This is a genomic window from Kribbella sindirgiensis, from assembly GCF_004331435.1.
Taxonomy (GTDB): domain Bacteria; phylum Actinomycetota; class Actinomycetes; order Propionibacteriales; family Kribbellaceae; genus Kribbella; species Kribbella sindirgiensis.
On the sequence record NZ_SJKA01000007.1, the window covers coordinates 1 to 113,438 of the forward strand.

Here is a 113,438-nt window from a genome sequence, read left to right on the forward strand (position 1 = left end):
ACCCCGCAAACGCCTCGGCTACCACACCCCCCGCGAAATGTTCGCTAGCCTCCTCATCCAAGACCTAGACCGCGTTGCGACCACCCCCTGAATCTGCCGAGGGCAGGCCTCCCCAAACTGGTTTGGGGGGAGGAGCGGGGGTGTCCTGAGTCGGAAGTTCGGCGGTGGGAATGAAGACGTCGCTGGGTGACGAATTCTTTCCCCTCTGTGGTTGACCTGGTGGCCGGGGTGCGGGTATTTGTTGCTGACAACGATGTCACACCGCCCCGGTCCGACGTCGAAGGTTGGCCGCCCATGCGCTTGTCCGCCGTACTTGCCGCTGCGACACCTTCTACCGGCACCTTCCACGTGGACAAGGTCGGTAGTGCGTCGGTGACGATCACGGCCGCCGCTGGTACGCCGGACGGCCGATACCCCGTCACAGTGCAGATGAAGGCAGCTGACGGAACCGCCTTGCCACAGGTCGGTTTCACCGTCGTCGTGGGTCAGCCGAACTCGTTCTTCGTACTCCGTGAAGGCGTGGGCATCTCTGATGACAACAGCGACCACACCGAGGCGGACTACGACGGCGGCGGTGTGAGCTACTCACGTCAGGCACTGGCCGCGGCCGGTCTGACCGCAGGCGGCACAGGTACTGTCCAGGGCCTCAGCTTCACGTGGCCCGACGTACCCGCCGGCGACCCCGACAACGTGCCGGCCGACGGACAGCTGCTCAACCTGAACCTGCCCACCGGTACGACGAAGCTGTCGTTCGTCGGCAGTGCGGTCAACGGCAACCAGCAGACCACCGCGACGCTCAACTACGCGGACGGTACGACGTCGCAGGTCGACCTGTCGTCCAGTGACTGGACCCTGGGCGGTGGCGGCAACACCCTGCACTACGGCAACGTGATCGTCGCGACCACGCCGTACCGCAACGAATCGGGCGGCGGGAAGGACAACGTCACCACGCACATCTTCGCCACGGCGCCTGTGACGTTGACGCAGACCCCGGTCAGCATCACGCTACCGAGGAATCGTGATCTGAGGATCTTCACTGTCGCAACTGGAGGGAACGCGCAATGAGGAAAACCATCGTGATCGCGGCGCTGACCGTGGCCAGTCTGCTGGTCGCCACCGCGCCGGCCGAGGCTGCTGGTACGCCGACGACCACCAGCGGGCCGTGCGGCTACACAACGACGCCGGACGACCCGCCGGCGCGTCCGGTGTCGCTGCCGCCCGACCCCGCACACACGCCGGACAAGGGGATCGTCAAGGTCATGGTCGTGACCAACCAGGGGCTGATGCTGCTGTCGCTGGACCGTGCGAAGGCGCCGTGCACGGTGCAGAGCTTCCTGCACCTGGCGAAGAGCAGGTTCTACGACTTCACCACCTGCCATCGGCTCACGCTGTACCCGACGCTGAAGGTGCTGCAGTGCGGTGACCCGAGCGGTACGGGTGAGGGCGGGCCGGGCTACTCGTACAAGGACGAGCTGCCCACCGACCTGCCGAACTGGCCGGACGACCCGACCGGGACGCGGAAGGTGTACGCCCGCGGCACGCTGGCGATGGCGAACGCCGGCCCGAACACCAACGGGTCACAGTTCTTCCTGGTGTTCGGGGACTCGCGGCTGCGCCCTGACTACACGGTCTTCGGTTCGGTGGACCGCCTCGGTCTCGCCACGCTCGACCGGGTGGCGGCCGGCGGGATCGCGCCGACCCCCGACGACCCGGCGCCGGTCGACGGCCCGCCGGTGCGCAAGACCGACATCATCGTCGCGCGGTCACTCGGCTCCCACTGACCCGACCGCTTCGCCGCCGTCCTTCGCGAGGGCGGCGGCGACCAGGCGGGTGTTCGCGGTGAACTCGCCGGCGGGGATCTTCGGGAGCATGTCGTCCCAGGCGGCGATCATCGCGCCGCGGAGCTGCATCATGCCGAGGGGGCGGGCGAGGAACCACAGGTGGAAGTGCTCGCTGCCGTCACCCCAGCGGTTGAAGTGCGTGCGGCCCACGCTGTCGATGCTCTGGATCGCTTTCGCCACGCGCTGGATCACGGAGCCGAGGGTGGCGGTCAGCTCAGGTGGCAGATTGTCGAGGCGGTAGTGCTCGCGCGGCTCGAGGATCGCCACGAGCGGCAGGCCGGTCGGCTCGAACGCCTTCAGCGTCCACTGCTCGTCGCGCCAGATCACGGATCCGTCCGGATCCGCACACTTCGGGCACGGCGGACCGCCGTCCGCACCGCGTCGCGGTGGTTCGGGCAGCACCGGATCGGCCAGCGGCACGACCTGCAGGTCGCCTTCGAACGGGAAGAACGGGGAACCGATCAACGGTTCGGCCGACATGCGTTCGCCGTACGGCAGCCGGCGGTGGTACGCAGAAGGCAGCTCTGGGGGCAGCTCGGTCATGGACCGCACTCTGCCGGAGAATCGGGGCATGAAGAAGCCAGAACTGGCGACGCTGCTGGATCTCGAACCGCACCCGGAGGGCGGGTGGTACCGACAGACGTGGCGCTCGCCGGTCGAGTTCACACCGGAGGGGTACGACGGGACTCGGGCCAGCGCGACCGCGATCTACTTCCTGCTCGCGCCGGGGGAGGAGTCGCGATCGCACCGGGTGCGGTCGACGGAGCTCTGGCTGTGGCACTCGGGCGGGCCGTTGACCTTGGAGTACGACGACCAGGCGGTCACCCTCGGGCCGGATGTGCGCGCCGGCCAGCGTCCGCAGGTGGTGATCCCTGCGGGCGCGTGGCAGGCGGCCCGGCCCGTGGGCGACGAGGCCGCGCTGGTGTCGTGCATCGTGTCACCGGGCTTCGACTTCGCCGACTTCACGATGCGGTAGATCCGCTACATCTGCGGTACGGCGGAGTCTCCGGTCGTGAGTTCGGGCAGGTGTTCGCGGACCATGTAGCCGCTCGCGCCGATGATCCAGACCGCGGACAGCAGCAACGGGATCGTGGTCATCAACAGGCCACCGGCAACGAACGTACCGCTGTCGGCGAACACGCCGAACGCGCCGGCGAACGAGACCACGGCCGCCAGCAGGCCGAGGTACCCGAGCCAGTTCGGCATCAGGTGCGTGCGCAGTACGCCGATCCCGGCGGCGGCCAGCGGCAGCACCGCGGCGAAGCCGATCATGGTCGTCATCACCGCGCTGAGCTCGTACATCGCCATCGTCAACCCGGCGTCCCGGCCGTCGATGGCGAACGCGGTCGCACCGGTGACGGCTGCGTTCGCGAAGATCGCACCACCCACCAGCACCGACCCGGCGAGCAGCGCCAGGTGCACGTCACTGCGCTCGTCACGCTCGCGCATCGCCTCGGCGAACGCGGACGCGAACCAGATCACCAACCCGCCCGCTGCCGCCCACATCAGCGCGCTGGTCAGGATCATGCTGCGGTTGTCGCTCAGCCACGCCGTGATCGTGCTCTGCGAGTCGTCGACGGTCGGTGGATTGCCGGGCAGGAACCTGCCCAGGAGTGCCAGGACGACGAAGGCCAACCCAGCGAAGCCGCCCCAACGCAACTCGTGTCGCTCAGTCATGGGGAAACACCTCCAGTGTGCGCACCACGAAATATGGTGCGTCTACTGCTGATGTTCCCCCGTTCCGCCCCGGAATCAAGACCTGGTTTCGGGCCTACCCGAGAACGGTTGCCAGCGCCTCGTAACCGGGGAGCAGGTCGATGCCCTCGTGGCCCAGTTGCTGGATCGCGACGTGGTCCGCGCCGGCGTCCAGATGGGCCTTCAGACCGGCCGCGACCTCGACCGCGGAACCGTGCAGGACCATCGCGTCGACGAGCCGGTCGCTGCCGCCGTCGGCGATGTCCTCGTCGGTGAAACCGAGCCGCCGGAAGCTCGCTGTGTAGTTGCTCAGCGCCAGGTACGGCGCCAGCCGGTCACGGGCTGTTGCGCGGGCGATCTCCGGATCGGTCTCGAGCACGACCATCTGCTCCGGCGCGAGCAGCACCCCGCCGCCAAGTGTCCGCCGGGCTTCCCGGGTGTGCTCCGGGGTGGTCAGGTAGGGCAGTGCTCCGGCCGTCCGGGCGCCGGACAGCTGCAGCACCTTCGGCCCGAGCGCGGCCAGGGCCCGCCGATCGGCCGGCACCTTCGCGTCGTCCAACTCGTCGAGGTAGCCGACGATCGTGCGGTACGGCGACTTGTACTCGCCGGTGGCCTCCCGGTGCCCGATGCCGACGCCGAGCAGGAACCGTCCCGGGTGGTCGTCCTCCAACCGGTGGTACGACGCCGCGACGTCGGCCGCCGGCGACTTCCACATGTTGACGATGCTGGTGCCGACAGCAACGGAACTCGTTGCGGCCAGCAACACCTCGGCGTCCCGCAGATCGGACTCCGGCGAACTGCCGAGCCACAGCGTGCCGTACCCCGCCTGCTCCAGCCCCGCCGCGAGCTCCGGTCCGTAATGCTGGCCGCCGTGCCAGATCCCGTACCGTCCCAGTTCCATCGCCACTGCGTACTCCTGTTCGTCGGACGTCCCTCACCGTGGAACCCGGGGCGGACGGGCACCATTCCAAGCATCTCTGACGCCCACGAATGCCCGTCAATGATCGTTGCCCCGTCAGCCGGACTCAGAGGTGCGGACCCGTAGTCGTGCACGCAGATGATCTGTCAGCCAAGTGGTTGAGAAGTGCATGAACGGCGGCCGCGATTTTTGCCGGAATGCTTCCATTGGATTAATGCCGGGGTACTCACAGGGTGTCGCGTGACGATCAGACCATCCGGTCGGCTGGTATGAACCCTGCGGGCTTACACTCGGCAGCGACCTAGCGGCACTCCCCTCAACCGCCGGGCCGCGGACACAACGACGTGGGCCGCACTCCTGGAGCGTGAAAGAAGGGCGAGTTGTGAAGGTCGGAGTACCGAAGGAAGTCAAGAACCACGAGTACCGGGTGGCGATCACCCCGTCCGGTGTGCACGAGTTCGTACGCAGCGGGCACGAGGTTCTGATCGAGCAGGGGGCGGGCGCCGGTTCGCTGATCCCGGACGAGGAGTTCGTCGCCGCCGGGGCACGGATCGTGCCGGAAGCGGACGATGTCTGGGCCGACGCGGAGCTGGTGCTCAAGGTCAAGGAGCCGGTGGCGGAGGAGTACCACCGGATGCGGCGGGACCAGGTGCTGTTCACCTACCTGCACCTCGCCGCCAGCCAGGACTGCACCGAAGCGCTGCTGAAGTCGGGTACCACCGGAATCGCCTACGAGACAGTGCAGCTGCCGGACGGCACTCTGCCGCTGCTGGCCCCGATGAGCGAGGTGGCCGGCCGGCTGGCGCCGCAGTCCGGTGCGTACCACCTGATGGCGCAGGGCGGCGGCCGTGGCGTGCTGCTCGGCGGCGTGTCCGGCGTACACCCGGCGCGCGTGGTCATCCTCGGCGCCGGTGTCTCCGGGATGAACGCGGCCGCGATCGCGCTCGGTATGCAGGCGCAGGTACAGCTGTTCGACCGCAACATCGCACGGCTGCGGCTGGCCGACCAGATCTACCAGGGGCACCTGCTCACGATCGCGTCGAACGCGTTCGAGATCGAGAAGGCGGTCCTCGAGGCCGACCTGGTCATCGGCGCGGTGCTGGTCGTCGGAGCGAAGGCGCCGAAGCTGGTCACGAACGACATGGTCAGCCGGATGAAGCCGGGCAGCGTGCTCGTCGACATCGCGATCGACCAGGGCGGCTGCTTCGAGGACTCCCGTCCGACCACGCACGCCGACCCGGTCTACAACATCCACAACTCGCTGTTCTACTGCGTCGCGAACATGCCCGGTGCGGTGCCGAACACGTCGACGTACGCGCTCACCAACGTGACGCTGCCGTACGCGATCGAGCTGGCGAACCTGGGGTGGCGGGAGGCGCTGAAGCAGGACCACAGTCTCGCGCTCGGCCTGAACACGTTCGACGGGCACGTGACCTACGGTCCGGTCGCCGAGGCGCACGACCTGTCGCAGCTGAAGCTCGACGAGGTGCTGGTCTGAGCGACATCGCACGGGCGGTCAGCGCGTACCTCGACCACCTCACGGTCGAGCGCGGCCTGGCCGCCAACACGTTGGCGTCGTACCGGCGTGATCTGCGCCGGTACGGCGGCTACCTCGCGGCCACCGACATCGACAACCTCGGCCGGATCACGGAGGCCGTGGTCAGCGACTTCCTGATGCGGTTGCGCGAGGGCGACGCCGACCACCCGCCACTGACCGCATCCAGTGCGGGGCGGACCGTGGTCGCGGTCCGCGGCTTCCACAAGTTCTGTGTGCGCGAGGGACTGACCGCAGTGGACCCTGCGGCGGCTGTGAAGCCACCTGTGCCGCCGCAGCGGCTGCCCAAGGCCCTGTCTGTCGACGAGGTGACCAGGATCCTCTCAGCGGCCGCGGGGGCCGAGGCGGAGCCTGCTGTGCTGGCGACGCGGGATGCGGCGTTGCTGGAGTTCCTGTACGGCACCGGCGCCCGTATCTCGGAGGCGGTCGGGCTGGACGTCGACGACATCGACCTGGACGCCGGTGCGGTGCTGCTGCGCGGTAAGGGCAGCAAGGAGCGGGTCGTGCCGGTCGGCACCTACGCCCGCGAGGCGCTGTCGGCGTACCTGGTTCGTGGGCGCCCCGACCTGGTGTCTCGCGGTCGCGGCACCCCTGCGCTCTTTCTGAACGCCCGCGGCGGCCGCCTGTCCCGGCAAAGCGCATGGACGGTACTGCGTCGTGCCGCCCAGCGGGCCGGGATCTCGAAGGAGATCTCCCCGCACACGCTGCGGCACTCGTACGCGACGCATCTGCTCGACGGCGGCGCCGACGTACGGGTGGTCCAGGAACTGCTGGGACATGCGTCCGTGACGACGACACAGGTCTACACACTGGTGACGGTCGACAAGCTCCGCGAGGTCTACGCCACCTCACACCCCCGGGCGCTGTCCTCCTGAGGGCTACCCCGGTGACCGGGGTGCGTGGACGGTGTGCGATCATCTCGTCACGGGCGGTGATCCGGACAGGGTGATCGGCCGAGTTCGGAGCTTTGTCGACAAACAGCCCCACCCCGGTGCGGAGTGGCTGGTTGAGAGTGCTTGAATGCACGCTTACAGTCGCTGGGATCGCCCGTATCGGTTGAAAGGTTTGACGAGTCATGAACGAGTCGACATTCCCGGGCACCGAACACGTGATGGGCCACCTTCCGGTATCAGAGCCGGCCGGGCCGGCCCAGCCGATCAGCATGCCACCGACGACCCCACCCAGCAGCCCGCCGCGGCCGGCGCCCACAGCGCCGCGGGGCCTGCCCGACAACTATGCGGAGATGCCGAAGCCGACGGCCAAGCTCACCGCGGAGGACCTCGCACCCGTGAACGACCCGAACGGTCCGCGTCACAAGATCGGGCCGACCGGCCGGCCGCAGCCGGACCTGCCGGTGCCGCAGCCACCGACCAAGACCGGCCCGGCGCAGGTGATCGCGATGTGCAACCAGAAGGGCGGCGTGGGCAAGACCACCACCACGATCAACCTCGGCGCGGCGATCGCCGAGACCGGTCGCAAGGTGCTGCTGATCGACTTCGACCCGCAGGGCTCCGCCTCGATCGGTCTCGGCGTCCAGCCGCACGACCTCGAGCTGTCGGTCTACAACCTGCTGATGCAGCGCGACATCACCCCGGACGAGGTGATCCAGCCGACCCGGGTGGAGAACCTCGACCTGCTGCCGGCCAACATCGACCTGTCGGCGGCCGAGGTCCAGCTGGTCCAGGAGGTGGCCCGCGAGTACACGCTGCAGCGGGTGCTGGACCCGATCATCCCGCTGTACGACGTGATCCTGATCGACTGCGCCCCGTCGCTCGGACTGCTCACCGTGAACGCGCTGACCGCGTCGAACGGCATCGTCGTACCGCTCGAGTGCGAGTTCTTCGCGCTCCGCGGCCTGGCCATGCTCACCGACACGATCGCCAAGGTGCAGGACCGGCTGAACCCCAAGCTGGAGATCGTCGGGATCCTCGGCACCATGTTCGACGGGCGGACGACGCACGCCCGGGAGGTCCTCGACCGGGTGGTCCAGGCCTTCGACGAACGCGTCTTCCACACCGTCATCCGGCGTACCGTCAAGTTCCCCGAGACCACGGTCGTCGGCGAACCGATCACGACGTACGCGCCCTCGTCCCAAGCGGCTACGCAGTACCGCGACCTTGCCAAGGAGGTGCTGGCGCGTTGTCCCGCCGGGTGAGCCTGCCAGGTGCCAGTGAACTCTTCGGGGGTGCGGCACCGAAGCAGACCAGACCCGAGAAGCGCACCACCACCGACGGACCGTCCTCGACTGTGCGGTCCAGTACCGCGGTCGTCGACGACCGGAAGTCGAGTGGTCGGATCCGGCACGACACGAAGATCACCGTGTACGTGACGGAAGAAGAGCTGCTCGGCCTGGAACAGACCAGACTCGCGCTGCGCGCGGAGCACGGCCTGACGGCCGACCGGGGCCGGATCGTCCGCGAGGCGATCGACGTCCTGCTCGCCGACTTCGTCGACCACGGGCCGGACTCGGTGCTGGTACGGCGGCTGAAGGCGTCGGAGTGACCGTGTCCTCCTCGGACTCGTTGCCTTTGGATCTCGGGACGGACGCTCAGCCGACCGTTGCCGAGGGCAAAGGCTTCAGTGTTCACCTGGTGAACTTCGAGGGGCCGTTCGACCTGCTGCTGCAGCTGATCTCGAAGCACAAGCTGGACATCACCGAGATCGCGCTCTCGGTGATCACCGACGACTTCATCGCGCACATCAAGGCGCTGGGGTCGGAGTGGGACCTCGACCAGACCTCTGAGTTCCTGCTGATCGCGGCGACCCTGCTCGACCTGAAGGCGGCGCGGCTGCTGCCGAAGGGCGAGGTCGAGGACGACGAGGACCTGGCGCTGCTCGAGGCGCGGGACCTGCTGTTCGCGCGGCTGCTGCAGTACCGGGCGTTCAAGCAGATCGCGGCGCTGGTGCAGGAGCGGATGGCGGTCGAGTCGCGCCGGTTCCCGCGCGCGGTCGGGGTGGAGCCGCGGTTCGCTGAGCTGCTGCCCGAGGTGTTGCTGGGGCTTGACCCGGCTGGGTTGGCGGCGCTGGCTGCGAAGGCGATGGCACCGAAGGACGACGTACCGCCTGGGGTTTCGCTTGCCCACCTGCACGCGCCGGCCGTCACTGTGCGGGAGCAGGCTGAGGTGATCGTGGATCGGCTGCGGCGGCAGCGGAGCGCTACGTTCCGGTCGCTGGTGGCTGATTCGCCGGACACTGTCACCACGGTTTGCCGGTTCTTGGCGTTGCTGGAGCTGTTCCGCGAGGCTGCTGTGACGTTTGACCAGGTCACGCCGTTGGGGGAGCTGACGATTCGGTGGACCGGGACCGACGAGGGTGAGATCTCCGTCAGCGACGAGTTCGACGAGGAACAGCAGCCTGCCGACGAATCGGGTGAGGCGCCGGTCGTCGACGACGACACACCCTTCCTCGAACCCGGTGAGACCCTCACCGACGAATCCGACATCCACGAACCCGCCCCAGACGAATCCGAGACGGCAAACCAGTGACCAACTCCGACGAACCCTCCACCCCGGAGGACCCCACACCCACCTCCGACGCGACCACCACCTCCGATGTCGTGGAGGAGCCGGCGGCGGCCGGCGAGGCGGCCGGCGAGGCGGCCGGCGAGGAGATTGGGGAGGGTTTTGTCCCCGAATCGGCAGGTAATCCTCCCCAATCCGAGGTGACGGAGGCGGCGGAGGAGTTGTCCGCCGAGGTGGAGGAGCTGTCTGTCGAGGCGGATGTGGTCGAGGCGGATGAGGAGCATTTGCCGCCGGGGCAGACTTCGGTGCCGGTGGGGGACGAGGTTGTTGTTGACGACGAGACCATGCGGCGGGCGCTCGAGGCGATCCTCATGGTCACGGACGAGCCGTTGCCGGTGCTGACGATGGCTCGTGCGGTTGGCCGGCCGACGGGTGATGTGGGTGCGGCGCTCGAGGAGTTGGCGGCGGAGTACACCGAGCAGGGGCGTGGGTTCGACCTGCGTGAGATCGGCGGCGGCTGGCGGTACTACACCCGCGTCGAAGCCGCGCCGTACGTCGAACGCTTCGTCCTCGACGGTCAGCAGGCTCGTCTCACGCAGGCTGCACTCGAGACGCTCGCCGTGGTCGCGTACAAGCAGCCGGTCAGCCGGGCGCGTGTGTCCGCGATCCGTGGGGTGAACGTGGATGGCGTGATGCGTACGCTCGTCGCCCGCGGTCTGGTGGAGGAGGCCGGCTCGGACACCGAGTCGCAGGCGACCCTGTACCGCACGACGACGTACTTCCTGGAACGCATGGGTATGCAGTCCCTCGACGACCTCCCCGAGCTCGCGCCGTACCTGCCCGACATGGACGACATCGAGGACGAGTTGGCCGCCCAGACCCTCCCACCCGCTCCCCCCACGGACGCACAACCATCCCCAGCAGTTGAGGAGTCGGACGACACCGCAGCACCTGCCGCTGACATCACCTCCACCGAGCCGGCCACGGACGCCGACCGCTCCGAGGACGTGGACTCCGAGGACGACGCTGATGTGGACGCGGAGGACACGGCGGCCGAGGACGACGTGGACGTGGAGGTTGGCTCGGCTGAGGTGAGCGAGGAGCTTGCTGGAGCGGCGACCGACAGCAGTTCCTCGGACGCGGAGGACGTGGACGCCGAGGACGGGGGCGACGTGGACGCCGAAGATGGCGCGGACGCCGAGGACGCCGAGGACGCCGAGGACGCCGAGGACGTGGACGGCGTGGATGCGGTTGCTGGGGATGTAGGCGTGGAGTTGGGTGTGGAGGCGGGGGTGCGGGATGGGGGATGACGGTGGGGTTCGGTTGCAGAAGGTTCTGGCTCGGGCGGGGGTTGCTTCGCGGCGGAACTCGGAGATCTTGATCGAGGAGGGGCGGGTCGAGGTCGACGGGCGGGTGGTGACGGAGTTCGGGGTTCGGGTGGATCCTGAGACGGCGGTCATCCGGGTCGACGGTGCGCGGATTCCGCCGGTGAGTGCGAACGTGTACCTCGTCCTCAACAAGCCCCGCGGCGTCGTGACCACGATGTCCGACCCGCAAGGGCGTCCGTGTATCGCCGACTTCGTGGAGGACCGGGCCGAGCGGCTGTTCCACATCGGCCGGCTCGACACCGACACCGAGGGTCTGCTGCTGCTCACGAACCACGGCGAGTTCGCGCATCGCCTGGCGCACCCGTCGTACGAGGTCTCCAAGACGTACGTCGCCGAGGTCGAGGGCAACGTCAAACCGGTGGTACTGCGCGCGCTCCTGGACGGTGTCGAACTCGACGACGGACCGGCTCGCGCGGACACGGTGAAGATCGTCTCCACGGTGCCCGGCCGCACCCTCGTGGAGATGTCGCTCCACGAGGGCCGCAACCGGATCGTCCGCCGGATGTTCGACGCGGTCGGTCACCCGGTGAAGCGGCTGACCCGTACCGCGATCGGCCCGGTCCGCCGCGGCAACCTCCACACCGGCCAACTCCGCGAACTCGACGCACCCGAACTAGGCCAACTCCTAGACCTGGTAAACCTCTAACCACGCAAGGGATCCGGCTCCCGATACGTCGGCGCCCCGCGGGGCCGTGCGACAGGAACTGGTGGCTGGAGACACGCAATAACCTGTTCAAGCCCCCGCGATCCCGGACCCCGCCCTCCGCACTCGTGGGGCAAGGACTGGGGCTACTCGCCGTAGAGCTGGAGGTTGGCTTCTGAGCTGCCGGGGTAGTGGCGGAAGTACGTCTTGTCCTCAGGTGCGGCCAGCTGATCGCCGACACGGCCCAACCCCTTGATGACTGTGGCAGTGCCGTTGGCGTGGCTGACGGCGTACAGGTAGCCGCGCCGGGTGTCCTTGTCGATGGCCAGCAGCAGCGTGCTCTGGGCGCCGCACTTCTCGGCGATGAGCGTCTCGAACCCCTGCCAGGTCGATGCACGCACCTTCTTCACCACGGGCTTGCCGGAGAGCGGGATGCGGATCGTGTACAGCGCCCCGCCACGCGTGTTGGCGAGGAACGTGTCGTACGTCGCGGTCTGACTGATCAGTGTCATCGTCTTCACCGCCGAGAACCCGGTGTACGTCGCTTTGGCGCGCCAGCCGGACCCGTCCACGATCCAGCGCGCGAGGACGTCGCCCTGCAAGGCGTAGGTGTTAGTGCGCGTACGTGTCCCGTAGTACGTCGACTGCTCCAGATAGGTCTGGTGGATCCATCCACCGCCCACCTTGGTCTTCTTGACCGAGTCAGGGTCGAGCTGACCGTTGGCGGTGGCGTAGCTGAACCGATAGAGGTCCGTCCCCATCACCACGTACCCGCGTTCGAGCATGGCGGCCGGCGGATCCGGCTCCCAGCCGACGGACGTCGCGAGCCGGACCGAGTCGACCGGGAACAACGCCTTCGGCCCGACGGTCGGCGGCGACGCCGTCACGGGACTGGTCGCGGTGATCCGCTGGAACTTGTGATCGCCCTGCACCGTCACCGCGCCCAGCGTCATCGCACAGGCAGCACTCGCCTGCCCCGCCGCAGCCTGCACCGGTGCAGGCACCAGTGCTGCTGCCGTCATCGCCGCGCCCAACGCACCCGCGGCGATCCGCCATCTGGTCATGCAGCCCCCTTCAAGGAGTCGTGTCATCCACCTCGATGCCGACTATCCCGAAAAGGTTAGGGATCGGTCGAAGAACTCGCGGACCAGTCGCCGTACGGCGGGTACGCCGCAGTGCGACGCGCCGACCAGCTTGGCCCGCGCGGCTGCCGTCATCAGGCCGGCGGACTGCAGCTGCGGCGCGAACGCGGCGTAGTCCGTCCAGATCCAGTGGTTCGCGTCGGACAGCTGCACACGCCGTACCGGGCCGCCGTGGGAGAGCACCGCCGACCAGGTGCGATCGAAACGGTCGTCCCGGAACCCGTCCGTGCCGGCGAGCAGCAGCGGCTTGCGGGTGCCGTGCTCGGCGATCGGATAGAGCTCACCGTCCAGCGTGTCCAGGTAGCCCTCCAGATTGGCGGCTGCACGAACCTGTGGGTGCTCCAGCGACACTGCGGCGGTCGCACCACCAGCTGAGTGCCCGTAGACACCGACACGACGCAGGTCGATCGACTCGTGCGCATCCGACAGGTGGTCGAGTACGAACCGCAGGTCGGCGAAGCGCGTGTCCATCATCAGCCGCGACCGCACTGGGTCCGTCTGCACGTCCGGTCCGATCTCGATGACCCGTAGCCGTCCGTCCGGGAACACCACCTCACTCGCCTCACCCGGGTGGTCAAGCGTGAGTACGACGTACCCGTGGCTGGCCAGCTCCTCGGCCACGGAGGTGCCGATGGTCCGCGGGTCTGCACCACCTGGGCTGTAGAGCAGCGTGGGTCGTCGTCCGGGCAGAGGCGGCGCGTCGACGTACGAATGGGTCAGGGTGGCGGCCCAGTTCACTCCACTCGTAGGGAGCTCCGGGTGGAGCACACCGGCGTCCAGGCCCTTGAAGACCTCTGCTGCGGCCGAAGCGAGCTGCGGCGCGCGTTGGTACCCGCGTACGACGGTGGCGGGGTAGAAGACCGTCAGCGCGACCTCACGGATGGGTGCGCCGTTCCACGGGTCGGAGCGGTTCGGGTCGACCAGCGCGCGGGTCGTCGTACCGACGTGCCAGCGGCCGGTGGGAGCGGGCAGGCGGAGTGACAGGTCCGTCGCCGCGGACGCCGGGAGGGCACCTGTCAGGGTGGAGGCAGCGGTGGCGGTGAGGAAGGTTCGTCGTCTCATGGCGACGACGCTGGCACGCTGCACAGCACAGGTCAGCTGAACCAGCGGCGTCTCCACCCGGACTTCCAGCTCCGGGTGGAGACGCCGGTGGTGGTCAGGCGCCGGTCAGCTGGGTGCCGGCGGTGTAGTAGCGGAAGTACGAGTCCGCGGCCGGGAAGGTGGTCGGGACCTTGCCGAGGCCCTTGATGACCGTGGCGGCGCCATTGGCGTGGCCGACGGCGTAGAGGTAGCCCGTGCCGGTGTCCTTGTCGATGCCGAGCAGCAGCGTCCCGTTGTTGCCGCACTTCTCCGCGATGAGCGTCTCGAAGCCCTGCCAGGTGGAGGTGCGGACCTTCGTCACCACCGGCTTGCCGGAGCCCGTGGGCACCTGGACCGTGTAGAGCGCGCCGCCGTTCGTCGTTGCCAGGAACGTGTCGTACGCACGCCCCTGACCGATCAGCGTCATCGTCTTGACCGAGCTGAAGCCGCCGAACGTGGTGTAGTACTTCCAGCCGCTCGGGGTGACGGTCCAGCGCGCGATCAGGCCGTCGGTGAACTGGTTGATCAGCGAGTAGACGTTGGAGCGGCTGAAGCCCGCCGCGGAGTACCGGCTGAGCTCGACGTACTTGTGCAGCTCGTCCCAGCCGCCACCGACCAGCGTCTGCTTGACGGTGCCCGGTACGACGGAGACTCCGGTGCCGTCGGTCATGTAGCTGGTGCCGTACATGCGCGGTCCGAGCGCCACCAGGCCGGTGCGCTGCTCGCCGGCCGGCACCACGAGCTCAGTGCGCACCGAAGTGGGCAGATGTGCCTGCCCGTCCGGGTAGAGGTTCATCGGGCCCAACTGCCGGACACTGGCGGAAGGAGCCGCGGTAATGGTTTGCAACGTGTGGTCACCACCCGGGGTGACCGAGCCCAGCCGCAGCGAGCACACAGCGGATGGGGCGGCCGGTGCCGCACTGGCGGGTGCAGCCGCGAACCCTGCTGCCAGCAGGCCCCCGGCGGCGAGCATTCGCCCGTATTTGAGCATCTGAAATCCTTTCGTCAGTGGTCACGATGCGGGCGGACACCTGATTGTTGCGGGCATCAAAGGGATAACGCCGGACGACGGCGCGCCTGAGACACCCCCCGGTTGTCGGAAGTGCGCCGTAGTGTGGGTGATGTGAACCGGCGAATCTTCGGTCTGGAGAACGAGTACGGCGTCACCTGTACGTTCCGCGGGCAGCGGCGACTGACCCCGGACGAGGTGGCGCGGTACCTGTTTCGGCGGGTCGTGTCCTGGGGGCGGAGCAGCAACGTCTTCCTCCGCAACGGGGCCCGGCTCTACCTCGACGTGGGCTCCCACCCGGAGTACGCGACCGGGGAGTGCGATTCGGTCACCGACCTGATCGCGCACGACAAGGCCGGCGAGCGAATCCTCGAAGGCCTGCTGGTGGACGCGCAGAAGCGGCTGCACGACGAGGGCATCTTCGGCGACGTCTACCTGTTCAAGAACAACACCGACTCGGCCGGCAACAGCTACGGCTGCCACGAGAACTACCTGGTCAGCCGGCACGGCGACTTCGCCAAGCTGGCCGACGTGCTGATCCCGTTCCTGGTCACCCGGCAGCTGATCTGCGGCGCCGGCAAGGTGCTGCAGACGCCGCGCGGCGCGGTGTACTCCGTGTCGCAGCGCGCCGAGCACATCTGGGAAGGCGTTTCCAGCGCGACCACCCGGTCCCGGCCGATCATCAACACCCGCGACGAGCCGCACGCGGACGCCGAGCGGTTCCGCCGGCTGCACGTGATCGTCGGCGACTCGAACATGTCCGAGACCACGATGCTGCTCAAGGTGGCCAGCACGGACCTGGTGCTGCGGATGATCGAGGCCGGCATCGTGATGCGCGACCTGACCCTGGACAACCCGATCCGGGCGATCCGCGAGATCAGCCACGACATGACCGGCCGCCGCGAGGTCCGGCTGGCGAACGGGCGCGAGGCGTCGGCGCTGGACATCCAGACGGAGTACCTGACCAAGGCGCGCGACTTCGTCGACCGCCGCGAGCTCGGGACGCCGGCCGTCGAGCGGGCGCTGTCGCTGTGGGAGCGGACGCTGAAAGCGATCGAGTCCGGCGACCTGTCCGGGATCGAGCGCGAGATCGACTGGGTGATCAAGTACCGGCTGATCGAGCGGTACCGGTCGCAGAACAACCTCGGTCTGGCCAGCCCGCGGGTCGCGCAGCTCGACCTGGCGTACCACGACATCCACCGGCCCCGCGGGTTGTACTACCTGCTCGAGCGCCGTGGCGCGGTCACCCGGGTCGTCGACGACCTGCGGGTCTTCGAGGCCAAGTCGGTGCCGCCGCAGACCACGCGGGCGCGCCTGCGCGGCGAGTTCATCAAGCGGGCCCAGGAGCGGCGCCGGGACTTCACCGTCGACTGGGTGCACCTGAAGCTCAACGACCAGGCGCAGCGGACGGTCCTGTGCAAGGACCCCTTCAAGTCCCACGACGAAAGAGTCGAGAAGCTCATCGCGAGCATGTAGCGCCTGGCTAAATCACGTGCTGGGGGTTGCTGTGCTGCTTACAAAGGGCGCATGGCGATTGAGATCCGGCCGGTGTCCCAGGCCGAGACGAAGGAGTACCTGCGGGTTCTGCCGTACGTGAACGGCTTCCCGCAGGAGGAGCCCGAGCCGTCGGCCTGGTACGCCGGGAGCGCGGCCTGGCTACCACAGGTCCAGAAGACCCCGGCGGAGCTGGAGCAGTACGCCGAGGAGTTGCTGACGGACTGGTTCCGCCCGCAGGCCGCATTCGTGGACGGCAAGATCGCTGGCGGTTCGGCGATCGTGTCGGTGCAGGTCACCGTCCCGGGCGGGCAACAGGTAGCGCTCGGCGGCGTGACGTCGACTGCCGTGCTCCCGACATACCGGCGGCGTGGACTGCTGCGGCAGATCATGTCCGCGATGCTGGACGACTGCCGCGAGCGCGGTGAATTCCTGGCCGGGCTGAGTGCGAGTGAGGCGACGATCTACGGGCGGTACGGGTTCTCGCCCGCGACGTTCCAGCACCGCTGGGAGGTACGGCGTACCGATGTGGCGTTCCGCTCGGAGTTCACGGACCCGGGCGCGCTCGAACTGGTGGACCACGCCGTGGCGGCGGAGGTGTGGCCGGTGCTGCACGAGCAGGTGCGAGCCGTGCGTGTGGGGGAGATCAGCCCGCTGCCTGGAAAGTGGGATGGGCTGGGCGGATTGCCCGCGGACGGGTCCGGGCCGGCGCATCACCTGATCCATCGCGACGCGACCGGTGCGGTGGACGGTGCCGCGATCTTCCGGTTGCCCTGGTCGCCGGATCCGGAGCAGGCCGGCGTACTGCAGGTGGAGGCGTTCGAGGCGCTGACAGCGGATGCGTACCGTGCGCTGTGGGGCCTGCTGCTGGACTTCGACCTCACGAAGCGCGTGGTGGCGGCGAGGCGGCCGGTCGACGAGCCGCTGCGGTGGATGCTGACCAACCCGCGAGCGCTGAAGCTGACCCGGACCCGGGACAACCTCTGGCTGCGCGTTCTCGACGTACGACGTGCTCTCGAAGCCCGCACCTACGCAGCGACGGACTCGCTCGTGCTGGAGATCCACGGCGAGGGACGCTGGCGGCTGGACGCAACACCGGACGGAGCCGACTGCACCGCGTCAGACGCGCAGCCGGACCTCAGCATGAGTGTGAACGAGCTGGGCTCCCTCTACCTCGGAGGAGTCCGCGCAAGCGAGCTCTCGTACGCCGGACGCGTCGCGGAACGCACACCCGGCGCGGTGTCGCGTCTGGACGCGCTGCTGCGACCAGATCGCGCTCCGCACAACGCAGTCGGTTTCTGACCGCTGTGACTGTGCGTGGTGTGACGCAACGGTGACGCACACGGCCGATCACCCGGTTGAGTCCGCAAGCTAGGGTGGTCCGCGTTGTTGACCCTACGAGGCTGTCTGGGAGTCCCGCGCCTACTGCGCGGCACTCGGCGGGCACCTGCTCGCTACGGCGCAGGACTCCCAGACACCCTCAAGCAATCGGCGCACACCCGCGCCGGGATGGTTCGAGGTGCTGGTTTCGTGCGCAAGTTGTTGAGTTTCGTTGTAGTCGCGGCGCTGGGGGCGTCCCTGGTCGCGTGTGGCGACAACGGGTTCGGGGCCGGCGGTATCAAGGTGACCTCGGACTTCGGGCAGAAGCCGACCATCACCCACCGCGAAGGTGATCCGGAGAAGCAGCTGGTGACCGAGGTCCTCAAGGAGGGCGACGGTCCCGAGGTGAAGAAGGGCGAGCTGCTCACCGCGAACTACCTCGGCCAGATCTGGCGCGACGGCAAGGTCTTCGACAACTCCTACGACCGCGGCGCGCCGTCGTCGTTCCCGATCGGTGTCGGCAGCGTCATCGGCGGCTGGGACGAGGGCCTGGTCGGCAAGAAGATCGGCAGCCGCGTGCTGCTCTCGGTCCCGTCCGACAAGGGCTACAAGTCCGAAGGCAGTGAGAAGGCCGGCATCAAGGGCGACGACACCCTTATCTTCGTCGTCGACCTGGTCGGCGCGGCAGGTAACGACACCCCGCTGAACGCCGACCCGGTCAGCCCGTCGACAGCCACCAAGATCCAGGTGTCCGGCCCGCTGAACGCCGCGCCGAAGGTGACGGTCCCGGCCGGTACCAAGCCGCCGGCGAAGCCGGGCAAGCCGGTCGTGTTCGCGCAGGGCAAGGGCAAGCCGATCGAGAAGGGCGACCAGCTGGTCGGCCGGTTCGTCATCTACGACTACACCGGCAAGAAGCAGGCCAGCACCTGGGACGCCCAGCCCGCGACCGCGCAGAGCCCCGCGCAGCCCGCCGCCCCGACGGACCAGCTCCCGACGGTCGGCGGCGCCCAGGCCGGCCCCCTCGACGGCTTTGTCGGTATACCGATCGGCAGCCGCGTGCTGGTCGAGCTCCCGGCCTCCAAGGACCAGGCGGGCAAGGCCGTCAACGCGTTCGCCGTGATCGACGTCCTGAACGCCTTCCCGGCCCCGAAGCAGACCGGCCAGTAGTCCATGACGTCGAAGGACCCGCCTCCCGAGGCGGGTCCTTCGGCATTTTCAGCGGGTACGCCGGACCGGGCGGCCGCTGAACCAGCGGTTCGCGTCGGCGTGGAAGCTGAGGACGATCGCCGTGATCACCGCGGTGACATGGACGCAGCGGATCGCGCCGAACGCGATGAAGGACGCGGACCAGTCGAGCGCGCCGAAGTCTCCGTCGCGAAGGAACCAGCCGACCGGCCCGACCGCCAGCGAAGCGATACCGACGGTGCCGAGCAGCCCGGTGAGCAGCCAGCGCGACCAGCGGACACCCGGGCGGAAGTAGCGGTCGATCACCACGAACAGGCCGCCGTACACGATCGCCCGGAAGGCGATCTGGACGAGCATCCCGAGGACGGAGGAGCCGTCGGCGATCGCGCCGGCCACTCCGAGCACGGACTCGGCGACACCTGCACCAACGGCTGTGAACCACAGGGTCGTCGCGCCCCGGACAGCCAACGGCGGCTGCGGCCGGGCTCCGTCATGAATCGTGAGCTCGCGGTGCTTGGTCCTGTTCATACCACCACTGTCGCCGCGCGAGCCCGTGCGATCAGGAGTACTGCGACCCCACTCCAGGTGGTGGTACGTCCACCAGACGCGCCGCGTGCCGCCCTGCGGCGGCAGCAGCCTCGAAGTACGCGCGGTCCGCGTCCAGCGCTCGGCCCATGGTCGAGAGCTTCACAGGGGCCGCCTGTAACGCGTCGTACAGCCCGTCGATCCCCACGCGCACCACGCGGTGCCGTGCCTTCAGCGGCTCGGCAGCGTCCCGTACGGCGTCACCGAAGTCGCCGGACAGGTCTGGTACGACGACATCGGCCGGCTGGAGCGCTACGCGGCCGTAGGCGGTGAGGCTGTGGTGGGAGATACCGCGGTGGCGTGGACGCGGGTCCGCCTCCGAGATCCGGAGTGAGGCGACGGCTCGGCCGCCCAGCGTGCCGATCGCGTTGACCGCCTCACCCGACTGCACGCCGGAGAAGCCCCAGCGAGTACCGGTACCCAGGTTGCCCGGGCCCTGGGTGATGACGACCAGCTCAGCCGCCAGGACCTGTACGGCGGTCAGCAACCCCGTGTGGACAGTCACCGCCTCGCGGTCACCGCCGTACGCCTGGCCGACTGTCACGGTGCCGCTGAGCCAGCCCGCGTCGCGCAAGGTCGCAACACTCCGCGAGAACGCCAGCGGCAGCGCACCGCCGTCCGTCATCACGTAGACCACCCGCGTGGTCGGTCGTGTCTCGTAGACGCCCGCCAGCACAGCCGGGAGGGCGGAGTGCAGATCCGCGACCACTACCGGCGTACCGAAGAGGTCGTCCGCGTCTCGCAGTACGTCGTGATCGGGGGAGTCCTGCTCGTCGGCGCCCAGCACCATCGCCTGCAGCGGCGTGTACCGCGCCTTCACCAGGTGCCCGCGCTCCGGCGGGTCCTCCGGCAACCGGTCCGGTACGGCGACCACGAGCGCGTACCCGCCCGTGCCCAGACCGCGGTCCAGCGCGCCCACGTTGAGCAGCACGCGGTCACCGGCTACCGGCGTACCGACCAGGTCCGGGTAGGCCAGCGCGCGCACAGGCTGCTCTCCGACCATCACTGTCAGTTCCAGCGCACCGGCCCAGCTCCGGCCGACCTGCGCCACCACACCGTCCCGCCACCGAATCACAGGGTGACACTAGCCGGTCGAGCAGGTGTTCGAAGTTCTGGTGCGGAAAGGCGGGTTTTGGACGCCCCGAGGCCGTAAGGTGGTCGGGTGTCGGCGCGGAAGAGTGAGCGACTGCTCAACGTGGTCATCTGCCTCCTGGTCGCGCGCACCTATGTGACCAAGGAACGGATCCGCGAGGTCGTCGAGGGGTACGCGGGACAGACCGACGACGCCTTCGAGAAGATGTTCGAGCGCGACAAGGACGAGCTGCGCGACCTCGGCATCCCGATCGAGATGGGCACGATCGACAAGTTCTTCTCCGACGACGTCGGCTACCGGATCCGCCGGGACGTCTTCGAGCTGCCCGAAGTGCACCTGGAGCCGGACGAGGCCGCCGTGCTCGGCGTCGCCGCGCGAGTCTGGCAGCACGCCGGTCTGTCCGAGGCGACCACGTCGGCGGTGCTGAAGCTGAAGGCGGCCGGGATCCAGACCGACCAGTCGGCGCTCAGCGCGATCGAGCCGCACGTCGGTGCCTCGGAGCCGGCCTTCGACCCGCTGTGGGCCGCTGTCGTGGCCCGGCAGGCCGTGCGGTTCCAGCACCTGCGCAGCGGGGCGTCCGAGCCGATGAGGCGGACGCTCGAGCCGTGGGGGATCGTCTCCTGGCACGGCCGCTGGTACGTCGTGGGCCGGGACCGCGACCGTGAGGCGACCCGGATGTTCCGGATGTCGCGGATCGGCGGGGACGTGAAGACGGTGGGGGAGCCGGGCGCGTTCACGGTGCCGGAGGGGACGGACCTGCGGTCGCTGGTGACCGAGCTGGCCCCGCCGCGGCCGACCTCGGAGGCGAAGGTGCGGGCGCGGACCGGGTCGTGCGTGAGCCTGCGGCGCCGTGCGAACGCCATCGAGCCGTACGAGGTGGGCTGGGACCTGCTGCACGTCCCGTACGCCGACTCCTCGGTGCTGGCCGAGGAGATCGCGTCGTACGGGCCGGACGCGGTCGTCGAGGGCCCAGGCGACGTGCTGGACGGCGTGCTGTGGCGACTGCGGACGGTGGCGGGCCGATGAAGGAGCGAAGCGAGTTCATCATCAAGCACAGCAGTAAATACTCATGCGCGCCCGCAGCGAAGCGAGGACGCGCATGAGTAACGCTCGCGATCAGGTGCAGCGGCTGCTGGCTCTGGTGCCGTACCTGCGGGAGAACGACGGTGCTCGCGTCGACGACGTCGCCAAGGAGTTCGGCGTCCGGCCGAAGCAGATCATCGCGGACCTGAAGGTGCTGTGGTTCTGCGGGCTGCCGGGTGCGCAGATGGGCGATCTGATCGAGATCGACATCGAGGCGGCCGAGGGTGACGGGGTCATCCACATCAACAACGCCGACTACCTCGCCCGGCCGTTGCGATTGGCCGCGGCGGAGGCGCTGGCACTGCTGACCGCGCTGCGGACCCTGCGCGAGGTGACGGCCGGCTCCGACCGGGACGCCGTCGACCGGGCGATCGCGAAGCTGGAGCGGGCCGCCGGCGAGGCAGCCGCGGCGAGTGAGGGTGCGGCCGCGCACGTTCATGTCGAGCCGGCCGCGCCGGAGATCGCCGAGATCGTCAACCGCGGGCTGGCCACGAAGCGGCGGCTGCACCTGACATACGACGTACCGTCACGCGACGAGACGACCGAGCGCGACGTGGATCCGATGCGCCTGGTCGTGTCGGAGGGCCGCACCTACCTGGAAGCCTGGTGCCGTCTGGCCGAGGACGTCCGGCTGTTCCGCCTGGATCGGATCGCCGCGGTCAAGCTCCTCGACCTCCCGAGCGAGCCGCCCCCGGAGGCGACGCCGCGGGACCTGTCCAACGGCATGTTCCAGCCGTCGGAGCACGACCTGCTGGCGACCCTGAGACTCGCGCCGCCGGCCCGCTGGGTCGCGGAGTACTACCCGAACGAGTCCGTCGAAGAGGGCCCCGAGAACTCGCTCATCGTCAAGCTCCGCGTCGCCGACACCGCCTGGCTCCAGCGCCTGGTCCTCCGCCTCGGCGGAGCCGCCACGGTCCTGGACCCGCCTGACCTCAGCACGCAGATCGCAGCCACAGCCCGCGACGCGCTCTCGGCGTACGACGACTAGCCCTGACTGAGCTGCTTCTCGAGGGGGGAGCGGAAGCGGGGTGTGACGCGGACGCCTGCCAGCCAGGTGGTCCAGCGGGCGGCCTCGGACTCGACGAGAGCCGTGATGTCCGCGCCGACGTCCTCCAAGAGCTGGTAGCGGACCTCGCCGGACTCGGGCTGGCCCCAGGCGCCGATGATCCGGCCGTCGGACCAGATGCTGGGGCCGATGTTGCCGGTGTTGTCGAAGAGCTTCGGCTTGTGCGGGCCCAGGAACCACTCGCGCTCCTTCCAGCCCATCGGCGTCGGGTCGAGACCTGGCAGGAAGGCCACCCACGGGTCGACCGGGACCTCTGGCGCCTCGTCTCCCGGGAGCACGTACCCCGTCTGACCGTCCAGATCCACCTCAACCGCCTCGACAGCCGCTAGAGCCTTCCGCGTCTGGCCCAGCGTCCACCCGGCCCACCACTGCAGATCAGCCGTCGTACCTGGTCCGAACGACTCCAGCCACGCCCGCGCGAGCGTCACGCGCGCCTCCTCCGCAGCCGGCTTGTCGCCGAGCCCACCGGGCAGCCAATCCACAGCAGGTGACCACTGGTGCTGGCCGCTCAACCATGTCCCCAGCGGACGCCCGCGCACGATCCGTCCCTCAGCTGCCAGCTGGAACAACACGCGGCTCGTCACGTACGGCTGTGCGGCGTACGCCTTCCCGGCCGCCAGGTCGAGCCGCGTCCGCAACCGCGGCTCGTCGGCAGACAGCTCCTGCGCTGTCGCGGACCCTCGCAGCGCCAACGCGGTCGCCGTCGACTCCTCGACCGCTGCCAGCCACTGCCCACAGGACTCGGCGCCGTCCGCGATCCCCGACTCGGCCAGGTGCTTGACGAGCAGCTTCCGCTGCCTCACGGCGATGTCGTCCGTGCACGCCGCCTGGATCACGGGCGCGAACGGCGTCGGTACGACGAACACCGTGCGCCGCATGCCCAGCATCCGGATCAGCGACCGATCGTCGTACAGGGCACGCTCCGTGTTCGCAACGTCACTCCCTGGCACGCGGGTGGCGACGCTCAGGTGCACGGTGGCCGGATCGCTCGCGTGCAGCGCCACCATCGACGCGGCCGCCTCGACCGGATCGGCCGCCTGGCAGCCCGCGCCGAGCCGATGCCGCCGCCCGAGCCGCGTCCGCCGCTCCTCGACCCCGATCCGCACCATCTACGACCCCTGACCTCGCCTGCGGGACACTCGGTTTTACCATCACGTTCCGACACCGTTGTCCCCCGAGACCCACCGCAGGGCGTGGGCGCCGAGCCGGAACCGGCTAGGCTCCTGGGTATGTACTGGTTCCTGCTGTTCCTCGCGGTGGTGGCGGTGTGGCTCCTGGTCCTCGCCCTGCTCGCGCTGAAGTTGTGGGGCCAGGTCAAGGCACTGACGCGAGAGTTGGTCGCCGCCCAGTCCAAGCTGGACGCCGCACAGTCCGAGGCCGGGTCTGGACAGACCCGTGAGGACGTGCACGTCCCGGCGTAGTATTCGGCCACGAACTCAGGCTCGAGTCCCGAGTTGATGTTGGCAGAGTTTGATGGTGGAAAGGGAGATCGACATGGCAGCACCGCTCATCGGTATGCCCCAAGGCGCCGAGTGGCTCGTCATCCTTGCGATCGTCGTGCTGCTGTTCGGATCGGCCAAGCTGCCGGCTCTGGTGAAGCAGCTCGGCAAGTCGAAGAAGATCTGGGAGGAAGAGGTCGGCCCGAAGAAGAAGGACGCGGAGCTGACCGAGGAGGCCTCGCAGCCCCCGGCGCAGCAGCCTGTGCAGCAGCATGCGCAGGCCCAGCCTGCCCAGCAGCCGAACCAGGTGAACGGCCAGGCGCCGGGCGACGGCCTGCCGCCGACGCACACGGCCAACTGAGCCGAACGCGCCACTTGTGTCGATGGTGAAGTTCGGGCGGCGGAAAGAGAAGAAGGAAAGCCACCCGAAAGACCCAGAGGGTCGGATGACCCTGCGCGAGCACATTGTCGAGCTCCGGAACCGGCTGCTCATCAGTGTGCTCGCGATCGTGCTCGGGACGGTCGTCGGCTGGATCTTCTACAACCAGGCCTTCGACTTCCTGACCAGACCGTTCGTGACGAGCGTCGCGGAGATGGCCAAGGACGCCGGCCAGACGAAGACGCCGCAGCTGACGTTCCCGGGAGTCGGTAACGCGCTGACGTTCCGGATCAAGATCTCGGCGCTGTTCGGCCTGGTGCTGGCCGCGCCGGTGTGGCTGTTCCAGATCTGGGCGTTCGTCGCGCCCGGGCTGCACCGCAGCGAGCGCAAGTGGGCCTACATCTTCTCCGCGATCGCGACGCCGCTGTTCGCGGCCGGTATCGCGGTGGCGTACTGGACGCTGCCGAAGGGCATCGAGATCCTGCTGGGCTTCACCCCGCTCGACATCCAGAACCTGGTCGAGCTGCCCGACTACCTGGACTTCGTGCTCCGCACGATGCTGGTCTTCGGGGTCGCCTTCCTGATCCCGCTGGTGGTCGTGCTGCTGAACATGGTCGGCGTGGTGCCCGCGGCGGCGCTCGGCAAGTTCCGGCCGTACATCGTGCTGGTGATCTTCGTGTTCGCCGCCGTCGCGACGCCGTCCGGCGACCCGTTCACGATGTGCCTGCTGGCGATTCCGATGTGCGTGCTGTTCTTCGTCGCCGAGGTCATCTCGCGGTTCAACGACAAACGCCGCGCCCGCCGCAGCCAAGAACTCCTGGCCGACTGATGAGTCGGCGGATCGCGCTGGTGGTCAACCCCACCAGCGGTCGGGGACGTGGCGCGCGGATCGCGCCGGCGGTGCGGGAGCGGCTGGCGGCCGCGGGTCTGACCGTCGACGTGCACACCACCACCTGCGCGGAGGACGTCGGGAAGATCGCGGCCGAGGTGGTCGCCTCCGGGGCGGACGCGGTCACGCTGATCGGCGGCGACGGCACGATCCACCTCGGCGCCCAGGTGCTGGCGAACTCGGGGATGCCGTTCGGCGTCATCCCGGCCGGTACCGGTAACGACTTCGCCCGCGGCATCGGCGTACCGCTGAAGGATCCGGCCGCGGCGGCCGACCTCGTGGTGGCCGGCCGGACCCGGACGATCGACCTCGCGGTGGCGAAGGACGAGTTCATCACGACGGTCGTGGCGGGCGGTTTCGACTCCCTCGTCAACAAGCGCGCCAACGCGATGAGCTGGCCGAAGGGCAGTTCCCGCTACACGGTCGCGACCCTCGCCGAGCTGCGCACGTTCACGCCGCTCGAGTACGTCGTCACGGTCGACGACGAGGTGATCGAGACCAAGGCCATGCTGGTCGCGGTCGGCACCGGCCCGACGTACGGCGGCGGACTGCAGATCTGCGCCGGCGCCGTGATCGACGACGGCCTGCTGGACGTGACGATCATCCAGCCGGTGTCCCGGCTGACCCTGCTGCAGCTGTTCCCGAAGCTCTCCAAGGGCACGCACGTCGGCCATCCGGCGGTGCGGACGCTGCGCGGCCGCTTGGTCCGGATCGAGTCGCCGGGCATCACGGCGTACGGCGACGGCGAGGTGCTCGGCCCGCTGCCGGTCGACATCGGGATCGCACCGGGCGCCCTGACCGTCTTCGCCTGAGACACAACTGACATGAACTGAGCTGTTCTCACGACTGGCGCTTGTCTGATAGGAAAGCTTCCTAACAGTTCATTCCTCGGACGCCCCTCGGAGGACCACATGGAGTACCGCCCCACGCGCCGGACCACGCTGCTGCTCGGCCTGTCGCTCGCTGCCGTGCCGGCCACCGGGCTGGCTGTCTCCCGCTCTGCGCCGGACGCCGACGCCGCGGTGCGCTCGACGGTGCAGGCGACCGGCCTCGACGACCCCGCGAAGAAGGAGATCGCGATGCAGATCGTCTGCAGCGCGGAGAACTCGTCGCTGGACTGGAAGGCGCAGTACAAGTACATCGAGGACATCGACGACGGCCGCGGGTACACCGCGGGCATCATCGGGTTCTGCTCGGGGACCCACGACATGCTCGAGCTGGTCGAGCTGTACGCCGACCGGAAGCCGGGCAACGTGCTGGAGAAGTACCTGCCGGCGCTCCGCAAGGTGGACGGCTCCGACTCGCACAAGGGCCTCGACCCGAACTACACCAAGGACTGGAAGACCGCGGCCAAGGACTCCGTGTTCCAGAAGTGCCAGAACGACGAGCGTGACCGGGTGTACTTCAACCCGGCGGTCGGCCGTGGCAAGTCCGACGGGCTGCGGACCCTCGGGCAGTTCTGCTACTACGACGCGATCGTGATGCACGGCGACGGTGACGACGCGACCAGCTTCGGCGGCATCCGCAAGCGCGCGCTCGCCAAGGCGAAGCCGCCGGCGCAGGGCGGCAACGAGACGACGTACCTGAACGCGTTCCTGGACGCACGGGTCTGGGCGATGAAGCAGGAGGAGGCGCACAGCGACACCAGCCGGGTCGACACCGCGCAGCGGGTCTTCCTCCGCAACGGCAACTTCAACCTGAACACCCCGCTGGACTGGAAGGTGTACGGCGACCCGTACCACATCGGCTAAGGACCTAGTCACCCGAAGCGCGCAGCCGGGCTCTCCTCGGACCACCAGGGAAGAGAGTCCGGCTGCGTCATGTTCTGCTGCTGTGAGATCAGTCACGGCATCCAGTAGCAGGAGAAGGCGATGAGCGCTGAAGAACGCGAAGCAGCACGGGGCATGATGCGCAAGGGCGAGCTCGGCAGGTCGCCGGCGGAGCAGCGGGCCGAGTTCGACGAGCTGTTCGCGAACCTCCCGCTCGGCGACGACGTCACGCTCAGCGAGCGCACCCTGGGCGGCGTACCGGCGCTGGATGTGCGCGTGGCGGGCGCCGACCGGGACGGGCTGATCCTCTACCTGCACGGTGGTGCGTACGTCATCGGTTCGGCCCGCACCGGCGCGAACCTGGCCGCCCCGCTGTCGCGTCGCAGCGGTGTCCCGGCGGTTTCGCTCGAGTACCGGCTGGCGCCCGAACACCCCTTCCCGGCGGGGATCCATGACGCGTTGGCGGCGTACCGGGAGTTGGCGGGGCAGAACGTGGTGATCGCCGGTGACTCGGCCGGTGGCGGGCTCGCGTTGGCGCTGCTGCTCGCCGCTCGGGCGGAGGGGCTGCCGCAGCCTGCTGCGGCGGTGCTGTTCTCGCCGTGGACCGACCTGGCGCTGACCGGGCCGAGCATCGACGCCCGGGACGGCTACGACCCGCTCTTCAGCCGCCCGAACATGGCTGAGTCCGCCGAGCTCTATCTGGGCGGTGCGGACCCGCACAACGAGCTGGCCAGCCCGCTGTTCGCGGACCTGACGGGTCTGCCGCCGCTGCTCGTCCAGGTCGGTACGGCGGAGGTCCTGCTCGACGACTCGCTCCGCCTGGTGTCACGGGCCGCGGAGCAGGACGTGGACGTCAGCCTCGACGTGGTCGCCGGTGCGCCGCACGTGTACCAGTACTTCGCCGGGCTCCTTCCAGAGGCGGACGAGGCCCTGGACCACGCCGCGACCTTCATCAAGAACCGGCTCCGCGACAAATCTGTAGGAGGCGTCGCATAGATTGGGGTCTATGAGTACCCCGTCCGAGAAGTACGCGTCGTTCCGCTCGGACCAGGAGCATCCTGCGGTCAAGGAGTTCCGAGGGCTCTACGACTTCGCGCTGGACGAGTTCCAGTTGCGCGCCTGCGCCGCCCTGGAGGACGGCCACCAGGTGCTGGTCGCGGCGCCGACCGGCTCCGGGAAGACGCTGGTCGGCGAGTTCGCCGTCCACCTGGCGCTGGAGCGCGGCCAGAAGTGCTTCTACACCACCCCGATCAAGGCCCTGAGCAACCAGAAGTACGGCGACCTCGTCAGCCGGTACGGCGCGGACAAGGTCGGCCTGCTCACCGGTGACAACTCGGTCAACTCCGAGGCCCCGATCGTCGTCATGACGACCGAGGTGCTGCGGAACATGCTGTACGCCGGATCGCAGACCCTGCTCGGCCTGTCGTACGTCGTGATGGACGAGGTGCACTACCTGGCCGACCGCTCCCGTGGGGCGGTCTGGGAAGAGGTGCTGATCCACCTGCCGGACTCGGTGTCGGTGGTGTCGCTGTCGGCGACCGTCAGCAACGCGGAGGAGTTCGGCGACTGGCTGGAGACCGTCCGCGGTAACACGGTCGTCGTGCTGGAGGAGAAGCGGCCGGTGCCGCTGTTCCAGCACGTGATGGTGGGGAAGCGGCTGCACGACCTGTTCGCCGGTGAAGCGCCGACCGCGAGGGTCGGCGCTCCCGCGAAGGCGTCCAGGTCCGGCAACCCCGCGAAGGAGGTCAAGGCCGACGTCCGGGACCTGGTGAACCCGCAGCTGGTCCGGATCGCGCGGGACGACAACCGGATCTTCCGCGACGACTCGCGCAAACCACGCCGGCGCCGCGACCTCCCGAAAGGGCGGCCGGCGCGGACCCACTTCACGCCGTACCGCTCGGACGTGGTGGAGGAGCTGGACGCGGGCGCGCTGCTGCCGGCGATCTTCTTCATCTTCTCCCGCAAGGGCTGTGAGGACGCGGTCGTGCAGTGCCTGCGGTCCGGTCTGCGGCTGACGAAGCCGTCGGAGCGCGACGAGATCAAGCGGGTGGTCGCCGAGCGTACGGCGGACCTCCCGGACGAGGACCTCGGCGTCCTCGGGTACCACGACTTCGCCGAGGCCCTTTCGCGCGGGATCGCGGCGCACCACGCGGGGATGCTGGCCGCGTTCAAGGAGGTCGTCGAGGAGCTGTTCGAGCGCGGCCTGATCAAGGTCGTGTTCGCCACCGAGACGCTTGCCCTGGGCATCAACATGCCGGCGCGCACCGTCGTACTGGAGAAGCTGTCGAAGTGGAACGGCGAGGCGCACGTCGACATCACGCCGGGGGAGTACACGCAGCTCACCGGCCGCGCCGGGCGGCGCGGGATCGACGTCGAGGGGCACGCGGTCGTGCTCTGGCAGCCCGGGTTCGACCCGCGGGAGGTCGCGGGCCTGGCGTCGACGCGTACGTACCCGCTGCGGTCGTCGTTCTCCCCGTCGTACAACATGGCCGTCAACCTGGTGCGTCAGGTCGGGCGGACGCGGGCCCGGGACATGCTCGAGCTGTCGTTCGCGCAGTTCCAGTCCGACCAGGCCGTCGTCGGGCTGGCGCGGCAGGTGCAGCGCAACACCGAGGCGCTGGAGGGGTACAAGGAGTCGATCGAGTGCCACCTCGGCGACTTCCTGGAGTACGCCGCTCTGCGCCGGCGAATCGGTGACCGCGAGGCGTCCGGCTCGAAGCGGCGCAAGCTCGACCGCCGGGTCGAGGCGCAGGAGTCGATCGAGAAGCTGAAGACCGGTGACATCATCCGGATCCCGGCCGGCCGGAGCGCGGGCTGGGCGCTGGTGCTCGACCCGGGCTTCCGTTCCGAGCGGGAAGGGCCGCGGCCGACCGTGCTGACGCTGGACCGGCAGGTGCGGAAGCTGTCGATGGTCGACTTCCCGACGCCGGTCGAGGCGATCGGGGTGTTGCGGATCCCGCGGAAGTTCAACCCGCGCAACCCGCAGCAGCGCCGCGAGCTGGCGCAGGTACTGCGGACCCGGACCGATCTGCTCGGTGAGGACGGGCCGCCGTCGCGCTCCCGCGGCAAGGACGTCGTCAGCCACGCGGACGACCCGGAGCTGCAGGAGATGCGGGCGGAGCTGCGCGCGCACCCGTGCCACGGGTGCTCGGATCGTGAGGACCACGCCCGCTGGGCCGAGCGGTACTTCCGGCTCGACCGGGAGAACCGCGACGTGCAGCGGAAGATCGAGCAGCGGACGAACACGATCGCCCGCCAGTTCGACCGGGTCTGCCAGGTGCTGGACGCGTTGCACTACCTCGACGGCGACAAGACGACCGAGGCCGGTGATCGGCTGGCGCGGATCTACACAGAGCTCGACCTGGTCGCGGCTGAATGCCTGCGGCAAGGAGTTTTCGACGACCTGACCGTTCCGGAGCTGGCGGCTTGTCTCGCTGCGCTGGTGTACGAGTCGCGGTCGAAGGACGAGCCGACGTCACCGCGGTTGCCGCGGGGCGACGTACGGCTCGCACTGGAGCGGATGGGATCGATCTGGCGGGACCTGTCCGCGCTGGAGCGGGACATGCGGGTGGACTTCCTGCGGTCCATGGACCTGAACTTCTGCTGGCCCGCGTTCCGCTGGGCCTCGGGCGCGTCGCTGGCCGAGGTCCTGTACGAGTCCGACCTGGCCGCCGGCGACTTCGTCCGCTGGGTCAAACAACTCATCGACCTGACGGAGCAGATCGCAGACGCCGCCGGCGACACTCCGCTACGAAAGACAGCTCGCTCCGTCGTTGATCAGATCCGCCGGGGCGTGATCTCCTACGCATCGATGGTCGAGTAGACCTCTTCGGGTGAAAGACTTCCTTCAGCGCAGTACATGTTGTGAACCCCTGCCTTGAAGGAGAAGACGTTCGTGGAGTTGTCGCGCCGGAATCTCGGGAAGTTGGCTGTTGCGACGGGTGCTACCGCTGCGGTGGGTACCGGGGCCGGCTATCTGATCGGGCGGCCTGCTGATGCTGCTGCGACCTGGAAGACGACCGGGACCGCGGTGCCGGCGTTGGCTGGTTTCGACAGCCAGATGAAGGCGTTCATGCAGGCGCGTGGCGTCACGGCCGGGCAGGTTGCCGTGACGTACAAGGGCCGCCTGGTACTTGCCCGCGGCTACAGTACGTCGACCGCGCTGACGGTGCAGCCGACCTCGCTGTTCCGGATCGCGAGCCTGTCCAAGTCGTTCACCGCGGCCGCGATCGTGAAGCTCGTCCAGGACGGCAAGCTCAGCCTGTCGACACCGGTCGCGAACATCCTCGACATCACGCCGGCGAGCGGGCTGACCCGTGACTCGCGCTGGTCGACGATCACGTTGTGGAAGCTGCTGCAGCACCTCGGCGGCTGGGACCGGGACGTGTCCGGTGATCCGAACTTCAAGGACGCGATCATCTCGCGCACCCTCGGCGTACCGCTGGAGCTGCAGCACGCGGACGTGATCAAGTACATGGCCGGGCAGAAGCTCGACGTCAACCCGGGCACGAAGTACGCGTACTCGAACTTCGGGTACCTGCTGGCCGGCCGGGTGATCGAGAAGGTCAGCGGCCTGAGCTACGAGAGCTACGTCAAGCAGAAGCTCCTGGCCCCGTTGAAGATCAAGCGGATGTCGCTCGGCTACACGATCGCGAAGCACAGCGGCGAGACGTCGTACGAGTCGCAGTACACCGGTCCGACCGTGCTCGACATGTCCGGTAAGACCGTCGCCGCGCCGTACGGCTCGTTCAGCATGCGGATCCAGGACGCGAACGGCGGCTGGATCGCGAGCGCACCGGACCTGGTGCGCTGGGCGAAGATGTTCGACGCGCCGTCGAGCGTGCTGAACAGTACGTCGCTCGGCCGCGTGTGGGCGAAGCCGTCCACCGGTGTGAACGCCGACGGCTGGTACTACGGTCTCGGCTGGCAGATCCGCCCGGTCACGGGCGGCACCGGTCGCAACACGTGGCACACCGGCAGCATGCCCGGCACGTACACGCTGCTCGTCCGCACCTCCGGCGGCCTCAGCTGGGCCGCCCTCGTCAACCGCCGCGACGACACCAGCGGCAAGTCGTACGGCGACATCGACGCAGCCATGTGGACAGCCGCCAACAGCGTCAAGTCCTGGCCCACCCACGACCTCTTCCCCCAGTACTTCAGCTGAGAACAACCTTCCCCGATCGCCTGGGGCCAGGACGGGTCTGGTGGTCGGGCTCGCTGGGCACGGGACTGGGTATCCGGCTGCCGACAGGGGCTGGTGACTGGAGACACGCAATAACCTGTTCAAGCTCCCGTGATCCCCGCACCAGCCCTCCTTGCCCCCAGAGCCGCCCCAAACCAGATCGGGGAGTCCTGCCCTCCCGAATCGGGCAGTACGGCTCCCCAGTTCACGCACAGAGTCTCACCAAACCGGTTTGGGGGCCCTTTCCACCAGGAATGGGGAGTGCTACCGCCCGATTCGGGAGGGTAGAACTCCCCAGACGCCCACCCCCGGTGCACTTGGGCGGCAGGGCGCCTGCTCCGGAGATGTGTCGCGAACTTCCGGCGCGGCACACTAGAACATCAGTGCGCGGAAGTGGGGTGTGCTGATCTGGGTTTCGCCGGCCATGGCGGTGAGTGCCTCGCGGAGGGTGTCGACTGCTTCGTCGCCGAGGCGTTTGCGGAGGCGGCGTTCGTAGGTCTGGTGGAATTTCCGGGCGGCGGCGAGGGCTCCCTGGCCGCGCTCGGTGAGGTGGAGCAGGCGGGCGCGCGCGTCGGTCGGGTCGGGGCGGCGTTCGACGTACCCGCGACGCTCCATGTCGTCGACGATCTGGCTGGCGCCTTGCTTGGTGACGTGGAGTCGCTCGGCGAGGCCGGTGATCGTGGTCGGGCCGTCGTGCAGGGTCCGGAAGACGAAGCCGTCCGACCGGCCCTGGTCGTCGTACCCCTGGGCGGCCACGTGCTCGCGGAGCTCGCGGACGAACTCCTGCTCCGCGAGCAGCAGGAGGATTCCGATATCAGGCTTGCCCGAACGCGTCATACCGGTCATGATAGTCAAGCTGGCTTGGTCAAGTCAGCTTGACTAAATGATGAGGGGGAACGCAATGCACGTGACGCACGCGGCCGACGCGCCGCGATTCGAGCTGGGTGGAGCGCAGTTCACAGTGCAGGCTTCGCCGAGCAACGGTTCGCCGGGGCTCTGCACCTGGCGGCTCACGGTCCCACCAGGGCACGGCGGCGATGCGGCGCACACGCTGGACCGGGACGAGGTGTTCATGGTGCTCAGCGGCACGGTGCAGCTCGCTCCGGACGGCGAGAAGCTCGGCCCGGGCGACACCGCCGTCGTACCGGCGGGCGAGCCGATCGCACTGACCAACCTCGGCGAGGGCAAGGCCGAGCTGATCGTCGCGATCACCGCCGGATTCACCGGCTTCATGGCCGACGGCACGGCCGTCCAGCCGCCCTGGTCCAAGTAGTCGTCAGCAGCGCCGGTTCGGTGGGCTGTACGTCGTCTTGCTCGGTGTGGCGACGTAGTAGTCGGTGACCCACGACCCGTCGCTGAGACGGTCCCACACGGCGGTGGTGCCCACCTTGGTGCCGGCTCGCTGGCAGGTGATCCAGGCGAGTGATCCGATCGGCAGCGGGCTCGGGTACGCGGCGTACGCCGTACCCGGGCCGTGCCGCCGGCTGAGGTTGTTGATCGTGGTCTGGTACGGGAACGAGCAGCCGGGGATGGGCGCGCTGTAGCCGGTTTTGTTCGGCGTACGGACGTAGTAGTCGATGACGTACGTGCCGTCGATGAGCCGGTTCCAGACCGTACTGGTGCCGATCTTCGGGCCGAACGTCTGGCAGACGATGCGGACCCCGGAGTTCGCCGGAATGGTGGAGCGGATCGGGTACGCCGTCGACGGGCCGCTGTACGAGTAGATGGTAGCGCGGACCGTGTACGTGTACCAGACCGTCGCCACCGGTGCGTCGAAGCGGTCACTGTCGATGTTGAGCGTCACGCCGCCGTACGTCTCGTTGTGGTCGCCCTGGTACTGCTTGCCGCGCTGCCCGACCGCCCAGAACGTGTTGGGCACTGTCGGCCAGCCGGTGAGTGAGCTGTTGCCGTCCCAGCGGGCGATCCAGAGCGCGTCCGGGCGTGCGTACGAGCTGGAGTTGTAGGCGGCGGCGAGGTCGACCGCACCGGAGTTCTGGTGGGCGTAGACGCCCGACAGGAAGCCGAGTGCGTGGAGCTGCTTGGTCCACGCGGACAGATAGCGCAGTACCGTCGCCCGGCAGGTGCTGTCGGCGATGTTGTAGTGCTCCATGTCGGCGTAGATCGCGCTACCGCCGAGCAGGTTCAGTGCTCTGGCCTGCTGTACGGCGTCCCGCGCCAGCAGACCGCCCTGGAAGGTAGCCGACGGCACTGTCATCTTCACCGCGTTGGTGCGGGTCGTGCAGGGCGCCTGGTAGCCCATGTAGATCGGGATGAGCCGGAAGCCCATCCGGGTCACGCTGCTGACCCAGCTCGGTGTCAGCTGCGGCTGTGCGCAGCTCCGGTTCACTCCGCCGATGTAGATGCCGACCGCCCGGTACGGCGAGGCCAGCCACGCGGACATCTGCGCGACGCTCGGTGCCGTACAGGTGTCGAAAGCCAGCCCGGTGAACCGCGTCGCCGTCGTACCGGCGCCGTAGGTCAGTGGTGTTGTCGGCTCAGCCGCCGCAGGTGTGGCAGGGCCGATCAGCAACACCACGAGAGCTGCAACGAGAACCTTGACCTTGAACATGACGGCCACCCCCAAGTCTCAGTAGACGCTCAGGATTCCGTCGGCGCCAGTCCTCGAAAGATGATCGCCAGGGTACGGCCGCGGAGATCGGTTGGCCAGGCTCGCTGCTGCGCCGCCTGCGCGGCCGCGGTCAGCAGCGCCAGCACCTCGTCGACCTGTACGTCGGGTCGCACGGCGCCGGTGTCCTTGGCCTGATCGAGCAACCGCTGGAGCTCGCCGGTGAGGCCGCTGAGGGCAGCGCTGACATCGAGGTCGTGGGTCAGCGCTGCGACGACGGTCCTGGTCCGGACTGCTTCGTCGACGACCGCCGACATGAAGTCGAACAGCGTCGACCCGGCGGCGAGTGCGACCAGGTCCTGCAGGGACTCCTTCATGATCGCGACGACGAGCGCATCCTTGGTCGGGAAGTGCCGGAAGATCGTCCCGACCGCGACGCCCGCGCGGACGGCGACCTGCTCGGTGGTTGCCTTGGGCCCGTGTTCCGCGAACGCCTCCGTCGCCGCGGTGAGGATCGCGGCGCGGTTGCGCCGGGCGTCGGCGCGGGGAGTCATACGGCCTCCGGGGTAGAAACCTGAGTGGACACTCACTATAGTCGGAGCAAGATGAGTGGCGACTCAGGTTATGGAGGGTGTGGCATGTCGGATCTGCACGCCGTGATCGACCGGATGGGCGCCGGCTGGCTGGGTGATGCCGCCGCGATGGACGACCTGCTGGCGGACGAGGTGATGATCGAGGTGCCGTTCGCGCCGGGCGGGCCGCGCAAGTGGGTCGGGCGGGACGAATGGCTCGCGTTCGCCGTGCCGGCGCGGGCCGGCTTCCCCGTGCGATTCGACCGGTTCACGAAGCTGGCGGTGCATGAGACGGTTGATCCCGAGGTGGCCGTGGTCGAGTACGAGCTGGGCGGCGAGCTCGCCGGGGAACGTGCGTCTGCCCGGTTCATCGGCGTACTGCGGGTGCGGGCCGGGCTGATCGTGGAGTGGCGCGAGTACCAGGACACGTCTGCGATCCAGCAGGCGCTAGGTTGAAGTCAGCACCGAGTCTGGGAGGTCCGATGCCGAAGATCGTGGAGCTGGGGGAGCGGCCGTACGTCGCTCTGCGGGGCAAGGTCGCGATGGACGGGATCGGGGCGTTCGCGGACCGGATGGGCGAGGTGATCGGCTGGCTCGCCGCCAAGGAGATCGCGCCGAACGACGCGCCGTTCTTCAAGTACGACGTGGTCGACATGGAGGCCGGGCTGGTGCTCGAGATCGGGTTCCCGGTCGACGATCTGCACTCCGGTGAGGGCGAGATCGTCACCGGCGTCCTGCCGGCCGGACGGTACGCGACCGTCAGCCACCACGGTCACCCCGACGGCCTGATGGAAGCCACCCGCGACCTGCTCGCCTGGGCCGAGGAACAGGGCCTCGAATGGGACGCCGACGGCGCCCACTGGACCGCCCGCCTGGAGATCTACCGCTCCGACCCCCGCGAGGTCCCGGACATGAACGACTGGGACACCGACCTGCAGTTCAAGCTGAAGGACTGAGTGCCAACCGTCCTAGCAGGCGTGGCGCGGCTCGAGGCTGAGCGGATTCGTCATGTCGCCTCGCCGCTGATCGAGCTCGGGTGTGCACTGCATGTGCTGGCCGAGCCTGCCCACCACGACCGGGTGGACTGGGCCGGGTCGCTCCCGCTGTCCGCTGAGCTGCGTGAAGAGCTGGCGCAGTGGAGCTGGACCGTGCGCGCCGTCCGGGCCCGTTTCTTCGCCACCAGCGCCGCCACTGGCCTGCCCACCTGGTCTGACGAGCTCTCCGCGCTCCGCGAACGCTCTCCGGAGGAGGTGGCCGCGGAGCTGGTCCGGCCGTTGCACGGTCGCCCGCTGAGCAGCCGCTCGATCGACACGGACGCCGTACAGCACTGGGCTCGCAGCCGCGGCCGCTCCGTCGCGGCACTGGTCGAAGCTCTCCTGACCTCACCTGAGGAGCCGGTACGCCGCTTTCTCGACGTACTGGATGCCTGCTGGCACGAGTGGTTCGGTGCTTTGTGGGAGGAGTCCCGGGACTCGCTGGCTGCCCGTGGACGGCACGACCGGGACCTGGCCGTCCGGGACGGTGTCGGGACGATGCTGCGCTCGCTGGACAGTGCCATCGACCTGCGGGACCCGGACAGCGTCGTCGTACAGAAGGTGCAGAGCAAGCGCATCGACATCAGCAGCCGCTCGCTGCTGCTTGTCCCGAGCAACTACATCGCACCGCACCTGTTCGTCGGCGAGGTCCCCGGAGAGCCAGTCACGATCATCTACCCGGCCACCGGCCGCGCCGCCGCAGTACCGACGGCGCAGCAGATCCGTGCCCGGCTGGACGCGCTGGCGTCGCCCGACCGCCTCCAGGTCTGCCGCGCCGTGGCCAGCGAGCCACGCACCGCGGGCGAGATCGCCGCCCTCTGGGGCCTCCACCCGACCCAGGTCACCCGCCACCTCCGAGCCCTCACCCGAGCCGGCCTGGTCACCGCCGAACGCCAAGGCCGCTTCGTCGCCTACCGCCTGAACAACGACGCCCTGACAGCTCTCGGCTCTGACCTGCTGACGCTGATCATGCGCTGATCCGGAGACGGCTCAGCACTGGGCGGCTTCGCGCTTCCAGGTGAAGTCGAAGAAGTCCGTGAGGGCCTGGTAGTGCGCCTGCTGAGGAACCTGGACCATGAGTTCGTCGGAGTTGATCGAACTGTCGGCCATGTTGTCCGACCCGAGCCAGCTGCGGTACGTCCGCTGCCCGGCCGACACGTAGCTCACCAGCAGCATCTTCGAGTGGTTGAAACTGATGTCGTTCGCGGGCGCGCCGCCACAGGTCTGCGTGTCCAGCCGGGTGACGCCGCCCTGGTCGAGAGTGCTCCGTACCACCGGTCCCGCGCCGGCAGTGTGCATGACCTTCACCCAGGCGCCCGCCCTACGCAGCCGCACCAGTTCCTGCGCGATCCGCCGGGCCCGCTCGTTGGTGAAGCCCGAGGTCGCCACCCGGATCACCGCCTGGTCGGGGTTCGGGATCGTCCGCAGCCGGGTGATCACGGGGTCCTCGGCGATGCAGTCCAGCGGATAGGCCATCACGCCGTACCCGCCGTTGAAGAAGTGCTGGAAGAGCCTGCCGTCGTTGGGCGTGGCGGTCTGGCACCGCGCCGCGCGGGGGCTATCGGTCATCTGCTGCTGGAACAGCGCTTTCAGATCGTCGTGCATGGTCTGGTTGTTCACGAACTGGAACGCAACGTTGTACTGGTTCTTGTTCGCGTCGTCCGTCGGGTTGTACGACGTGACGAGCGAGACATGGCTCGCGGTACCGGTCCGGGAGAACGTGAACGACTTCTGGTGCAGCTGCCCCTTGCCCTCCGGCCCGCGGGCGGAGTTCTTGATGCACCTGAAGAAGCTCGCGTCGCCGGCGACCCCCAGGACGGCTCGCAGATGGACTGTCTCACTGCCGCAGTTGCGGTCCCACACCAGCACCTGCACGTGAACCCCGCGCCGGTGTGCGTTGATCAGCGCGGTGGTGACCCCCTGGTCGTTGAGGTTCCAGGTCACCGCCCGGATCGTCTGCTGCGCCGGTGTGTTCGCGATGTTGTCGAGGATGGCGCGGCGGATCGGGCTCGACTGGGCCCCGGTGGCGGTCGGGTGCTGGCCGATCGGTCCGGGCTGCGGTGTGTAGGCAACCGCGGCCGTGGACGGGGCGATCAGGGGTGTCGTCAGGGCGGCGATCGCGGCCGAGACTCCGATCACCGCGCGTTTCCAGGGGAGTTTCATGGCCGTTCCTCCGTCTAGAAGATCCACTGTGTCTGCGACAAGGCAAACAGCGACCCCGGGGACGGCACCAGGAAGGGAACCCGGCAGTTTGACCGGAAGAAGCACCTACGATGTGCCGGTGACCGGTCGCGACGCGAAGCCCGCGTTCGAGGCGCACTCCTTCCTGCGAGCCGCTCGGCAGCTCGGTCGACCGGGTTGGGCCGCTCAGTGCCTGCACGAGTCGCTCGCGGTGCTGCGTGCCGTCAACGCCCGGCCCGATCAGGTCGTCACGCTGTCGAACGTCGGGTTGGCCTATGGCCGTCTGGCGCAGTACGAGGAGTCGTTCCGGCACTATCGCCAGGCTCTCCAGTTCGCCGTCGGAATCGGGCTTCGGTTCGAGCAGGCGAGGGCGCATCACGGTCTCGGCCGGTGCGCCGCGCACGAGGGCGACAGCGAGGCGGCGGCACGGCACCTGCAGCAGGAGTCGACCATCCGGCAGGACCTCGGCGTACCGGCAGGATCAATGGACTGACAGAAGTCCGCAGTCCACCGGCGGTGCCGGGGAAGCGCTTGTTGGATGAGCAGCTGTGACCTCATCTCTTTCGCCTGCCGTCAGACGGCTGATCGCCGCGACACTCGTCAACACTCTGGGGAACGGCGTCTACGCAGCTGTCGGGGCGCTCTACCTGACGCGGGCCGTCGGGCTGTCGGTTGGTCATGTTGGTGTGGGGTTGACGATTGCCGCGCTGGTCGGACTGGTTGCGAGTACGCCGCTCGGCGTGGTCGCCGACCGGCTGGGCCCCAACAGGGCGTACGTCGGGTTTCTGTTGCTCCAGGCCGTCACCATGACCGCGCTGACCCAGGTGCGGTCGTTCGGCTGGTACGTCGCTGTCGCGGCGGTGACCGCGATCGCGGACTCGGGGCAGCGGGGCGCGAAGGGTGCGTTGATCGCCGGCGTCGCTCCGGCCGATCAGCGGGTCCGGACGCGGGCGATCCTCCGAGTCGTCACGAATATCGGCATGGCCGTGGGGATGGCGGCTGCCGGTGTGGTTCTCGCGGTCGACCGACGCGAGGTGTACGTCGTAGCGCTGCTGGCGAACGCGGCGACGTACGTGGTGACGGCCGGGCTGGTGCGGTTCGGGATGCCGGCCGTTGCGCGGGTGCCGGCCGCGGCGGGGCCGTCGGGGCTGACTGCGGTGCGGGACCGTCGGTTCCTGGTGTTCGTCGGGCTGGACGGCGTACTGAGCATGCATGGCGCGCTCGCGCAGATCGGCATCCCGCTGTGGGTGGCGACCGCGACGGATGCGCCTCGGTGGATGATCTCCGTGCTGCTGGTGCTCAACTCCGCCGCGGTGATCCTGCTGCAGGTACGTATCTCGCGGGGCACCGAGCGCCTCACCGGCGCCGCCCGGGCCGGTCGACGTGCCGGAGTGCTGCTGGCGATCACCTGTCTGGTGCTGGCACTGAGCGATGCGACGTCCGGTGCGGTGACGATCGGCCTGCTGATCGCGGCGGCGCTCGCACATGTCCTGGGGGAGATGCTGCAGTCCGCGGGCGGGTGGGGGATCAGCTTCGAGTTGGCGCCACCTGGCGCCCAGGGGCAGTACCAAGGCGCCTATGCGATGGGGCACCAGATCGGTGACCTCGTGGCACCGCTGCTCATCACGACGGTCGCGGTGTCGTGGGGCTGGCCTGGATGGTTGCTGACGGCAGGCGTCTTCCTGGTCGCGGGGATGTTCGTACCTGTCGTGGTGCGGGAGCCAGAACCTGTTATGCAGCCAGCGGTTTGAGCAGGTCGCGTAGTGCGCGGGCGGCGGTGAATCCGGCGCGGTTGGCGCCGATGGTGCTGGCCGACGGGCCGTAGCCGACGAGGTGAATGCGCGGGTCGGCGACGGTGGCGGTGCCGTTCATGCGAATACCGCCCGACGCCTCACGGAGGCGCAGGGGAGCCAGGTGAGCGAGATCCGCGCGGAAGCCCGTGGCCCAGAGGATCGTGTCGACGTGCAGGTGATCGGGCGCGTCGGCACCCGCGGCCCACTGGACACCGTCCGGGGTGATGCGCGAGAACATCGGCAGGCGGTTGTAGACACCGCGGTCCGCCGCGGCCTGTTCCTGTGGTCGCAGGTGCAGCCCGGTGACGCTCACGACGCTCCGCGGCGGCAGACCGGCGCGGACCCGCTCCTCGACGCGAGCGACGACCTGCCGCCCGTACTCAGGCGTGAAGTCGTCACCAGTCCGCCACTCCGGCGGTCGCCGGGTCACCCACGTTGTGGTCGCAACAGCAGAGATCTCCGCCAGCAACTGCACCGCCGAGGCGCCACCGCCGACAACGAGCACGTGCTGACCGGCGAGTTCCGCCGCGCCGGCGTAGTCGGCGGTGTGCAGCTGGCGGCCCTCGAACGTCTCGATCCCCAGGTACCACGGGATGAACGGCCGGTCCCACGTTCCGGTCGCGTTCACGATCGACGCCGCGCGGTAGCCGCCGTTGGATGTCTCCAGCTCGAACCCGTCATCCACCGAACGGACGCTCTCGACCGCAACCGGCCGGAGCACCGGCAGGCTGAACTGCTTCTCGTAGTCCGCGAAGTACGCCGGCACGAACTCGTTGGCTCGTTCCGCGCCGGCGCTGGACGGCACCGGTACGCCGGGCAGGTTCGCGATCCCGTGCACGTCGTGCATCGTCAACGAGTCCCAACGGTGCTGCCACGCGCCACCTGGTTCCGGGTTCCGGTCCAGCACGACAACCTCGTCGTACGGCGTGAATCCCATCCGCACCAGGTGGTACGCCGCTGATAGGCCCGCCTGCCCCGCTCCGATCACCGCCACGTCCAGCACACCAGGAGCAACGCCGGACCCGGTCGGTGTCTTCCCGGCTACCGTGGACGACCATGGATCTCGGCGCGATGTACGGCGTGAAGATGGGCTGGTTCGTCAGTTTCGCCGCGGTCGCGCGGTACGGCGGGTTCTCGGCCGCCGCGAAGGCGGTGTACCGGGGCCAGTCCCGGATCAGCGAGCACGTCGCGGAGCTCGAACGCGCGCTCGACGTACAGCCGTTCGACCGTACGGCGCACCCGCCGCGCCTCACGCCCGAGGGCCGCGCGCTGCTCCCGCAGGCCGAGGAGATCCTGCGCCGCGTGCAGAACCTGTCCGCCGGGGGAGCCGTCCGTTTCGGCGCCTACCCGAGTGCTGCGGCGTGGCTGTTCCCCCAGGTCGTACGACGCCTCCCGGACACCATCCGACTGCTCCTGATCGAGGGGCCGAGTGTGGACCTGGAGGCCGCACTGGTCCGTGGTGACATCGACCTAGCCATTCGTCCGGTGCACCCGCTCGTCGCGGACGAGTCGCTGACCCACGAGGTCCTGTGGCACGAGCCCCTCACCGCGGTCTTCCCCGAGAACCACCCACTCGCAACCGGCCAGTCCGTCACCCTGCAGCAGTTGGCCGAGCTGCCCTTGATCTCGATCGGTGAGAGTGACGGGCCGCGACAGTTCGAGTCCCACCTGGCCTTCGCGTCGAAGGGCCTCAACCCGGAGTCCGCGTTCCGCACCAATCAGCCGCAGACCCTGCTGTCCCTGGTCCGCCACGGTCTCGGCGTAGGCGTCACCAATGAATTGGCCGTCACCACAGCCAACCTCGACGGCGTCCGTCTGGTCCCCATCGACGATGCCGGTGTCGAACGTCAGGTCGCCCTCTTCACCCGGCGCGACCATCCGCCGTCCCCGGCCCTGCTGCAGGTCATCGAGGTGCTTCAGCGGATGAACTGGTCCACGTAGTCGGCGCCGAGGCCGTTCGCACCGTAGTGGTCGCGGCAGAGCTGGATCTTGGTGAACGTGTCCTCGTAGCCGGTCTGGTTGCCGGCATCGTCGACGTAGATCATCGCGCCGGAGATGTTGAAGAACGTGATCATCTCGGTGCACTCGTTCGGGACGCGGAGCGTGTGGATCTCCCCGGGCGGTTCGTACACGAACGAGCCTGCGTCGGCGACCCAGTCGTGTTCGTCGTACTGCCACTTGCCCTTGATGACGTAGCCGAAGACCGCGCTCGGATGCCGGTGCCGGGACACGATGCCGGCGCGGGTGACCTTGAGCAGGTTGCACCACTGGCCGGTGATCGTGTTCAGCATCAGCGGCCGGAACCACACGTCCGGGGCCTGCGGCACCCAGAGCCGCTCGTCGTCGGGAACCGCCTGGACCGCGATCTCCGCCGGGACACCTGCCGATATCGGAATCATCCAGTTTCTCCTACATGCTCAGGTAGCCGCCGTCGACGGGTACGACGGCGCCGGTCACGAAGCCCGCGTCCGGGCCGGTCAGGAACGCGATCACGCCGGCGACCTCGTCGGGCGTGCCCCAGCGGGCCATCGGGGTCCGGGACAGGATCCGGTCGGAGGCGGCCGGATCGGACCGCAGCGCCGCGGTCAGTTCGGTGGCGATCCAGCCGGGCGCGACCGCGTTCACCCGGATCCCGTCCGCGGCCCACGCGACTGCCAGCGACTTGGTCAGCTGCACGATCCCGCCCTTGGACGCGCTGTACGCCGGAACCAGCGGCCCGCCGAAGTAGCTCAGCATCGACGCCACGTTGACGATGCAGCCGCCACTGGCCGCGAGCAGATCGTGCGCGGCCTCGGCGGCCCGCATCGCACCGGTCAGATTGATCTCCACGACGTCCCGGAAGACGTCCGGCCGGTGCTCGTCGCCCCGCCGGATGACGCCGGCCGCGTTGACCAGTACGTCGAGCCGCCCGAGCGACCGGATCAGCGCCTCCACCGAGCCGTCGACGCGCAGATCCAGCTCGACCTGAGCGCGGCCCGCGCCGAGGCCGGCCGCGACGACGTGCAGTCCGTCGGCGGCGAGGCGCCGTACCGCGGCCGCACCGATCCCGCTCGTTCCTCCGACGACCAGCGCGGTCCGTGTCATGCCGCCCAGCCTGACGGTCCCTCGTGCGTACGGCCAGCGTCACCCGTAAACCGGATCAGCCCGATCCGCAGGTTCGAGATGCGGGTAGGGGTGCTCGGGGGAGCGGTTCTGGAAGGAGAGGATGCCGGGGTTGCGGATGGTGCCGGCCTCGATCTCGATCGCCCGGCTGATGGTCGCGTCGGCATGCCAGGCGGCCGGACCGTCGAGCACAGTGCGGACGAACGGCAGCAGGGCCTCGCTGATCTCCCAGGTCGCCGAGTTCCACAGGTACGACGGGCTGTGGTCGACGCCGTAGTACGTGATGTTGTCGCCGACCACGAACGTCGGGTCGTCGAACCCGGTCGGCCGGGCCCAGCTGAACCCCATGCCCAGGTCGCAGGAGACGTCGACGATCAGGCTGCCGGGTGCGAACTGCGCGAGATCCTCCTCGATCAGGAACGTCAGCGGCGCGTCCGGGTCCTGCAGCACGCAGTTCACGATCACGTCGTGCTCGGCCAGGAACCCGGCCAGCGGCACCCGGCCCTCGTCGGTCAGCGCGTGACTCCGGCGCGGATCGAGGGCGGCGCCGGGCTCGACCTCGTCCTGGTCGTACTGGACGATCCGCGCCGAGTGGATCGGTGAGCCGACAGCGGCCACGTCGCGCCCGGTCAGTACGTCGACATCGTGCACGCCGTGCGCGTTCAGCGCGGTGACGGCTCCTCGGGCGGTCGCGCCGAACCCGATCACCACCGCCCGCAGCCGGCGTCCGTAGTCGCCGGTCGAGCCGATCAGCTCGAGCGCCTGCAGGACGGAGCAGTATCCGGCGAGCTCGTTGTTCTTGTGGAAAACGTGCAGGCTGAACCGGCCGTCGGCGGTCCAGTGGTTCATCGCCTCGAACGCGATCAGCGTGAGCCGGCGGTCGATCGCGAGCTGGGTGACCTCGTCGTCCTGGACGCAGTGCGGCCAGCCCCAGAGCGTCTGCCCGACCCGCAGCCCGGCGAGATCCTCGGGCTGCGGCTTGGGCAGCACCACGACGTCGGCGACCGCGATCAGCTCGTCCCGACCGACGACGCCGGCCACCGATTTCGCCAGGTCCTCGTCCGGGATCCCGAACCGCTCGCCGTACCCGGTCTCGAGGAAGATGTGCCGGCGCAGATCCTCGTCGATCCGGTCGAAGTGGTGCGGATGAATCGGTAGCCGGTGCTCGTTCTCCTTGCGGGAACGACCGATGACGCCGAGTTTCAGCTGGTCCACGAGGGCCCCTTTGGTTACTGCCTGTTCTAGCACAGCGGGCCGCGGTCTGGTTCAGTCGGCGCTGCCGTCCATGCGGTCATACCGCCTGCGGCCGGCCATTCCGCCGACCATTCCGCCGACCACTGCCGCGATCAGCGTGACGACGGCCGCGGCGATCACGGCGATCACGCCGCCGGTCGTCAGCGTCTCGTCCGCGATCGGCACCGACGGCAGTTTCATCCGGTCGAGTACGTCGTACTGCGTGCCCGCCTGCGCTGCAAGCCCGGCGGCGATCGCGGTGACGACGACCCCGACCAGCCAGACGCCGATGCCGTGCAGGGCGCCACCGGATCCTGCGAGTCGGCCGGCGACGTACCCGCCGTGGTAGTACGCGAACGCCAGGATCAGCAGCAGGATCGCGCCGGACACGATCCCGATCGTGCCGGCGGTGTTCGCGCTGGTCGTGGCGTCGTTCCAGTCGAAGGAGGCCGCGTAGTCGACCGCCGCCGCGATCGCGCCGGCGATCCCGGTCAGCAGCGCGGTCAGCCCCATCGCGACCAGCCAGCCGTAGAACGTCCCGCGGCCCTTCGAGCGCCGGTGTACCCGGTCCCGTTCCCGGACGGGAGCGGCGGTCCGCTCCTCCTCGTACAGCTCGGACGGGCCGAGCCTGTCAACGCGTGTGTCTTCCTGATGCTGCTGGGTCATGTCAGCTTCTCCTCACCGGACAAGCCCCGTGTACTTGTCCAGTACCCGGTGAGAAACCCAGCGGCTACTCAGAGCAGCTGGTCGATGCGGTCGTGGTAGCGCCGGCCGGACTTGCCGCCGACGATCGCGAACAGCAGCGTGAGGACGAGGAGGGTGGCTCCGGCGGCGATGCTGCCGAGGAGAACGGTGTTGTCGCTGAGCGCCACGTCCGGCCGGTTGATCTCGTCGACCAGACCGTACTGGCTGTCCAGCACCCAGCCGGCGCCGGCGGCGATCGCTCCGACGAGCACGGCGATCATCCAGACGCCGAAGCCCTGCCGTCCGCCGTCGAAGCGCGCCAGCCGGCCGGCGACGTACCCGCCGATGTAGAACGCCAGCGTCAGCATGAAGATCGTGACACCTGCCGCGGTGAGCGAGGCCGCGCCGGGCTGGGCCTTCGCGTCGCTGGTGGTGTAGTCCAGGATCTCGGCGGTGCCGAGCGCGGCGGCCGACACAGCGGCCATCAGCAGCACCGACATCGAGATCGCGATCAGCCACCCGAAGAACGCCGCACCGAACTTGAACCCGCGGTACGACAGCAGATCCGGGTCGACCTCCGCCTCGGCCGCCGCCGGCGGTGTCCGCAGCGGCTGTTCCTGGGGGATCGAGATCGTGCTCATCGCCCGGCTGGCGGCCGCGCGCGCCTCCTCGTACTTCTGGGTGCTGGCGTCGCCGGCGGGCGTGGTGATCGTGGCGGTGTCGCCGGGGTACTGCTGACTCATCTCCGCTGGCTCCTCAGGTCGGCTTCGGGGCGGTCCCTACCCGTCCGCACTGCGCCTGACACAGCCGGAGCGCTGATTTAACCGACTCCTGGGATGCCTTCACTCACCGTCGCCGGGTATCGGCGCGGAGTGAACACCAGCGAGCCGGCCGGGCGGGGCACGGTGCGCGTCTGAGACGAGCCGACCAGGAGCAGGCACCGCATGTCAACCGTTTGAGGATCCAGTTCCGCCAGTGTTGTCACAGTGATCGACTCCTCGGGCCCGCCGACGTCGCGTCCGACCACGACCGGCGTACCGGGGGAGCGGTGCTCCAGCAGCAGGTCCCGGGTCGCCTCCACCTGCCAGGTACGGGACCGGGAGGCTGGGTTGTAGATCGCTAGCGCCAGGTCTGCCTGCGCTGCCGCGGTCAGGCGCTGGGCGATGACGTCCCATGGCTTGAGCCGGTCCGACAGCGACAACACGCAGTAGTCGTGTCCCAGCGGCGCCCCCACCCGGCTGGCGACTGCCTGCGCGGCTGTCATGCCCGGCAGCACCTGTACGGCGATGTCGGCGTACTCCGGCTCCGCTGCGATCTCTGTGACCGCACTGGCCATGGCGAACACACCTGGGTCACCGGACGAGACCACGACCACCCTGGAGCCCTTGCGAGCCAGGTCGAGTGCGAACGCGGCCCGCTCCGACTCAACACGGTTGTCCGAGCCGTGCTTGCGTTGACGGGCCCGGTCCGGCAGTCGATCGACGTACGTCGTGTAGCCGATCACGTCGTCCGCACCGGCGATTGCGGCGCGTACCTCCGGCGTCATCCACTCCGGGCCGGCCGGACCGAGACCGACGACGGTGACGGAGCCCTCGGCGGCGGTCTGGGTGACCGGGGCGGCGAACGTGTTGTTGATGGGGCTGGGGAGAAGAGCGAGGGAGAAGTACGGGACCTCGTCCGGGTCGACCTCGTTGAGCGGGGCTATGCGCTGGGCGTCGGTGGTCGCGCGTTCGACGTACCAGGCCTCGTCGGCGCGACCCGCGAGCTCGAAGGCCTCGCGGACTCCGGCGAAGGTGCGTCCGAGCTTCATCACCGCGGCCGCGTCGGTGGACCGCAGGCGGTCTGCCAGTACGTCGGGGGGAAGGGTGCCGGGGAGGACCGTGAGGATCTCGTCGCGCTCACACAGCGGGCGGCCGAGTACGGCGGCCGCAGCGCTGACCGAGGTGACGCCGGGGACCACCTCGCACGTGTACCGCTCTGAGAGGCGTTTGTGCATGTGCATGTACGAGCCGTAGAACAGCGGATCGCCCTCCGCGAGGACGACGACGTCACGGCCGGCGTCGAGATGCGCCGCGAGCCGGGCGGCGCAGTCGGCGTAGAAGTCGTCCATCGCGCCCTGATAGCCGCCCGGGTGGTCGGTCGTCTCGGTGGTGAGCGGGTAGACGAGGTGCTCCTCGAGCTGCCCGGGCGTCAGGTACGGCGCGGCCACCGACCGCGCAATGCTCCGCCCGTGCCGCGCACTGTGAAACGCGACCACGTCAGCAGCCCCGATCAACCGAGCCGCCTTCACAGTAACCAACTCAGAATCCCCAGGCCCCAGCCCCACACCCCACAACTGACCAGTCACTCTGTCTCACTCGCAATCGCGTTGACGGCGGCCGCGGTGATCGCGCTTCCGCCCCGTCGTCCTCTGACCACCAAGTACTCCAGCCCGAGCACGTTGGCCGCCAGGGCTTCCTTGGACTCCGCCGCGCCGATGAACCCGACCGGGATGCCCAGCACCGCAGCCGGGTGCGGTCCGCCGGCCGCGATCACCTCCAGCAGGCGGAACAGTGTGGTCGGCGCGTTGCCGATCGCCACCACCGCGCCCTCGAGCCGGTCGAGCCACAGGTCCACGGCGGCAGCGCTTCGCGTTGTGCCGAGTTGCTGGGCGAGTTCCACGGTCCGCGGGTCCTGCAGCGTGCAGATCACCTCGTTGTCCGCGGGGAGCCGTCGCTGGGTGATACCGGCAGCGACCATCTGCGCGTCGCAGAGGATCGGCGCACCGTTCTGGAGCGCGGCGCGGGCGTTCTTCACCACGTTCGGCGACCAGGCGAGGTCGGTGACCAGGTCGGTCATCCCACACGCATGAATCATCCGTACGGCGACCTGCGCCACGTCGGCCGGCAGCCCGTCGAGCGCCGCCTCGGCCCGGATCGTCGCGAACGACCGCCGGTAGATCTCCGCGCCGTCCCGCTCGTACTCGTAACTCACGCCCGTTCCCCGTCCACCAGATAACCGTTGCCCACCGCAAGAACATCCACAAACGCACCAGCAGGCTTCCCACACCGCCGCTCACACCCCGACCAGTGCACCCGCCCGCCGAGCCCAACAAGACGCCCCGTGGTCAGGTGGGTAGTTGCGTCGGTACGGACGTCGGCCAGTGCCTTGGCACACCCCGGTTGACCGGCGCATGCCGTCACACCCTCCCAGACGGAGCCAGGGCTGGTGACCAGCCCAACCTCTTCCAACCCAGTGGCCGCCGCAGGAACCACGACAGACCGCCACGGCGTGATCCGAACCTCATCACCAGCCCGCACCAACGCACCAGCCTGCTCCTGCGTCAAACTCCCCAGCGGAACCGTGACAACCAACGCCGCCCCATGCACCCCAGCAACCACCCGCGCCGTCTCAACCGGCAGCACCTCAGTTGCCCGCAACCCAAGCCGCTCCAGGATCAACTCCTCACCCTGAGCGACCTCAGCGATCCGCCACTCCTGATCGCGTACCTCCAGGAACGCCTCCGCCGCAGCCACCATCAGCTCTGGCATCACGCCCCACTCAACCCGCACGCCAAGGCCCCCAAGGCTCAACAAAGCGGTCCGCTCATCCACCGCTCGCACAGCCACATCTGCCGCCAGCTCGGACAGATCCCCGCGCCCATCGTCCAACGCGAACAGGAACCGTCCCGGCAGGTCAGCCAGCCCAGGGCGCTCGCACAGCGCGCGGTCCAGCGCACTGGCGACAGGAAGTACGTCGTACCTCGACTGCTGGTCCAGACCGGAGAGTGGTGACGCCAGGATGTTCCGCACACGCTCATGCGCGATCGACGGCAGCAGGCCGGCCGCGAACAGCCGATCCGACAGGTCCTGCGGCCCATCCGACCGCAGCCCACGGAGTTGGACGTTTCCCCGCGACGTGAGCTCCAGCCGCCCGTCACCCAGTTCAGCGGCCGCGAGACGCAGTACGTCGAGCTGTGGCGTCGTCAGCCGTCCACCGGGGACTCGTACGCGTGCGAGACCGCCGTCAGCCGCCTGGTGCACTGCCAGCACACCAGGGCATCGATCGACGTCTGTCCTCGCCACAGCCGTGATGCTACGTCCCCGGAACCTGGTGTGTTCTGCCCCACAGCAGGAACCCGACCGCCACCACCGCACACCCGCCGCCGGCCACCATTGCCGCCTGTACCGACCACGCGTCCACCACGAGCCCACCGAGTAGCGCCCCAGCCGACAACACGGCCTGGAACGAGGACGTGAACCACACGGTCGCCGCCTCCCGCGACTCGGGCACCGCCTGCGCGAACATCGTCATGGAGCAGACCGGTACGCCGCCGTACCCGAGTCCCCACACCACGAGGAGCAGCAACGCTCCCGCCGTACTGCGGCCGGCCACTGGCATGAGGAGCGTCGCTGCGGCAATGAGCGCGGCGCAGGTGGCGAAGGTGGTGCGGAGATTGCGAGCTGCCCACAGACCGGCGACCACGTTGCCGATCAGACCTGCGGCGCCGTAGACGAGCAGGAACAGGCCGATGAGCTCCGGGCGCACCACCTCGCGCAGGAACGGCGTGACGTAGGTGTAGGTCGCAAAGTGCGCCGTGACGATCAGACAGGTCACGACGAGAGCCGTCCGACTGCTGAGGAAGGCCCTGCGGAGTACTGCGGCGTGGGTGACCTGCAACGGCGGCAGTGGCGACACGGTGGCGCGTAGTGCGACCAGTGCCAGCAGGGCGAATACGCCGAGCGCTGCGAACGACGTACGCCAGCCGGTGAGCTCGCCGACGAAGGTGCCTGCCGGTACGCCGAGCACCGAGCCGAGGGGGACTGCGGAGAAGATGACAGCCGTCGCCCGAGGCGCCCAGCGCTCTGGGACGAGTCGTCCGGCAAGACCGGCGCCGATGGACCAAAAGCCGCCAATCGTCAGGCCGACCAGGAAGCGGGCAACCAGCTCGAGCCAGAAGACCGGTGCGGCCGCGGCGAGGAAGCCCGCGACGGCCAGCAGGGTCATGAGCACACAGAGCATCAGGCGTCGGTCCAGCCGAGCCGTCGCGAGCGTGACGACAGGTGCGGCGACGGCAGCGACCAGACCGGGCATCGTCATCAGCCAGCCGGTACGGCCCGGCGTGAGAGCGAAGTCGGCGCCGATCGGGCTGAGCAGACCGATCGGGAGAATCTCGGTAGTGACGATCGCGAAGATCCCCAGCGTCACCGCGCCAACCCCAAGCCACTGGAGGGCTCGCGGAGCAGTCCGGGTTGTCAGAACAGTCATAACTCCCAAACAACTGCCCAGGCCACCAACCAGCTCGCGACTTCACGACACCGCCCTCGGGACGGAGCAAGGCGTCGCTTTCCCGCGATCGGGAACGACGGCCCGTGGGGATGATCCGGCTCGGGATGATCTTCGGGCGGATGAGTCGAGCTAGTCTCGATGGTATGGCGCAGCTTCCGGAACGTACTGTCCCTGACCTGACCGGCTACCTCACGCATGCCGGTCACGTCCTGGAGACCCAGTTGTCCGCGGCGCTGGCGGAGATCGGGCTGACGCTGCGGATGCAGTGCGTGCTGCGGCACGCGCTCGAGGCCGAGCGTACGCAGATCCAGATCGCGGAGCTCGCCTACATGGACAAGACCACGATGGTGGTCACCGTCGACGCCCTCGAGAAGGCCGGGTACGCCGAACGCCGCCCCTCCGCGACCGACCGCCGTGCCCGCATCATCGCGGTCACCGAGTCCGGCGCCAAGATCGCCGCCGAAGGCCAGAGGATCGTCGACCGCGTCCACGCCGACGCCCTCGAAGCCCTGACCGCCCAGCACCGCAAGACCTTCGTGGACTCCATCACCACCCTGGTGGACGGCCCCCTGGCCACTCCGACCACCGCCCAGCCCGTACGCCGCTCCCGCCAGCGCACGAGCTGAACTATCCCGGCAGGTATTCCGTCAGCTCCCGCCAGGACTCCTTGCTGTCCTCGGACTCGACATGCGGCTCGCGGAACAGGCGGATGTAGGACGCGATCTCGGCCACTGACCACCAGACGTCGAATAGTTCCAGCGCCGCGGCCCGTGGGCTGACCGGGCCGGCCTCCGACTGGTACGCCGGGAGTACGTCGGTCGGCCCGCCGAGGACCGCCTTCAGGTCGCGTTCGCGGGGCGCGAGGCGCACGGTCTCCCAGTCGACGAGGCGCATGGTGCCGTCGGCGGTGCGGAGTACGTTCGCGCTGTGCGGCTCGCCGTGCGTCACGACCCAGGGCTCGTCCGACGCATCGACCTCGCGCACCAAAGCGTCGTAGTGGTCCAGCGTGCTGTGTACGTAGGCGTGCGCCCCGGCCAGCCGCAGCCGGGCGGGTTCGGAGTACGGCCCTGCCGACCACGGCCGCTTGAGGTCCTTGAGTGCCGCCAAGAGCGCGTCCCGGTCCGGTACGGCGAAATCCCAGCGCTGCAAGGCTTCTGGGGGTGTCGCGGCGTGGAGCCGACCGACGATCCGAGCGATCTGCTCCCGCTCGGCCGGGTCGTCCCAGGCGCCGTCCGGAGTGCTCCACCCGTGCAGGTACGGCAGGACCGACACTGTCCACCCCGTCAGGAGTTCGCGCACCAGCAGACCGTCCCGATCGGCCAACGGCGCCACGACGAACTCGTGGCCGCGGTCCGCCAGTTCCTTGGCCGTCCGCATGGCCGCCTCGATCTGAGGGCCGACCCGGTCCGCGGTCACGAACCAGCGCGGTCCGTCGGTGTCGGACGCAATCCAGTGATGACTGCCGAACCCCACGGGTGCGTAGGTGACATCCGCGGCCCGGAAACCCCAGTGTTCCTTGAGGATTCCGGCCACCAGGTCGCGCGAGATCTCCGCCGGCTCGGTTCTCATCCCGACGACCTTAGCCGCGAACCCAAGCGCAGGCAGCCGAATTGTTCATCCGATAAGAGATCGTCTGTTACAGAACTATCTGCTATGGTCTTTTCAATCGATGACCTGAGGAGAAGCCGGTGAAGGTGGATGTGGCGCGAGGGCGGGCCAAGGCGTTGGTGGTGCTGTGTGTGATGCAGCTGATGATCATCCTGGACGGGACTGTGGTGACGGTCGCGTTGCCGACGATCCAGGCGGAGCTGGGGTTCTCGCAGGCCGGACTGGCGTGGGTGATGAACTCGTACTTGATCGCGTTCGCCGGGCTGCTTCTGCTGGCGGGCCGGATCGGGGATCTGATCGGGAGTAAGCGGGTCTTCGTCGCGGGGCTCGGGTTGTTCACCGCGGCGTCGTTGTTGTGCGGGGTGGCGGGCAGCGCCGAGGTGCTGATCGCAGGCAGGTTCCTGCAGGGGGTTGGCGGGGCGCTGGCCTCGGCGGTGATCCTCGGGATGATCGTGAGCCTCTACCCGGCTCCCGGTGAGCAGGCGCGCGCCATGGGCGTCTACAGCTTCACGGCTGCCAGCGGTGCGTCGATCGGGCTCATCTTCGGTGGTGTGATCACGCAGACCATCGGCTGGCACTGGGCGTTTCTGATCAACGTCCCGATCGGTGTGGCCTCGCTGGCGTTCGCCGTACGTCTCCTTGCGCGCCAGCCAGGTCTCGGCCTCGCCAACGGTGCTGACGTACTGGGCGCCGTCCTGGTCACCGCAGGACTCTCGCTGGGCGTCTACACGATCGTCCAGACCGCAGAACCGCAGGCGACACTGACTCGCACGGTGGTGCTGGCCGCTGCGTCGCTCCTGCTGCTGGCCGCCTTCGTCGTCCGCCAGGCACGGATCAAGAACCCGTTGCTTGCCCTGCGCATCTTCCGTCGCCGTCAACTCACCGTGGCCAACGGTGTGGTCGTACTGCTCTTCGCAGCCGGCTTCGGCTTCCAGTTCACCACCGCCCTGTACGTGCAGCGCGTACTCGGCTACGACTCGCTCACCACCGGCCTAGCGTTCCTGCCGGCGCCGCTCATGAACGGGCTGATGTCCCTGTCACTAGCACCACGTCTCACCGTCCGCTTCGGCCCACGCAAGATGCTGATCGCCGGACTGGTCGTCTTCCTGCTGGTGCTGCTCTGGATCAGCCGTGCACCAGTGGACGGCTCGTACGTCGTCAACGTCGGCCCTGTGCTGGCGGTCATGGGTGCCGGTATCGGTGTCGCCATCCCAGCCTCCATCATGCTGGCCATGTCCGGTGCGGACGCAGGCGACGCCGGACTGGCCTCAGGACTCAACAACACCGCCCAGCAGGCCGGTGCAGCCGTCGGAACCGCCGTACTGGCCGCCCTGGCCGCATCAACGACCACCAGCCGCCTCGCGGAGGGTGCGGGCGGCCTGCTGGCGCTACGCGACGGCTACGGCGCCGCGTGGCTCGCAGCGGCCGGATTCGTACTAGCAGCTCTGCTGTTGTCCGTCAGCCTGCTCCGAAGTCCGGCTAGTGTTGGCGGCCGTGAGTACGTCGAGAGATCCTGACCGGCTGGTGCTGTTCACCGATGCGGTCGTCGCGATCGCCATCACGTTGCTGGTGCTGCCGCTGGTCGACCTGGTGCCCGAGGTGCAGGCGGACGGCGGCGACGCGGTCAGCGTGATCACAGAGCACCGCCAGGAGATCTTCACGTTCCTGCTGAGCTTCGTGGTGATCGCGAGCTTCTGGCTGGGGCATCACCGGCTGTTCGAGCACATCCGCGCGTACACCCCAGCCATGATGCGGGTGAACCTGCTGTGGCTGCTCACGATCGTCGTACTGCCGTTCCCGACCGAGATCATCGGTGCCTTCCCCAGCGATCGGTTCACCGCCGGTGTCTACATCGGCACGATCCTGGCGCTCAGCGTGTGCCAGTCCGCGCTCACGTGGATGGTCCACGGTCACAAGGAGCTGGAGAAGCCCGCGAACCCGGTCGGCAAGCAGGAGCTCGTTAGCTCGCTGCTGCTGACCGGGTTGACCGTGATTGCCTACCTCCTGGCGTCGCTGGTGCCAGGCGTGAACTTCTACGCGATGCTCCTGCTGCTGTTGTCGCCCATCTTCATGCGGGTGTGGAAAGGCCGCTCCAGAACCCGCACTGGTGCTCAGCAGTCGGATTGACTTGCTGGATGCCGCCCTGGTCCGTCGGCGCGAGTGAGAGCCCGTTGACGGCTTTGGCGCCGGTGGGCGACCAGTGTGGACGGTCCGGTCCGTTCGGGTTGCCGGTCCGCGCGAACGCCGTCCAGTAGTCGATCATCTGGTTCGACAGCTGCTGCTGCGTCTCCGACATCGGGAAGTCGTACCCACCGAGCCGGAACAGGTACGGGAGCTCCATGGCGTGTGCGGCTCCCAGCCCGGGTGCACCGATCGGTGAGTGCTTGTCAGCGAACTCGTACGCGTACACCGGCACTATGAGCGCCGCCTGCTGATCCGTCGCGACCTGTGTGCACGACCAGATCCGGTCCGTCGTCACAGCACCCCACGCCGCGGCCGGCGACTCGTAGCGTGACTGCGGGTACTGCCGCAGTACCTGAGGTGCCTTCTGCGCGCCGACCATGTTCTTCACCAGCGCCGGGTAGTCCTTGATGTCTCCGAACGCGGCCAGCCAGCCGTTCGCTTCGTCGTGGTTGTTGCCGGAGATGATCGGCACCCGGTGGAACAGCCCAGCCTTCATCGCCTTCGCAGGGCTGAACGGTACGACGGGACTCCCGCCGTACCCGATCTGCGTGAACTGGAGCAGGTCGTCCACCAGTACGTCGGCCTTCAGACTGCGCAGGCACTCGAGCGTCGTGCAGTGCTTGCTGTCGGCCCACTCCTTGCCGGTCGCCTGTACCCGGCTGACCGGGATCCACGGCGAGTCAGCGGTCTGGCCCGGGTACTGGCTGTTGTCGGCCCAGTTGAAGGCGCACGAGCCACTCTGCATGATCGCCTTCGCGAACAGGCCTGTGGAGGTCGGAGAAGTCAGCTGGGCGCACACGCTCATCCCACCGGCGGACTCACCCGCCACCGTGACGTTGCGCGGGTCGCCGCCGAACGCGCCGGCGTTGCGCTGCACCCAGCGCAGTGCGGCCTGCTGGTCCTGCAGGCCGAACGTGCCGGAGGCTGGCAGGCCCGGGTACCCGAAGAAGCCGAAGATGCCGAGGCGGTAGTTGACCGTGACAACGACCACGTCACCGCGCGCGGCGAACTTCGACGCCTCGTAGCTGCTGCCGGCGCCGGAGAAGAACCCGCCGCCGGGGATCCACACCACGACGGCCCGTGGTTTCGTGGACGGCTTGGCGGGAGTCGTCACGTTCAGATAGAGGCAGTCCTCGGCGGTCGAACCGTCCGGTGCCTCGGAGTTCGCCTGCTGCGCGCAAACGCTGCCCGTCCTGGACGCCCGTACGCCGGTCCACGGCCGCGCCGGCTGCGGCGCCTTCCACCGCAACGCGCCCACCGGTGGAGCGGCGTACGGAATCCCGTCGTACACCAGCGCATCCCCCACGGCCTTACTGGCCACCAGCCCTTTATCGGTCTGCACGATGCCAGGTTCCGCGGCCTCACCAGGCCCGGCGAACGCCACCAGCAACCCAGCCGGAGCCACCACGGCCGCCATCATCGCCAACAGTCTCTTCGTCATACCGGCACTCTCCGCCGGCGGGCGCCCGCACGACTTCGGCCCGGTGGCCAGAAGCAATCAGACTTTGGTCTGTGGCAAGGATGCGCGGGCGGCTCCGACATTGTTGTGAATCGACCACGACACCGAGGAGATCCGGCGATGAACTCGCAAGCCATCACTCCGTTCCGTATCGACGTTCCGCAGCACGAGCTCGACGACCTTCGGTATCGGCTGGACCGGGCGCGGTTCACGGAGGAGTTGCCGGATGCCGGCTGGGACTACGGCGTACCGGTCGGCTATGTCCGGGACCTCGTCGCCCATTGGCGGACCGCCTACGACTGGCGCGCCTGGGAGGCAAAGCTCAACCGCTATCCGCAGTTCACGACCGAGATCGACGGACAGCGCATCCATTTCCTGCACGTGCGCTCACCGGAGCCGGACGCGGCGCCGCTGATCCTGACGCACGGCTGGCCTGGGTCGATCGCGGAGTGGGCCGACGTGATCGGCCCGTTGACAGACCCCCGCGCGCACGGCGCCGACCCGGCGACGGCGTTTCACCTGATCATCCCCTCTCTGCCGGGATTCGGTTTCTCCGGTCCGACGACGGAGCGTGGCTGGGGGCCGCGCCGCATCGCCGTCGCCTGGGCCGAGTTGATGACCCGGCTCGGCTACGACCGGTTCTGCGTCGCCGGCAACGACTGGGGAACGTTCGTCTCCCTCGAGCTCGGCCGACTCGTCCCGGAGCGCGTCGTCGGTATCCACGTGACCCAGATCTTCACCGGCCCCACCGGCGAGCCAGGTGAACTGGACGATCTCACCGAGGACGAAGAGGCCGCGCTGGCCAACGAGCGGCAGTTCGAGGAGAGCATGAGTGCGTACGGCGCACTCCAGGCCCAGCAGCCGCAATCGCTCGCGCATGCACTGGCGGACTCGCCGGTCGGGCTCCTCGGGTGGCACTGCCTGATCTACCGCGGCGGTCTGGACCCCGATTTCATCCTGACCAACGTGATGATCCACTGGCTCACCGGAACCGTCGCCTCGGCGATGCGCATCTACTACGAATTCGCCCAGCAGGGCGCGCCCACCGGGCCGACGACCGTACCGCTGGCGCTCGCGCAGTTCAGCGAGGACACCAAGCCGGTCCGCCGGTTCGTCCGCCGCGACCACCAGAACCTGGTCTCCTGGAACGTCTACGACCGGCCAGGCCACTTCGCCGCGACTCAGTCACCAGACTTACTGATCACCGACATCCAAACGTTCTTCACGAGCCGTGTCGTCTGAGCAAGTAGGTGTCCATGATCCAGCCCTTGCGATCGCGGGCCTCGGCGCGGACCTTCTCGATCTCGGGGGCGACCTCTCGGAGTGGGCCGGAGATCAGCAGCTCGTCCGGTGTGCCGAGGTAGGCGCCCCAGTAGATGTCGGCGTCCTGGTCGAGATGCTCCGTGAACGCGGTCTGGGCGTCGAGCATCACCACGACATCGTCCACGCCCGCCGGCCATTCGCGTGCGAGCCGGCGGCCGGTGGTGATCTGGATCGGGCGCCCGACCTGGTTCAGTCCGACGCGATGCCGTGCGGCGAGCGTCGACACGCTGCTGATCCCGGGAATCACCTCGACCGAGAACGCGAGCTCACCCCGCGCCAGGATGTCGTCCAGGATCGCCAGCGTGCTGTCGTACAGCGACGGGTCGCCCCACACCAGGAAGGCCCCTACCTGATCCTCACCCAGCTCGGCCGCGATCAGGTCCGCGCACACATCGGCCCGGCGCCGCCGCCAGTCGTCAACGGCCTCGACGTACGCCGACGTCGTACGGTCCCGCTCCGGGTCCCGCCCGACCACGACCCGGTACTCCTTCGAGGTCGCGTACCGCCGCAGGATCTCCGACCGCAGATCCACCAGCTCCTGCTTGACCTCGCCCTTGTCCAGTACGAAGAACACGTCGACCCGGTTCAGCGCCGACACGGCCTGCATCGTCACCTGCTCCGGATCACCGGCGCCGACCCCGACCACCATGATCTCCCGCATGCGCGCAGCCTATGTCACCCCTCCCCGGCACCCGGAGTCCGACCACCGACGCCCACGGAGCTGCCTGGTCGCGACGGATGGTGAGTGAGAGGTGGTGAGTGAGGGGGTGCGGTCACGAGGGCGGTCACGAGGGGGACGAGGGGACGAGGGGGGTGTGGGCGTGGGGTATCGGCCGACGGGTGGTTGCCTGTCGGGTGTGGGTGTGCCTTGGACCGGAGCCTCGGGTGCGCGGGTCAGGCTGTTTGGCGGAGGGGTGGTGGGTCGGGGTCGGACCAGGTGGGGCGGGTCACGGTGGGGTGGCCGTTGGTGAGGGTGATGGTGAGTCGGCCTTGGTGGACGTTGATGTGGTCGCGTTTGCAGAGGAGGGCGAGGTTGTCGAGGGAGGTGGGGCCGCCGTCGGCCCAGTGGGTGATGTGGTGGGCCTCGGACATGGCGGGTGGTGCGCCGCAGGCGATGCAGCCTTTGTCGCGGGTGTTGAGGGCTTGGCGGATGGCGCGGGTGACGAAGCGGTGTTCGGCCCCGACGTCGAGGGGTTCGGAGTGGGAGCCGAGGACCAGGGGGATGATGCCGGCGTCGCAGGCGAGTCGTCGGACGGCCGCCGCGGAGAGTGTGTCGCCGTGCACCAGGTCGCCCCGGCCCAGCCCGCCGTCGTGGGTGTTGGTGGCGGTTTTGAGGTCTTGGAGGTCGATGGTGACGGTGATGTGCGGCTTGATCTCGCCGTGGCCGGGCACGGCGGATCCGGTGCCGGCGGCGGTGGTGAGGATCGCGGTGAGGGCGTCGGCCTGTCGCTTGCTGCGCGGACGCGGGTCGCGCTCGCCGTCGGGGGTTTTGTGGGGTTTGGCGCCGGCGAAGATCAGGGTCTGGAAGAGTTCGGCGTTCTCGTCGGCGAGGTAGCCGCCGAAGGTGATGCCGCGATCGGCCGGCTTGATCCACAGTGCCTCGCGGGACGACGTGTCGTCCTCGTTGCGGGGTTCGGGGCCGTCGGTGTCGAGCCGTTCGCGCATTTCCTTGCCGAGCTTGCGCAGGTCGGCCGGTGGGAGCAGGTGGGCTGCCTGGACCATGGATTCTTCGGCGACGCGCAGGTCCTCCACAGACGCTCCCGCAGACGACGGGACCTTCTCGAGCGCGGACACGATCGCCCCTGCCTGTCCCACATTCAACTGGGCCGCGTCGGCTGGGTTGGCTGGGTGGCCGGTGCCGAGGGCCGCGGTGACGGCTGGGTATTTGTGCAGGGCACGCGCCAGGCGGAGGTCTCGGCGTACGTCGTCGGGATCCAGCCGGTAGCGGATCGAGAGTAGTTGCACGGTGTCGCGGGCGCCGAGTTCTTGGGCGTAGCCGTCGGTGTCGAGGCTAGCCGTCAGGTGCAGGCAGCGGATCTGGAGGCGGGCGATCTCGGCGTGTGTCGCGTCGAGGGCAGACAGCTTCTCGCTGCTGCTCATCGACCACACGGGTCGCTCGTCCAGGATCGCCATACCCAAGACCCTAGACACACCCACCGACAGTTTTCGAGCCAGAAAGCCCTTATCTGCAAGGGATCCATCGATTGGCAGGTTCATGCCAAGTTATCCACAAATCCGCACCGCTGCCGGCGGACGCTCGAAACGATCAGACCGTCAGCAGCAGTCCGGCCGCGATGACGGATCCCACGACGGCGCCGCCGTAGCACAGGACCACGATCGGTACGGCGTAGCGCTTGAGCTGCAGGCCGTCGTACAGGGTGTAGCGGAAGCGGTGCGCCCAGTGGAACAGTGCGAGTGCGCAGAGGCCGAACAGCACCAGGCGGGTGAGCGGATTCCGCAGTACGGCGAGCAGGTGGTCGTGTGAAGGTGACCACAGGTCGAGCGGGATCGCGATACCGAACAGGAACAGCAGGATCGGCACCATCAGCGCGGCCACCATGCCACCGGAGCTGAACAGCATCCACAGGAACGGTTCCGGTGAGCGGCGGTTCATCGCAACACCAGCCACGCGACGACGGCTGACAGCACCAGCCAGGCCAGGTAGTGCGCGGCAACGACCTGCCGCGCCGGCACCCGGCGGCCGCGGACCTTGATCGCCATCGCCCGAGGCGCCAGGCCGAACCACGTCACCACGTGCAGCAGCACGAACACCATCGCGATCACGTTGATCGCGACCACCCACCACTGGCCGCTCCAGTCGACGAAGCGCTGGTACGACGCGGCGCCGTCGCTGATCGCGTTCACCAGCAACAGCAGGAACACGACGAACCACGCGACGAACACGCTGCTCAGCTCACGCAGTACGAAGAGCACGTACGCGCGGCGCTCGAGCCACCAGAGCAGGTGAATCGGCCGCTGGTAGACGCTCACCGCCTGCTCCGGGAACGAGGCATCAGCAGCTCTTTGATCGATTCCGTCGCGGCCGTCAGCTTGTAGCGCTGGATCGCCCCGGCCGGATCCACGCCCTTCGGACACACGGCACTGCATTCTCCCACGAACGTGCAGGCCCAGATCCCTTCCGGCGACGACAGTACGTCGCGACGCTCGTCGGCGCCCTCGTCCCGCGAGTCCAGGTTGTACCGCTGCGCGAGCGCGATCGCGGCCGGGCCGAGGAAGTCCGGTTCGAGGCTGTAGACCGGGCAGGCCGAGTAGCAGAGCATGCAGTTGATGCACATGCTGTACTGCTGGTACTCGTCCAGCTCCTCCGGCGTCTGCAGGTACTCGCCGTCCTCGACCGGACTCTGCACCTCGCGGACCAACCACGGCGTGACCTTCGGCAGCTTGGTCATGAAGTCGTCGATGTCCACCACCAGGTCGCGCACGACCGGGAAGTTGCGCAGCGGCTCGACCCGGATCGGGCCGGGGGCGTAGTCGGTGAGGAAGGTCGCGCAACTCAACTGGGGTTCGCCGTTCACCGTCATCCCGCAACTGCCGCAGATCCCCATCCGGCACGACCAGCGGAACGACAGGGTCCCGTCCAGGTGGTCCTTCACGTAGGTGAGGCCGTCCAGGATCGCCCAGTGCTCCCGCAGCGGTACCTGGTACGACTGCAGTGTCGGTTCGGTGTCGACTCCGGGCCGGTAGCGCGCGACCTCCAGCGTGATCTCCAGCGTGGTCTCGGTGGCCATCACTACCTCCCGTAGACCCGTTCGCCCGGTGGCCAGCGCGTGAGTGTCACCGGCAGGTACCCGACGCGGCTGGATCCGTCCGGTTGGCGTCGTACCAGTGAATGCGCCAGGAACTGTTCGTCGTCGCGGGCCGGGAAGTCGGTCCGCTGGTGCGCGCCGCGCGACTCCTCCCGGAGCGCCGCGCTGTCGATGATGCACTCGGCGACATCCAGCATGAATCCGAGTTCGAGCCACGCGATCAGCTCGGTGTTGAAGTTCGTGCTGTGGTCGTCGATCCCCGCGTGCTGGAAGCGCAGCCGCAGCTCCGCCAGTTCGTGCGCGGCCTTGGTCAGTGAATCGCCGTCGCGGTAGATCCCGGCGCCGTTCTCCATCGTGGCCTGCATCTCGGTCCGGATGTCCGCGATCCGCTGGTGTCCCTCGACGCGCCGGCCCAGGTCCGCTGCCAGCCGGCGCTCCTCGTCCCGGCCCTGCGCGACAATCGAGGACGGCACTTCGCGGTGGTAGCGACCCGCGAAGACCGCGGCGGCGCGGCCGGCCCGGTTGCCGAACACCAGACACTCCGGCAACGAGTTCGACCCCAGCCGGTTGGCACCGTTGATGCTGACACAGGCCACCTCACCGGCGGCGTACAGGCCGTCGAGCGGGGTGGCGCCGCGAAGATCCGTGTGGACGCCGCCCATCATGTAGTGCACGACCGGGCGCACCGGGACGAGTTCGCGCACCGGATCGATGTTCTGGTACTTCGAGCACAGCTCCCGGACGAACGGTAGCTTGGCGTCGATCAGCTTCGCCCCGAGGTGCCGCAGATCCAGGTTCACGACCGGTCCGTACGGCGTATCGATCGTGCGGCCCTTCTCCATTTCGTGGACGAACGCCTGCGACAGCCGGTCGCGTGGCCCGAGTTCCATGTTGCGCAGCACGGGGTCCGGTGTCGGCGTACCGAGGTCGTAGTCCTGCAGGTAGCGGTAGCCGTCCTTGTTGAGCAGCCACCCGCCTTCGGCCCTGGCCGCCTCGGTGATCAGGATCCCGGTGAACGGCAGGCCGGTCGGGTGGTACTGGACGAACTCCATGTCCTTGAGCGGTGCCCCGGCACGATAGGCCAGCGCCATCCCGTCGCCGGTCTTGATGTTGGCGTTCGTCGTGAACGGGAACACCCGGCCGCAGCCGCCGGTGCAGAGGATCACCGCGTTCGCCGTGATGGTCTCGATCCGCCCGGTCGCCAGTTCGATCGCGACCACGCCGTACGCGCGCCCGTCGTCGACCAGGATCTTGGTGACGTACCACTCGTCGTACCGGACAATGTCGGAGTAGGAGAGCGCGGTCTGGAACAGTGTGTGCAGCAGGTGGAACCCGGTGCGGTCGGCAGCGAACCAGGTGCGCTTCTTCTTCATACCGCCGAACGCGCGGACCGCGATCTTCCCGTCCGGCTGCCGGCTCCACGGGCAACCCCAGTGTTCGAGCCGGAGCAGCTCCCGCGGGGCCTCGGCGACGAACGCCTCGACGGCGTCCTGGTCACACAGCCAGTCGCCGCCGGACACCGTGTCGTACGCGTGCTCGTCCCGCGTGTCGTCAGCCCCGGCCACCGCCGCGGCACCGCCCTCGGCGGACACCGTGTGGCTGCGCATCGGGTAGACCTTCGAGATCACCGCAACGCGCAGTGCCGGGTTGGTCTCGGCCACCGCGATGGCAGCTCTCAACCCGGCACCGCCGCCTCCAACCACCACCACATCGTGATAGTTCGCCATGGCTAGGCTTCGTGGTCGCCGCTGTGCTCGTCCATCAGCACTTTGCCGTCGTGCCGCACAGTCCGGATCCGGACGCTGCCGTCGTGGAACTCGTGCCGCATCTGCCGGCACCCGCACGCGAACAGCACGTCATCGAGCCGGAAGCCCTCGAAGTCGTCTTCCTGGCTCCGATCGGCATCTCCGAGCCGCCCACACGGCGCCCGTTCCCCAGTGAGATGCGTCTTCGTCCCCGTCATTCGCCCACCTCCTCGCCCCTCGAGGTGTTCGTGACTTACATCACACCTTCGATAGTGCGCCTGCCCGGCGAGGACGGCAATGGGTTATGGCTTGGCCTGCCGCCACTCGCGTTCGAAGGGGAGTCGCCAGGCGCGCGGGGCGATCAGTTGGTGGATCGCGTTCGGACCCCAGGTGCCGGGCTGGTACGGCTTGACCGGCGGCGGGTCGTCGAGCAGCGGCGCGGACCGGTCCCACAGCGACTCGATGCCCTCGGCCGTGGTGAACAGCGTGTGGTCCCCGCGCATCGCGTCCAGGATCAGCCGCTCGTACGCCTCCAGTACGTCGCCCGCGCTGCCGGTCTCCTGGGTGGAGAACTGCATCGACAGCTTCTCCAGCCGCATCCCCGGCCCGGGCCGCTTGCCGTAGAACGACAGCGACACCCGCGACGAGTCGGCCAGGTCGAAGGTCAGGTGGTCCGGTCCCTCCGAGCCGACGCCGGAGCCCGCCGGGAACATCGTCTTCGGCGCCTCCTTGAAGGCGATCGAGATGATCCGCTGGCCCTCGGCCATCTTCTTGCCGGTACGCAGGTAGAACGGCACGCCGGCCCAGCGCCAGTTGTCGATCTCCACCTTCAGCGCGATGAACGTCTCGGTGTCCGAGTCCGGCGCGACGCCCTCCTCGCCGCGGTACCCGGAGTACTGCCCGCGGACCACGTCACCCGGATTGATCGGCAGCATCGACCGGAAGACCTTGTTCTTCTCCTCCGAGATCGCCCGCGGCTCCAGGGCGGTCGGCGGCTCCATCGCGACGAACGACATCACCTGCATCAGGTGCGTGACGACCATGTCCTTGAACGCGCCGGTCGGCTCGTAGAAGGTGGCGCGCTGGTCCAGGCCGAGCGACTCCGGGATGTCGATCTGCACGTGGTCGATGAAGTTCCGGTTCCAGATCGGCTCGAACAGGCCGTTCGCGAACCGGAACGCGAGGATGTTCAAAGCCGCTTCCTTGCCGAGGAAGTGGTCGATCCGGAAGATCTGCGACTCGTCGAAGGTCTCGTGGACGAAGTCGTTCAGGTCGATCGCGGACGCCAGGTCGTCGCCGAACGGCTTCTCCATCACCACCCGGGCGCGTTCGACCAGGCCGGCGTCGCGGAGCATCGCGATCACCGCCTGCGCGGCCTTCGGGGGCACCGACAGGTAGTGCAGCCGGCGGGTGTCCGGGCCGAGCAGTTCCTCGGCGGCCTTCACGGCGACCGCCAGCGCGTCCGGCCCGGCGGTCACCGGCACGTACTCAAGCCGGTCCGCGAACTGGGCCCACTCCTGGTCGCTCATCTTGTGGGTGCCGAACGTCTCGACCGCCTTCCGCGCACGCTCGCGGAACTCGTCGGAGCTCAGGTCCTCGGTCGCGGTCCCGATCACCCGCACGTCCGGGGTGAACTTGGACTGCTGCAGGTACGCCAGGCCGGGCAGCAGCTTGCGCTTCGCGAGATCGCCGGTCGCCCCGAACAGCACGATCACATGCGGCGCCAGCGGCTCCGGGTCCCGCCGTGACGGTCGCGACCCGGGTGCCGGATACGCAATGGTCTGAGTACGGTCAGGCATTCAGTCCTCCCGAGGACGCCACCGGAGCCAAGCTCCCTCCATCTCTGGGAAGTCTAAGTGCCTCCGGTGACGCCCAGAGGTCAGGCCGATTGCCAGAGACCGAGAATGTTGCCCTCCGGGTCCTTGAAGTACGCCGCGAAACCCATGTCGCCGACCGGCAACTTCTCGCCGACCCGTTCGCCGCCGAGGCTCTCGATCGTCTTCCAGGCCGCGTCGATGTCCGGTACGTCGACGGTCAGCACCGGTTGTTTGAGCTCGTCGGTGCGCCGGAACATCCCGCCGTTGATGAAGCCCGGCTCGGTCGACACGGACTGCTCGTTCACCGGTCCGGTCGTCGCCATCGTGTAGTCCAGTCCGGGCACCTCCGTCAGGTTCCACCCGAACGCCTCGCGGTAGAACGCCCGCGCCCGGTCGCCGTCGTCGTACGGAACCTCGAAGTGCACGATCCGCCCTGTCATCGCAGTCCCCTCCCGTTGGTATGCCGCTACGGTTCGACGCTAGACCCGGTACAGGGCTTGCACTAGACGTCGTACGACGCAGTGACCTTCAGCAGTTCGGACAGGTCGCTGCCGGACGCGATCTCCTCGGGGTCGGCGCCGCGCCGGAAGAGCCGGGCGCCGGCCGGGATGCCGCCGAGGGTGAGTGTGTCCGCGTGCCGCCGCAGCCACGTTCCCTCCCGGAGCCCGAGCACGGGTACGTCGTTCTCCTCGAGGAACTCGGTGATCCGCAGCTCCCGCGTCTCGCCCTGGTGCGTCGACTCCGGGTCCGGATCGAGGTAGTGCGGGTTGAGCTGGAACGGCACCAGACCGAGCGTCTCGAACGACGGCGGCTGCACGATCGGCATGTCGTTGCTGGTCCGCAACGAAGGCCCCGCCAGGTTCGTCCCGGCACTCGACCCGAGGTACGGCGTCCCGTTGCGGACGCGATCGCGGATCACGTCGAGCTGTCCGCTGACCTGCAACGTCTTCACCAGCCGGAAGGTGTTGCCGCCACCGACGAAGATCGCGGCCGCCGATTCGAGTACTGCGGCATCGGTGTGAGCGCCGACAACGGACACCCCGAGCGGTTCCAGGGCGGTCCGGATCATCGCGGTGTAGCCGTCGTGGTCGGCGAGCGCGTACGGGACGAACACCACCTCGCGGACGTCGCGCAGGATGTCGCGCAGAGCGTCCAGGGCGTGCTCGAGAAACGGCCGGCCGTGGGTGGCAGAGTTGGAGAGCAGCAGCAGTTCCACAGGATCCTCAGTCTCTGGTCAGCGGCGGGTGCGGGCCGCGGGCGTACGGTGCGCGAGCAGGTTGCTCAGTTCTTCGGTTGCCTCCAGCAACCGTGGGACGTGGTCCCGGATGTCGCCGGGCAGCTCCTCGAACTTGCCCTCGACCACGGTCAGCGAGCCGATCGGGCGGCGGCCGAGCCGGACGGGTGCCGCGATCGCGCGGGTCGCGGCGTCGTACTCGCCGTCCGAGAACGCCCAGCCGGTCTGCACGGTGTCCTCGAAGACTCGCTCCAGTGCGGCCTCGTCGACCTCGGTGAGGTCGGTGAATCGCGCGAACGGCCGCCCGGACAGCAGTGCGCGGCGCTCGTTGCGGTCGAGGAAGGCGAAGTACGCGCGGGACGTCGCGCCGGCGTGTGCCGGGTACAGGTCACCGACCAACGGGTGACTGCGCAGCGGACCGCCGCCGCCGTCGACCGCCGCGATGCAGCGCACGTGGAAGCCGTCCGGGATCGTGAACGTCGCCGTCCGCTCGGTGTCCTGCGCCAGCCGCTCGAGCACCCCGTCCGCCAGCGCGGCCAGCCCACCGGTGCGCTCCCACAGCGCGGCCATCCGCCACATCGTCGGGCCGAGGCTGTACCGGCGGGTGATCGGGTCCGGGCGGAGGAAGCCGCGGAACGCGAGCGCCGCGAGCAGCCGCTGCGCAGAGGACTTGTCGATCCCGAGCTCGTCGGCGAGCTCCATCACGCCCCAGTCCCGGCGCTGCTCGGAGAACGAGATCAGGATCTGCAGCGCCCGGTCGACGGTCTGCAGCGGTGATCGGACGGCGTCATCCAGTGAATCCACGCTGAGAACGGTAGCGCAGCGACCCGATTATCGAATTGGTCTCTCATATAACGGGAAGTCGTTGCAGATGTCGCGCGTTCTCCTCGACTCTCGTCGGCATGAACCTCGTCCTGCGCCGCGTGGCCGCGATGGTGCCCGCGCTGATCGGCGTCGTGGTGTGCATCTTCGTGCTCACCCGGGTGCTGCCCGGCGACCCGGCCCGGACGCTGGCCGGTGATCAGGCGGACCCGAGCGTGGTGGCGAAGATCCGCACCGATATGGGCCTCGACCAGCCGCTGCACCTCCAGTTGGTCCGGTATTTCACGGACCTGCTGCACGGCAACCTCGGTTTCGCCTGGCACACCGGTCACAGCGTGGCTTCCGACTTCGCCTCCCGGCTGCCCGCGACCGTGGAGCTCGCCCTGGTGGCGCTCCTGATCGCGCTGCTGGCCGGCATCCCGCTCGGCGTGATCAGTGCGACGCGCCGCGACCGCCCGGTCGACCACGCCGGCCGGGTGTTCTCGCTGCTCGGTGCGTCGATGCCGCTGTTCTGGCTCGGGCTGATGGTGATCGTGGTCTTCTACAACAAGCTCGGGTGGGCACCGGCGCCGCTCGGCCGGGTGGCCGAGGGCATCAACCCGCCGACCGGCATCACCGGCCTCTACCTCGTCGACTCGCTGCTCACCGGTGACTTCGTGGCGTTCCGCTCGGCGCTGTCCCACATCATCTGGCCGGCGCTGTGCCTGGCGACCGGCAGTACGGCGATCATCGCGCGGATGACCCGCTCGGCGATGCTCGAGGTGATCGGCCAGGACTACGTCCGGACGGCGGTCTCCAAAGGCCTCAAGCCGTCGGTCGTGACCCTCAAACACGCGCTGCGGAACGCGGCCCCGGTGATCGTCACGATCTCCGGTCTGCAGTTCGGCCAGCTGATGGGCGGTGCGGTGATCACCGAGACCGTCTTCACCTGGCCCGGCATCGGCTCGTACGTCGTGCAGTCCGTCCTGGCCACCGACTACGCGCCGGTGCAGGCCTTCACGCTGGTCGCCGCGGTCGTCTACCTGGCGGCGAACCTCGTCGTCGACCTCGTCAACGCCCGCCTGGACCCGAGGATCGCCGATGCCTGATCTCAAGTCCCGCCCGACCACCACGCTCAGCCTGCTCCTGCGCAACCGCCTGGCCGTCGTCGGCCTCGTCTTCATCGCTCTGTGGACGCTCGGCGCCCTCCTCTCCGGTCTCTCGCCGTACGGCGCCACGCAACCCGGCGCCGGCGCACTGCTCCAGGGGCCCTCGTGGGCGCACCCGTTCGGTACCGACAACTTCGGTCGCGACCTGCTCACGCGGGTGCTGGCCGGTGGCCGCATCTCGTTGTGGACCGGTCTGATCGCGATCGCGATCTCGCTGTTGATCGGCGTACCGCTGGGCGCCTTCGCGGGGTTCGTCCGGGGTCGCGCCGGCGGTCTGGTGATGCGGTTGATGGACATGCTGCTCGCGTTCCCGTCGCTGGTGCTCGCGATGGCGATCGCGGCCGCGCTCGGTCCCGGCATGGTCAGCGCGATGGTTGCCGTCGGCATCGTCGGGATCCCGGAGTTCGCCCGGATCGTGCACGGTCAGGTGCTGTCGCTGCGCGAGCGTGACTTCGTCGAGGCCGGGCACGCGATCGGCCTGCCGGGGCGCAGCATCCTGATCCGGCACATCGTGCCGAACGCGCTCGCGCCGATCCTGGTCCGGGCCACGCTCGGCATGGGCTACGCCATTCTCACCGCCGCCTCGCTGAGCTTCATCGGCCTCGGCGCCCAGCCGCCCGACCCGGAGTGGGGCGTGCTGATCTCGGACGGCCGCGGCTACATCATCAGCGGCGAGTGGTGGATGACCACGTTCCCCGGCCTGGCGATCGCGACCTCGATCCTCGGCTTCAACCTGCTCGGCGACGGCCTCCGGGACGTCCTCGACCCGCGCCTGCGGACCAGCAAATGACGTACCCGCAATCGACAAGGAGACCGCGTATGAAGCGGACAGTTCTGGCTCTCGCCGCGGCGGCGGCCCTCGCGGTTTCCGGCTGTGCCGCGAACGCGAACAGCAGCAGCAACGGCAGCGGTGCGGAGGACGCCGGCGACACCCTGGTCGCGGCGTACTCCGAAGGCGGCAAGACGCTCGACCCGGCCGAGGCGAACGACGTCACCTCGGACACCTTCGTGGTGGCGGCCTACGACCAGCTCGTCACCTACGCCCGGACCGAGGACGGCGGCAAGCCGAAGGCCAAGACCGACCAGATCGTGCCGATGCTGGCCGAGTCGTGGAAGGCGAGCGCGGACAACACGTCGTACACCTTCAAGCTGCGGGCGGACGCCAAGTTCCAGGACGGGGCCCCGGTGACCGCGGACGCGGTGGTGAAGTCGTTCGACCACATCAAGGCGTCCAGCTCGGCGAGCTTCCTCTACAAGATGGCCGGGATCGCGAAGGTCACCAAGGTCGACGAGCAGAACGTCAAGATCGACCTGACCGCGCCGAACCACCTGTTCCTGCAGATCCTGCCGATGTACTCGTTCTCGATCATCGACATGGACAAGGTGGCGCAGAACGGCGGCGCCAAGTGGCTGGCCACCAACACGGCCGGCTCGGGTCCGTACAAGATCACCAAGTGGGACCCGTCGACCGAGGCGGCGATGGCCCGCAACGACTCGTACTGGGGTGACAAGCCCAAACTGCGTCAGGTGAACGTGAAGTTCATCGCCGAGGCGTCGAACCGGGTCCAGCTGCTCAAGAAGGCTGAGGTCGGCCTCGCGCTCGAGGTGCCGCCGAAGGACGTGCAGTCGCTGAAGGCCGCCGACGGCGTGACGATCGACTCGCGGGCGGGCAACAAGATCCTGTTCTTCGCGATGAACAACAAGATCAAGCCGTTCGACGACCCGCGGGTCCGGCAGGCCGTGTCGTACGCGATCCCGTACGAGAAGCTGCTGAACGATGTGATGAAGGGTCAGGCGTCTCCGATGAAGTCGTCGGTGGCCAGCTCCACCCCGGGCTTCAGCGACGCCGGCTACACCTACACCCACGACCTGGACAAGGCTCGTGCGCTGCTCGCTCAGGCCGGACTGCCGCAGGGCTTCAGCTTCGACTTCACGCTCGGGTCCGGCTTCGACGACTGGAACGACGATGCGGTCCTGATCCAGGCCGAGCTGGCCAAGATCGGCGTCACGATGAACATCAAGAAGATGGCGCGGCCGCAGTTCCTGGAGGCGCTGGAGACCAAGAAGGTCCAGGCGTACATCACCCGCTGGACGTCGTTCGTCAACGACCCCGGCTACCACCTCGGCCTGCTGCTCACCAGCCAGGGCTCTAGCAACTACGCCAATTTCTCCGACCCGGTCGTGGACAAGGCCTGGGAGCAGGCGTCGACCGAACCAGACGTTGCCAAGCGCAACAAGCTGTACGGCGTTGCGCAGCAGGAGATCAACACCAAGGCGCCGTGGGCGTACTTGTACGAGTACAACATCGTGGTCGCGCACCGCGCCGGCCTCGACGGCTACACGTCGTACCCGGACGGCATCGTCCGCTTCTTCCAGCTGAGCGTGACCAAATGAGCTGGGAGTCGAAGGTCCTCGCCGAAATCGAGGCGACCGCGGACGAGCTGATCCAGCTCGCCGGTGACCTGATCCGGATCCCGAGCGAGAACCCGCCGGGCGACTGCACCGAGGTCGGTGAGTTCATCGCCGTCGTACTGCGGAAGGCGGGCGTCGAGGTGGAGATCCTCGACGCCGGCCAGGGCCGCCTGAACGTGGTCTCGCACCAGGGCTCGCCGGGTGATCGGCACCTGGTGCTGGCGGGGCATTCGGACGTCGTACCGGTCGGTGACGTGAGCCGCTGGAGCTTCCCGCCGTTCGCCGGTGACGTCGTCGACGGGTACCTGCGCGGCCGCGGCGCCAGCGACATGAAGGCCGGGCTCGCCGGGATCATCCACGCGTACGTCGTGATGCACCGGCTCGGCGTACCGCTCGGTGGACGCTTGTCGCTCGCCGCGGTACCCGACGAGGAGGCGGGCGGGCCGCTCGGCGCGGACTGGCTGCTCGATCAGGGCGTGCTGGACGGCGCGACCGGTGCGGTGATCGCGGAGCCGGCCGAACGGACGCACCCGACGATCGGGCAGAAGGGCAGCAACTGGTTCCGGCTGACGGTGTCCGGCCGGCCGGGGCACGGGAGCCTGCAGCCGTTGCACGGGACGAACGCGAATCTCCAGGCAGCGAAGGCGATTCTCGCGTTGCAGTCGCTGTGGGAGATGGTCCCCGATGCGCCGGCCGAGGTCCGGGAGCTGATCGCGCGGTCGCAGGTGTTCGCCGAGGAGCGGGAAGGGTACGCGCCGGGCATCGGCGCGGTGTTCGACCACGTGACGATCAACGTCGGGAAGATCACCGGCGGCAGCGCCACCAACGTGGTCGCCGACAAGTGCGTTGTCGAGATCGACACCCGGGTTCCGATCGGGCTGAGCCGTGCGCAGGTTCTGCAGCGGGTGGACGAGCTCCTGGCGGAGGCCGGTGTCGAGGCGACGGTGGAGCCGCTCGGGTTCCGCAGCGAGCCGAACTGGACGCTGCCGGACGATCCGATCGTGGTCGAGCTGGTCAGTTCTCTGCGTGAGCTCACGGGTGAGCCTGCGGAAGGTGTGCTGCAGTGGGCGTCGTCGGATGCGCGGACGTTCCGCAGCCACGGCATCCCGGTGCTGCAGTACGGCCCGGCCGAGTTGTCGACAATCCACGGATTCGACGAGCGGGCACCGGTTGCGGACGTCGTATTGTCGGCAAAGACCTACGCCCTGACCGCACTGCGCTATCTGGGTGTGGCCGATGAGTGATTTGTTGACTGTCGACAATCTGACGGTGCGGATCGACACGTCGCGCGGGCCGATCACGCCGGTGCGCGATGTCAGCCTGCGCATCCCGCGCGGGAAGATGCTCGGGCTGGTGGGGGAGTCGGGCAGCGGCAAGAGCGTCACCGCGATGACGATCACCCGGCTGCTGCCGCGGCGGAACGTGCACGTCACCGGCGGGCGGATCGAGTTCGACGGACGGGACCTCACCAACCTGTCGGACCGGTCGCTGCGGGCCGTGCGGGGCAAGGAGATCGCGACGATCTTCCAGGAACCGATGACCGCGCTCAACCCGGTGCTGACCATCGCCGACCAGGTCACCGAGCCGTTGCGCGTGCACCTCGGGCTGTCCCGGCGGCAGGCCGCGGACCGTGCGGCCGAGCTGCTCGACATGGTCGGCATCCGCGACACCGCCCGGGTCCTGCGGGACTACCCGCACCAGCTGTCCGGCGGGATGCGGCAGCGGGTGATGATCGCGATGGCGATGTCGTGCGAGCCGAAGCTGCTGATCGCGGACGAGCCGACGACCGCGCTCGACGTCACCACCCAGCTGCAGATCCTCGAACTGGTGATGGACCTGCAGCAGAAGCACGGTACGTCGGTCCTGCTGATCACCCACGACCTCGGAGTCGTCGCGCAGACCTGTGACGAGGTCACGGTGATGCACAACGGCCAGGTGCAGGAGACCGCACCGGTCGAGCAGATCTTCGAGGCACCGCAGGCGGACTACACGAAGCGGTTGCTGAGCTTCCTGCCCTCCAACCGGGAACGTTCGCGCACTGCTCGCCCGGCCGAAGGACCCGCGCTTCTGGAGGTGTCCGATCTGGTCAAGGTGTTCCCGGGCCGGCGGCGGCGCGGACGGCGTACCGAACCTGTCGCCGCGGTGGACGGGGTGAGCTTCAGCGTGGCGCCCGGCCGGACGCTGGCGATCGTCGGCGAGTCCGGATCGGGCAAGTCGACGACCGGGCGGGCGCTGTTGCGGCTGCACGAGCCGACGTCCGGATCGGTCAGCTTCGACGGCGTCGACCTGATGGCATTGCCGGCCGAGGAGCTGCGGGCGATGCGGGCCCGGATGCAGATCGTCTTCCAGGACACGTACGCATCGCTGGACCCGCGGTGGACGATCGAACGGACACTGGCCGAGCCGCTGCGGCTGCACACCGACCTCGACGCTGCGGGGATCCGCGAGCGTCTGGCCGAGGTGATGGAGCTGGTCGGGCTGGAGGCCGGGCACCTGGAGCGGTTCCCGCACGAGTTCTCCGGTGGTCAGCGGCAGCGGATCGGCATCGCCCGGGCGTTGCTGCTCAACCCGTCGCTGGTGGTCTGCGACGAGCCGGTGTCCGCGCTCGACGTGTCGGTGCAGGCGCAGGTGCTGGAGCTGCTGAAGGACCTGCAGGATCGGCTCGGTCTCGCGTACGTCTTCATCTCGCACGACCTGTCGGTGGTGCGGCTGATCGCCGACGAGGTCCTCGTGATGAGCCGCGGCAAAGTCGTCGAGCACGGCACGGTCGACGAGGTCTTCGCCGCCCCGAAACACCCGTACACAAAGGCGTTGCTGGCCGCGGTGCCGTCGCCCGACCCGCGAGCGCGCCTGGACCGCGCCCAGCGCCGCGAACTCGTCGAAGCCGGAACCAAGGAGGCGGTCGCATGACAGTCCTGGGCGTTGTGACTATTGGGCAGTCGCCGCGGAGTGACATGGTTCCGGAGATGCGGCAGTGGTTGCCGTCGTCGGTCGAGGTCCGTGAGCGCGGTGCTCTGGACGGGCTGTCGGCGGCGGATCTGAAGACGCTGGCGCCGCGGCCGGGTGACGAGACGCTGACCACCCGGCTGCGCGACGGCTCGTCGGTCGTGATCGGCCGCGCGGGCGTCCTGCCCCGGTTGCAGGCCGCGATCGAAATTCTCGAGGCGGGCGGCGCGGACGTCGTACTGATCGTCTGCACCGGCGACTTCCCGCCGTTCCGCCACAGCCGCCCGTTGCTGCTCGCGGGACCGCTGCTGACCGCGGGCCTGTCCGCGCTGGCGGGTGACGCGCTCGTCGGCGTGGTGTGTCCGCTGGCGGAACAGGAGCAGCAGTCGTACGAGAAGTTCGAGCACCTGGACCAGAAGATCAAGGTCGCCTGGGCGACGCCGTACCAGCCTGGTCTGACCGAGTTGGAGAACGCTGCCCGGTCGCTGGCCGCGGAGGGCGCGCAACTGCTGGTTCTCGACTGTATGGGGTACACGCAGGAGCATCGTGAAGCGGCCGCGACCGCGTCCGGACTTCCTGTGGTCCTGTCTCGTTCAGTCGTCGCTCGACTCACTGCGGAGCTGACATGACCACTCCTACGAAGACCAAGCACCCGCGGGCGTTCGAGCCCGCGACGCTGGGGCTGCTGGTTGTCTGCGCGGCCGTCGGTGCTGTCATCGGTCTGCAGATCATCACCACCCTGGGCGTCACGCCGAACACCGCGCTGATCGGTGTCCTGGTCGCGGTCGCGCTCAGCCGGGTGCCCCTCGCCGTACTGCGTCCTTTCCGGTCGGTGCACCGTCAGAACCTGGTCCAGTCGACGATCTCCACCGCGACCTTCGCGGCCGCGAACTCGCTGCTGCTGCCGATCGCGATCCCGGTCGTCCTCGGCCGGCCCGGACTGGTCTGGCCGATGCTGATCGGCGCCGGACTCGCGATGCTGATCGACTTCGTGATGCTGTATTGGCTCTTCGACTCGAAGGTCTTCCCGGGATCCGGCGCCTGGCCGCCGGGGGTCGCCGCGGCCGAGGCGATCAAGGCCGGCGACGAAGGCGGCAAGCGGGCCGCGCTCCTCGGTGCCGGTACGGCGGTCGGTCTGTTCGGCTCCTGGCTCGGCGTCCCGATGTCGGCGTTCGGGGTGGCGTTCATCGGGAACGTGGTCGCGCTGACGATGTTCGGCGTCGGGCTGTTGGCACGGGGCTACAGCGCGGACCTGTTCGGAGTGGACATCGCGGCGCACTACATCCCGCACGGGCTGATGGTCGGCGCCGGTCTGGTGGCGTTGATCCAGGCCCTCATGGTGGTCTTCCGCGGCCGCCGTACGCCGGAGCCGGCCGGGTCGACGGGCGATTCAGCTGTGGAGCGTACGACGTACACCCGCGACGACTCCGCCGCCAGCCGCGGTCTCGGCCGCGGTTTCGTCCTGTACGTCGGCGCGGCGATCCTGCTCGCGACCACCGGCGGACTGATCGGCGACCTGGGGTTCGGAGACCTTGTGCTCTGGGTGCTGTACGCCGCGGTGTCGTGCATCATCGCGGAGTTCATCGTCGGATTGTCGGCAATGCACTCCGGCTGGTTCCCGTCGTTCGCGACCTCGCTGATCTTCCTCACGATCGGCATGCTGCTCGGGTTCCCGCCGATCGCGCTCGCCTTGCTGGTCGGGTTCATCGCGGCCGGCGGACCGGCGTTCGCGGACGCCGGGTACGACTTCAAGGCGGGCTGGCTGCTGCGCGGCCGGGGGAGCGACCCGGCGTTCGAGCTCGCGGGGCGGCGGCAGCAGTTGTTCGCGGGCGTCATCGGGATGGCGGTCGCGGGTGCGGTCGTCGCGCTGACCTATCACGTGTACTTCGACCGCGACCTGTTCCCGCCGATCGTGCAGGTCTACGCCAAGACCATCCAGGCCGGCGCCGACCAGGACCTGATCGGCAAGTTGCTGCTCTGGGCCGTGCCGGGCGCGATCATCCAGGCGCTCGGCGGCGCGAAACGCCAGATGGGCATCCTGCTCGCCACCGGCACGCTGATCGTCAATCCGATCGCCGGCTGGACGGTGCTGGCGGGGATCGTGCTGCGGGTCGCGTACCGCCGCTGGAAGGGCCCCGAGGCGGAGTCGCAGATGACCATCGCCGCGGCCGGCTTCATCGCGGGCGACGCGTTGTGGGGCTTCGGCAACAGCCTCGTGAAAACGAAATTCTGACTAGGAGAAACAGATATGGCATGGCGTGAAGTTCTCGACCTGTACGACCTGCTCGACGATGCGGCTGCTTCCGGGACGGCGGTGGCCGGCTGGTTGAAGGCGCATGGCGTCGACGACGTCAGCGTGACGACGGTGCAGGGCGACAAGGGCAGCACGGATTTCGTCCGGGCGGTGATCCCGGGCAGCCGGGGCCGGATCGCCGGCGGCGATGCGCCGACGCTGGGGATCATCGGGCGGCTCGGCGGACTCGGCGCGCGGCCGGAGCGGATCGGGTTCGTGTCCGACGGCGACGGCGCGCTGGTCGCGCTCGCGGTGGCCGGCAAGCTGGGCTCGATGCGGCAGCGTGGCGACCAGTTGCCGGGTGACGTGATCGTCGCGACGCACGTCTGCCCGGACGCCCCGACCCGCCCGCACGACCCGGTGCCGTTCATGGATTCGCCGGTGGACGTCGGCGCGATGAACGAGCACGAGGTCGAGGACGCGATGGAGGCGATCCTGTCGGTCGACACCACCAAGGGCAACCGGGTCGTGAACCACCAGGGCTTCGCGATCTCGCCCACTGTCAAAGAAGGTTGGATCCTGCGCGTCAGCGAGGACCTGCTCGACCTGGCGTCCCAGGTGTCCGGCCGGCTGCCCGTCGTACTGCCCCTCACGATGCAGGACATCACGCCGTACGGGAACGACGTCTACCACATCAACTCGATCCTCCAGCCCTGTACGGCGACCTCCGCGCCGGTGGTCGGCGTCGCGATCACCACCGAGACCGCCGTCCCCGGCTGCGGCACCGGCGCGACCGACCTGACCAGCGTCGAGTCAGCCGCCCGCTTCTGCATCGAAACCGCCAAAACCTACGGCGCCGGCACAACGTCCTTCTACGACGAGCCCGACTTCACCCGCCTCACAGAGCGCTACGGCAGCATGCACCACCTCCAGAGCATGGGCTGACAGACGCTTTACGGTGGAGGTGTCTGTTCCCGCTCGGGCTGTTCGTCGGTGGGGTGGAGACACTCTGGAGGAGAGCCGTGAAGTACTTGCTGATGATCTGTGGCGACGAGTCGGCTGCCGCGCATGCCAATGACGGGTGCGGTGGCTGGACGGAGGAGATGGACTCGCGTGGGGTCGTGGCCGGGGGCGCCGGGCTGCGGCCGCCGGACGAGGCGACCACGGTGCGGGTGCGGGAGGGGGAGCTGCTGCTGACGGACGGGCCGTTCGCGGAGACGAAGGAGCAGATCGGCGGGTTCGTGCTGATCGACTGCGCGGACCTGGACGAGGCGATCGAGATCGCGTCCAAGCACCCCGCGGCCGGCTACGGCACGATCGAGATCCGGCCCGTGTTCGAACCTCCGGTGCTGGAACCGCCGGTGTGACCTTCGAGGAGATCTACCGGCAGGAGTGGGGCCAGGTGGTCGCCACTCTCATCCGGCTCACCGGGAACTGGGAGCTGGCGGAGGAGTGCGCGCAGGAAGCGTTCGCCGCGGCCCTGCAACGGTGGCCGAACGACGGCGTACCGGATCGGCCCGGTGCGTGGCTCACCACGACCGCACGCAACCGTGCGATCGACTGGCTGCGCCGCGAAGCAGTGGGTGCACAGAAGCTGCAGGAGGTGGCTGCGATGGCGTACGACCCAGAGCCGCCGTACGACGTACCGGACGACCGCCTGCGATTGATGTTCACCTGCTGCCATCCCGCACTGGCGATGGAAGCACGAGTGGCGTTGACGCTGCGGACGTTGGCCGGTCTGAGTACGACGGAGATCGCGCGGGCGTTCCTGGTGCCGGAGACGACGATGTCGAAACGGCTCACCCGCGCGAAGCAGAAGATCCAGCACGCGGGCATCCCGTACCGCGTCCCACCCGCCCACCTCCTGCCGGAGCGGACCCCCGCCGTACTGGCTGTCCTGTACCTCCTCTTCAACGAGGGGTACTCCGATGTCGTCCGGAGCAACCTGGCAGGTGAAGCGATCAGACTGGCCAGACTGCTCGTCCAACTCATGCCGGACGAACCTGAGGCCGCAGGACTGCTCGCACTGATGCTGCTGCACGATGCGCGCCGAGACACGCGTCTCGCACCGGACGGCGCGCTGGTCACACTGGACGAGCAGGACCGCACCCAGTGGGACCACACGCAGATCACCGAAGGCGTAGACCTCCTAGACGCCGCATTACGCCGCAGCGAGCCCGGCCCGTACCAAGTCCAGGCCGCGATCGCAGCCTGCCACGCCACCGCCCGCACGGCAGCGGACACCGACTGGCCCCAGATCGCCGCCCTCTACGCCCAACTCCCGCAGACCCCCGTAGTAGCCCTCAACCGCGCCGTCGCGATCGGCGTGGCAGACGGCCCAGCCGTAGGCCTACGCCTGGTAGAAGACCTAGCCGCCGGCCCTCTCCACGGCTATCACCTCCTCCCCGCCACCCGAGCCGACTTCCTCCGCCGCCTGAACCGCCACCCCGAAGCCGCCACCGCCTACCGCGAAGCCCTAACCCTGGCCACCACAACCGCCGAACGCCTGTACCTGGAGAAGCGGCTGCGAGAGGTGTCTGTCCGGAGCTGACTCGTTCGTCGGTGGGGTATGACGGATATCAGGAGTGTTGTGGCGGGAGAGCGTGCCGAGCTGGCGGACGTCTTGGACGGGCTGCAGCCGCAGGATTGGGACAGGGCGACGCTGTGTGATGGGTGGCGGGTGCGGGAGTTGGTTGCGCACATCACGCTGCCGTACCGGATGTCGATGCCGCGGTTCGTGGCCGGGATGGTGCGGGCCGGTGGCAGCTTCAATCGGTACGCCGATCGGCAGGCGCGGCGGGATGCGGTGGAGTTGACGCCGGCGCAGCTGGTCGAGTGTTTGCGGCAGAACATCAACCACCCGTGGAAACCGCCCGGTGGCGGCTACGAGGGCGCGCTGTCGCACGACGTGATCCACGGCCTCGACGTGACCGTTGCGCTGGGCATCGATCGGCAGGTGCCGTCCGAACGGCTGGGGATCGTCTTCGACGCGATGCGACCACGGCACGCCAAGTACTTCGGTGTCGACCTGACCGATGTCCAACTGCGGGCCACCGATCTCACCTGGACCTACGGCACCGGCACACCTCTCACCGGCACGGCACAGGATCTGTTGCTGGTGCTGAGCGGCCGTAGCCTCCCACCGAACCACCTGTCCGGTCGCGACGCCGACCGCTTTACCGCTGGAGTGACCCGATGATCATCAGCCTTCCCATCGAGGACCGGCCGCGGTCGTACGCCTTCTACCAGGAGGCACTCGGCCTGACACCGGTCGGCGAGCCGGACGAGGACGGCATTCCCGAACGCGCCGACGCGCAAGCCGTGGACCTACATGGCCACGTTCACCGACCCCGACGGGCACCTCTGGATGGTCACGGCTCCTTGAGTTCGAGGGCGTAGTCGCCGTGGGTGGCGGTCCGGAGCAGGAGCCGGCCGGAGCCGACGGTCACATCGGTGATCGGGTCGTCGACGTACAGCCCGGCGATCCGGGTGCCGGCCGCCGGATCCCACACCGCGACGTTGCCGCCGGTCGATCCGGTGACCAGGACCGTCCGTCCGTTGAGCGATCCGATCGCCACACACTCGACCGCCGAGGCGCGGTCCGCGGGGTTCTCGATCCGCTTCCCGTCCGAGATCGTGTACAGCCGCGCCCGTCCGTCGCACGCCACCGCGACGATCGCGCCGAACCCGGGAAGGTTGCCCAAGGCCACCGAGGTCGCCTGCTCCAGGTTCGGCTTGACGTACAACAGATCCCAGCCGTGCTCGAGAATGTACGACGACAACTCGACGAACGGCCCGGCGATCGCGCGTGGACGCTCGCCCGCCCCAGCCAAGGTCCGCCGGTCCCAGACCCAGACGGCACCGTCGACCGATCCCGTCGCGATCACCGGCACGCCGTCCACCTCACCTGCCGCCGCCACCGACTGCGGCCAGTCTTCCGGCCGGTCTACGTCGAGTGGCCGAGGTCGATACATGTCGCGCGGCGGCTCATTGCCAAGCGCCTCCGGGACCGTGGTCGGCACGAACCCGTCGTAACGCCACCGTTCGGTCGAGGCGTTGCGCAGCCGCGAGAGCGTGACACCCTCGCGGGTCGCGTCGTACTCGATCTGCTGCAACTGCACCAAGGTGGTGTTGTCGTAGTCGGGCGCCACGGCGACGATCGGATGTCCGGCGACCACGCCGATCGCGATGGCCCGGGTGCGTTCGTCGTACGGCGACTCCTCGACGTACACATGCCCGTCGGTGAACCAGAGCAGGCGCCTCCCGATCCCCGCCGCGACCACGAACGGCGCGCCGATCCGGGCGCCCGCCATGACGTCCAGCAGACTGCCGCCGTCGAACTGGATCGGATCGGTCCGCCAGCTCTCGCGGCCGTCGGCGGGATTGATCAGCACGATCCGATGGGCTTGCTCGGGGCCAGGCTCGTCCTGCACGGCGAGGAGGACCAACCCACCGTCGTCGTCGACCCCGAATCCGCGTACGGCGAGACGCGCGAGCGCCGGCGGCGGGTCGAACCGCCGCAAGGTCAGCGCGTCGACCATCGTCAGCGAGCTGTCGAAATCCACACCGGCGATGACCTGCCGCCCGTCGACCAGGCCGACGCCGAGGGCGTGCCCCAGACCGACGTCCGCGGCGGCGATCCGTTCCTTGGTGCGGGCGTCCCAGACCTCGAGGATCCGGTCGTACCCGGCCGAGGTCACCACGACCGGGCGACCGTCGATGACCGCCATCGCGACCGCGGTCGCCCGGTGGCCGAGCGGAATCATCGACCTGACATCCGGTACGCCGGTCCGCGGATCCCACAGCTCGATCCGGGTGTCGACCGCGATCGCGACCACTGGGAGGTCGTCGACATGACCGAAGCCGAGACCGCGGACCTTCCCGGTCGTGCTGTAGGTCGACTCGAGATCCGCTCTCCAGTCGAGGCTGCCCTCCACCATCCGCAGCCAAGGTGCCGTCGCGAGCTCGCCGACCGCGTCGCCGAGCCCGGTCATGGAGGCACCGGGGTACTCCTTCAACCTCGCGTGCAGTTGCCCGGCGAGCTGAGTGGGATCGCGGGTGAGAGCGGTCCGGCTCCGGCGGAGGGTGCGTTCCACGACGTCGACGGGCTGGAACGTCGTCATCCACCGAACCATCGCGTCGACGTCGTCGCGGGACGCGTCCTGTTCCATCACGAGCTTGGCCGCGGTGATGACCGCGTCGGTCTGGTCGACGCCCAGCAGGTCGACCGCGCGGGCCAGCCAGCCGGCATCGGTCACCAGGTCGACGACCGCCTGGGACGCCGGTGCGATCCGGTCCGCGTCGGCCACCAGATGCTCGGCGAGGTAGCGCACCGGGTAGAAGTTGGCGTCCGCCCAACCGTCGATGGCCGCGTTCTGCCGTGCAGCCAGTGTGCGCGCGATCCGTCGGTGACCGGCGGCGTACGACGGCTGCGCGTGGAAGTGCTCCACGAACGTCTGGTGGGCCAGCCGGTACGTGCTCTGACCGTGCTCCCCGTCGAGCATCACGTACGGCGCCGCCGCGACGAGCAGGCTGTCGAGATCGGTCTCGCCGGGCCGGCCGTCCGTGAACGCGCCGGCGACAGCCGCCCAGATGCCGTCGGCGCGCGGGAGTCCGCGGCCACGAGCATGGCCAAGGGCCTCGAGCAGCGGCCGGAAGTTGCGGTTGGCAACCGTCAGCCGCTCCACAGCGATCGCGAACAGGCCGCGGTTGTCCTGCTCCAGCAACTCTGCGAGCTCCGGCCGGGCCTCGGCGGTGAGCAACTCGGGCCGCGCCAGGATCTCGTGGACGGCCAGCCGGGCGTAGAGGAAGTGGCGATTGTGTGCGCCGACGCTGCGCGCGGCGGCGGCCGCGATACCGCGGTCGATGGGCAGTGCGCTCAACCGATGCTCGACGTACCTCGTCACAGCCTCGGGATCGAGGTCCACCGTCACGGTCCCGATCGGCGCGAGCGCGTCGAGCAGGTTGGCGTCGATCGGCGCCGGGTCGTCGAGCCCTTCGTTGGTCGAACGGCGCGTGCCGACGACGACCCGGCAGCCGGGGACCTCGGCCAGTTGCCGCAGTACGCCGGCCACCGCCAACGGATCCTGCGCCTCGTCGAGCGCGTCGACCATGACCGTCCTGCCCGCGACAACCGTCCGTAGACCTTCGAGCGTGGTGGAGACGTCCGGTTCCTCCTGGAGGTCGGCGGCCACCCGGTTGATCACTTCCGTGGTCGTCAGGCCGGTGAGCAGGATTGTGGCGTCGAAGACGTCGTCCGGCGGCTGCTCCGGCGCGGCCAGCCGCTGGACGCGGTCGGCGCGGATCAACAGCTCGCGCAGTGACGGGTTGCTGTGCACGACGAGATTGCCCAGTACGGCGGACTTGCCCGAGCCGGCCGGCCCGGTGACGGCGAGCAGCCCGGAGTCGGTGGTGCCCAGCCACTCGGTGATCTCCCGATGCTCCCGGCTGCGTCCCTCGAAGTACCAGGTCGGCTCACCGAGCTCCGCTCCCTGCGCCTTGGGGACGAAGAACTTGCGTTGATCCTCGGGCAGGCCTTTGAGGAATGCCTCCAGCTCGAGATAGACGTCCTGGGGCGCGGTGACACCCGCGCCGAGCGGCCGCGGTGGCGGAATCAGCGGCCGGGCCTGGCCGAGCCCGACCGGGATCGCGAAGCCGAACGCCAGGTGTTCCTCCAGCCGCCCGACCAGGTCGGCCACCCGGATGACCTCGTCGTTGGGCGTGAAGGACTTCAGCGCCAGGTCCAGAGCCTTCGGTACCGCCTCGAGGAAGCTCGATCCGGTGCCGCCGCCACCGAGCAGCGCGAACCGTTTGGCCGGATTCGTCTTGGCCAGGATCTTCGCTGCCAGCAGTTGCACGAATCGCTCGGCGCCGCAGGCCTCGATGACGACCAGCGTCCACGCGCCGGGGTCCTCGCTCCGGCCGGTCCATTCAGCCGCCAGGTGACGCGCCAGCTCGTCCGGGTGCACGCCGGGGATCTTGAGGTGCTGCGTGCTGTTGTACGACGCCAGCCACGCCTCCTCCGCGTCCGACTCGCCATGGCCAACCCAGACCAGGACCGAACTCCGCGGCCCGTCCCGTTCGGCCCAGGCGCCCAGTTCCCGCTGCACCCAGTCGGCGTCCGGCCGGCCGTCGCTCCACGGATGCACGACCCCGCCGTACGGCGCGAGCAGGTCGGCGATCGCCTTGACGTCGGCCTCCGCCGCGATCGACGCGAACGGCCGTCGTACCTCGGTGCTGTAGGTCGCGATCGGGATCGGGAAGATCGTGAAAGCGGGCTCGCTCATCGGTCCGCGTCCTCGGGCGGGACCGCCAGGACCTGCTCGGTGACGGCCGAGGCGCCGCCGCCCTTCACCTCGACGCGGTAGACGCCTGGCTCACCGAGGACGACCGAGGCGGTCAGTATCCCGTCCCGACGTTCCAACGGCGGCACCGCGACCTGCCAGCGGTTGAAGGCGTCGACGACCCGGCAGGTCGTACCGGCCGCGTCCGCGCCGGTCACCGTGACGGTGAGCGGTTCTCCCACAGAGACGACGTCGGGTACGTCGATGCCGATCTCCCCAGGTCCGAGCGGCGGACCGGCGGTGTCGTTGGTCAGTACGTCGCGCACGTGCGAGATCGCTTCCTCGGTTGCCGCGACGGCACCATGGGACTGCGGGAGCGTGCCGGGAGGCAGGCCGAACCCGGCGGCCGACCGGCGGAACACTGTGCCGTCGCCGCGCAGATCCAGCCGCTCCCGGATCACTCCGGCCGGATCGGTGATGCACGTGTGCATCAGCGGTGTCAGTTCGCCGTCGCGGATCGACAGGCTCTGCATCGTCGGCTGTTCGATGCCGATGAGCAGCCGCAGACTGCCGGCCTCGCCTTGCACGATTTTGTCGTGCCGCAGCAGGGATTCCTCGGCGAGCTCCCGGTCGCCGTCGAGGCTCGCGATATCGCCGGGCTCGAGCCGGCGCGCCGTCGTACCTTCGTCGACACAGCGGTAGAACGGCAGCAGGTCGTACAGCCCGGGCATGTGCTGGACCAGTTTGCGCAGACGTTTGCGCGGAATCGGCAGGCCGTCTCCCGAGCTGAGGATGTACGCCGACTTCACGGAGCCGTAGTACGGCGTGCCGAGCGTGACCGTCGTCCGCACGTCCGAGGTACCGCCGAGCACGTGCAGGTAGTACCGGGCGACCAGGCCGCCCATCGAGTGCGCGACCAGGACGACCTTGGCGTCCGCGCTGCCGGACGGATGCGCCCGCCACTGGGACAGGTGCCGGTCGACCAGTCGCTCGAGCTCGTGCGCGTTGTGTTCCACGGACAGCCGCCAGTCGTACGGGAACTCGCACAACGCATCTGGATGTGCGAGAACCCGTCCGATCCCGGCCAGCAACTTCGTGTACGGCTCGAAGCCCTTCAGTACCGGTGCGAACGCCGGGAAGCGCAACAACCCGGTGGCGCGAACGCGGCCGGTCCGGCCGGCCCGTTCGTCATCCGTGACGGCCAAACGTTTGAGCGCTCTTCCCGTCGTCCACGCGCTGACCCACCAACTCGCGTCGTCGAGTCCCCACAGGACATCCCCCGACTCGACGTCGGCCAGCGAACTCCCCATGATTCCCGGGATCACGATGACGGCATCCCGGGACACGGCCCCCACTGCGTCCATCCGAACCCACCCCCGGATTCAGTCTCGATCCGGGTCGGGCGAATTACCAGACCGTGGCCGGGTGGCGAAGCTTGGCCGGACGGACCGCGGCTGATTGACCGGTGGTTTGACGGTGGAACAGGCGGCCGCCGTACCGGAGCCACTCGACCTGTCCGTCGGTGCCGCGGACGAAGTTGGCGCGGACGTGCGTGGGTGTGCCGTCCGGGTTCTGCGCGAGCACGTAGTCCTTGCGGTAGAAGGCGAATCGGAACAGCGCCTGTCCGCCCACACCGGCGAGCAGCTCGCCGCTGTCGGCGGTGAGGTCGAGACCGAGCTCCTCCGGCTTGCCGTCGAAACCGATCTGCTGGGAGACGTAGGTGCCTTCGTAGGCGGCCAGCCGGCTCGGCGGCAGCTCCTGCGGTACGGCGGGCAGGTTGCTGACACCGGCGAACTCTTGCAAGGCCCAGTCGTCCCCGAACAGCTCTGCCACCAGCGACGGGCCGCTCTCGGAGTTGGTGAGCAACGTGATGGCGAAGTCCCGCTGCGGCACGAACAGGAAGCCGGAGTGCTGACCTGACCAGTCGCCGCCGTGCTGCACCACCGTCGGGCCCTGCGCGGTCGGCCGCAGCATCCAGGTGACACCCACCCCGTTCAGCTCCACGAACAGCGTGCCGCCCGGACCCGGGTGCGACTGCATAGCCAGCCTGCTGCGGTCGCTGAGCAGTCGGGGCAGGTCACGATGCCCCAGGTGGTACCGCGCGTACCGGAGCTGGTCACGGGCGCTCGAGATCAGGCCGCCGATCGAGTTCAGCGCCCGCGGCATCGCGTCGAACGACGGCTCGACGACCGGCTTGCCGTCGACGATGTTGTGCGACGCGGCGACGCTGAAACCGTCCAGCTCACTGTGGAAGAACCTGCTGTGCGCGAGCCCCAGCGGATCGACGACCAGTTCGCGGGCGGCGGTCTCGTACGGCTTCCCGGTCACCGCCTCGATGATCCGCCCGGCCACGCCGATCGCCGCGTTGTTGTACGAGAACACCTTCCCGAGCGGCGTGAGCTGCGGGACCTTCGTCATACCGGCGACGTACGTGGCGAGTGCGTCGTCGCCCTGGCCGGTGTCCCAGAAGTAGTCGCCCTGCCAGCCGGCCGTGTGGTTCAGCAACTGCCGGACGGTGACGCGTGCGGCGACCGACGGGTCCTGTGTCGCGAAGTCCGGAAGGTAGGCGCGGACCGGCCGGTCCAGGCTGATCCGGCCGCGCTCGACGAGTCGCATGATCGCGGTCCCGGTGAACGTCTTGGACGTCGAGCCGATCCGGAACACGGTGTCACCGGAGACCGGTTCGCCGGTGTCCACGCTGGTGACGCCGAAGCCGCGGACGTACTCCCGGCCGCGGTACCAGACGCCGAGACCGGCCCCGGGGATCGCGTACTTCGCCATCCCGGCCTCGATCTTCTCGGCCAGGCGCCCGATCCCGGCCGGTTCACGCACACCGGTCGCCGACGTGGGCAGGGTGGACAATGCGGCAACCGGAACGGCAGCGGCCGCGGACTTGAGCACGGTACGACGGGTGAGCGACACGTCAACGTCTCCTCGGGCGGGTAGGAATGCTTCCGATGTCGCTATTATTACCAGAGTTGGTATCAATGGATACCCTGAAAGAACCCTGATGGAGAGCCGATGGAGGAGTCCCCGACCCCGGTGCTGGACGTGCTGCTGCACCCGATCCGCTGGCGCATCGTGCAGCGGGTGCTGGGCCGCGAGGTGACCACCACGGACCTGAAACGCGACCTGCCCGACATCCCGGCGACCACCCTCTACCGGCACGTCGCCGCCCTGATCGACGCCGGCTACCTGACGGTCGTCCGCGAACGCAAGATCCGCGGTACCACCGAACGAACCCTCACCCTCGACCAGACCAAGGTCGGCCGGATCGACGAGCGCGAAGCCCGCGCGATGACCCCGGACCAGCACCGGCAGGCGTTCCTGATGCTCCTGACCCGCCTGGCCGCCGACTTCGACCGTGTTGTCGACAGTGGAGACCTGTACCCACGGCTGCACCAGCTGGGCTACTCACAGCTCGCCCTCTACCTCAGCTCCGAGGACATGGCAGTGGTCCGGGCCGGCTTCGAGAAGCTGATCGAGCCCTACCTCGCCGAGTCGCCGGGCAAGGACCGCGTCGTACTGTCGCTGTTCTCGCTGCCCGACAGCTGATCTAGCGGCGCGTAAGGCGGAGTTGGGTGACGTCGAGGTAGCCGGAGGCGAAGCCGGCCTCGCTGTAGGCCAGGTAGTACTCCCACGCCCGCCGGAACGACTCGTCGAAGCCCTCCGCCCGGACGACGTGCCAGTTGGCGACGAACCGTTGCCGCCACCGGCGGAGCGTCTCGGCGTAGTCCGCGCCGAAGCGGTGGTCGTCGTCGACCGTCAACGTGGTGTGCCGCTTCACGGTCTCGTCGATCGCGGCGCGGGACGGGATCAGACCTCCCGGGAAGATGTACTTCTGGATCCAGCTGTACGAGTTCCGGGTCGCGAGCATCCGGTCGTGGTCCATCAGGATCGCCTGGAGCGCCACCCGTCCACCTGGTGCGAGCAGCTGGTCCAGCGTGCGGAAGTACTCCGGCCAGTACTCCTCGCCGACCGCCTCGATCATCTCGACGCTGACGACCGCGTCGTACGTGCCGGTCACCCCGCGGTAGTCCTGCAGCCGCAGGTCGATCCGGTCGACCAGACCGGCATCAGCAACGCGTTTCTGCGCCAGCTGCAGTTGCTCGGTCGACAGCGTGATGCCCGTGACCTGCGCGCCACGGCGAGCGGCAGCGATCGCCAGCGTGCCCCAGCCGATCCCGACTTCGAGCACCCGGGTGCCGAGACCTACGTCGGCGAGATCCAGGATGCGTTCGACCTTTCGGGACTGGGCGTCCTCGAGGTCCTGGGCAGCCAGTGGTACGTCGTGGTCGAACAGAGCGGAGCTGTACGTCAGGCCCGGGTCCAGGAACGCGGCGAAGAGCGCGTTGCTGAGGTCGTAGTGCGCACTGATGTTCTCCCGGGCGCCAGCCGGTGTGTTGCGACGGAGACGAGGAACGCGCCGGTCGACAACCCGCCGGAAGCGCAGGAGGTACGGCGGTACGAGCTGTGCGACCCGTGCTGCGAACGGTGTCAGCAGGTCGCCCAGGTCGGTGCCGTCGGCAGCAGCCCAGTCGCCTGCCATGTACGCCTCGCCGAGACCGATCTTGGGGTTGTGGGCGAGCCGTTCGAACAATGAGTCCGGGCGGACGATCCGCAGCACCGGTGCGTCCGGTCCGCCGCCACCGCGGACCGTGCCGTCGGGGTAGACCGCGCGTACGGGGACCTGGTCGAGGATCCGGTCGACGATCAGCCGGGTGATCCGGGCGCGGACGCACAGCGGGCGCAGGACGGGGTGTCGCAGGCAGAGTGGCTGGGCGATGGTTGGACTGCTCATCGGAGTCCTTTCTGGAGCCGGTGCACCGGGCGTTGTACGACAGGTAGGCGGCGCGCCCACAGCCACACCCCGTTGAGGCGGATCAGTAGTGACACGCGCTGCGACATCAGCGGCATCCGTACGGCGGCCGCCAGGGTCGCTCGACGGGTGGCCGGGTGCGGTACGCCGTCGAAGCTCGCTCCGAAGACCGTGTGACCGTCGCGAGACAGGCTCACCTGCACCCGGATCCGGTCGTGGCCGAGCTCGAAGCTCAGGCGGTACTGGCCGGAGACGTCGTTGAACGGCGAGACGTAGAGCTCCTTCAGAGTCTCGGCGGTGCCGTGCGCGTCCGGGCGGAGCAGGTACGCGTGCCGTTCGCCGTACGTGTTGTGCACCTCTGCGACGACGTACGGGCCGGCGAGGCACCAGAAGACGGTCAGCGGGTCGAACACGTGGCCGAAGACGCGGGCGTTGGCGAGCATGACGACGCGGCCGTCGTACGTGATGCCTTCACTGGCGAGGTAGCGACGCAGGTCGGCCTTGATCGTCGGACCGTGGCCGCCGAGGTGGTCGCGGACGTCGAAGCGCGCCAGCGGGCGCAGGTACCAGGGCTGGTGCGGTACGTCGTCCAGGTCGACCAGCCACTGGTACACCCGGTACCGGAACGCGTGGCGGATCGGAATCCGCCGCCCGTGCCGCACGGAGCCGGTGACGATCGCCGGGAGTGTGGGGAGCACACCGGCGACCGTCACCAGCGGACCCCGAAGGACTCGGCCGCGGCGACGCCGGCGCGACAACCGTCCTCATGGAATCCCCAGCCGTGATACGCCCCTGCAAACGTGATCCGGCCGGTGTTGAGGGCTGCCAGCCTGCTCTGCGCGGCGACGGCCTTCGGTGTGTAGACGGGGTGCTGGTAGTCGATCCGCTCGATCACCTTCGCGGGATCGACCGTCGTGGCACCGTTCAGTGTGACCAGGTAGGTCTCGTCGGTCTCCAGCCGCTGCAACCTGTTCATCCAGTACGTCGTCAGCGGGGCACCGGAGCCGATGATGTAGTTCCACGACGCCCGGGCGCTCTTGGTTGCTGGAAGCAATGAGGTGTCGGTGTGCAGGACCGCTGTGTTGCGGCTGTACTCGAACGGTCCGAGCACCGCCTTCTCCAGCGGTGATGCATCCGCGAGTAGCTCGAGCGCTTGGTCCGCGTGGGTCGCCAGAACCACCCGGTCGAACTCGGACGCAGCGCCGTCGGGGCCGTCGGCAACAGTCACCGTGACGCCGTCCGGATGCCGCTGAACCGCGCGGACGGGACGGTGTGTGCGAACGGCGCCGACCCGGTCGGCGAGCGCGTCGACGTACTGCCGGGAGCCGCCCGTGACGGTCAGCCATTGTGGTGAGCCGCTGACCGAGAGCATGCCGTGGTGGTCGAGGAACCGGAACAGGTAGCGCGCCGGGTAGGCCAGCGCCGAGCTGCCGCCGCAGGACCAGACGCAGGATACCACGGGTACGGCGTACTGCCGGACGAAGGCTGGGCTGAAGTGCTCGGCCTGGAGGAACTCGTCGAGCGTCGTGAGGTCGTCGTCGCCGGTCCGGGCCAGGTAGCCGGCGGCTCGGCGGTGGAAGCGGCGGACCTCGCCGAGCAGCCGGAGAAAGCTCCGGTCCAGGATCCGGCGCCGCTGCGCGAAGACTCCGGCCGCGCCGCGCCCGCCCGCGAACTCCAGTCCGCTCGCCGGGTCGCTGATGCTCATGCTCATCTCGGTCGGCTGGGTCCGGACACCGAGCTCGGTGAACAGTCTGCGGAGCAGGGGATAGGTGCGGGTGTTGTGCACGATGAAGCCGGTGTCGATCGCGAGCCGGTGTCCGGCCGGGTCGGTGACGTCATGGGTGTGGGCGTGTCCGCCGAGCCGCGGTTCGGCCTCGAACAGCGTGACGTCGAAGCGCCGGGCGAGCAGGTAGGCGGCGGTGAGACCGGACACGCCGGCGCCGATCACCGCGACGGACTTGGTCATGGGCAACGCCTCCTGGTTGTCTAAGGTCTGTCTAAAGATTAGGCAGATGCCTAGCTCTAGTCAAAGGTCTGTCTAAAGTTTGTATACTGTGTGACCGTGGAGACTTCGGTGCCGGGCGGACTTCGGATCGGTGCGCTGAGCAAGCGCGCCGGGGTCAGCGAACACGTGCTGCGCGCGTGGGAGTCGCGCTACGGCCTGCTGTCGCCGACGCGCTCGTCCGGTGGCTTCCGGCTGTACTCCGAGACCGACGTCCGCCGGGTCCAGCGCATGCGCGCCTACCTCGCGGACGGCCTGTCTGCCGCCGAGGCGGCCCGCGCTGTGCTGGCCGAGCCGGCCGCTGCGGCGCACCCGTCTCCGGACCCGGTCGTCGGACGGCTGGCCGAGACCAACGGGCCGGTGAGCCTGCGGTCCGCCCTCGACCTGCTCGACGAGCGGGCCGCGCACGCCGTACTGGACCAGCTGTTCGGTGCGTTGACCGTCGAGGCCGTGATCCGCGACGTGCTGATTCCGTACCTGCACGAGCTGGGGGACCGGTGGAGCCGTGGTGAGGTGACCGTGGGCCAGGAGCACTTCGCGAGCAACGTGATCCGGAGCCGGCTCGCCGCGTTGTCCCCGGGCTGGGGCGGCGGCCGCGGGCCGCAGGTTCTGCTGGCCTGTCCGCCCGGTGAGCTGCACGACATCGCGCTGCTGTCGTTCGGCCTGGTACTGCGACGCTCGGGCTGGCGAGTGGTCTTCCTCGGCGCCGACTCACCGACCGGCGACATCCAGCGCACAGCCGACGCGCTCGAACCCGACCTGGTGATGCTCGCCGCCTCGGACGCGTCCCGCTTCGACGCGATCCGCCCGGAGCTCGTCCGGCTCGCGCAGAGCCGGCCGGTCGCACTGGCCGGCCCCGGTGCATCCGCGGAGTTGGCCGCCGTCGTCGGGGCGCAGTACGTCGACGACGACCCGGTCACCGCCGCAGAGCGATTGGAGGAGAGTCGATGATCGTCATCGAACGTGAAGTCGCCGTCGCCACCACACCTGAGCGGGCGTTCGACTACCTGGCCGACTTCCGCACCACGGAGGAGTGGGATCCCGGGACGGTCCGCACCGTTCTGGTAGCGGGTGCAGGCGGCGAAGGTACGACGTACCGCAACACGTCTCGCTTCAACGGGCGCGAGACCGAGCTGACCTACGTGGTCGAGGAGTACGCCCGGCCGGACCGGATCGTCCTGCGTGGCGAGAACCGGACGATCGTTGCCCGCGACACCATGACGTTCCGCAGCGAGGCCCACATCACCCGGGTCACGTACCGCGCCGAGTTCCGGCTCAAGGGTCTCGCCCGGCTCGCCGAACCGTTCCTCCGCCGGTCCTTCGAGCACCTCGGCGAAGAGGCCGAGGAGGGACTCCGCAACGCGCTGGGGAAGCTGGCCGCATGAGCGGCGCCCTGGACACCCTCCTGGACCGCCTGGTCGTCCCTGGCTACACGAAGCTCGGCTATCGCTTCCGGAGCAGGTCGTGGCCAGCAGACGACCCCCGTCCGAACGCCCTGGCCGGCAAGACCGCCATCGTCACTGGCGCCCGTGGCGGCCTGGGCAAAGCCACCGCCGCCGGCCTCGCCGCCCTGGGCGCCACCGTGCACCTGGTGGTTCGCGACGCCGCCAAGGCCGCCCGTACCGTCGCAGACCTTCGTGGTGAGGACCCCAACGCCACGTTCGTGCTCGACGAGTGCGACATCGCCGACCTGGACGCCGTACGCCGCTACGCCGCCACGTGCACCGGGCGAATCGACGTGCTGGTCCACAACGCCGGCGTCATGCCCGCCCACCGCACCGAATCCCCCCAAGGCCACGAACTGACCTTGGCCACCCACGTCCTGGGCCCACTGCTCCTGACCGAACTCCTCCGCCCCAACCTGGTCAACGGCCGCGTCATCCTGGTGGCGTCCGGCGGCATGTACACCCAGCCCCTGCCCACCGATCCCGAGTACCGCGACCCGCCGTACCGCCCCGCCACCGCCTACGCCCGCACCAAGCGCATCCAAGTAGCCCTGACACCACTGCTGGCCGCACACCTGGCCCCCACCTTCGTAGCCACCATGCACCCCGGCTGGTCCCAAACCCCGGGCCTGACCAGCTCCCTCCCCACCTTCACCACCCTCACCAAGCCCTTCCTGCGCACCCCCATCCAAGGCGCAGATACCACGGTCTGGCTGGCAGCAACCACCCCCCAGCCGCCCACCGGCAACTTCTGGCACGACCGCAAGATCCGCCCGACCCACTACCTCGCCAGAACCCAGGAATCCGAAGCCGACCGCGAACACCTCTGGACCTACTGCCGAGAAGCAACAGGCCTCTGAAAAAGCACGAAGGCCGATCGATGTGCGCTGTCCACGCACCAGGATCGGCCAGATTGGTTGCGCCCCCGGCAGGATTCGAACCTGCGCACCCGCCTCCGGAGGGCGGTGCTCTATCCCCTGAGCTACGGGGGCTCAGGAACGAGCAGAACAGTAGCAGGAAGTTCACTCGAATCCCGAATTGGGGGCACCGGCAAATCGCGCCCCGTTTCCGGTGGTGACCCCCGTCGATCGTCGTACGGGCGACCCCTGAGTGGACCCTGGAACACCGGTGGAACGGGATCAGATCCGTCGCGGAGGCCGTCATAGTGGACGTAAGCCCAACGGCGGAAAGGAAAACGGTACTCATCATGGCAAGCTCACTGGTCCGCCCTACCAACGGTCGCTGGATCGGCGGTGTCTGCGCCGGACTGGCTCGCCGGTTCGGTATCTCCGCCAACACGATGCGCCTGATCTTCGTGATCAGCTGCCTCCTGCCCGGCCCGCAGATCCTGATCTACATCGCGCTCTGGTTCCTGCTGCCCTCGGAGGACTGACCCCGCTCACCGACCGTCACGGCGCACCTGGCAACCTGACTTTCATGAGAGCAGGCAGGTGGCGCCGGGCGGTCGGTACGACGGTGGCGCTGCTCCTCGTGAGCGGTGTGGTGGGCGGCTGTCAGGTCGGCCCCGCGCCGCCCGCGGCCGCCGACCTCCGCACCGGCGCACCGCCCTGGGACGCTCCCCGGGACGCGGTCTCGTACATCGACAAGGCCGGTTTCGAACGGCTCCCGCTCGACTTCTCCGGCCCCTCGCCGTACACGCTGACCATCGCAGTCACGGTCGACGGCAAACCCGTGCAGGTCCCGGCCGGGATCGGCGTCGACAAGCTCCGCGCCGAACAGGCCGCCGTCCACACCCACACCACCGACGGCCAGGTCTGGGTCGAGGCCAAGACCGCCGCCGAACACCCCACCCTCGCCCAGTTCTTCACCCTCTGGGGCCTGCGGTACGACGCCAAGTGCCTCGCGGACGCCTGTACCGACCTGAAAATCACGGTCAACGGCACCCCCGCCCCCTGGAACACCCCACTGACCCGCAACGCCCACGTCATCGTCACGGTTCGTCATTAGGCAATGAAATCACTGCTATCATTGCTGACAGGAGGTGGTCATGATGGCGGCGATCACAGTGCGCAATCTCGACGACAAGGTGAAGCACCGGCTGCGCCTCCGCGCGGCCAGTCACGGCCGGTCGATGGAGGCGGAAGCTCGCGCGATCATCGTCGAGGCCGTTGGTGTGGACGAAGAAGAACCGAACATCTTGCAGCGGCTCCATGAACGATTCGCCGAACTCGGCGGCGTCGACCTCGACATCCCCCCGCGCACCGATATGCCCAGGGTCGTGGACTTCGACTGATGATCGTGTTCGATACCAACGTCGGTTCCGAGCTGATGAAGGCCGAACCCGACGAATCTGTCGTGCGCTGGTACGACGCGCAACGCTCGAAGGGCTTGTGCACAACGGCCGTCACGGTGGCCGAGATCCGGTACGGAATCGAGCTGCTGCCGTCCGGGCGACGGAAGGCGCTGATGGCGGCGGTCGCCGATGAGGTCTTCGCCGAGTATGCCGACACGATCTTGTCGTTCGACGCCTCGGCCGCTGCGCTGTATCCGCAGGTGGTGATCGGTCGCCGGCGCTCGGGTTTGCCGATCGGCCAGTCGGATGCCCAGATCGCGGCGATCTGCCGGGCGGTGGACGCGACTCTGGTGACCCGCAACACCAAGGACTTCCTGGAGACCGGCGTACCGCTGGTGAATCCCTGGGAGTAGTCGGGCGTACCGGGCTGTGGATGGTGAGTCAAGGGTTTGGGGGACGGGCCATTAGGCTGATCCGGTGACCCCGGAACAGCTCGCTGAGAAGATCCTGCAGGCCCTGGCCGCGCTCGCCGCCGACGGCGCCATCACCGTCGAGGGCGGGCTGCCGCGCGAGCTGAAGGTCGAGCGACCCAAGAACCCCGAGCACGGGGACTACGCCACGAACGTCGCCATGCAGCTGGGCAAGCGGTCGGGAATGAACCCGCGCGCGTTCGCTGAGCTGCTCGCCGCCAAGCTGCGGGGCGACGAGGCGATCACCGCGGTAGAGATCGCCGGACCGGGGTTCATCAACCTCCGGGTCGCGGCCGACGCCCAGGGCAAGGTCGCGCAGGCGATCCTCGACGCAGGCCCGAAGTACGGCACCAGCGACAGCCTCCAGGGGCGGGCGATCAACCTCGAGTTCATCTCCGCCAACCCGACCGGCCCGCTGCACCTCGGCCACACCCGCTGGGCCGCCGTCGGCGACGCGCTGGCCCGGGTGCTGGCCGCGGCGGGCGCGAGCGTCAGCCGCGAGTTCTACATCAACGACCGCGGCAACCAGATGGACAAGTTCGGCGAAAGCCTGCAGGCGGCCGCGCACGGGCACCAGATCCCGGAGGACGGGTACCACGGCGAGTACATCCTCGACCTGGCGAAGCGGATCGCCGACGAGGTCCCGGACATTCTGACGCTGCCCGCGGACGAGCAGGTGATCGCGTTCCGCGAGGCGGGGTACGAACGGCAGCTCAAGGAGCAGCAGGACCAGCTCGAGCACTTCCGGACCAAGTTCGACGTCTGGTTCTCCGAGCGCAGCCTGCACGAGCAGGACGGCGTACCGCACGCGATCCAGAAGCTCCGCGACCAGGGGCATCTGTACGAGGCGGACGACGCGCTCTGGATGCGGACCACGGACTTCACCGACGACAAGGACCGCGTGCTGATCCGCTCGAACGGCGAGCCGACGTACTTCGCATCCGACGCGGCGTACTACGTGAACAAGCGCGAGCGCGGTTTCGAGACCTGTATCTACCTGCTCGGCGCCGACCACCACGGGTATGTGAACCGGCTGAAGGCGATCGCGGCCTGCGCCGGCGACGACCCCGAGCACAACATCGAGATCCTCATCGGTCAGCTGGTGAAGATCCTCAAGGGCGGCGAGGAGATGCGGCTGTCCAAGCGGGCCGGCACCATCGTCACGCTCGCCGAGCTGGTCGAGGAGGGCGGTGTCGATGCCCTGCGCTACACGCTCTGCCGCTACCCGGCCGACTCGCCGCTGACCCTGGACATCGAGGAGATGACCCGGCAGGCCAGCGAGAACCCGGTGTACTACGTGCAGTACGCGCACGCCCGGCTCGCCTCGATCCTGCGGAACGCCGACGAGCTCGGCATCAAGCTGGACGAGTTCGACCCCGGCCTGCTCAGCCACGAGCGCGAGGGCGACCTGCTCCGGGCGCTGGCCGAGTTCCCGCGGGTCGTCGCCACCGCCGCAGAGCTCCGCGAGCCGCACCGCGTCGCGCGGTACCTCGAGGACACCGCGTCCGCGTTCCACAAGTTCTACGACAGCTGCCGCGTGCTGCCGCGCGGCGACGAGGAGGTGGAGCCGGTGCACAAGGCTCGCCTGACCCTGGTCTCCGCGACCCGGACCGTGCTCGCCAACGGGCTCGACCTGCTCGGCGTCTCCGCACCGGAGCGGATGTGAGGGCGCACGAGGCGGGCGCGCTGCACGCCGACATCGGCCACAAGGCACCGCAGTGGCTGCGCGCACCGCGTGACCCCAACGACCTGGTCGCCGCGCTCTGGTCGACCACGGCCAAGAAGAACGGCGAAGGCGCCCTCGAGGTCGGCGGCGTCGACGTCCGGGAGCTGGTCGCCGAGCACGGCAGCCCGGCGTACGTGCTGGACGAGGACGACTTCCGCGCCCGGGCCCGCGCGTTCAAGCACGCTTTCAAGGACTTCGACGTCTACTACGCCGGCAAGGCGTTCCTGTGTACGACGGTCGTCCGGTGGGTGATGGAGGAGGGCCTGAACCTCGACATCTGCAGCGGGGGTGAGCTGGCCGTCGCGCTCCGCGCCGGCGCGGACCCGAAGCGGCTCGGTTTCCACGGCAACAACAAGTCGGTCCCCGAGCTGGCCCGCGCGCTGGACGCCGGTGTCGGGCGGATCATCGTCGACTCGCAGCACGAGATCACCCGGCTGATCGACCTCGCCCGCGAGCGCAGCGTCGTCGCACCGGTGATGATCCGGGTCACCGCGGGCGTCGAGGCGCACACCCACGAGTACATCGCGACCGCGCACGAGGACCAGAAGTTCGGGTTCTCGATCACCTCCGGCGCCGCCTTCGAAGCCGTTGCCCGGGTCAACGAGTCGCCGGAGCTGGAGCTGCTCGGCCTGCACTCGCACATCGGCTCGCAGATCTTCGACTCGTCCGGGTTCGAGGTCGCCGCGAAGCGCGTGATCGCCTTGCACGCAAGGGTTTCCGACGAGCTCGGCGTCGACATGCCGGAGCTCGACCTGGGCGGCGGTTTCGGGATCGCGTACACCACCCAGGACGACCCGTCCGACCCGGCGCAGCTGGCCACCGAGATGGGCAAGATCGTCGAGCACGAGTGCCGGGCGTTCGGTGTCGACGTACCGAAGGTGTCGATCGAGCCCGGCCGCGCGATCGTCGGTCCGGCGATGTGCACGGTCTACTCGGTCGGCACGGTCAAGGAGGTCGAGCTGGACGCCGGCGCCGCCCGGACCTACGTGTCGGTCGACGGCGGGATGAGCGACAACATCCGCGCCGCGCTGTACGACGCCGACTACTCCTGCACGCTCGCCAACCGCTACTCCGACACCGCGCCGACGCTCGCGCGCGTGGTCGGCAAGCACTGCGAGGCCGGGGACATCGTCGTGAAGGACGAGTTCCTGCCCTCCGACGTCCAGCCGGGCGACCTGATCGCCGTCCCCGGCACCGGCGCGTACTGCCGGTCGATGGCGAGCAACTACAACCACGTACCGCGGCCACCGGTGATCGCGGTCAAGGACGGCCACCTGCGCGTCGTCGTACGCCGTGAGACCGAAGACGACCTGCTTCTCCTGGACATGGGGGCCGCCCAATGACTGATGACAAACCTCTGAAGGTAGGCCTGCTCGGTTGCGGAGTGGTCGGCACCGAAGTGGTGCGGATCCTGACCGAGCAGGCGGACCATCTCGCGGCCCGCGTCGGCGCCCCGCTGGAGATCGCGGGCATCGCCGTACGCCGTCCCGGCCGCGCCCGCGACATCGCCGTCGACCCGGACCTGATCACCACCGACGCCCAGGCGCTGGTGTCGCGCGGCGACCTGGACCTGGTGATCGAGGTGATCGGCGGTCTCGAACCGGCCCGCGGCCTGATCCTGACCGCGCTCGAGCACGGCGCCTCGGTCGTCACCGCGAACAAGGCGCTGCTCGCCGAGGACGGCCCGACACTGTTCGCCGCCGCGGAGAAGTACCAGCGCGACCTGTACTTCGAGGCCGCCGTCGCCGGTGCGATCCCGATCCTGCGGCCGCTGCGCGAATCGCTCGCCGGTGACGACGTGACCCGGGTCATGGGCATCGTGAACGGCACCACGAACTTCATCCTCGACAAGATGGACAGCACCGGCGCCGGTTTCGACGAGGCGCTCGAGGAGGCCCAGGCACTCGGGTACGCCGAGGCCGACCCGACCGCCGACATCGAGGGTTTCGACGCCGCCGCGAAGGCCGCGCTGCTGGCCAGCCTGGCGTTCCACACCCGGGTCTCGATCGCCGACGTGCACCGCGAGGGCATCACCGAGGTGACCGCGACCGACATCGCCTCGGCCCGCGAGATGGGCTGCGTGGTGAAGTCGCTGGCGATCTGTGAGCTGGACGAGGCGACCGACTCCGTCAGCGCCCGGGTGTATCCGGCGATGATCCCGGTCACGCACCCGTTGGCCAGTGTTCGGGACGCGTACAACGCGGTTTTCGTGGAGAGCAAGGCAGCCGGCCGTCTGATGTTCTATGGTCGTGGTGCCGGCGGCGCCCCGACGGCCAGTGCAGTCCTCGGGGATCTGGTGTCCGCCGCGCGCAACCGGCTCAAGGGTGTGCCGGGGGTCGGCGAGTCGTCGTACACCCAGCGGGCTGTGCGGCCGATGGGCGACGCGATGACCCGCTACCACGTGTCGCTGGACGTGGCCGACAAGGCCGGTGTGCTCGCGGCGGTGGCCCATGCCTTCTCGGAGCACGACGTGTCCATCCAGACCGTCCGCCAGGAGGGCCGGGGCAGTGACGCGCAGTTGGTGGTGGTCACCCATACCGCGACCGACGCCGCGTTGTCCGCGACCGTGGAGTCCTTGCGGGACATGGACATCGTCCGTGAAGTCAGCAGTGTGATGCGGGTAGAAGGCGAGTAATCACCATGGTTCACCAGTGGCGTGGCGTGATCGAGGAATACCGTGACCGGCTGCCGGTCTCGACCGATACCCCGGTCGTCACGCTCGGCGAGGGCGGGACGCCGCTGGTGGCCGCGCAGTGGCTGAGCGAGCAGAGCGGCTGCGAGGTGTGGCTCAAGGTCGAGGGCAACAACCCGACCGGCTCGTTCAAGGACCGCGGGATGACGGTGGCGATCTCGCTGGCCGCGCAGGCCGGTGACAAGGCGGTCGTCTGCGCCTCCACCGGCAACACCTCGGCGTCGGCCGCGGCGTACGCCGTCCGCGCCGGGATGCTGCCGCTGGTGGTGATCCCGGCCGGCCGGATCGCGAAGGGCAAGCTGGCCCAGGCGGTCGTGCACGGCGCGAAGCTGGTGCAGATCGACGGCGGGTTCGACGACTGCCTGCGGATCGTCCGCGAGCTCGGCAAGAACTACCCGGTCGCCCTGGTGAACTCGGTCAACCCGGTTCGCCTGGAAGGGCAGAAGACCGCGTCCTTCGAGGTCTGCGACGCGCTCGGCGACGCACCGGACCTGCACCTGCTGCCGGTCGGCAACGCGGGCAACATCGCGGCCTACTGGAAGGGGTACCAGGAGTACGCCAAGGACAAGCTCGCCACCCGGACCCCGAAGATGTGGGGCTTCCAGGCCGAGGGGGCGGCGCCGATCGTGCGCGGCTCGATCGTGGAGAAGCCGGAGACCGCCGCGACCGCGATCCGGGTCGGGAACCCGGCGTCCTGGACGCTGGCCGAGGCCGCGCGGGACGAGTCCGGCGGACGGATCGAGCTGGTCACCGACGAGCAGATCCTGACCGCACAGCGTGACCTCGCCGCCCGCGAGGGTGTGTTCGTGGAGCCGGCCTCGGCGGCCGGCGTCGCCGGGTTGCTGCACGCCAAGGCGCAGGGCTGGCTGCCGGGCGGTTCGACGGTCGTGATCACCGTCACCGGCCACGGCCTGAAGGACATCGACACCGCCCTCGGCCATGTGAGCTTCGAGGAGCCCCCGGTGACACCGGCAGACACCGATGCCGTCGCGCGCATCGCCGGCCTCGCCTGATCCCATGGGTGAGAAGAGCATGGAAGACGGAAACAGGCGGCCGTGTGATCAGGTGCGGGTTCGGGTGCCTGCTACCAGTGCGAACCTCGGTCCGGGGTTCGACGCGTTCGGTCTCGCGCTGACCTTGTACGACGACCTTGTCGTCACCCCGTGCGGCTCCGGAGTGACCGTCGAGGTGACGGGATGCGGCGAAGGCGAAGTACCGCTGGACGACACGCATCTGGTGGTGCGGTCGATCCGGGCCGGGCTCGAGGCGCTGGGTGCTCCGGTGCCCGGATTCACCTTGCGGTGCGAGAACCGGATCCCGCACGGACGCGGGCTCGGATCGTCGTCGGCGGCGATCGTCGGCGGGCTCGCGGCGGCGTACGCACTGGCCGGCGAACCGGTCGACCGCGACCGTCTCGTCGTCCTCGCGAACGAGATCGAAGGGCACCCCGACAACGTTGCTGCTGCTGCGTTGGGTGGGCTGACAATCGCTTGGACGGAAGGCGAAACCGGTCGTGCGGTGAAGCTGGAACCGGCGGCTGGAACAGCTGTTGTTGCTTACGTACCGGACAATCGCGTGCTGACCAAGGAGGCGCGCGGGTTGCTGCCGGGCGTTGTTCCCCACAGTGACGCGGCGGCCAACGCGGGGAAGGCGGCTCTGCTTGTCGCGGCGCTGACCGGCCGGCCGGAACTGCTGCTCACCGCGACCGAGGACCGGCTCCACCAGGAGTACCGCGAACCGGCGATGCCGGAGAGCCTCGCGCTGGTGCACAAACTGCGCGGCAGCGGGCTCGCGGCGATCGTCAGCGGCGCCGGCCCGACGGTCGCCGTACTGGGCGGTCAACTGGGCGGTCAGGACGTGAAGAGCGCAGGTCAGGACCTGTTGTCCCGCAGTACGCCGGACGCGCCGGACGGCTGGACGAAGTACGAGCTGGAGATCGATCCAGTCGGCGTACAGGTCTGGTCGATGGAAGCCGGCTGATCCGGGAATACCGGACTGCTGACACGCGTTGTACCTCCCGAGTCGGCAGAAGGACCTGTAGTGGTGCTAGTCTCGACTCACCCGATCCCCTCCAGGTGATCGGTGTGCTCTCGTCACGATCCGGGCTGTGCTCCCGGCACCCTGTGTTGTGTGGCGACCCTCCTGTGGATGTGACCTTGCGCCGCCTGCGTCGGAGATGTCCGGGGGGACTCAGATCGAGCGAGAGACTCTTGTACACCACGTGCCCGTTGTGCGGCCGTGGGTGGAATGAAATTGGTCGATGCGCCGTGCAGGCCTTCGACGATCCGTGTGGGAAGGACCTCACGTGACAGAAACTGTTGAAGCCTCCAGCGGAGCTGACGCCGCGGCGACCACCGCGACGCGTCGCCGGAAAGCTGGCGGCGGCCTCGAGGGCATGCTGCTCCCCGAGCTCAAGCAGCTCGCCGGGACGCTCGGCATCAAGGGCACCGGCGCGCTGCGCAAGGGCCAGCTGATCGAGGCGATCAAGGCCGCCCAGGCCGGCGGGTCCGCCGGTTCTTCTGCGGGCGGCTCGACCACGGCCCGCGGCGGTTCGAAGGCGAAGGCGACGCAGCCGACCCTCGACGACGCCGCGAACGAGGCCGTGGAGGCGCCGGCGGTGAAGTCCGCGGCGCCCGCGAAGCGCGAGGGCGGCAGCCGCCGGACTCGCGCCGCTGCCCAGAAGGACCCCCAGAAGGACGCGGCCCCCGACGTCGCGCTGAACGGTGCCGCCCCCGAGGCCGCGGTCGAAGCGCCGGCCGCTAAGGTCGCGCAGCCCGAGACGGCTGCGCCGAACGGCACCCAGAGCAGTGCCCAGGCCGGTGCCGTCGAGCGGGTGGAGACCCGTACCGAGGAGCGCGCCGACGACCGTGGTGAGAACCAGGGCCGCAACCGCGACCGGAACCGCGACAACGCCCGCGAGCAGAACCGGGACAACACCCGGGACAACCCGGGCCGTAACCGCGACGGCGGCCAGACCCGCGAGCAGAACCGGGACACCAACCGGGACGGCCAGCGCGACGGCAACCGCGAGCAGAACCGCGACGGCAACCGCGACAACCGGGACAACCAGCGGAACCGTCAGGACCGTAACGACCGTCAGGACCAGAACGACCGGGGCGAGGAAGGCGAGGGCCGTCGCCGGCGCCGCCGGGGTCGCGACCGGGACCGTACCCGCGACGGCCAGTCCACCGACCGCCGTGACGGCGGCCGGGACGGCGGTCGTGACACCGGCCGCACCCGCGGCCGCGGCGAGCGGTACGACACCGAGCCGACGATCAGCGAGGACGATGTCCTGGTGCCGGCCGCCGGCATCCTCGACGTACTCGACAACTACGCGTTCGTCCGGACCAGCGGCTACCTGCCGGGCCCGAACGACGTGTACGTCGCGCTCTCGATGGTGAAGCGCTACGGCCTGCGCAAGGGTGACGCGATCACCGGCGCGGTGAAGCAGCCGCAGGAGGGCGAGCGCAAGGAGAAGTTCAACCCGCTGGTCCGGATCGACACCGTGAACGGTGCGGACCCGGAGATCGCCAAGCAGCGGCAGGACTTCAACAAGCTCACCCCGCTGTACGCGACCGAGCGGCTCCGCCTGGAGACCGAGCCGGGCGTGCTCACCACCCGGATCGTCGACATCGTCAGCCCGATCGGCAAGGGCCAGCGCGGTCTGATCGTCTCGCCGCCGAAGGCCGGTAAGACGATGGTGCTGCAGGCGCTCGCGAACGCGATCACCACGAACAACCCCGAAGTACACCTGATGGTCGTGCTGGTGGACGAGCGGCCCGAAGAGGTCACCGACATGCAGCGCACGGTCAAGGGTGAGGTCATCGCCTCGACCTTCGACCGCCCGGCCGACGACCACACCACGGTCGCGGAGCTGGCGATCGAGCGCGCGAAGCGGCTGGTGGAGCTCGGCCACGACGTCGTCGTCCTGCTGGACTCGATCACCCGGCTGGGCCGCGCGTACAACATCGCGGCGCCGGCCAGCGGCCGGATCCTGTCCGGCGGTGTGGACTCGTCCGCGCTGTACCCGCCGAAGCGGTTCTTCGGTGCGGCCCGCAACATCGAGGACGGCGGCTCGCTGACCATCCTCGCGACCGCGCTGATCGAGACCGGCTCGAAGATGGACGAGGTGATCTTCGAGGAGTTCAAGGGCACCGGCAACATGGAGCTCCGGCTGCGCCGCGAGTTCGCCGACCGGCGGATCTTCCCGGCCATCGACGTGGTCGCCTCCGGCACCCGCCGCGAGGAGCTGCTGATGTCCAAGGACGAGACCCAGGTGGTCTGGAAGCTACGCCGGGTGCTGTCCGCACTCGACGGGCAGGCCGCGCTGGAACTGCTGATCGGCAAGCTCAAGGAGAGCAAGTCGAACATCGAGTTCCTGCTCCAGGTCAACAAGACCACCCCGTCGACCGGCACCAGCCACAGCACCACCAACGGCGACTGAACCACCCTCGATTACCGGTTTGCCGCCTCCGGGTGGCAAACTGGTACGTCGGTTCCGGTTCACGCTCGCACCGTGCGGGCGACCCGGGGCGCTTGATACTTCCTAGGAGACTTGTTGTGAAGGCTGACATCCACCCGACGTACGTGGACACCACGGTGACCTGCACCTGTGGCGCCACGTTCCAGACGCGCTCGACCGCGGAGAACGGCGTCATCCACGCCGACGTCTGCTCGCAGTGCCACCCCTTCTACACCGGCAAGCAGAAGATTCTCGACACCGGTGGCCGGGTGGCCCGCTTCGAGAAGCGGTACGCCAAGAAGTAGCTTTCCTGCCGCGCGCCGGTTCTGCCCGTTTCCGGGCGGGACCGGCGCGCGGTTTGTGTTGTCAGACAGGTTCCGAAGGGAGGAGTGCGGCATGTTCGAGGCAGTCGAGACGCTGAAGGCGGAGTACGCCGAGCTGGAGCGGCAGATGGCGGAGCCGGAGTTGCACTCCGACCAGGCCAACGCCCGCCGGGTCGGCAAGCGGTACGCCGCGCTGGCCCCGGTGGTCCGGACGTACGACGAGTGGTCGCAGACCGGGGACGACATCGAGGCCGCGCGGGAGCTGGCCCACGAGGACCCGGCGTTCGCCGAGGAGGCGGTCCGGCTGACCGCCCGGCGCGAGGAGCTCGCCGAGCGGCTGCAGACGCTGCTCGTCCCGCGGGACCCCAACGACGACAAGGACGCGATCCTCGAGATCAAGGCGGGTGAGGGCGGCGACGAGTCGGCGCTGTTCGCGGGCGACCTGCTGAAGATGTACCTGAAGTACGCCGAGTCGCAGAACTGGAAGACCGAGGTGCTGGACTCGGCCGAGTCCGACCTGGGCGGGTACAAGTCGATCACGGTCGCGGTGAAGGCGAAAGGTACGCCGGAGCCGGGCGATGCGCCGTACGCGAAGCTGAAGTTCGAGGGCGGCGTGCACCGGGTGCAGCGGGTGCCGGTGACCGAGTCGCAGGGGCGGATCCACACGTCCGCGGCCGGCGTCCTGGTGCTGCCGGAGGCCGAGGACGTCGACGTCGAGATCGACCAGAACGACCTGCGGATCGACGTGTTCCGGTCGTCCGGTCCGGGTGGGCAGAGCGTCAACACGACCGACTCCGCGGTCCGGATCACCCACCTGCCGACCGGCATCGTCGTCTCGATGCAGAACGAGAAGTCGCAGCTGCAGAACCGTGAGCAGGCGATGCGGGTCCTGCGGGCGCGCCTGCTGGCCGCGGCGCAGGAGGCTGCCGACCAGGAGGCGTCGGACGCCCGGCGGTCGCAGATCCGGACCGTCGACCGGTCCGAGCGGGTCCGTACCTACAACTTCCCGGAGAACCGCTTCTCCGACCACCGCGTCGGCTACAAGGCCCACAACCTCGACCAGGTCCTCGGCGGCGAGCTGGCACCGGTCATCCAGGCCCTGACCGAGGCTGACCTGGCCGCACGACTCGAGGCCGTCGATTCCCAGTGAGAGCTCTACTCGCTGAGGCCGCCGAACGGTTGCGCGAGGCTGGAGTTGCGTCGCCGGAGTTCGATGCTGCCGAGTTGCTGGCGTTTGTGACCGGGTCCAGCCGGTTGCATCTCAGCGAGCCGACGGCGGAACAGGTCGTTGTGTACGACGAGTTGATCGCGCGACGCGCCGCGCGGGAGCCGTTGCAGCATCTGACCGGTACGGCGGCGTTCCGGTACCGGGAGTTGGCGATCGGGCCCGGGGCGTTCGTTCCGCGGCCGGAGACCGAGGTCATGGTCGGATGGATCCTGGAGCGGATCGCCGGCGTACGGAACCCGTTGGTCGTCGATCTGTGCAGTGGTTCCGGGGCGATCGCGGGCGCGGTCGCGACCGAGCGTCCGGACAGCACGGTGCACGCGGTCGAGCTGTCGCCGGACGCGGTGGTGTGGGCTCGCCGCAATCTGGAGGGCACGGGCGCGGTCCTGCACGAGGGCGATATCGACGGGTGCCTGCCGGAACTCGACGGTCAGGTGGACGCGCTGATTTCCAACCCGCCGTACATCCCGCTGACGGCGTGGGAATCCGTGACCGCGGAGGTTCGCGACCATGACCCGGCGCTCGCGCTCTGGTCCGGTGACGACGGCCTCGACGAGATCAAGGTGGTCGCCGCGACCGCCGGTCGGCTGCTGAAGCCCGGTGGCTGGTTCGCCTGCGAGCACGCGGACGTCCAGGGCGAGTCAGCCCCAGCGATCTTCACCGCCACCGGCCTCTTCACCGAGATCCGCGACCAGCCGGACCTCGCCGCCCGCCCCCGCTTCGCAACCGGCCGCCGGATCTAGGTCTGACGAGGTCTTGTTGGCGGACGCGGCCGATGGCTGGTGCCTCGGGTTCGCGGCGCGTGAGTCGGCAGACCACCGCGAAGTGATCCGCGCCGGGCACCTGCACCACCTCGACCTCGCGGGTGATCAGGTCGCGGGTGGAGAACAAGCGGTCGATCGATCGGCCGTCCGGGGTGGTGACCGGTGGTGGGTCGCCGAACGCGTCGACCAGACCGAGCGTCTCGCCGAAGAACTCCCGCGGGTTCGGCATGTTCAGGTCACCCGCCACCACCGCCCGACGGATACCGCGTGCCGCCAGCTCGTCCCGCAGGTACGCCGTCATCTGCTCGCCGTAGTCCCGCCCAACACCCTTCCGGTACGTGTACTCGACCCCGGACGCGCTCCGGAACATGTGGATCGGGCACACCTGCCCGCCCACGATGTCGACCGCACCGAGCGCCCCGAAGTCACCCCGCGCGACCAGGAACCCCTTCGGATGCGGGTCCATCGGCTGACCGGTCCGCCAGTGCAGGTAGTCGATCGACGGGTTCGGCAGGTCGATCCGATCCAGCTCGGTCAGCGGGTACGTCGACGCGATCCCCACCCCCAGCCGCTTCACGCCGGGGATGTGCGAGTTCGAGAACCCGTGCTGCAGCCGGTACGTCTTCCGTCCCGGCATAGCCGCCGCAGCCAGACGTTTGAGCTGGTCGCCGTCCGGGTCGAGCTCGGTCACGATCAGCACATCCGGCTGCAGCCCCGCGAGCGCCTGCCCGAAGTCCGCCGTCCGGTCCGCGTCGTCGTACCCGTCGGGCCCGACGAGCCGGCCGCCGGCGATGTTGGCGAAGGCGATCGAGATCATTCGTAGATCACCAGTTCCGGGCGGGGCTTCAGGGCCAGCACCTGTGCAGGGGTCATCAGGGGACCGTGGCGGGTGTCCTCGGTGTAGAAGAGCTTGAAGCCGGCGTGGACCGACGGCGGGAGGGCCGTGGTGAGTTTGGTCCACGTCTTGAGCTTGTCCGTGCGCGCGCCGATCCCGTCGACCGACTTGATCGTCACGACTCCGGGATGCGGTTTCAGTGCCTTCTCGTAGGTGACGATCCGCGCCGACAGCTGGTGGAACACGAACACCTTCTCCGGCAGGTGGTTCGCCTGCACCAGCCCGGACAGGTACGCCGCGATGCTGTCGAGCTCCGCGCCTGTCGTGTGCCCGAACACGCGGCCCGGCACCTGGGTCGGGCCGACCGCCCATTCGGGGTCGAACGCCAGACCGACGTCCGGTTCCTTCAGCCATCGCTCCAGCCGCTTCACCTCGGGCAGGATCTTCGCCCGCCCGGGCTGGATATCGAGCAGCAGGAGCATCTTGTGCTTCCGTGCGACCGTCAGGTACTGCTCGATCTTCGCGTCGTCGAGCCGCCCGCGATACATCCCGTCCTTGCCGCGCGATCCTCTTGCGACGACCGTGATCAGCTCCATGACGGGCAGCGGCGTACGCCCTGCCGCGTAGGCGCGGGACAGCTTGTCCAGCTTCACCGCCTTCGCGTCCAGGTCCTTGTCCAGCGGTCCCAGTGCAGGAGAGCCCGGTAGCCCGACGTACGCGACCAGTTGGTGCTTCGGGAAGATCACTCGCCCACCGCGTGGCAGTCCGTTCGGTGCTGGTGGGGGAGTAGGGCTCGAGTGTGCGGTCGTCGCAGGAGGGGGCGCTGCTGGAGTGGGCTTGTCATCGCTGCAGGCCGCCAGACCTAGTAGTACGACGGCCAGCGCCCCACAGACTTTCCGCACCACACCAGCCAACCACACCTCAGGCTGCAGCGGCGGTCCGTTCCAGTCCACCTGCTGCGCGCTGCACCATCGACTCCGGTCCCTCGGCGAGTGCGAGCTCCAGTGCACGCGCAAAATGCGGCCGTGCTTGTGTCAGATCGCCCTTCGCCAGCAGCGTCTCAGCCAGCCGCAGGTACGCGTTCTGCTGCGACTGCGTCGAGTCGCTCTCCAACGCCAGCTCCAGTGACCGGCGTCCGACGTCGATCGCTGTGGCCCACTGGTGCTGCCGTGCGTACGCTGTACCTAGGAACGCGTACGTGTAGATGAGGCTGTAGTCGGCGCCTCGCTCCACCCCGAGGTCCCGGGCCGTCGTCAGAGCCGCCACAGCGTCGTCCACGCGGTCCAGCTCGAGCAGACACTCACCGATCCCGTTGAGTACCTCTCCTCGTACGGCGGGATCGCCCAGCGCCAGCGATTCCTCGTACGCCGACAGCGCCCGCGCGAACTCCCCGCGGTCGCCGTACGTCACCCCGAGGTACGCCAGTACCCGGGACGCGATGCCGGTCTCACCAGCGTGCCGAGCGACCTTCAACGCCTCCTCGAGTACGGCGATCGCTTCATCGTCGGGATGCAGCTTCGCCAGGCTGTAACCGATCGACGCGAGCAACCGTGCTCGCAACGCCAGGTCCGCGTCCTGCGGCAGCCTGTCGCGTGCGTCCTGCAGCGTTCGCAGACTGGCCTCAGCGCCGCGGCGGTACCGCCAGAGGCTGCCCATCGACAACAGCACCCGTGCCTCCGCCGAGGCGTCCGGAGCGGCACGGAGCGCGAGCTCCAGCGCCTCGTCCATCTCGTAGACCCGGCCGCGCTGGAAGAAGCAGGACGCCACGGCCAGACCGAGCCGCCACGCGTGTTCCGACGCACCACTCGACTCGGCGAACCGGATCGTCGCCAGCACGTTCGCGCCCTCGCTGTCGATCCACTCCAGTCCGTCTGAGGCCGACGTGAACTCAGGCAGCCGCACCGGCGCCGGCTCCGGCAGCGGTTGCAGCTGGCTGCTGAAGATCGCCGTACTCGCGGCCGTTGTCGCGTAGAGGTAGTAGTCGAGCAAACGCCGTACTGCGTCCGGCTCGGGGTCCAGCGTGCGCGCGTACTGTCGCAGCAGGTCGTGGAACTGGAAACGGCCAGGACGCAGCTGCAACAGCAGGTTGGCGTCGACGAGCTGCTCCAGCAGGTCCTCCGCATCAACCGCGTCTACATCGGCCAGCGCCGCGGCTGCGTACATGTCGACGTCCTGGCCGGTCATCGCGCCGAGCAGACGGAACAGGCGCTGCTGGTCCGATGGCAGATGCTCGTAGGACAACGCGAACGCGGGGGAGACCCCACCACTGTCCGTGCTGAGCTCGGCCAGCCGCCTGTCCTCAGCGTCGAGCCGTCGACTCAGGTGCTCGATCGTCCAGCTCGGGCGATGTCTGAGCCGCGAGCCGGCCACCCGGATCGCCAGCGGCAGGTGGCCGCACTGGCTGACCACCTGTGCCGCAGCAGCTGTGTCACCAGCACGGTCCGGTCCGACGATCTCCGCCAGCAGGTCCCGTGCGTCCTCCGGCCCCAGTACGTCGAGTGCCAGCCGGGCTGTCGCGTCCAGGCCGGTCAGCTGCCGCCGACTGGTGACCAGCACGCCACACTGCGGGCTCCCGGCGAGCAACGGCCGTACTGCGGCACTGTCGGGCGCATTGTCGAGTACTACGAGGATGCGCCGGCCTGCCAGCTCAGAACGCCACAGTGCGGCCCGCTCCTCGAGGTCAGCGGGGATGCGGTCCGCCGGCACGGCCAGCGTGCGCAGGAGGCGGTCCAAAGCTTGTAGCGCCGACACCGGCTCGTTGCCGGGTGTGTAGCCGTGTAGGTCGATGAAGAGCCGCCCGTCCGGGTACACGTCGGCCAGCTGACGTGCGGCGCGCACGGCGAGCGCTGTCTTGCCAACACCCGCCATACCGTCGATCGCAACGACAGCAGGTCCTGGTGTGCGCAGAGAGCCGACCACTTGGGTCAGTACGTCGTCACGGCCGACGAACGCCGCACCGTCGTACGGCAACTCGTCCCGAAGTACCGGGCGGGCAACTGGCTCGTCGTTGCGCAGAATGCGTTCGTGGATCGCCCGGAGCGCCGGACCGGGCTCCACGCCGAGCTGTTCGACCAGCTCTGCCCTCGTCCGGGTGTACGTGTCGAGCGCTTCGGAACTGCGGCCGCTGCGCCAGTACGCCAGCATGAGCTGGCCCGCGAACTGCTCACGCAGACGATCAGCCTCGACCAGCGCGACCAGCTCCGGCACCAGGTCGCCGTACCGGCCGCGCTCCAGGTCGAGATCGATCCGCTCGGCCAGTACCTTCAGCCGGCGCTCCGTCAGCCGGTGCCGCTCGACACCGACGTAGTGCCCGGGCAGGCCGCCCAACGGCTCACCCTTGAACAAAGCAAGGGCTTCCGACAGGTTCGCCGCCGCCTCGTCGAGGTCGTCCGTCGCATGCGCGGCGCTGACGAGCTCCTCGAACCTGGTCAGGTCGAGCGAGACCTGCAACCTGTACCCGGCGCGGGAGCTCACCAGCACGTCCTTGGGCAGCAGCTGACGCAACCGGTAGGCATACGTCGCGACGATCTGCGTCCCGCTGGCCGGTGGCGCGTCGTCCCACACCAGCGCGAGCAGATCGTCGGCAGAGACCACCTGGTCCGCCCGGAGCGCCAGCACCGCCAGGAAGGCCTGCTGGCGCAACGGACCGAGCTCGAGCCTGCGCTCGCCCGACCAGCCGCGCAGAGGACCGAGCAGGTCGAGCCGCAGGTCCTCAGTCACAGACGACAGTCTGTCAGCTACCCCGCGTTCACACCTAGATAACTGTCGATCTCGGACAACAGGGCTGATTTCACCGAGTCCTCGGCGAACGACGCCCGGACCGCGGTCTTGGCCAGTTCGCCGACGCCGGCCTCGTCCAGGTCGAGCAGCCGTGCTGCGACGGCGTACTCGTTGGTGAGGTCGGTGCCGAACATCGGCGGGTCGTCGGAGTTGATCGTGACGACCAGGCCGGCGTCGACCATCGCGCGCAGCGGGTGGACGTCGTACGACGCGACCGCGCGGGTGGCGATGTTGGACGTCGGGCTGACCTCCAGCGGGATCCGGTGCTCGCCGAGGTAGTCGACCAGCGCCGGGTCCTGCATCGTCGACGTACCGTGGCCGATCCGCTCGGCCTTCAGCAGCCGCACCGCGTCCCAGATCGTCTCCGGACCGGTCGTCTCACCCGCGTGCGGCACGCTGCGCAGCCCGGCCGCGACCGCCGCCTCGAAGTGCGGCTGGAACTGCGGCCGCGGTACGCCGATCTCCGGCCCGCCGAGCCCGAACCCGACCAGGCCCTCCGGACGAATCTCGGTCGCGATCCGCAACGTCTCGTCGGCGGCCGGAAGCCCTGCCTCACCGGAGATGTCGAAGATCCACCGCAGCACCAGGCCGAACTCCTTCTCGGCCGCGACCCGCGCGTCCTCGATCGCCTCGCAGAACGCCTCGGCGGCGATCCCGCGGATCACCGAGGTGTACGGCGTGACGGTCAGCTCGGCGTACCGCAGGTTCTGCTGCTCGGCCATCTCGCGGGCGATCTCGTAGGTCAGCAGCCGGACGTCGTCGGGCGTCTTGATCAGCTCGACGACGGACAGGTAGATGTCGATGAAGTGGGCGAAGTCGCTGAACTTGAAGTACTCCGTCAGCAGTCCCGGATCGGCCGGCACCGGCGACCCGGGGTGCCGGGCGGCGAGCTCGGCGACGATCCGCGGCGACGCCGACCCGACGTGGTGGACATGCAACTCTGCCTTCGGCAATCCGGCAAGGAACTCACGCGACACAGTCATGGAGGGGATCCTAAAGATTGCGGGCGGTGATCGGCGCGGAAGTTGACAATCGTTTGTCAGCAACGACCCGGTTAGGGCCGGGGGGCGCGTGAGTGGCACGATTCACTCCGTGAGTGAGCGCTTCGACTTCACCGGGGACGAACTGGCACCGGCCTACCGCGCAGCGGTGGACGCCATCGAGGCCGGTGACCTGGTCGTGATGCCGACCGACACCGTGTACGGACTGGCCGCCGACGCCTTCAAGGCCGACGCGGTGCAGCGGCTGCTGGACGCCAAGGGCCGCGGCCGGGACATGCCGCCGCCGGTGCTGATCTCGGTGGTGGAGTCGCTCGACGCGCTCGCCACCGACATCCCGGACAACGGCCGCAAGCTCTGCGAGGAGTTCTGGCCGGGGCCGCTGACGGTGATCTGCCATGCGCAGACGTCGCTGATGTGGGACCTGGGGGACACCCAGGGCACGGTCGCGCTGCGCGTGCCGGACCATGAGAACACCCGCGAGCTGCTGTCGCGGACCGGGCCGCTCGCGGTCAGCTCCGCGAACAAGTCCGGGCAGCCGGCGGCGCTGGACGTGTACGACGCCGAGGAGCAGCTGGGTGAGTCCGTCGCCGTGTACCTCGACGGCGGCGAGGCAACCGGCGGCCGGCCGTCCACCATCGTCGACCTCACCGGCGACACCCCCCGAGTGGTCCGCGTAGGCGCCCTCTCGGTGGACCAGCTCCGCGCAGTAGTCCCCGACGTAGCCGCCGAATCCGACGAAAAGCCCGCCGAGGACAAGCCGACGGACGAGCAGCCGGCCGAGGACAAGCCCGCCGAGGACAAGCCCGCCGAGGACAAGCCCGCCGAGGACAAGCCGGTGGATGGGGAGGCAACTGGGGAGGCGGTTGTGGCGTCCAAGGAGGACGACACCAAGACCGATCCTGATGTGAGGCCTGCGGACCAAGGTCATGACTCCTGACCCCACGCCTACTGCGCGGCACTCGGCACGGCATCTCGCCGCACGAGTGCAAAGGGCAAGATGCTCCGCATCTAACCCTTCGCCCCCGCACGCCGAGCTACCGCGCCGAGCACCTGCTCGCTACGGCGTGGAGTCAGGAGACATGACCTAGTGCGCGAGTACCTGCTGGTCCTGTTCGTGGCGATGGCCACGACCTTTCTGCTGACCGGCGTGGCCCGGCAGATCGCGCTGCGGTACGGCGCGGTCGCGAAGGTCCGGGCCCGGGACGTGCACAAGGTGCCGATCCCGTACTTCGGCGGCCTGTCCATCCTCGGCGGCCTGATCGCCGGTTTCGCGGTCGCCTCCAGCCTGCCGTTCCTCGGCAACAGCCTGCAGGTCGCCCACGACGCCCGCGCGATCCTGGTCGGCGGCGTGGTGATCTGCGCGGTCGGCGTCGTCGACGACCTGTACGAACTCGACGCGATCACCAAGCTGGCCGGCGAGGTGCTCGCGGTCGGCGTACTCGTTGTCCAAGGCATCCAGTTGTACTGGCTCCCGCTGCCCGGCGGCGTGATCTCCCCGTCGCCCGCGCAGCTCGCCGTCCTGACCGCCGGCATCCTGCTGGTGTCCTGCAACGCGGTGAACTTCGTCGACGGCCTGGACGGTCTCGCGGCCGGCGTCACCGCGATCGGCGCAACCGCGTTCTTCGTCTACTCGTACCTGCTGAACGTCCACGAGAACCTCGACCGCGCCACCACCTCGACCCTGATCACGGTCGCGCTGGCGGGTGCCTGCCTCGGCTTCCTGCCGCACAACTTCTTCCCCGCAAGGGTTTTCATGGGCGACTCCGGCGCCCTGCTGATCGGCCTGATGCTGGCCGCGTCGACGATCAGCCTGACCGGCCAGATGGACCCGAACGCGGTCCCGTACGAGGTCGGCGGCTCCAGCCTGCTGCCCGCGCTGCTCCCACTGGTGCTGCCGATCGCCATCCTCGCGATCCCCGCGCTGGACCTGACGATGGCCTACGTCCGCCGTACCAAGGCCGGCCGTTCACCGTTCGCCGCGGACAAGCAGCACCTGCACCACCGGTTGATGCAACGCGGTCACTCGCATCGCCGGGCCGTCCTGCTGATGTACCTGTGGACGGCCTTGATCGCGTACGGCGTGGTGGTCCTCGGCCTCCTCCTGACCTGGTGGACCGCCCTCGTCGTACTGGCCGTCGCGGTCACCGCCGTGCTGCTCACGACGGGCCTCCCGCGACGAACCGGGAAACCGCTCGCCAAAGTCTGAGTATCCGCTGAGAGGGACCAGACCACTCGCCGGTGTGGCCTACCGATAAGGTGTGCCTGTACAGCGGCAGGGACCTCGTTTTGCTGACCATGCAGACTTTGTGCTAGTTTTCACAAGCACCAGCAAAGAACAGCGACACCCCTGACCCCGCCCACCCGACGAGCTGGCCGCGAGACCAGCACGCCAGCAGGACGGAACCACCAGATGGCTCCTACGGCTCACAGCCCGAAAATCGCCGGACAAGCGACCAAGCACCCGGCGTTGGCGATGTTGCGTGGCGCTCTGGTCGCCGCACTGGTCGTCGGTGTGAACGCCGCCGCCGTGTCCACGGTCGCCGCCGGTGTTCCCGGCCTCCTGGGTGCGCTGCTGGGACTGCTGACGGTCGTCGTGTTCTCCGGCGCCGGCCTGCTCGCGCTGCACCTTTCGCGCAAGACGTCCCCGACCATGCAGCTCGCCGTCGCGATGGCGTCGTACACCGGCCGGATCGCGATCTTCGGCGGTCTGCTCGCGCTCGCGCTGAACTCGGACGGCCTGGCCAGGCACGTGAATCTGACCGTGCTCGGCCTGGTCGCGATGGTCGTCGTGATGGGCTGGATGGCCGGCGAGATCTGGGCCTGGTCCCGGCTCCGGGTGCCGATCTACGACCTCGACAAAGAGGTGACGGCGTGAGCACCCTTCGTAACGATTCCCCTGCCCTGCCGGGGATTGGCGGGCCCGATGTGACCGCTTCTGTTGCCAACTGGTACGTTTCGGGTGCCAATGAGCGAGCACAAGGATCCGAAGCCATCACCCCCCAATTCGGG

At 68.8% G+C, this 113,438-nt stretch carries 112 protein-coding genes, 1 tRNA gene and 1 pseudogene (1 of these 114 running past the window's edge); 67 read left to right on the forward strand and 47 right to left on the reverse strand.

All coding sequences use genetic code 11. From position 1 onward, the window contains the following. Positions 1-294: 294 nt before the first annotated feature. Both E0H50_RS20650 and E0H50_RS20655 read left to right on the forward strand, forming a co-directional pair. Complete coding sequence (locus E0H50_RS20650) at positions 295-1,065, forward strand: hypothetical protein (RefSeq protein WP_202868248.1); 771 nt, start codon at positions 295-297, stop codon at positions 1,063-1,065. After that, positions 1,062-1,781: a peptidylprolyl isomerase gene (locus tag E0H50_RS20655; RefSeq protein ID WP_131291055.1), complete on the forward strand. Its 720-nt coding sequence runs from the start codon at positions 1,062-1,064 to the stop codon at positions 1,779-1,781. Before E0H50_RS20650 ends, E0H50_RS20655 begins: the two co-directional genes overlap by 4 nt. On the opposite strand, the gene E0H50_RS20660 is transcribed toward E0H50_RS20655, so the two are convergent. Then, positions 1,764-2,384 (reverse strand): hypothetical protein, encoded by a 621-nt coding sequence (locus E0H50_RS20660; protein ID WP_131291057.1) that lies wholly within the window; start codon positions 2,382-2,384, stop codon positions 1,764-1,766. The two genes, E0H50_RS20655 and E0H50_RS20660, sit on opposite strands and share 18 nt — an antisense overlap. A 28-nt stretch (positions 2,385-2,412) precedes the next feature. On the opposite strand from E0H50_RS20660, the gene E0H50_RS20665 reads away from it, so the two are divergent. After that, positions 2,413-2,817 carry a cupin domain-containing protein gene (locus tag E0H50_RS20665; RefSeq protein WP_131291058.1) on the forward strand — a complete coding sequence of 135 codons (405 nt, stop codon included), beginning with the start codon at positions 2,413-2,415 and terminating at the stop codon, positions 2,815-2,817. A 5-nt stretch (positions 2,818-2,822) separates the two neighbouring features. On the opposite strand, the gene E0H50_RS20670 is transcribed toward E0H50_RS20665, so the two are convergent. Then, a complete protein-coding gene (locus E0H50_RS20670) occupies positions 2,823-3,518 on the reverse strand; it encodes a DUF4386 family protein (RefSeq protein WP_131291060.1) in 696 nt (231 codons plus the stop codon). Positions 3,519-3,612: 94 nt separating this feature from the next. Beyond that, positions 3,613-4,437 carry an LLM class F420-dependent oxidoreductase gene (locus E0H50_RS20675; protein ID WP_131291062.1) on the reverse strand — a complete coding sequence of 275 codons (825 nt, stop codon included), beginning with the start codon at positions 4,435-4,437 and terminating at the stop codon, positions 3,613-3,615. A gap of 400 nt (positions 4,438-4,837) precedes the next feature. Here E0H50_RS20675 and ald point away from each other — a divergent pair, with 400 nt between their 5' ends. From ald to E0H50_RS20710, 7 genes are all read left to right on the forward strand, one after another. Continuing rightward, positions 4,838-5,953 (forward strand): alanine dehydrogenase, encoded by a 1,116-nt coding sequence (gene ald, locus E0H50_RS20680; protein ID WP_131291064.1) that lies wholly within the window; start codon positions 4,838-4,840, stop codon positions 5,951-5,953. Beyond that, on the forward strand, positions 5,950-6,885 hold the full coding sequence (xerD, locus tag E0H50_RS20685) for a site-specific tyrosine recombinase XerD (protein WP_131291961.1): 936 nt from the start codon (positions 5,950-5,952) through the stop codon (positions 6,883-6,885). The genes ald and xerD overlap by 4 nt, the downstream gene beginning before the upstream one ends. A 200-nt stretch (positions 6,886-7,085) precedes the next feature. Next, positions 7,086-8,165, forward strand: coding sequence for a ParA family protein (locus E0H50_RS20690; RefSeq protein WP_238151109.1), 1,080 nt, complete (start codon positions 7,086-7,088; stop codon positions 8,163-8,165). 92 nt (positions 8,166-8,257) lie between these two features. Then, entirely contained in the window at positions 8,258-8,512 is a 255-nt protein-coding gene (locus E0H50_RS20695; RefSeq protein ID WP_420323253.1) for a hypothetical protein, read from the forward strand. After that, a complete protein-coding gene (locus tag E0H50_RS20700) occupies positions 8,509-9,495 on the forward strand; it encodes a segregation and condensation protein A (protein WP_131291065.1) in 987 nt (328 codons plus the stop codon). Before E0H50_RS20695 ends, E0H50_RS20700 begins: the two co-directional genes overlap by 4 nt. After that, on the forward strand, positions 9,492-10,781 hold the full coding sequence (scpB, locus tag E0H50_RS43470; protein ID WP_238151110.1) for an SMC-Scp complex subunit ScpB: 1,290 nt from the start codon (positions 9,492-9,494) through the stop codon (positions 10,779-10,781). The genes E0H50_RS20700 and scpB overlap by 4 nt, the downstream gene beginning before the upstream one ends. Beyond that, the gene (locus E0H50_RS20710; RefSeq protein WP_131291067.1) at positions 10,771-11,505 is read left to right on the forward strand and encodes a pseudouridine synthase; all 735 of its coding nucleotides are present in this window, start codon (positions 10,771-10,773) and stop codon (positions 11,503-11,505) included. Before scpB ends, E0H50_RS20710 begins: the two co-directional genes overlap by 11 nt. Positions 11,506-11,648: 143 nt before the next feature. Here E0H50_RS20710 and E0H50_RS20715 read toward each other — a convergent pair whose 3' ends face one another. The 3 genes from E0H50_RS20715 to E0H50_RS20725 all read right to left on the reverse strand — a co-directional run bounded on the left by E0H50_RS20715 (position 11,649) and on the right by E0H50_RS20725 (position 14,715). Beyond that, positions 11,649-12,566: a hypothetical protein gene (locus E0H50_RS20715; protein WP_131291069.1), complete on the reverse strand. Its 918-nt coding sequence runs from the start codon at positions 12,564-12,566 to the stop codon at positions 11,649-11,651. Positions 12,567-12,608: 42 nt separating this feature from the next. Then, complete coding sequence (locus E0H50_RS20720; RefSeq protein ID WP_131291071.1) at positions 12,609-13,706, reverse strand: prolyl oligopeptidase family serine peptidase; 1,098 nt, start codon at positions 13,704-13,706, stop codon at positions 12,609-12,611. Between the two features lie 94 nt (positions 13,707-13,800). After that, entirely contained in the window at positions 13,801-14,715 is a 915-nt protein-coding gene (locus E0H50_RS20725) for a hypothetical protein (RefSeq protein WP_238151111.1), read from the reverse strand. A 132-nt stretch (positions 14,716-14,847) separates the two neighbouring features. Here E0H50_RS20725 and pafA point away from each other — a divergent pair, with 132 nt between their 5' ends. From pafA to E0H50_RS20740, 3 genes are all read left to right on the forward strand, one after another. Next, positions 14,848-16,209 (forward strand): Pup--protein ligase, encoded by a 1,362-nt coding sequence (pafA, locus tag E0H50_RS20730; RefSeq protein WP_131291073.1) that lies wholly within the window; start codon positions 14,848-14,850, stop codon positions 16,207-16,209. 51 nt (positions 16,210-16,260) lie between these two features. Further along, complete coding sequence (locus E0H50_RS20735) at positions 16,261-17,529, forward strand: GNAT family N-acetyltransferase (protein ID WP_131291075.1); 1,269 nt, start codon at positions 16,261-16,263, stop codon at positions 17,527-17,529. Between the two features lie 228 nt (positions 17,530-17,757). Then, positions 17,758-18,714, forward strand: coding sequence for an FKBP-type peptidyl-prolyl cis-trans isomerase (locus E0H50_RS20740; protein WP_131291077.1), 957 nt, complete (start codon positions 17,758-17,760; stop codon positions 18,712-18,714). Positions 18,715-18,762: 48 nt separating this feature from the next. Here E0H50_RS20740 and E0H50_RS20745 read toward each other — a convergent pair whose 3' ends face one another. Next, complete coding sequence (locus tag E0H50_RS20745; RefSeq protein WP_131291079.1) at positions 18,763-19,260, reverse strand: hypothetical protein; 498 nt, start codon at positions 19,258-19,260, stop codon at positions 18,763-18,765. Positions 19,261-19,291: 31 nt separating this feature from the next. Further along, positions 19,292-20,392, reverse strand: coding sequence for a DUF3866 family protein (locus tag E0H50_RS20750; RefSeq protein WP_131291081.1), 1,101 nt, complete (start codon positions 20,390-20,392; stop codon positions 19,292-19,294). A gap of 87 nt (positions 20,393-20,479) precedes the next feature. Between E0H50_RS20750 and E0H50_RS20755 the strand changes: the two genes are divergently transcribed. Continuing rightward, entirely contained in the window at positions 20,480-21,436 is a 957-nt protein-coding gene (locus tag E0H50_RS20755; protein WP_131291083.1) for a helix-turn-helix transcriptional regulator, read from the forward strand. Between the two features lie 73 nt (positions 21,437-21,509). Next, positions 21,510-22,481, forward strand: coding sequence for a helix-turn-helix transcriptional regulator (locus E0H50_RS20760; protein WP_131291085.1), 972 nt, complete (start codon positions 21,510-21,512; stop codon positions 22,479-22,481). On the opposite strand, the gene E0H50_RS20765 is transcribed toward E0H50_RS20760, so the two are convergent. Continuing rightward, a complete protein-coding gene (locus E0H50_RS20765; RefSeq protein WP_131291087.1) occupies positions 22,478-23,668 on the reverse strand; it encodes a winged helix DNA-binding domain-containing protein in 1,191 nt (396 codons plus the stop codon). The two genes, E0H50_RS20760 and E0H50_RS20765, sit on opposite strands and share 4 nt — an antisense overlap. A 120-nt stretch (positions 23,669-23,788) precedes the next feature. Between E0H50_RS20765 and E0H50_RS20770 the strand changes: the two genes are divergently transcribed. The 8 genes from E0H50_RS20770 (at position 23,789) to E0H50_RS20805 (ending at position 32,199) form a co-directional block, all read left to right on the forward strand. Next, entirely contained in the window at positions 23,789-23,980 is a 192-nt protein-coding gene (locus tag E0H50_RS20770) for a hypothetical protein (RefSeq protein ID WP_131291089.1), read from the forward strand. A 73-nt stretch (positions 23,981-24,053) separates the two neighbouring features. Continuing rightward, complete coding sequence (locus tag E0H50_RS20775; RefSeq protein ID WP_131291092.1) at positions 24,054-24,359, forward strand: twin-arginine translocase TatA/TatE family subunit; 306 nt, start codon at positions 24,054-24,056, stop codon at positions 24,357-24,359. 85 nt (positions 24,360-24,444) lie between these two features. After that, on the forward strand, positions 24,445-25,206 hold the full coding sequence (gene tatC, locus E0H50_RS20780) for a twin-arginine translocase subunit TatC (protein WP_131291094.1): 762 nt from the start codon (positions 24,445-24,447) through the stop codon (positions 25,204-25,206). After that, positions 25,206-26,078, forward strand: a complete 873-nt coding sequence (locus E0H50_RS20785) for a diacylglycerol/lipid kinase family protein (protein ID WP_131291096.1) — start codon at positions 25,206-25,208, stop codon at positions 26,076-26,078. The genes tatC and E0H50_RS20785 overlap by 1 nt, the downstream gene beginning before the upstream one ends. Before the next feature lie 99 nt (positions 26,079-26,177). Then, a complete protein-coding gene (locus tag E0H50_RS20790; RefSeq protein WP_131291098.1) occupies positions 26,178-27,017 on the forward strand; it encodes a chitosanase in 840 nt (279 codons plus the stop codon). A 120-nt stretch (positions 27,018-27,137) separates the two neighbouring features. Beyond that, complete coding sequence (locus E0H50_RS20795) at positions 27,138-28,031, forward strand: alpha/beta hydrolase (protein ID WP_131291100.1); 894 nt, start codon at positions 27,138-27,140, stop codon at positions 28,029-28,031. 10 nt (positions 28,032-28,041) lie between these two features. Continuing rightward, positions 28,042-30,858 carry a DEAD/DEAH box helicase gene (locus E0H50_RS20800; protein ID WP_131291102.1) on the forward strand — a complete coding sequence of 939 codons (2,817 nt, stop codon included), beginning with the start codon at positions 28,042-28,044 and terminating at the stop codon, positions 30,856-30,858. Between the two features lie 72 nt (positions 30,859-30,930). Further along, on the forward strand, positions 30,931-32,199 hold the full coding sequence (locus tag E0H50_RS20805; RefSeq protein ID WP_202868251.1) for a serine hydrolase domain-containing protein: 1,269 nt from the start codon (positions 30,931-30,933) through the stop codon (positions 32,197-32,199). Positions 32,200-32,589: 390 nt separating this feature from the next. On the opposite strand, the gene E0H50_RS20810 is transcribed toward E0H50_RS20805, so the two are convergent. Next, positions 32,590-33,054: a MarR family winged helix-turn-helix transcriptional regulator gene (locus E0H50_RS20810; protein ID WP_131291103.1), complete on the reverse strand. Its 465-nt coding sequence runs from the start codon at positions 33,052-33,054 to the stop codon at positions 32,590-32,592. Positions 33,055-33,118: 64 nt separating this feature from the next. On the opposite strand from E0H50_RS20810, the gene E0H50_RS20815 reads away from it, so the two are divergent. After that, positions 33,119-33,490 carry a cupin domain-containing protein gene (locus E0H50_RS20815; RefSeq protein ID WP_165547228.1) on the forward strand — a complete coding sequence of 124 codons (372 nt, stop codon included), beginning with the start codon at positions 33,119-33,121 and terminating at the stop codon, positions 33,488-33,490. A 3-nt stretch (positions 33,491-33,493) separates the two neighbouring features. Here E0H50_RS20815 and E0H50_RS20820 read toward each other — a convergent pair whose 3' ends face one another. Beyond that, a complete protein-coding gene (locus E0H50_RS20820; RefSeq protein ID WP_131291107.1) occupies positions 33,494-34,786 on the reverse strand; it encodes a glycoside hydrolase domain-containing protein in 1,293 nt (430 codons plus the stop codon). A gap of 29 nt (positions 34,787-34,815) precedes the next feature. Further along, positions 34,816-35,337: a TetR/AcrR family transcriptional regulator gene (locus tag E0H50_RS20825; protein WP_131291109.1), complete on the reverse strand. Its 522-nt coding sequence runs from the start codon at positions 35,335-35,337 to the stop codon at positions 34,816-34,818. 84 nt (positions 35,338-35,421) lie between these two features. Here E0H50_RS20825 and E0H50_RS20830 point away from each other — a divergent pair, with 84 nt between their 5' ends. The 3 genes from E0H50_RS20830 to E0H50_RS20840 are packed head-to-tail and all read left to right on the forward strand — an operon-like array spanning position 35,422 to position 37,367. Beyond that, positions 35,422-35,811 carry a nuclear transport factor 2 family protein gene (locus tag E0H50_RS20830; protein ID WP_202868252.1) on the forward strand — a complete coding sequence of 130 codons (390 nt, stop codon included), beginning with the start codon at positions 35,422-35,424 and terminating at the stop codon, positions 35,809-35,811. Between the two features lie 26 nt (positions 35,812-35,837). Beyond that, entirely contained in the window at positions 35,838-36,311 is a 474-nt protein-coding gene (locus tag E0H50_RS20835; protein WP_131291111.1) for a GyrI-like domain-containing protein, read from the forward strand. A 21-nt stretch (positions 36,312-36,332) separates the two neighbouring features. Then, complete coding sequence (locus E0H50_RS20840) at positions 36,333-37,367, forward strand: ArsR/SmtB family transcription factor (RefSeq protein WP_238151112.1); 1,035 nt, start codon at positions 36,333-36,335, stop codon at positions 37,365-37,367. Between the two features lie 12 nt (positions 37,368-37,379). Here E0H50_RS20840 and E0H50_RS20845 read toward each other — a convergent pair whose 3' ends face one another. After that, positions 37,380-38,552: a phospholipase D-like domain-containing protein gene (locus E0H50_RS20845; protein WP_131291115.1), complete on the reverse strand. Its 1,173-nt coding sequence runs from the start codon at positions 38,550-38,552 to the stop codon at positions 37,380-37,382. Between the two features lie 118 nt (positions 38,553-38,670). Between E0H50_RS20845 and E0H50_RS20850 the strand changes: the two genes are divergently transcribed. Continuing rightward, positions 38,671-39,063: a tetratricopeptide repeat protein gene (locus E0H50_RS20850; protein WP_165547229.1), complete on the forward strand. Its 393-nt coding sequence runs from the start codon at positions 38,671-38,673 to the stop codon at positions 39,061-39,063. Between the two features lie 55 nt (positions 39,064-39,118). Then, positions 39,119-40,321, forward strand: a complete 1,203-nt coding sequence (locus E0H50_RS20855; RefSeq protein WP_131291119.1) for an MFS transporter — start codon at positions 39,119-39,121, stop codon at positions 40,319-40,321. Here the strand turns inward: E0H50_RS20855 and E0H50_RS20860 are convergent. After that, on the reverse strand, positions 40,302-41,366 hold the full coding sequence (locus tag E0H50_RS20860; RefSeq protein WP_131291121.1) for an FAD-dependent oxidoreductase: 1,065 nt from the start codon (positions 41,364-41,366) through the stop codon (positions 40,302-40,304). The genes E0H50_RS20855 and E0H50_RS20860 overlap by 20 nt on opposite strands. Before the next feature lie 53 nt (positions 41,367-41,419). Between E0H50_RS20860 and E0H50_RS20865 the strand changes: the two genes are divergently transcribed. Then, on the forward strand, positions 41,420-42,304 hold the full coding sequence (locus tag E0H50_RS20865) for a LysR family transcriptional regulator (protein ID WP_131291123.1): 885 nt from the start codon (positions 41,420-41,422) through the stop codon (positions 42,302-42,304). Here the strand turns inward: E0H50_RS20865 and E0H50_RS20870 are convergent. The 9 genes from E0H50_RS20870 to E0H50_RS20910 form a co-directional block, all read right to left on the reverse strand. Then, positions 42,280-42,762, reverse strand: a complete 483-nt coding sequence (locus tag E0H50_RS20870; RefSeq protein WP_131291125.1) for a 2,4'-dihydroxyacetophenone dioxygenase family protein — start codon at positions 42,760-42,762, stop codon at positions 42,280-42,282. The genes E0H50_RS20865 and E0H50_RS20870 overlap by 25 nt on opposite strands. A 10-nt stretch (positions 42,763-42,772) precedes the next feature. Continuing rightward, on the reverse strand, positions 42,773-43,447 hold the full coding sequence (locus E0H50_RS20875; protein WP_131291127.1) for an SDR family NAD(P)-dependent oxidoreductase: 675 nt from the start codon (positions 43,445-43,447) through the stop codon (positions 42,773-42,775). 39 nt (positions 43,448-43,486) lie between these two features. Next, positions 43,487-44,680 carry a N(5)-(carboxyethyl)ornithine synthase gene (locus E0H50_RS20880; protein WP_131291129.1) on the reverse strand — a complete coding sequence of 398 codons (1,194 nt, stop codon included), beginning with the start codon at positions 44,678-44,680 and terminating at the stop codon, positions 43,487-43,489. A gap of 51 nt (positions 44,681-44,731) precedes the next feature. Then, the gene (locus E0H50_RS20885; protein WP_131291131.1) at positions 44,732-45,364 is read right to left on the reverse strand and encodes a hypothetical protein; all 633 of its coding nucleotides are present in this window, start codon (positions 45,362-45,364) and stop codon (positions 44,732-44,734) included. Positions 45,365-45,432: 68 nt separating this feature from the next. Then, the gene (locus E0H50_RS20890; protein ID WP_131291133.1) at positions 45,433-46,125 is read right to left on the reverse strand and encodes a hypothetical protein; all 693 of its coding nucleotides are present in this window, start codon (positions 46,123-46,125) and stop codon (positions 45,433-45,435) included. A gap of 77 nt (positions 46,126-46,202) precedes the next feature. Then, positions 46,203-47,729, reverse strand: a complete 1,527-nt coding sequence (cobJ, locus tag E0H50_RS20895) for a precorrin-3B C(17)-methyltransferase (RefSeq protein WP_131291135.1) — start codon at positions 47,727-47,729, stop codon at positions 46,203-46,205. After that, positions 47,726-48,355 (reverse strand): precorrin-8X methylmutase, encoded by a 630-nt coding sequence (locus tag E0H50_RS20900; protein WP_131291137.1) that lies wholly within the window; start codon positions 48,353-48,355, stop codon positions 47,726-47,728. Before E0H50_RS20900 ends, cobJ begins: the two co-directional genes overlap by 4 nt. Next, a complete protein-coding gene (locus tag E0H50_RS20905) occupies positions 48,352-49,446 on the reverse strand; it encodes a nitrite/sulfite reductase (RefSeq protein ID WP_238151113.1) in 1,095 nt (364 codons plus the stop codon). Before E0H50_RS20905 ends, E0H50_RS20900 begins: the two co-directional genes overlap by 4 nt. Before the next feature lie 10 nt (positions 49,447-49,456). Further along, the gene (locus E0H50_RS20910) at positions 49,457-50,569 is read right to left on the reverse strand and encodes an MFS transporter (protein ID WP_238151114.1); all 1,113 of its coding nucleotides are present in this window, start codon (positions 50,567-50,569) and stop codon (positions 49,457-49,459) included. A 224-nt stretch (positions 50,570-50,793) separates the two neighbouring features. Between E0H50_RS20910 and E0H50_RS20915 the strand changes: the two genes are divergently transcribed. Beyond that, positions 50,794-51,276: a MarR family winged helix-turn-helix transcriptional regulator gene (locus E0H50_RS20915; RefSeq protein WP_131291141.1), complete on the forward strand. Its 483-nt coding sequence runs from the start codon at positions 50,794-50,796 to the stop codon at positions 51,274-51,276. Position 51,277: 1 nt separating this feature from the next. Here the strand turns inward: E0H50_RS20915 and E0H50_RS20920 are convergent, their stop codons facing one another. Next, entirely contained in the window at positions 51,278-52,219 is a 942-nt protein-coding gene (locus E0H50_RS20920) for a phosphotransferase enzyme family protein (RefSeq protein WP_131291144.1), read from the reverse strand. A gap of 119 nt (positions 52,220-52,338) precedes the next feature. Here E0H50_RS20920 and E0H50_RS20925 point away from each other — a divergent pair, with 119 nt between their 5' ends. Further along, entirely contained in the window at positions 52,339-53,775 is a 1,437-nt protein-coding gene (locus tag E0H50_RS20925; RefSeq protein ID WP_238151115.1) for an MFS transporter, read from the forward strand. After that, positions 53,753-54,385 carry a TMEM175 family protein gene (locus tag E0H50_RS20930; RefSeq protein ID WP_165547230.1) on the forward strand — a complete coding sequence of 211 codons (633 nt, stop codon included), beginning with the start codon at positions 53,753-53,755 and terminating at the stop codon, positions 54,383-54,385. The genes E0H50_RS20925 and E0H50_RS20930 overlap by 23 nt, the downstream gene beginning before the upstream one ends. Here E0H50_RS20930 and E0H50_RS20935 read toward each other — a convergent pair. Then, the gene (locus E0H50_RS20935; protein WP_202868253.1) at positions 54,327-55,883 is read right to left on the reverse strand and encodes a carboxylesterase/lipase family protein; all 1,557 of its coding nucleotides are present in this window, start codon (positions 55,881-55,883) and stop codon (positions 54,327-54,329) included. The two genes, E0H50_RS20930 and E0H50_RS20935, sit on opposite strands and share 59 nt — an antisense overlap. Positions 55,884-56,021: 138 nt before the next feature. On the opposite strand from E0H50_RS20935, the gene E0H50_RS20940 reads away from it, so the two are divergent. Then, on the forward strand, positions 56,022-57,143 hold the full coding sequence (locus tag E0H50_RS20940; RefSeq protein ID WP_131291148.1) for an epoxide hydrolase family protein: 1,122 nt from the start codon (positions 56,022-56,024) through the stop codon (positions 57,141-57,143). Here the strand turns inward: E0H50_RS20940 and cobF are convergent. From cobF to E0H50_RS20995, 11 genes are all read right to left on the reverse strand, one after another. After that, positions 57,124-57,885: a precorrin-6A synthase (deacetylating) gene (cobF, locus tag E0H50_RS20945; protein WP_131291150.1), complete on the reverse strand. Its 762-nt coding sequence runs from the start codon at positions 57,883-57,885 to the stop codon at positions 57,124-57,126. The genes E0H50_RS20940 and cobF overlap by 20 nt on opposite strands. A gap of 233 nt (positions 57,886-58,118) precedes the next feature. Then, complete coding sequence (locus E0H50_RS20950; protein WP_165547231.1) at positions 58,119-59,357, reverse strand: HNH endonuclease signature motif containing protein; 1,239 nt, start codon at positions 59,355-59,357, stop codon at positions 58,119-58,121. 133 nt (positions 59,358-59,490) lie between these two features. After that, positions 59,491-59,838: a fumarate reductase subunit FrdD gene (gene frdD, locus E0H50_RS20955; RefSeq protein WP_131291154.1), complete on the reverse strand. Its 348-nt coding sequence runs from the start codon at positions 59,836-59,838 to the stop codon at positions 59,491-59,493. Continuing rightward, on the reverse strand, positions 59,835-60,215 hold the full coding sequence (locus E0H50_RS20960; protein ID WP_131291157.1) for a succinate dehydrogenase/fumarate reductase transmembrane subunit: 381 nt from the start codon (positions 60,213-60,215) through the stop codon (positions 59,835-59,837). The genes frdD and E0H50_RS20960 overlap by 4 nt, the downstream gene beginning before the upstream one ends. Continuing rightward, the gene (locus E0H50_RS20965; protein WP_131291159.1) at positions 60,212-60,973 is read right to left on the reverse strand and encodes a succinate dehydrogenase/fumarate reductase iron-sulfur subunit; all 762 of its coding nucleotides are present in this window, start codon (positions 60,971-60,973) and stop codon (positions 60,212-60,214) included. Before E0H50_RS20965 ends, E0H50_RS20960 begins: the two co-directional genes overlap by 4 nt. A 2-nt stretch (positions 60,974-60,975) precedes the next feature. After that, on the reverse strand, positions 60,976-62,718 hold the full coding sequence (frdA, locus tag E0H50_RS20970; protein WP_131291161.1) for a fumarate reductase (quinol) flavoprotein subunit: 1,743 nt from the start codon (positions 62,716-62,718) through the stop codon (positions 60,976-60,978). Between the two features lie 2 nt (positions 62,719-62,720). Continuing rightward, on the reverse strand, positions 62,721-62,954 hold the full coding sequence (locus tag E0H50_RS20975) for a hypothetical protein (protein WP_131291163.1): 234 nt from the start codon (positions 62,952-62,954) through the stop codon (positions 62,721-62,723). A gap of 84 nt (positions 62,955-63,038) precedes the next feature. Next, entirely contained in the window at positions 63,039-64,535 is a 1,497-nt protein-coding gene (zwf, locus tag E0H50_RS20980; protein ID WP_131291165.1) for a glucose-6-phosphate dehydrogenase, read from the reverse strand. A gap of 80 nt (positions 64,536-64,615) precedes the next feature. Further along, positions 64,616-64,993: a VOC family protein gene (locus E0H50_RS20985; protein WP_131291168.1), complete on the reverse strand. Its 378-nt coding sequence runs from the start codon at positions 64,991-64,993 to the stop codon at positions 64,616-64,618. A gap of 62 nt (positions 64,994-65,055) precedes the next feature. Further along, on the reverse strand, positions 65,056-65,769 hold the full coding sequence (pepE, locus tag E0H50_RS20990; protein WP_131291170.1) for a dipeptidase PepE: 714 nt from the start codon (positions 65,767-65,769) through the stop codon (positions 65,056-65,058). Between the two features lie 18 nt (positions 65,770-65,787). Further along, on the reverse strand, positions 65,788-66,591 hold the full coding sequence (locus E0H50_RS20995) for an IclR family transcriptional regulator (RefSeq protein WP_202868254.1): 804 nt from the start codon (positions 66,589-66,591) through the stop codon (positions 65,788-65,790). Between the two features lie 98 nt (positions 66,592-66,689). On the opposite strand from E0H50_RS20995, the gene E0H50_RS21000 reads away from it, so the two are divergent. The 12 genes and pseudogenes from E0H50_RS21000 to E0H50_RS44545 form a co-directional block, all read left to right on the forward strand. Further along, the gene (locus E0H50_RS21000; RefSeq protein ID WP_131291172.1) at positions 66,690-67,697 is read left to right on the forward strand and encodes an ABC transporter permease; all 1,008 of its coding nucleotides are present in this window, start codon (positions 66,690-66,692) and stop codon (positions 67,695-67,697) included. Further along, complete coding sequence (locus E0H50_RS21005) at positions 67,690-68,547, forward strand: ABC transporter permease (RefSeq protein ID WP_131291174.1); 858 nt, start codon at positions 67,690-67,692, stop codon at positions 68,545-68,547. Before E0H50_RS21000 ends, E0H50_RS21005 begins: the two co-directional genes overlap by 8 nt. A gap of 29 nt (positions 68,548-68,576) precedes the next feature. Further along, complete coding sequence (locus E0H50_RS21010; protein WP_131291176.1) at positions 68,577-70,151, forward strand: ABC transporter substrate-binding protein; 1,575 nt, start codon at positions 68,577-68,579, stop codon at positions 70,149-70,151. Further along, positions 70,148-71,413 carry a M20 family metallopeptidase gene (locus E0H50_RS21015; protein WP_131291178.1) on the forward strand — a complete coding sequence of 422 codons (1,266 nt, stop codon included), beginning with the start codon at positions 70,148-70,150 and terminating at the stop codon, positions 71,411-71,413. Before E0H50_RS21010 ends, E0H50_RS21015 begins: the two co-directional genes overlap by 4 nt. Beyond that, positions 71,406-73,079, forward strand: a complete 1,674-nt coding sequence (locus E0H50_RS21020; RefSeq protein ID WP_131291181.1) for an ABC transporter ATP-binding protein — start codon at positions 71,406-71,408, stop codon at positions 73,077-73,079. The genes E0H50_RS21015 and E0H50_RS21020 overlap by 8 nt, the downstream gene beginning before the upstream one ends. Beyond that, positions 73,076-73,744, forward strand: a complete 669-nt coding sequence (locus E0H50_RS21025; RefSeq protein ID WP_131291183.1) for an AroM family protein — start codon at positions 73,076-73,078, stop codon at positions 73,742-73,744. The genes E0H50_RS21020 and E0H50_RS21025 overlap by 4 nt, the downstream gene beginning before the upstream one ends. After that, positions 73,741-75,348 (forward strand): OPT/YSL family transporter, encoded by a 1,608-nt coding sequence (locus E0H50_RS21030; protein ID WP_131291185.1) that lies wholly within the window; start codon positions 73,741-73,743, stop codon positions 75,346-75,348. The genes E0H50_RS21025 and E0H50_RS21030 overlap by 4 nt, the downstream gene beginning before the upstream one ends. Before the next feature lie 15 nt (positions 75,349-75,363). After that, entirely contained in the window at positions 75,364-76,293 is a 930-nt protein-coding gene (locus E0H50_RS21035; RefSeq protein WP_131291187.1) for a DUF1177 domain-containing protein, read from the forward strand. A 77-nt stretch (positions 76,294-76,370) separates the two neighbouring features. After that, entirely contained in the window at positions 76,371-76,715 is a 345-nt protein-coding gene (locus E0H50_RS21040) for a YciI family protein (protein WP_131291189.1), read from the forward strand. Next, positions 76,712-77,899: an RNA polymerase sigma factor gene (locus E0H50_RS21045; protein ID WP_131291191.1), complete on the forward strand. Its 1,188-nt coding sequence runs from the start codon at positions 76,712-76,714 to the stop codon at positions 77,897-77,899. The genes E0H50_RS21040 and E0H50_RS21045 overlap by 4 nt, the downstream gene beginning before the upstream one ends. A 39-nt stretch (positions 77,900-77,938) precedes the next feature. Further along, on the forward strand, positions 77,939-78,547 hold the full coding sequence (locus E0H50_RS21050; RefSeq protein WP_238151116.1) for a maleylpyruvate isomerase family mycothiol-dependent enzyme: 609 nt from the start codon (positions 77,939-77,941) through the stop codon (positions 78,545-78,547). A 105-nt stretch (positions 78,548-78,652) separates the two neighbouring features. Continuing rightward, a pseudogene (locus E0H50_RS44545) lies at positions 78,653-78,733 on the forward strand (hypothetical protein); the annotation flags it as partial. On the opposite strand, the gene E0H50_RS21060 reads toward E0H50_RS44545, so the two are convergent. Genes E0H50_RS21060 through E0H50_RS21070 form a run of 3 tightly spaced genes read right to left on the reverse strand, consistent with a single transcriptional unit; the run spans position 78,720 to position 85,553 of the window. Then, positions 78,720-82,634, reverse strand: a complete 3,915-nt coding sequence (locus E0H50_RS21060; RefSeq protein WP_131291195.1) for a WD40 repeat domain-containing protein — start codon at positions 82,632-82,634, stop codon at positions 78,720-78,722. The pseudogene E0H50_RS44545 and the gene E0H50_RS21060 overlap by 14 nt on opposite strands. Beyond that, complete coding sequence (locus tag E0H50_RS21065) at positions 82,631-83,995, reverse strand: lipase/acyltransferase domain-containing protein (protein ID WP_131291197.1); 1,365 nt, start codon at positions 83,993-83,995, stop codon at positions 82,631-82,633. Before E0H50_RS21065 ends, E0H50_RS21060 begins: the two co-directional genes overlap by 4 nt. A 43-nt stretch (positions 83,996-84,038) precedes the next feature. Continuing rightward, on the reverse strand, positions 84,039-85,553 hold the full coding sequence (locus E0H50_RS21070) for a serine hydrolase domain-containing protein (RefSeq protein ID WP_202868255.1): 1,515 nt from the start codon (positions 85,551-85,553) through the stop codon (positions 84,039-84,041). 99 nt (positions 85,554-85,652) lie between these two features. Here E0H50_RS21070 and E0H50_RS21075 point away from each other — a divergent pair, with 99 nt between their 5' ends. Then, positions 85,653-86,186, forward strand: a complete 534-nt coding sequence (locus E0H50_RS21075) for a helix-turn-helix domain-containing protein (RefSeq protein ID WP_131291198.1) — start codon at positions 85,653-85,655, stop codon at positions 86,184-86,186. Between the two features lies 1 nt (position 86,187). On the opposite strand, the gene E0H50_RS21080 is transcribed toward E0H50_RS21075, so the two are convergent. Genes E0H50_RS21080 through E0H50_RS21090 form a run of 3 tightly spaced genes read right to left on the reverse strand, consistent with a single transcriptional unit; the run spans position 86,188 to position 89,416 of the window. After that, a complete protein-coding gene (locus E0H50_RS21080; protein WP_131291200.1) occupies positions 86,188-87,432 on the reverse strand; it encodes an SAM-dependent methyltransferase in 1,245 nt (414 codons plus the stop codon). Further along, complete coding sequence (locus tag E0H50_RS21085; RefSeq protein WP_131291202.1) at positions 87,429-88,163, reverse strand: DUF1365 domain-containing protein; 735 nt, start codon at positions 88,161-88,163, stop codon at positions 87,429-87,431. Before E0H50_RS21085 ends, E0H50_RS21080 begins: the two co-directional genes overlap by 4 nt. Then, complete coding sequence (locus tag E0H50_RS21090; RefSeq protein WP_131291204.1) at positions 88,160-89,416, reverse strand: NAD(P)/FAD-dependent oxidoreductase; 1,257 nt, start codon at positions 89,414-89,416, stop codon at positions 88,160-88,162. The genes E0H50_RS21085 and E0H50_RS21090 overlap by 4 nt, the downstream gene beginning before the upstream one ends. 96 nt (positions 89,417-89,512) lie before the next feature. Here E0H50_RS21090 and E0H50_RS21095 point away from each other — a divergent pair, with 96 nt between their 5' ends. From E0H50_RS21095 to E0H50_RS21105, 3 genes are read left to right on the forward strand one after another with little or no spacing between them, the layout of a single operon-like run. Continuing rightward, positions 89,513-90,403, forward strand: coding sequence for a MerR family transcriptional regulator (locus tag E0H50_RS21095; RefSeq protein WP_165547232.1), 891 nt, complete (start codon positions 89,513-89,515; stop codon positions 90,401-90,403). Beyond that, positions 90,400-90,837 (forward strand): SRPBCC family protein, encoded by a 438-nt coding sequence (locus tag E0H50_RS21100; RefSeq protein ID WP_131291207.1) that lies wholly within the window; start codon positions 90,400-90,402, stop codon positions 90,835-90,837. Before E0H50_RS21095 ends, E0H50_RS21100 begins: the two co-directional genes overlap by 4 nt. Further along, a complete protein-coding gene (locus E0H50_RS21105; RefSeq protein WP_131291209.1) occupies positions 90,834-91,757 on the forward strand; it encodes an SDR family NAD(P)-dependent oxidoreductase in 924 nt (307 codons plus the stop codon). Before E0H50_RS21100 ends, E0H50_RS21105 begins: the two co-directional genes overlap by 4 nt. A 60-nt stretch (positions 91,758-91,817) precedes the next feature. On the opposite strand, the gene E0H50_RS21110 is transcribed toward E0H50_RS21105, so the two are convergent. Then, positions 91,818-91,889 (reverse strand) — tRNA-Arg (locus E0H50_RS21110). Positions 91,890-92,104: 215 nt separating this feature from the next. Here E0H50_RS21110 and E0H50_RS21115 point away from each other — a divergent pair. The 13 genes from E0H50_RS21115 (at position 92,105) to prmC (ending at position 104,792) form a co-directional block, all read left to right on the forward strand. After that, the gene (locus tag E0H50_RS21115; protein WP_131291211.1) at positions 92,105-92,290 is read left to right on the forward strand and encodes a PspC domain-containing protein; all 186 of its coding nucleotides are present in this window, start codon (positions 92,105-92,107) and stop codon (positions 92,288-92,290) included. A gap of 44 nt (positions 92,291-92,334) precedes the next feature. Continuing rightward, positions 92,335-92,865 carry a hypothetical protein gene (locus E0H50_RS21120; RefSeq protein WP_238151117.1) on the forward strand — a complete coding sequence of 177 codons (531 nt, stop codon included), beginning with the start codon at positions 92,335-92,337 and terminating at the stop codon, positions 92,863-92,865. 40 nt (positions 92,866-92,905) lie between these two features. Then, positions 92,906-93,151 carry a FitA-like ribbon-helix-helix domain-containing protein gene (locus E0H50_RS21125; RefSeq protein ID WP_238151118.1) on the forward strand — a complete coding sequence of 82 codons (246 nt, stop codon included), beginning with the start codon at positions 92,906-92,908 and terminating at the stop codon, positions 93,149-93,151. Next, the gene (locus tag E0H50_RS21130) at positions 93,151-93,564 is read left to right on the forward strand and encodes a type II toxin-antitoxin system VapC family toxin (protein WP_131291213.1); all 414 of its coding nucleotides are present in this window, start codon (positions 93,151-93,153) and stop codon (positions 93,562-93,564) included. The genes E0H50_RS21125 and E0H50_RS21130 overlap by 1 nt, the downstream gene beginning before the upstream one ends. Before the next feature lie 64 nt (positions 93,565-93,628). Then, on the forward strand, positions 93,629-95,287 hold the full coding sequence (gene argS / locus E0H50_RS21135) for an arginine--tRNA ligase (protein WP_131291215.1): 1,659 nt from the start codon (positions 93,629-93,631) through the stop codon (positions 95,285-95,287). Then, positions 95,284-96,690, forward strand: a complete 1,407-nt coding sequence (gene lysA / locus E0H50_RS21140; RefSeq protein ID WP_131291217.1) for a diaminopimelate decarboxylase — start codon at positions 95,284-95,286, stop codon at positions 96,688-96,690. Before argS ends, lysA begins: the two co-directional genes overlap by 4 nt. Beyond that, a complete protein-coding gene (locus E0H50_RS21145; protein WP_131291219.1) occupies positions 96,687-97,982 on the forward strand; it encodes a homoserine dehydrogenase in 1,296 nt (431 codons plus the stop codon). Before lysA ends, E0H50_RS21145 begins: the two co-directional genes overlap by 4 nt. 5 nt (positions 97,983-97,987) lie before the next feature. Further along, positions 97,988-99,052 (forward strand): threonine synthase, encoded by a 1,065-nt coding sequence (thrC, locus tag E0H50_RS21150; protein WP_131291221.1) that lies wholly within the window; start codon positions 97,988-97,990, stop codon positions 99,050-99,052. Positions 99,053-99,116: 64 nt separating this feature from the next. After that, complete coding sequence (thrB, locus tag E0H50_RS21155; protein ID WP_337590384.1) at positions 99,117-100,019, forward strand: homoserine kinase; 903 nt, start codon at positions 99,117-99,119, stop codon at positions 100,017-100,019. A 325-nt stretch (positions 100,020-100,344) separates the two neighbouring features. Continuing rightward, the gene (gene rho, locus E0H50_RS21160; RefSeq protein ID WP_131291223.1) at positions 100,345-102,483 is read left to right on the forward strand and encodes a transcription termination factor Rho; all 2,139 of its coding nucleotides are present in this window, start codon (positions 100,345-100,347) and stop codon (positions 102,481-102,483) included. A 116-nt stretch (positions 102,484-102,599) separates the two neighbouring features. Then, entirely contained in the window at positions 102,600-102,806 is a 207-nt protein-coding gene (gene rpmE, locus E0H50_RS21165) for a 50S ribosomal protein L31 (protein WP_131291225.1), read from the forward strand. 91 nt (positions 102,807-102,897) lie between these two features. Further along, positions 102,898-103,974 carry a peptide chain release factor 1 gene (gene prfA / locus E0H50_RS21170; protein ID WP_131291227.1) on the forward strand — a complete coding sequence of 359 codons (1,077 nt, stop codon included), beginning with the start codon at positions 102,898-102,900 and terminating at the stop codon, positions 103,972-103,974. Then, a complete protein-coding gene (gene prmC, locus E0H50_RS21175; protein ID WP_131291229.1) occupies positions 103,971-104,792 on the forward strand; it encodes a peptide chain release factor N(5)-glutamine methyltransferase in 822 nt (273 codons plus the stop codon). The genes prfA and prmC overlap by 4 nt, the downstream gene beginning before the upstream one ends. Here prmC and E0H50_RS21180 read toward each other — a convergent pair. The 4 genes from E0H50_RS21180 to E0H50_RS21195 form a co-directional block, all read right to left on the reverse strand. Continuing rightward, positions 104,725-105,630: an endonuclease/exonuclease/phosphatase family protein gene (locus tag E0H50_RS21180; RefSeq protein WP_131291231.1), complete on the reverse strand. Its 906-nt coding sequence runs from the start codon at positions 105,628-105,630 to the stop codon at positions 104,725-104,727. The genes prmC and E0H50_RS21180 overlap by 68 nt on opposite strands. Then, a complete protein-coding gene (locus E0H50_RS21185; protein WP_238151119.1) occupies positions 105,627-106,394 on the reverse strand; it encodes a hypothetical protein in 768 nt (255 codons plus the stop codon). Before E0H50_RS21185 ends, E0H50_RS21180 begins: the two co-directional genes overlap by 4 nt. A gap of 175 nt (positions 106,395-106,569) precedes the next feature. Further along, entirely contained in the window at positions 106,570-109,368 is a 2,799-nt protein-coding gene (locus E0H50_RS21190; RefSeq protein WP_131291233.1) for an AfsR/SARP family transcriptional regulator, read from the reverse strand. A gap of 17 nt (positions 109,369-109,385) precedes the next feature. Continuing rightward, complete coding sequence (locus E0H50_RS21195; RefSeq protein WP_131291235.1) at positions 109,386-110,411, reverse strand: adenosine deaminase; 1,026 nt, start codon at positions 110,409-110,411, stop codon at positions 109,386-109,388. Between the two features lie 109 nt (positions 110,412-110,520). Between E0H50_RS21195 and E0H50_RS21200 the strand changes: the two genes are divergently transcribed. The 4 genes from E0H50_RS21200 to E0H50_RS21215 all read left to right on the forward strand — a co-directional run. Then, on the forward strand, positions 110,521-111,366 hold the full coding sequence (locus E0H50_RS21200) for an L-threonylcarbamoyladenylate synthase (RefSeq protein WP_238151120.1): 846 nt from the start codon (positions 110,521-110,523) through the stop codon (positions 111,364-111,366). A gap of 150 nt (positions 111,367-111,516) precedes the next feature. Next, positions 111,517-112,635 carry a glycosyltransferase family 4 protein gene (locus tag E0H50_RS21205; protein WP_131291237.1) on the forward strand — a complete coding sequence of 373 codons (1,119 nt, stop codon included), beginning with the start codon at positions 111,517-111,519 and terminating at the stop codon, positions 112,633-112,635. 204 nt (positions 112,636-112,839) lie between these two features. Continuing rightward, entirely contained in the window at positions 112,840-113,304 is a 465-nt protein-coding gene (locus E0H50_RS21210) for a Cg1360 family ATP-synthase-associated protein (RefSeq protein WP_131291239.1), read from the forward strand. 90 nt (positions 113,305-113,394) lie between these two features. Next, positions 113,395-113,438, forward strand: partial view of an AtpZ/AtpI family protein gene (locus E0H50_RS21215; RefSeq protein ID WP_131291241.1) — the 5' portion only. The gene runs 172 nt beyond the window's last position; the window shows 44 of its 216 coding nt (coding positions 1-44); its start codon is at positions 113,395-113,397; its stop codon lies beyond the right edge, outside the window.

Coding starts and splice junctions, on each gene's coding strand:
- E0H50_RS21080 (WP_131291200.1), bottom strand. CDS start 87,432: ATGAGCAGTCCAACCATCGCCCAGCCACTCTGCCTGCGACACCCCGTC.
- E0H50_RS20920 (WP_131291144.1), bottom strand. CDS start 52,219: ATGAGAACCGAGCCGGCGGAGATCTCGCGCGACCTGGTGGCCGGAATC.
- E0H50_RS20790 (WP_131291098.1), top strand. CDS start 26,178: ATGGAGTACCGCCCCACGCGCCGGACCACGCTGCTGCTCGGCCTGTCG.
- E0H50_RS20735 (WP_131291075.1), top strand. CDS start 16,261: ATGGCGATTGAGATCCGGCCGGTGTCCCAGGCCGAGACGAAGGAGTAC.
- E0H50_RS20825 (WP_131291109.1), bottom strand. CDS start 35,337: ATGACTCCCCGCGCCGACGCCCGGCGCAACCGCGCCGCGATCCTCACC.
- E0H50_RS20890 (WP_131291133.1), bottom strand. CDS start 46,125: ATGAGTCAGCAGTACCCCGGCGACACCGCCACGATCACCACGCCCGCC.
- E0H50_RS21075 (WP_131291198.1), top strand. CDS start 85,653: ATGGAGGAGTCCCCGACCCCGGTGCTGGACGTGCTGCTGCACCCGATC.
- E0H50_RS20655 (WP_131291055.1), top strand. CDS start 1,062: ATGAGGAAAACCATCGTGATCGCGGCGCTGACCGTGGCCAGTCTGCTG.
- E0H50_RS21180 (WP_131291231.1), bottom strand. CDS start 105,630: ATGATCTCGATCGCCTTCGCCAACATCGCCGGCGGCCGGCTCGTCGGG.
- E0H50_RS21015 (WP_131291178.1), top strand. CDS start 70,148: ATGAGCTGGGAGTCGAAGGTCCTCGCCGAAATCGAGGCGACCGCGGAC.
- E0H50_RS20725 (WP_238151111.1), bottom strand. CDS start 14,715: ATGCTCAAATACGGGCGAATGCTCGCCGCCGGGGGCCTGCTGGCAGCA.
- E0H50_RS21020 (WP_131291181.1), top strand. CDS start 71,406: ATGAGTGATTTGTTGACTGTCGACAATCTGACGGTGCGGATCGACACG.
- E0H50_RS21010 (WP_131291176.1), top strand. CDS start 68,577: ATGAAGCGGACAGTTCTGGCTCTCGCCGCGGCGGCGGCCCTCGCGGTT.
- E0H50_RS20675 (WP_131291062.1), bottom strand. CDS start 4,437: ATGGAACTGGGACGGTACGGGATCTGGCACGGCGGCCAGCATTACGGA.
- E0H50_RS21035 (WP_131291187.1), top strand. CDS start 75,364: ATGGCATGGCGTGAAGTTCTCGACCTGTACGACCTGCTCGACGATGCG.
- E0H50_RS20660 (WP_131291057.1), bottom strand. CDS start 2,384: ATGACCGAGCTGCCCCCAGAGCTGCCTTCTGCGTACCACCGCCGGCTG.
- E0H50_RS20985 (WP_131291168.1), bottom strand. CDS start 64,993: ATGACAGGGCGGATCGTGCACTTCGAGGTTCCGTACGACGACGGCGAC.
- E0H50_RS20885 (WP_131291131.1), bottom strand. CDS start 45,364: ATGACCCAGCAGCATCAGGAAGACACACGCGTTGACAGGCTCGGCCCG.
- E0H50_RS20650 (WP_202868248.1), top strand. CDS start 295: ATGCGCTTGTCCGCCGTACTTGCCGCTGCGACACCTTCTACCGGCACC.
- zwf (WP_131291165.1), bottom strand. CDS start 64,535: ATGCCTGACCGTACTCAGACCATTGCGTATCCGGCACCCGGGTCGCGA.
- E0H50_RS20940 (WP_131291148.1), top strand. CDS start 56,022: ATGAACTCGCAAGCCATCACTCCGTTCCGTATCGACGTTCCGCAGCAC.
- E0H50_RS20665 (WP_131291058.1), top strand. CDS start 2,413: ATGAAGAAGCCAGAACTGGCGACGCTGCTGGATCTCGAACCGCACCCG.
- E0H50_RS21105 (WP_131291209.1), top strand. CDS start 90,834: ATGAGCGGCGCCCTGGACACCCTCCTGGACCGCCTGGTCGTCCCTGGC.
- E0H50_RS21100 (WP_131291207.1), top strand. CDS start 90,400: ATGATCGTCATCGAACGTGAAGTCGCCGTCGCCACCACACCTGAGCGG.
- E0H50_RS20785 (WP_131291096.1), top strand. CDS start 25,206: ATGAGTCGGCGGATCGCGCTGGTGGTCAACCCCACCAGCGGTCGGGGA.
- E0H50_RS21030 (WP_131291185.1), top strand. CDS start 73,741: ATGACCACTCCTACGAAGACCAAGCACCCGCGGGCGTTCGAGCCCGCG.
- E0H50_RS20795 (WP_131291100.1), top strand. CDS start 27,138: ATGAGCGCTGAAGAACGCGAAGCAGCACGGGGCATGATGCGCAAGGGC.
- E0H50_RS20690 (WP_238151109.1), top strand. CDS start 7,086: ATGAACGAGTCGACATTCCCGGGCACCGAACACGTGATGGGCCACCTT.
- E0H50_RS20950 (WP_165547231.1), bottom strand. CDS start 59,357: ATGGCGATCCTGGACGAGCGACCCGTGTGGTCGATGAGCAGCAGCGAG.
- prfA (WP_131291227.1), top strand. CDS start 102,898: ATGTTCGAGGCAGTCGAGACGCTGAAGGCGGAGTACGCCGAGCTGGAG.
- E0H50_RS20965 (WP_131291159.1), bottom strand. CDS start 60,973: ATGGCCACCGAGACCACGCTGGAGATCACGCTGGAGGTCGCGCGCTAC.
- E0H50_RS20770 (WP_131291089.1), top strand. CDS start 23,789: ATGTACTGGTTCCTGCTGTTCCTCGCGGTGGTGGCGGTGTGGCTCCTG.
- E0H50_RS20870 (WP_131291125.1), bottom strand. CDS start 42,762: ATGATTCCGATATCGGCAGGTGTCCCGGCGGAGATCGCGGTCCAGGCG.
- E0H50_RS21120 (WP_238151117.1), top strand. CDS start 92,335: ATGAGAGCAGGCAGGTGGCGCCGGGCGGTCGGTACGACGGTGGCGCTG.
- E0H50_RS21005 (WP_131291174.1), top strand. CDS start 67,690: ATGCCTGATCTCAAGTCCCGCCCGACCACCACGCTCAGCCTGCTCCTG.
- E0H50_RS21145 (WP_131291219.1), top strand. CDS start 96,687: ATGACTGATGACAAACCTCTGAAGGTAGGCCTGCTCGGTTGCGGAGTG.
- tatC (WP_131291094.1), top strand. CDS start 24,445: ATGACCCTGCGCGAGCACATTGTCGAGCTCCGGAACCGGCTGCTCATC.
- E0H50_RS20875 (WP_131291127.1), bottom strand. CDS start 43,447: ATGACACGGACCGCGCTGGTCGTCGGAGGAACGAGCGGGATCGGTGCG.
- E0H50_RS20935 (WP_202868253.1), bottom strand. CDS start 55,883: ATGACGAAGAGACTGTTGGCGATGATGGCGGCCGTGGTGGCTCCGGCT.
- E0H50_RS20975 (WP_131291163.1), bottom strand. CDS start 62,954: ATGACGGGGACGAAGACGCATCTCACTGGGGAACGGGCGCCGTGTGGG.
- E0H50_RS20845 (WP_131291115.1), bottom strand. CDS start 38,552: ATGAAACTCCCCTGGAAACGCGCGGTGATCGGAGTCTCGGCCGCGATC.
- frdA (WP_131291161.1), bottom strand. CDS start 62,718: ATGGCGAACTATCACGATGTGGTGGTGGTTGGAGGCGGCGGTGCCGGG.
- E0H50_RS21115 (WP_131291211.1), top strand. CDS start 92,105: ATGGCAAGCTCACTGGTCCGCCCTACCAACGGTCGCTGGATCGGCGGT.
- E0H50_RS21000 (WP_131291172.1), top strand. CDS start 66,690: ATGAACCTCGTCCTGCGCCGCGTGGCCGCGATGGTGCCCGCGCTGATC.
- E0H50_RS20745 (WP_131291079.1), bottom strand. CDS start 19,260: ATGAACAGGACCAAGCACCGCGAGCTCACGATTCATGACGGAGCCCGG.
- E0H50_RS21130 (WP_131291213.1), top strand. CDS start 93,151: ATGATCGTGTTCGATACCAACGTCGGTTCCGAGCTGATGAAGGCCGAA.
- E0H50_RS20820 (WP_131291107.1), bottom strand. CDS start 34,786: ATGTTCAAGGTCAAGGTTCTCGTTGCAGCTCTCGTGGTGTTGCTGATC.
- E0H50_RS21195 (WP_131291235.1), bottom strand. CDS start 110,411: ATGACTGTGTCGCGTGAGTTCCTTGCCGGATTGCCGAAGGCAGAGTTG.
- E0H50_RS21210 (WP_131291239.1), top strand. CDS start 112,840: ATGGCTCCTACGGCTCACAGCCCGAAAATCGCCGGACAAGCGACCAAG.
- E0H50_RS20865 (WP_131291123.1), top strand. CDS start 41,420: ATGGATCTCGGCGCGATGTACGGCGTGAAGATGGGCTGGTTCGTCAGT.
- E0H50_RS21060 (WP_131291195.1), bottom strand. CDS start 82,634: ATGAGCGAGCCCGCTTTCACGATCTTCCCGATCCCGATCGCGACCTAC.
- E0H50_RS20670 (WP_131291060.1), bottom strand. CDS start 3,518: ATGACTGAGCGACACGAGTTGCGTTGGGGCGGCTTCGCTGGGTTGGCC.
- thrC (WP_131291221.1), top strand. CDS start 97,988: ATGGTTCACCAGTGGCGTGGCGTGATCGAGGAATACCGTGACCGGCTG.
- E0H50_RS21125 (WP_238151118.1), top strand. CDS start 92,906: ATGATGGCGGCGATCACAGTGCGCAATCTCGACGACAAGGTGAAGCAC.
- E0H50_RS20765 (WP_131291087.1), bottom strand. CDS start 23,668: ATGGTGCGGATCGGGGTCGAGGAGCGGCGGACGCGGCTCGGGCGGCGG.
- E0H50_RS21025 (WP_131291183.1), top strand. CDS start 73,076: ATGACAGTCCTGGGCGTTGTGACTATTGGGCAGTCGCCGCGGAGTGAC.
- E0H50_RS20720 (WP_131291071.1), bottom strand. CDS start 13,706: ATGAGACGACGAACCTTCCTCACCGCCACCGCTGCCTCCACCCTGACA.
- E0H50_RS20810 (WP_131291103.1), bottom strand. CDS start 33,054: ATGACGCGTTCGGGCAAGCCTGATATCGGAATCCTCCTGCTGCTCGCG.
- E0H50_RS20710 (WP_131291067.1), top strand. CDS start 10,771: ATGGGGGATGACGGTGGGGTTCGGTTGCAGAAGGTTCTGGCTCGGGCG.
- frdD (WP_131291154.1), bottom strand. CDS start 59,838: ATGAACCGCCGCTCACCGGAACCGTTCCTGTGGATGCTGTTCAGCTCC.
- E0H50_RS21090 (WP_131291204.1), bottom strand. CDS start 89,416: ATGACCAAGTCCGTCGCGGTGATCGGCGCCGGCGTGTCCGGTCTCACC.
- E0H50_RS21065 (WP_131291197.1), bottom strand. CDS start 83,995: ATGGACGCAGTGGGGGCCGTGTCCCGGGATGCCGTCATCGTGATCCCG.
- E0H50_RS20915 (WP_131291141.1), top strand. CDS start 50,794: ATGGCGCAGCTTCCGGAACGTACTGTCCCTGACCTGACCGGCTACCTC.
- E0H50_RS20715 (WP_131291069.1), bottom strand. CDS start 12,566: ATGACCAGATGGCGGATCGCCGCGGGTGCGTTGGGCGCGGCGATGACG.
- E0H50_RS20800 (WP_131291102.1), top strand. CDS start 28,042: ATGAGTACCCCGTCCGAGAAGTACGCGTCGTTCCGCTCGGACCAGGAG.
- E0H50_RS20835 (WP_131291111.1), top strand. CDS start 35,838: ATGCCGAAGATCGTGGAGCTGGGGGAGCGGCCGTACGTCGCTCTGCGG.
- cobF (WP_131291150.1), bottom strand. CDS start 57,885: ATGCGGGAGATCATGGTGGTCGGGGTCGGCGCCGGTGATCCGGAGCAG.
- E0H50_RS20830 (WP_202868252.1), top strand. CDS start 35,422: ATGTCGGATCTGCACGCCGTGATCGACCGGATGGGCGCCGGCTGGCTG.
- E0H50_RS20815 (WP_165547228.1), top strand. CDS start 33,119: ATGCACGTGACGCACGCGGCCGACGCGCCGCGATTCGAGCTGGGTGGA.
- E0H50_RS20775 (WP_131291092.1), top strand. CDS start 24,054: ATGGCAGCACCGCTCATCGGTATGCCCCAAGGCGCCGAGTGGCTCGTC.
- E0H50_RS20760 (WP_131291085.1), top strand. CDS start 21,510: ATGAGTAACGCTCGCGATCAGGTGCAGCGGCTGCTGGCTCTGGTGCCG.